Origin of the sequence: Duganella phyllosphaerae, from assembly GCF_001758785.1 — a bacterium.
Taxonomy (GTDB): Bacteria; Pseudomonadota; Gammaproteobacteria; order Burkholderiales; family Burkholderiaceae_D; genus Rugamonas; species Rugamonas phyllosphaerae.
Map to the genome: position 1 here is coordinate 56,575 of NZ_LROM01000093.1, position 115,343 is coordinate 171,917.

Annotated in this window: 93 protein-coding genes, 1 tRNA gene and 1 other RNA gene (2 of these 95 only partly in view); 41 read left to right on the plus strand and 54 right to left on the minus strand. The window is 61.5% G+C overall.

All coding sequences use genetic code 11. The annotated features are described in order from the left end of the window. A protein-coding gene (gene ispH / locus DUPY_RS16475; RefSeq protein WP_070249483.1) for a 4-hydroxy-3-methylbut-2-enyl diphosphate reductase crosses the window boundary here: on the minus strand, positions 1-247 show its beginning. Its footprint begins 716 nt before the window's first position; 247 of the gene's 963 nt are visible here — the first part of the coding sequence; it begins with the start codon at positions 245-247; its stop codon lies off the left edge, out of view. Positions 248-271: 24 nt separating this feature from the next. Then, the gene (locus tag DUPY_RS16480; protein WP_070249484.1) at positions 272-724 is read right to left on the minus strand and encodes an FKBP-type peptidyl-prolyl cis-trans isomerase; all 453 of its coding nucleotides are present in this window, start codon (positions 722-724) and stop codon (positions 272-274) included. 111 nt (positions 725-835) lie between these two features. On the opposite strand from DUPY_RS16480, the gene DUPY_RS16485 reads away from it, so the two are divergent. From DUPY_RS16485 to rpmG, 4 genes are all read left to right on the plus strand, one after another. Beyond that, positions 836-2,056, plus strand: a complete 1,221-nt coding sequence (locus DUPY_RS16485) for a chloride channel protein (RefSeq protein ID WP_070249485.1) — start codon at positions 836-838, stop codon at positions 2,054-2,056. A gap of 155 nt (positions 2,057-2,211) precedes the next feature. Further along, positions 2,212-2,886, plus strand: coding sequence for a RadC family protein (gene radC / locus DUPY_RS16490; RefSeq protein WP_070249486.1), 675 nt, complete (start codon positions 2,212-2,214; stop codon positions 2,884-2,886). A gap of 153 nt (positions 2,887-3,039) precedes the next feature. Continuing rightward, a complete protein-coding gene (rpmB, locus tag DUPY_RS16495) occupies positions 3,040-3,276 on the plus strand; it encodes a 50S ribosomal protein L28 (RefSeq protein ID WP_026637479.1) in 237 nt (78 codons plus the stop codon). Between the two features lie 13 nt (positions 3,277-3,289). After that, positions 3,290-3,457: a 50S ribosomal protein L33 gene (gene rpmG / locus DUPY_RS16500; RefSeq protein ID WP_019922928.1), complete on the plus strand. Its 168-nt coding sequence runs from the start codon at positions 3,290-3,292 to the stop codon at positions 3,455-3,457. Positions 3,458-3,572: 115 nt separating this feature from the next. Here the strand turns inward: rpmG and DUPY_RS16505 are convergent, their stop codons facing one another. The 5 genes from DUPY_RS16505 to DUPY_RS16525 all read right to left on the minus strand — a co-directional run bounded on the left by DUPY_RS16505 (position 3,573) and on the right by DUPY_RS16525 (position 8,808). Then, the gene (locus DUPY_RS16505) at positions 3,573-4,775 is read right to left on the minus strand and encodes a DesA family fatty acid desaturase (protein ID WP_071651657.1); all 1,203 of its coding nucleotides are present in this window, start codon (positions 4,773-4,775) and stop codon (positions 3,573-3,575) included. Positions 4,776-4,923: 148 nt separating this feature from the next. Beyond that, positions 4,924-6,261: a mechanosensitive ion channel family protein gene (locus DUPY_RS16510; RefSeq protein ID WP_070249488.1), complete on the minus strand. Its 1,338-nt coding sequence runs from the start codon at positions 6,259-6,261 to the stop codon at positions 4,924-4,926. Positions 6,262-6,357: 96 nt separating this feature from the next. After that, complete coding sequence (locus tag DUPY_RS16515) at positions 6,358-7,659, minus strand: RsmB/NOP family class I SAM-dependent RNA methyltransferase (protein WP_070249489.1); 1,302 nt, start codon at positions 7,657-7,659, stop codon at positions 6,358-6,360. A 39-nt stretch (positions 7,660-7,698) separates the two neighbouring features. Next, positions 7,699-8,310: a phosphoribosylglycinamide formyltransferase gene (gene purN / locus DUPY_RS16520; RefSeq protein WP_070249490.1), complete on the minus strand. Its 612-nt coding sequence runs from the start codon at positions 8,308-8,310 to the stop codon at positions 7,699-7,701. Between the two features lie 111 nt (positions 8,311-8,421). Then, positions 8,422-8,808, minus strand: a complete 387-nt coding sequence (locus DUPY_RS16525; RefSeq protein ID WP_070249586.1) for a barstar family protein — start codon at positions 8,806-8,808, stop codon at positions 8,422-8,424. Between the two features lie 454 nt (positions 8,809-9,262). On the opposite strand from DUPY_RS16525, the gene DUPY_RS16530 reads away from it, so the two are divergent. The 6 genes from DUPY_RS16530 (at position 9,263) to DUPY_RS16555 (ending at position 15,901) form a co-directional block, all read left to right on the plus strand. Continuing rightward, positions 9,263-9,787 carry a glycine zipper 2TM domain-containing protein gene (locus DUPY_RS16530; protein WP_070249491.1) on the plus strand — a complete coding sequence of 175 codons (525 nt, stop codon included), beginning with the start codon at positions 9,263-9,265 and terminating at the stop codon, positions 9,785-9,787. Positions 9,788-9,955: 168 nt separating this feature from the next. Beyond that, positions 9,956-10,741: a spermine/spermidine synthase domain-containing protein gene (locus tag DUPY_RS16535; RefSeq protein WP_070249492.1), complete on the plus strand. Its 786-nt coding sequence runs from the start codon at positions 9,956-9,958 to the stop codon at positions 10,739-10,741. Positions 10,742-10,798: 57 nt separating this feature from the next. Beyond that, positions 10,799-12,661, plus strand: coding sequence for a type IV pilus assembly ATPase TfpB (tfpB, locus tag DUPY_RS16540; protein WP_229255398.1), 1,863 nt, complete (start codon positions 10,799-10,801; stop codon positions 12,659-12,661). Between the two features lie 85 nt (positions 12,662-12,746). Then, positions 12,747-12,822, plus strand: a tRNA-Lys gene (locus DUPY_RS16545). A gap of 76 nt (positions 12,823-12,898) precedes the next feature. Further along, the gene (locus DUPY_RS16550) at positions 12,899-13,621 is read left to right on the plus strand and encodes an MGMT family protein (protein ID WP_141749578.1); all 723 of its coding nucleotides are present in this window, start codon (positions 12,899-12,901) and stop codon (positions 13,619-13,621) included. A gap of 129 nt (positions 13,622-13,750) precedes the next feature. Next, positions 13,751-15,901 carry a dipeptidyl-peptidase 5 gene (locus DUPY_RS16555; protein ID WP_070249494.1) on the plus strand — a complete coding sequence of 717 codons (2,151 nt, stop codon included), beginning with the start codon at positions 13,751-13,753 and terminating at the stop codon, positions 15,899-15,901. A gap of 48 nt (positions 15,902-15,949) precedes the next feature. Here DUPY_RS16555 and DUPY_RS16560 read toward each other — a convergent pair whose 3' ends face one another. After that, on the minus strand, positions 15,950-18,115 hold the full coding sequence (locus DUPY_RS16560) for a metallophosphoesterase (protein ID WP_208600058.1): 2,166 nt from the start codon (positions 18,113-18,115) through the stop codon (positions 15,950-15,952). 248 nt (positions 18,116-18,363) lie between these two features. Between DUPY_RS16560 and DUPY_RS16565 the strand changes: the two genes are divergently transcribed. Continuing rightward, positions 18,364-21,024 (plus strand): TonB-dependent receptor, encoded by a 2,661-nt coding sequence (locus tag DUPY_RS16565; RefSeq protein WP_070249588.1) that lies wholly within the window; start codon positions 18,364-18,366, stop codon positions 21,022-21,024. A 92-nt stretch (positions 21,025-21,116) separates the two neighbouring features. On the opposite strand, the gene DUPY_RS16570 is transcribed toward DUPY_RS16565, so the two are convergent. The 6 genes from DUPY_RS16570 to DUPY_RS16595 all read right to left on the minus strand — a co-directional run bounded on the left by DUPY_RS16570 (position 21,117) and on the right by DUPY_RS16595 (position 28,958). Continuing rightward, positions 21,117-21,827, minus strand: a complete 711-nt coding sequence (locus DUPY_RS16570; protein WP_070249495.1) for a BON domain-containing protein — start codon at positions 21,825-21,827, stop codon at positions 21,117-21,119. 105 nt (positions 21,828-21,932) lie between these two features. Continuing rightward, positions 21,933-22,616, minus strand: coding sequence for a hypothetical protein (locus tag DUPY_RS16575; protein ID WP_070249589.1), 684 nt, complete (start codon positions 22,614-22,616; stop codon positions 21,933-21,935). A 177-nt stretch (positions 22,617-22,793) separates the two neighbouring features. Further along, positions 22,794-24,494 (minus strand): dipeptidyl-peptidase 3 family protein, encoded by a 1,701-nt coding sequence (locus tag DUPY_RS16580; protein WP_070249496.1) that lies wholly within the window; start codon positions 24,492-24,494, stop codon positions 22,794-22,796. A gap of 153 nt (positions 24,495-24,647) precedes the next feature. Beyond that, positions 24,648-26,120, minus strand: a complete 1,473-nt coding sequence (locus DUPY_RS16585) for an efflux transporter outer membrane subunit (RefSeq protein ID WP_070249497.1) — start codon at positions 26,118-26,120, stop codon at positions 24,648-24,650. A 25-nt stretch (positions 26,121-26,145) separates the two neighbouring features. Further along, on the minus strand, positions 26,146-27,771 hold the full coding sequence (locus DUPY_RS16590; RefSeq protein WP_070249498.1) for a DHA2 family efflux MFS transporter permease subunit: 1,626 nt from the start codon (positions 27,769-27,771) through the stop codon (positions 26,146-26,148). A gap of 11 nt (positions 27,772-27,782) precedes the next feature. Continuing rightward, positions 27,783-28,958: an HlyD family secretion protein gene (locus DUPY_RS16595; RefSeq protein WP_070249499.1), complete on the minus strand. Its 1,176-nt coding sequence runs from the start codon at positions 28,956-28,958 to the stop codon at positions 27,783-27,785. Between the two features lie 131 nt (positions 28,959-29,089). On the opposite strand from DUPY_RS16595, the gene DUPY_RS16600 reads away from it, so the two are divergent. The 3 genes from DUPY_RS16600 (at position 29,090) to DUPY_RS16605 (ending at position 30,599) form a co-directional block, all read left to right on the plus strand. Next, a complete protein-coding gene (locus tag DUPY_RS16600) occupies positions 29,090-29,788 on the plus strand; it encodes a TetR/AcrR family transcriptional regulator (protein ID WP_070249500.1) in 699 nt (232 codons plus the stop codon). Positions 29,789-29,849: 61 nt separating this feature from the next. Continuing rightward, on the plus strand, positions 29,850-30,032 hold the full coding sequence (locus DUPY_RS27975; RefSeq protein ID WP_141749579.1) for a hypothetical protein: 183 nt from the start codon (positions 29,850-29,852) through the stop codon (positions 30,030-30,032). A 36-nt stretch (positions 30,033-30,068) separates the two neighbouring features. After that, positions 30,069-30,599 carry a GNAT family N-acetyltransferase gene (locus DUPY_RS16605; protein ID WP_070249501.1) on the plus strand — a complete coding sequence of 177 codons (531 nt, stop codon included), beginning with the start codon at positions 30,069-30,071 and terminating at the stop codon, positions 30,597-30,599. A gap of 57 nt (positions 30,600-30,656) precedes the next feature. Here DUPY_RS16605 and DUPY_RS16610 read toward each other — a convergent pair whose 3' ends face one another. Continuing rightward, a complete protein-coding gene (locus tag DUPY_RS16610) occupies positions 30,657-31,328 on the minus strand; it encodes a thiol:disulfide interchange protein DsbA/DsbL (RefSeq protein WP_070249502.1) in 672 nt (223 codons plus the stop codon). Between the two features lie 152 nt (positions 31,329-31,480). On the opposite strand from DUPY_RS16610, the gene DUPY_RS16615 reads away from it, so the two are divergent. After that, positions 31,481-32,779 (plus strand): M20/M25/M40 family metallo-hydrolase, encoded by a 1,299-nt coding sequence (locus DUPY_RS16615; protein WP_070249503.1) that lies wholly within the window; start codon positions 31,481-31,483, stop codon positions 32,777-32,779. Positions 32,780-32,874: 95 nt separating this feature from the next. Here the strand turns inward: DUPY_RS16615 and DUPY_RS16620 are convergent, their stop codons facing one another. Next, positions 32,875-33,786, minus strand: coding sequence for a LysR family transcriptional regulator (locus DUPY_RS16620; RefSeq protein ID WP_070249504.1), 912 nt, complete (start codon positions 33,784-33,786; stop codon positions 32,875-32,877). Positions 33,787-33,879: 93 nt separating this feature from the next. On the opposite strand from DUPY_RS16620, the gene DUPY_RS16625 reads away from it, so the two are divergent. After that, a complete protein-coding gene (locus DUPY_RS16625) occupies positions 33,880-34,320 on the plus strand; it encodes a PACE efflux transporter (RefSeq protein ID WP_070249505.1) in 441 nt (146 codons plus the stop codon). Here the strand turns inward: DUPY_RS16625 and DUPY_RS16630 are convergent, their stop codons facing one another. Next, on the minus strand, positions 34,321-36,009 hold the full coding sequence (locus tag DUPY_RS16630; protein ID WP_229255399.1) for a PQQ-dependent sugar dehydrogenase: 1,689 nt from the start codon (positions 36,007-36,009) through the stop codon (positions 34,321-34,323). A 216-nt stretch (positions 36,010-36,225) separates the two neighbouring features. Between DUPY_RS16630 and DUPY_RS16635 the strand changes: the two genes are divergently transcribed. Further along, positions 36,226-37,443, plus strand: coding sequence for a YeeE/YedE family protein (locus DUPY_RS16635; protein WP_070249507.1), 1,218 nt, complete (start codon positions 36,226-36,228; stop codon positions 37,441-37,443). A gap of 9 nt (positions 37,444-37,452) precedes the next feature. On the opposite strand, the gene DUPY_RS16640 is transcribed toward DUPY_RS16635, so the two are convergent. Then, on the minus strand, positions 37,453-37,731 hold the full coding sequence (locus DUPY_RS16640) for a type II toxin-antitoxin system HicB family antitoxin (RefSeq protein ID WP_070249508.1): 279 nt from the start codon (positions 37,729-37,731) through the stop codon (positions 37,453-37,455). 91 nt (positions 37,732-37,822) lie between these two features. Between DUPY_RS16640 and DUPY_RS16645 the strand changes: the two genes are divergently transcribed. After that, the gene (locus tag DUPY_RS16645) at positions 37,823-38,203 is read left to right on the plus strand and encodes a DUF8220 family protein (RefSeq protein ID WP_229255400.1); all 381 of its coding nucleotides are present in this window, start codon (positions 37,823-37,825) and stop codon (positions 38,201-38,203) included. Between the two features lie 51 nt (positions 38,204-38,254). Continuing rightward, positions 38,255-39,046 (plus strand): PhzF family phenazine biosynthesis protein, encoded by a 792-nt coding sequence (locus DUPY_RS16650; protein ID WP_070249591.1) that lies wholly within the window; start codon positions 38,255-38,257, stop codon positions 39,044-39,046. 108 nt (positions 39,047-39,154) lie between these two features. Here DUPY_RS16650 and lpdA read toward each other — a convergent pair whose 3' ends face one another. From lpdA to aceE, 3 genes are all read right to left on the minus strand, one after another. After that, positions 39,155-40,939 carry a dihydrolipoyl dehydrogenase gene (lpdA, locus tag DUPY_RS16655; protein WP_070249509.1) on the minus strand — a complete coding sequence of 595 codons (1,785 nt, stop codon included), beginning with the start codon at positions 40,937-40,939 and terminating at the stop codon, positions 39,155-39,157. Between the two features lie 9 nt (positions 40,940-40,948). Beyond that, positions 40,949-42,622, minus strand: a complete 1,674-nt coding sequence (gene aceF, locus DUPY_RS16660) for a dihydrolipoyllysine-residue acetyltransferase (RefSeq protein WP_070249510.1) — start codon at positions 42,620-42,622, stop codon at positions 40,949-40,951. Between the two features lie 151 nt (positions 42,623-42,773). After that, positions 42,774-45,464 carry a pyruvate dehydrogenase (acetyl-transferring), homodimeric type gene (gene aceE, locus DUPY_RS16665; protein ID WP_070249511.1) on the minus strand — a complete coding sequence of 897 codons (2,691 nt, stop codon included), beginning with the start codon at positions 45,462-45,464 and terminating at the stop codon, positions 42,774-42,776. Between the two features lie 280 nt (positions 45,465-45,744). On the opposite strand from aceE, the gene folD reads away from it, so the two are divergent. From folD to DUPY_RS16690, 5 genes are all read left to right on the plus strand, one after another. After that, positions 45,745-46,590, plus strand: a complete 846-nt coding sequence (gene folD / locus DUPY_RS16670) for a bifunctional methylenetetrahydrofolate dehydrogenase/methenyltetrahydrofolate cyclohydrolase FolD (RefSeq protein ID WP_070249512.1) — start codon at positions 45,745-45,747, stop codon at positions 46,588-46,590. A 117-nt stretch (positions 46,591-46,707) separates the two neighbouring features. After that, entirely contained in the window at positions 46,708-48,786 is a 2,079-nt protein-coding gene (locus DUPY_RS16675; protein WP_070249513.1) for a M3 family metallopeptidase, read from the plus strand. Positions 48,787-48,965: 179 nt separating this feature from the next. After that, a complete protein-coding gene (locus tag DUPY_RS16680; RefSeq protein ID WP_070249514.1) occupies positions 48,966-49,391 on the plus strand; it encodes a DNA polymerase III subunit chi in 426 nt (141 codons plus the stop codon). Then, positions 49,388-49,777 carry a DUF2486 family protein gene (locus tag DUPY_RS16685; RefSeq protein ID WP_070249515.1) on the plus strand — a complete coding sequence of 130 codons (390 nt, stop codon included), beginning with the start codon at positions 49,388-49,390 and terminating at the stop codon, positions 49,775-49,777. Before DUPY_RS16680 ends, DUPY_RS16685 begins: the two co-directional genes overlap by 4 nt. Positions 49,778-49,792: 15 nt before the next feature. Further along, positions 49,793-50,941, plus strand: a complete 1,149-nt coding sequence (locus DUPY_RS16690; protein ID WP_070249516.1) for a branched-chain amino acid ABC transporter substrate-binding protein — start codon at positions 49,793-49,795, stop codon at positions 50,939-50,941. Between the two features lie 73 nt (positions 50,942-51,014). On the opposite strand, the gene DUPY_RS16695 is transcribed toward DUPY_RS16690, so the two are convergent. From DUPY_RS16695 to ilvD, 4 genes are all read right to left on the minus strand, one after another. Continuing rightward, a complete protein-coding gene (locus DUPY_RS16695) occupies positions 51,015-51,335 on the minus strand; it encodes a c-type cytochrome (RefSeq protein ID WP_070249517.1) in 321 nt (106 codons plus the stop codon). Positions 51,336-51,496: 161 nt separating this feature from the next. After that, positions 51,497-51,907 carry a type II toxin-antitoxin system VapC family toxin gene (locus DUPY_RS16700; protein WP_070249518.1) on the minus strand — a complete coding sequence of 137 codons (411 nt, stop codon included), beginning with the start codon at positions 51,905-51,907 and terminating at the stop codon, positions 51,497-51,499. An 8-nt stretch (positions 51,908-51,915) separates the two neighbouring features. Next, complete coding sequence (locus DUPY_RS16705) at positions 51,916-52,128, minus strand: FitA-like ribbon-helix-helix domain-containing protein (protein WP_070249519.1); 213 nt, start codon at positions 52,126-52,128, stop codon at positions 51,916-51,918. Positions 52,129-52,258: 130 nt separating this feature from the next. Next, positions 52,259-54,121 (minus strand): dihydroxy-acid dehydratase, encoded by a 1,863-nt coding sequence (ilvD, locus tag DUPY_RS16710; RefSeq protein ID WP_070249520.1) that lies wholly within the window; start codon positions 54,119-54,121, stop codon positions 52,259-52,261. Between the two features lie 133 nt (positions 54,122-54,254). On the opposite strand from ilvD, the gene DUPY_RS16715 reads away from it, so the two are divergent. Together DUPY_RS16715 and lgt are read left to right on the plus strand one after the other, a co-directional pair. Beyond that, positions 54,255-55,169: a LysR family transcriptional regulator gene (locus DUPY_RS16715; protein WP_070249521.1), complete on the plus strand. Its 915-nt coding sequence runs from the start codon at positions 54,255-54,257 to the stop codon at positions 55,167-55,169. Then, entirely contained in the window at positions 55,163-56,059 is an 897-nt protein-coding gene (gene lgt, locus DUPY_RS16720) for a prolipoprotein diacylglyceryl transferase (protein ID WP_070249522.1), read from the plus strand. The genes DUPY_RS16715 and lgt overlap by 7 nt, the downstream gene beginning before the upstream one ends. Before the next feature lie 19 nt (positions 56,060-56,078). On the opposite strand, the gene DUPY_RS16725 is transcribed toward lgt, so the two are convergent. The 8 genes from DUPY_RS16725 to DUPY_RS16760 all read right to left on the minus strand — a co-directional run bounded on the left by DUPY_RS16725 (position 56,079) and on the right by DUPY_RS16760 (position 65,583). After that, entirely contained in the window at positions 56,079-56,537 is a 459-nt protein-coding gene (locus DUPY_RS16725) for an EVE domain-containing protein (RefSeq protein WP_070249523.1), read from the minus strand. Positions 56,538-56,611: 74 nt separating this feature from the next. Then, positions 56,612-56,790, minus strand: a non-coding RNA gene (ssrS, locus tag DUPY_RS16730) — 6S RNA. Between the two features lie 55 nt (positions 56,791-56,845). Next, positions 56,846-57,157, minus strand: coding sequence for a cell division protein ZapA (locus tag DUPY_RS16735; protein WP_070249524.1), 312 nt, complete (start codon positions 57,155-57,157; stop codon positions 56,846-56,848). Beyond that, on the minus strand, positions 57,154-57,444 hold the full coding sequence (locus DUPY_RS16740) for a hypothetical protein (RefSeq protein WP_070249525.1): 291 nt from the start codon (positions 57,442-57,444) through the stop codon (positions 57,154-57,156). The genes DUPY_RS16735 and DUPY_RS16740 overlap by 4 nt, the downstream gene beginning before the upstream one ends. Before the next feature lie 138 nt (positions 57,445-57,582). Then, complete coding sequence (gene galA / locus DUPY_RS16745) at positions 57,583-60,480, minus strand: beta-galactosidase GalA (protein ID WP_070249526.1); 2,898 nt, start codon at positions 60,478-60,480, stop codon at positions 57,583-57,585. 208 nt (positions 60,481-60,688) lie between these two features. Continuing rightward, positions 60,689-63,331 (minus strand): TonB-dependent receptor, encoded by a 2,643-nt coding sequence (locus tag DUPY_RS16750; protein WP_070249527.1) that lies wholly within the window; start codon positions 63,329-63,331, stop codon positions 60,689-60,691. Between the two features lie 259 nt (positions 63,332-63,590). Further along, positions 63,591-64,550 carry a LysR substrate-binding domain-containing protein gene (locus DUPY_RS16755; protein ID WP_070249528.1) on the minus strand — a complete coding sequence of 320 codons (960 nt, stop codon included), beginning with the start codon at positions 64,548-64,550 and terminating at the stop codon, positions 63,591-63,593. 106 nt (positions 64,551-64,656) lie between these two features. Next, complete coding sequence (locus DUPY_RS16760; protein ID WP_070249529.1) at positions 64,657-65,583, minus strand: SMP-30/gluconolactonase/LRE family protein; 927 nt, start codon at positions 65,581-65,583, stop codon at positions 64,657-64,659. 198 nt (positions 65,584-65,781) lie between these two features. Between DUPY_RS16760 and dgoD the strand changes: the two genes are divergently transcribed. The 4 genes from dgoD to groL all read left to right on the plus strand — a co-directional run bounded on the left by dgoD (position 65,782) and on the right by groL (position 69,557). Further along, positions 65,782-66,930 carry a galactonate dehydratase gene (dgoD, locus tag DUPY_RS16765; RefSeq protein ID WP_070249530.1) on the plus strand — a complete coding sequence of 383 codons (1,149 nt, stop codon included), beginning with the start codon at positions 65,782-65,784 and terminating at the stop codon, positions 66,928-66,930. A gap of 75 nt (positions 66,931-67,005) precedes the next feature. After that, positions 67,006-67,335, plus strand: a complete 330-nt coding sequence (locus tag DUPY_RS16770; protein ID WP_070249531.1) for a YnfA family protein — start codon at positions 67,006-67,008, stop codon at positions 67,333-67,335. 219 nt (positions 67,336-67,554) lie between these two features. After that, complete coding sequence (gene groES, locus DUPY_RS16775) at positions 67,555-67,845, plus strand: co-chaperone GroES (RefSeq protein ID WP_026637491.1); 291 nt, start codon at positions 67,555-67,557, stop codon at positions 67,843-67,845. 62 nt (positions 67,846-67,907) lie between these two features. Continuing rightward, positions 67,908-69,557, plus strand: a complete 1,650-nt coding sequence (gene groL, locus DUPY_RS16780) for a chaperonin GroEL (protein WP_070249532.1) — start codon at positions 67,908-67,910, stop codon at positions 69,555-69,557. Between the two features lie 99 nt (positions 69,558-69,656). On the opposite strand, the gene DUPY_RS16785 is transcribed toward groL, so the two are convergent. From DUPY_RS16785 to DUPY_RS16805, 5 genes are all read right to left on the minus strand, one after another. Next, complete coding sequence (locus tag DUPY_RS16785) at positions 69,657-70,082, minus strand: DUF7684 family protein (protein ID WP_070249533.1); 426 nt, start codon at positions 70,080-70,082, stop codon at positions 69,657-69,659. 63 nt (positions 70,083-70,145) lie between these two features. Further along, the gene (locus DUPY_RS16790; protein WP_070249534.1) at positions 70,146-71,129 is read right to left on the minus strand and encodes a glycoside hydrolase family 53 protein; all 984 of its coding nucleotides are present in this window, start codon (positions 71,127-71,129) and stop codon (positions 70,146-70,148) included. 91 nt (positions 71,130-71,220) lie between these two features. Continuing rightward, on the minus strand, positions 71,221-72,102 hold the full coding sequence (locus DUPY_RS16795; RefSeq protein WP_070249535.1) for an SMP-30/gluconolactonase/LRE family protein: 882 nt from the start codon (positions 72,100-72,102) through the stop codon (positions 71,221-71,223). Positions 72,103-72,252: 150 nt separating this feature from the next. Next, a complete protein-coding gene (locus tag DUPY_RS16800) occupies positions 72,253-72,873 on the minus strand; it encodes a 2-dehydro-3-deoxy-6-phosphogalactonate aldolase (RefSeq protein WP_056141042.1) in 621 nt (206 codons plus the stop codon). A gap of 2 nt (positions 72,874-72,875) precedes the next feature. Beyond that, positions 72,876-73,772 (minus strand): 2-dehydro-3-deoxygalactonokinase, encoded by an 897-nt coding sequence (locus DUPY_RS16805; RefSeq protein ID WP_070249536.1) that lies wholly within the window; start codon positions 73,770-73,772, stop codon positions 72,876-72,878. Between the two features lie 194 nt (positions 73,773-73,966). Here DUPY_RS16805 and DUPY_RS16810 point away from each other — a divergent pair, with 194 nt between their 5' ends. Then, positions 73,967-74,533 (plus strand): hypothetical protein, encoded by a 567-nt coding sequence (locus DUPY_RS16810; protein WP_229255401.1) that lies wholly within the window; start codon positions 73,967-73,969, stop codon positions 74,531-74,533. Positions 74,534-74,613: 80 nt separating this feature from the next. On the opposite strand, the gene DUPY_RS16815 is transcribed toward DUPY_RS16810, so the two are convergent. The 4 genes from DUPY_RS16815 to DUPY_RS16830 all read right to left on the minus strand — a co-directional run bounded on the left by DUPY_RS16815 (position 74,614) and on the right by DUPY_RS16830 (position 80,187). Further along, a complete protein-coding gene (locus DUPY_RS16815; protein ID WP_070249538.1) occupies positions 74,614-75,870 on the minus strand; it encodes an MFS transporter in 1,257 nt (418 codons plus the stop codon). Continuing rightward, a complete protein-coding gene (locus tag DUPY_RS16820) occupies positions 75,867-76,391 on the minus strand; it encodes a PadR family transcriptional regulator (RefSeq protein ID WP_070249539.1) in 525 nt (174 codons plus the stop codon). Before DUPY_RS16820 ends, DUPY_RS16815 begins: the two co-directional genes overlap by 4 nt. Before the next feature lie 149 nt (positions 76,392-76,540). Continuing rightward, positions 76,541-78,412, minus strand: coding sequence for a glucokinase (locus DUPY_RS16825; RefSeq protein ID WP_070249540.1), 1,872 nt, complete (start codon positions 78,410-78,412; stop codon positions 76,541-76,543). Positions 78,413-78,549: 137 nt separating this feature from the next. Beyond that, positions 78,550-80,187: an alpha-glucosidase gene (locus DUPY_RS16830; RefSeq protein WP_070249541.1), complete on the minus strand. Its 1,638-nt coding sequence runs from the start codon at positions 80,185-80,187 to the stop codon at positions 78,550-78,552. A 196-nt stretch (positions 80,188-80,383) separates the two neighbouring features. Here DUPY_RS16830 and DUPY_RS16835 point away from each other — a divergent pair, with 196 nt between their 5' ends. From DUPY_RS16835 to DUPY_RS16845, 3 genes are all read left to right on the plus strand, one after another. Beyond that, positions 80,384-81,976 (plus strand): POT-type proton-dependent oligopeptide transporter, encoded by a 1,593-nt coding sequence (locus tag DUPY_RS16835; protein ID WP_084640750.1) that lies wholly within the window; start codon positions 80,384-80,386, stop codon positions 81,974-81,976. 119 nt (positions 81,977-82,095) lie between these two features. Beyond that, positions 82,096-84,858: a pullulanase-type alpha-1,6-glucosidase gene (pulA, locus tag DUPY_RS16840; RefSeq protein ID WP_070249542.1), complete on the plus strand. Its 2,763-nt coding sequence runs from the start codon at positions 82,096-82,098 to the stop codon at positions 84,856-84,858. A gap of 205 nt (positions 84,859-85,063) precedes the next feature. Continuing rightward, positions 85,064-86,971 (plus strand): sensor domain-containing phosphodiesterase, encoded by a 1,908-nt coding sequence (locus tag DUPY_RS16845; RefSeq protein ID WP_070249543.1) that lies wholly within the window; start codon positions 85,064-85,066, stop codon positions 86,969-86,971. Between the two features lie 14 nt (positions 86,972-86,985). Here DUPY_RS16845 and DUPY_RS16850 read toward each other — a convergent pair whose 3' ends face one another. The 3 genes from DUPY_RS16850 to DUPY_RS16860 all read right to left on the minus strand — a co-directional run bounded on the left by DUPY_RS16850 (position 86,986) and on the right by DUPY_RS16860 (position 91,762). Further along, the gene (locus DUPY_RS16850; RefSeq protein WP_084640751.1) at positions 86,986-88,710 is read right to left on the minus strand and encodes an alpha-amylase family glycosyl hydrolase; all 1,725 of its coding nucleotides are present in this window, start codon (positions 88,708-88,710) and stop codon (positions 86,986-86,988) included. A gap of 16 nt (positions 88,711-88,726) precedes the next feature. Next, entirely contained in the window at positions 88,727-90,358 is a 1,632-nt protein-coding gene (locus tag DUPY_RS16855; protein WP_070249545.1) for an alpha-D-glucose phosphate-specific phosphoglucomutase, read from the minus strand. 78 nt (positions 90,359-90,436) lie between these two features. After that, positions 90,437-91,762, minus strand: coding sequence for an MFS transporter (locus tag DUPY_RS16860; RefSeq protein WP_070249546.1), 1,326 nt, complete (start codon positions 91,760-91,762; stop codon positions 90,437-90,439). A gap of 162 nt (positions 91,763-91,924) precedes the next feature. Between DUPY_RS16860 and DUPY_RS16865 the strand changes: the two genes are divergently transcribed. Then, positions 91,925-94,384 (plus strand): TIM-barrel domain-containing protein, encoded by a 2,460-nt coding sequence (locus tag DUPY_RS16865; RefSeq protein ID WP_070249547.1) that lies wholly within the window; start codon positions 91,925-91,927, stop codon positions 94,382-94,384. Between the two features lie 92 nt (positions 94,385-94,476). Here the strand turns inward: DUPY_RS16865 and DUPY_RS16870 are convergent, their stop codons facing one another. Together DUPY_RS16870 and DUPY_RS16875 are read right to left on the minus strand one after the other, a co-directional pair. After that, the gene (locus DUPY_RS16870; RefSeq protein ID WP_070249548.1) at positions 94,477-95,895 is read right to left on the minus strand and encodes a mannose-1-phosphate guanylyltransferase/mannose-6-phosphate isomerase; all 1,419 of its coding nucleotides are present in this window, start codon (positions 95,893-95,895) and stop codon (positions 94,477-94,479) included. Between the two features lie 239 nt (positions 95,896-96,134). Further along, entirely contained in the window at positions 96,135-98,879 is a 2,745-nt protein-coding gene (locus DUPY_RS16875) for a TonB-dependent receptor (RefSeq protein WP_070249549.1), read from the minus strand. A 346-nt stretch (positions 98,880-99,225) separates the two neighbouring features. On the opposite strand from DUPY_RS16875, the gene DUPY_RS16880 reads away from it, so the two are divergent. From DUPY_RS16880 to DUPY_RS16895, 5 genes are all read left to right on the plus strand, one after another. Further along, positions 99,226-101,766, plus strand: a complete 2,541-nt coding sequence (locus DUPY_RS16880) for an alpha-L-rhamnosidase-related protein (RefSeq protein WP_229255402.1) — start codon at positions 99,226-99,228, stop codon at positions 101,764-101,766. Between the two features lie 140 nt (positions 101,767-101,906). Then, the gene (locus DUPY_RS27285; protein ID WP_071651659.1) at positions 101,907-102,158 is read left to right on the plus strand and encodes a hypothetical protein; all 252 of its coding nucleotides are present in this window, start codon (positions 101,907-101,909) and stop codon (positions 102,156-102,158) included. A gap of 91 nt (positions 102,159-102,249) precedes the next feature. Beyond that, on the plus strand, positions 102,250-102,606 hold the full coding sequence (locus DUPY_RS16885; protein WP_070249550.1) for a diacylglycerol kinase: 357 nt from the start codon (positions 102,250-102,252) through the stop codon (positions 102,604-102,606). 264 nt (positions 102,607-102,870) lie between these two features. Then, positions 102,871-104,331 (plus strand): undecaprenyl-phosphate galactose phosphotransferase WbaP, encoded by a 1,461-nt coding sequence (gene wbaP / locus DUPY_RS16890; protein WP_084640752.1) that lies wholly within the window; start codon positions 102,871-102,873, stop codon positions 104,329-104,331. A gap of 77 nt (positions 104,332-104,408) precedes the next feature. Next, positions 104,409-105,224 carry a 2OG-Fe(II) oxygenase gene (locus DUPY_RS16895; protein ID WP_070249552.1) on the plus strand — a complete coding sequence of 272 codons (816 nt, stop codon included), beginning with the start codon at positions 104,409-104,411 and terminating at the stop codon, positions 105,222-105,224. Between the two features lie 63 nt (positions 105,225-105,287). Here the strand turns inward: DUPY_RS16895 and DUPY_RS16900 are convergent, their stop codons facing one another. Continuing rightward, positions 105,288-106,217, minus strand: coding sequence for a glycosyltransferase (locus DUPY_RS16900; protein WP_167359076.1), 930 nt, complete (start codon positions 106,215-106,217; stop codon positions 105,288-105,290). 563 nt (positions 106,218-106,780) lie between these two features. On the opposite strand from DUPY_RS16900, the gene DUPY_RS16905 reads away from it, so the two are divergent. Continuing rightward, a complete protein-coding gene (locus DUPY_RS16905) occupies positions 106,781-108,811 on the plus strand; it encodes an acyltransferase family protein (protein ID WP_070249554.1) in 2,031 nt (676 codons plus the stop codon). A gap of 47 nt (positions 108,812-108,858) precedes the next feature. Here the strand turns inward: DUPY_RS16905 and DUPY_RS16910 are convergent, their stop codons facing one another. The 6 genes from DUPY_RS16910 to DUPY_RS16935 all read right to left on the minus strand — a co-directional run. Then, positions 108,859-109,773, minus strand: coding sequence for an NAD-dependent epimerase/dehydratase family protein (locus DUPY_RS16910; RefSeq protein WP_070249555.1), 915 nt, complete (start codon positions 109,771-109,773; stop codon positions 108,859-108,861). A gap of 2 nt (positions 109,774-109,775) precedes the next feature. After that, positions 109,776-110,810: a GDP-mannose 4,6-dehydratase gene (gene gmd, locus DUPY_RS16915; protein ID WP_070249556.1), complete on the minus strand. Its 1,035-nt coding sequence runs from the start codon at positions 110,808-110,810 to the stop codon at positions 109,776-109,778. 200 nt (positions 110,811-111,010) lie between these two features. Beyond that, positions 111,011-112,066, minus strand: coding sequence for a hypothetical protein (locus tag DUPY_RS16920; protein ID WP_141749580.1), 1,056 nt, complete (start codon positions 112,064-112,066; stop codon positions 111,011-111,013). Positions 112,067-112,236: 170 nt separating this feature from the next. After that, positions 112,237-113,427, minus strand: a complete 1,191-nt coding sequence (locus DUPY_RS16925; RefSeq protein WP_084640754.1) for a glycosyltransferase — start codon at positions 113,425-113,427, stop codon at positions 112,237-112,239. 137 nt (positions 113,428-113,564) lie between these two features. Next, entirely contained in the window at positions 113,565-114,458 is an 894-nt protein-coding gene (locus tag DUPY_RS16930; RefSeq protein ID WP_070249593.1) for a glycosyltransferase family 2 protein, read from the minus strand. A 145-nt stretch (positions 114,459-114,603) separates the two neighbouring features. Then, positions 114,604-115,343, minus strand: partial view of an NAD-dependent epimerase/dehydratase family protein gene (locus DUPY_RS16935; RefSeq protein WP_070249559.1) — the 3' portion only. Its footprint extends 394 nt past the window's final position; the window shows 740 of its 1,134 coding nt (coding positions 395-1,134); its start codon lies beyond the right edge, outside the window; its stop codon occupies positions 114,604-114,606.

Here is a 115,343-nt window from a genome sequence, read left to right on the forward strand (position 1 = left end):
CCGCGCGCGAGACGCCGTGCGCCGAGAACACCAGCGTATTGCCGGCCGGGACATCGTCGAGGTCTTCGATGAAGATCGCGCCCTTGGCGCGCAGGTCGGCCACGACATAGGCGTTGTGGACGATTTCGTGGCGCACGTAGATCGGCGCGCCGAACTGGTTCAGCGCGCGCTCGACGATTTCAATGGCGCGGTCGACGCCGGCGCAAAAGCCGCGCGGCTGGGCCAACAGGATTTCTTTATCGCTCATGGTTCAGTCCTCATGGTTCAGTCTTCACAGCACCGAGATCAGGTTCACTTCGAATTTCAACGGCTGGCCAGCCAGCGGATGGTTGAAATCGAATAAACAGGTTTCCGTACCGAGCTCGCGCAAGATGCCGGCAAAGCGGCCGCCACCGGGTGCGGCAAAATCCACCAGGTCGCCGATTTTATAGTCGGCATCGGGCGCCGAGTTGGCGTCGAGCGTGGCGCGCGACACTTCCCGTATCAGTTCCGGGTTGCGCGGACCGAAGCCCACGCCAGGTTCGAGCTCGAAGGTCTTGTGCGTGCCTTCCGGCATGCCGAGCAGCAGTTCTTCGAGCACCGGCGCCAATTGCCCCTGGCCCAGCATCAGCGTGGCCGGCGTGCCGCCAAAAGTGGTGACGATATCTTTGCCATCCACGGAGGCCAGGCGGTAATGCAGGGTGAGATAGGCCGACGGGGTGACGACAGGTTGCTCGTTAGACATGACGTGAATTCGGTAAGCTGACAAAGGCTGTATTGTAAGCCACCTTGCCTGATTCGGCCCGGTCACCTGGTCAGGTACGCGATATTGCCTGCACAAACTATAATCGGCCCCATGGCGCATCAATTCAAACATCCGATTTTTGCCACGCTACTCAAGTGGGTTGCCCTGTCATGCCTGATCGGCGTGCTGGCCGGCGCTGCCTCGGCCGCATTCCTGCTCGCGCTCGACGCGGTCACGCAGTGGCGCGGCCAATATCGCTGGCTGATCTGGCTGTTGCCGGTGGCCGGTTTCGCGGTGGCGTGGCTGTACCGGCGCCATGGCGCCGGCAGCGACGCCGGCATTAATTTGCTGATCAACGAAACCCGTGTGCCCACGAAAACCATCCCGCTGCGCATGGCACCGCTGGTGTTGTTCGGCACCCTGGCCTCGCACCTGTTCGGCGCGTCGGTCGGGCGCGAGGGTACGGCGGTGCAGATGGGCAGCGCCTTGTCCGACCAGCTGAGCAAACTGTTCAAGGTGAGCGATCACACCCGCACCGTGATCATCACCGCCGGCATGGCAGCCGGCTTCGCCTCCGTGTTCGGCACGCCGGTTGCTGGCGCCATCTGGGGCATCGAGGTGGTGGCGATCGGCGGCATGGCCGCCAGCGCCCTGCTGCCCTGCCTGCTGTCGGCCGTGGTCGCACACTTCGTCACGCTGGGCCTGGGTGCCCACCACATGCATTACGCGGCCGGCGCCATGCCAGCGCTGGGCTGGCTGCCGTTGCTGCTGGTGGCCGCGGCCGGCGTGGCGTTCGGCCTGGCGGCGCGGGCGTTCAGCGGCGCGATCCGTGGCTTCTCCAGCTTGTTCAAGCGCTGGGTGTCCAACAGCCTGCTGCGCCCGGTCATCGGCGGCGTGGCGATCGTGATTTTTGCCATGACAGTCAGTAGCGCCGACCGCTACCTGGGCCTGGGCTTGCCGGTGCTACAGCAAGCGTTCTCGGGCCAGGTGGCGCCTCAGGATTTCCTGGTCAAGCTGATCATGACCGCCTGGTCGATCGCCAGCGGCTTCAAGGGCGGCGAGGTGACGCCGCTGTTTTTTGTGGGCGCCACGCTCGGCCACGTACTGGCGCCCCTGCTGCAGCTGCCGCCACCGTTCCTGGCGGCCGTTGGGCTGGCCGCCGTGTTCGCCGGTGCGTCGAACACGCCGCTGGCCTCCACCATCATCGCTATCGAACTGTTCGGCTTCGACATCGCCGCGTACGCCGCTGTGGGCTGCGCGGTCAGCTACCTGGTTTCCGGGCGCCAGGGCATTTATGCCGCGCAGCGCCTGCTCTATCCGAAACCTCGCTAACAACCTGTCCCGGCAGGAACCGAAGCGCTGATCGCGCACACCGGCAGCGCCTCGCCCTGCCGCGAGCGGCGCTAACCGCCGCACGCTTGATATGCGCCGGTTCGGCGCTGCGCCTGCTGCGCATAATGGCCAGACCATCCGCGCGGAGAATCCCGATGACGATCAACCAGTGGCCGAAACACCAGCGTCCGCGCGAGCGCCTGATCCGTGATGGCGCCGGCGCGCTGTCCGATGCGGAATTGCTGGCAATCTTCCTGCGCGTGGGCGTGCGTGGCAGCGACGCGGTCCAGCTGGGTCAGCAGGCCATGCACCACTTCGGCTCCCTGCAACGACTATTCGGCGCAACCCTGCTCGAGTTCTCGGCAATTAACGGCATGGGGCCGGCCAAGTTCGCCCAGCTGCAGGCGGTGATGGAACTGGCCCGGCGCGCCATGCTCGAAGAACTGCGCAACCCCACCACGCTGGGCTCGCCGCAGGCGGTCAAGCAATACCTGCGGCTGCTGTTCAATGGCCGCACTTTCGAATCGTTTTACGTGCTGTTCCTCGACGTTAAAAACCGCCTGGTCGATGTGAAGGAATTGTTTCGCGGCACCTTGACCCACACCAGCGTGTATCCACGCGAGGTGGTCAAGGAAGCGCTGGCGCGCAATGCCGCCAGCATCATGCTGGCCCACAACCATCCATCGGGCACGCAAGACCCGAGCGAGGCCGATTTACGGCTCACCAGGGCCCTGGTGCAGGCGCTGGCGCTGGTCGATATCCGCATCCTCGATCATTTTGTGGTGGCCGGACAGCACGTCCATTCGTTCGCCGAGCATGGACAATTATAGGTTTACCCCTGTTGGCTCAAGGGTTTACGCGCAATTGTTAAATTTTACCAGATGCACATGACACCATTGTTTTTCACAAGTCATTGAATATCCTAAGTTTTTTGGATATACTCTCGTTTTTCCAATTGTGGAATGTCTTTTAAGGAGTGCGTTATGGCACGTGTTTGCCAAGTTACTGGGAAGAAGCCGATGGTCGGCAACAATGTTTCCCACGCAAACAACAAAACCAAACGTCGTTTCCTGCCTAACCTGCAGAACCGTCGTATTTTTGTTGAATCTGAAAACCGCTGGGTCTCCCTGCGTCTGTCCAACGCTGGTCTGCGCGTAATCGACAAGGTCGGCATCGATGCCGTTCTGACCGACATGCGTGCCCGTGGCGAAAAAGTCTAATTAGGGAGCTACCATGGCAAAAACTGGCCGCGACAAAATCAAGCTGGAATCGACCGCAGGTACTGGTCACTTCTACACCACCACCAAGAACAAGCGCACCATGCCTGCTAAAATGGAGATCATGAAGTTCGATCCTAAAGCACGCAAGCACGTCGCTTACAAAGAAACCAAGATCAAGTAATTGATCGCCGTTTCCTGAAAAACCACCCTCGGGTGGTTTTTTTTCGTCTCCGACGTTGTATCGGGACGAAAAAAACCCCGCATGATGCGGGGCCTTTGTTACCAGCAGCGATCGCTCAAGCGTAGCTGCGCAACCGCAGCGAGAACTCCTGCAGTGACTTGATGCCCGACGCTTCGGCGCGGTTGCACCAGTCTTGCAGCTTGTGCAGCAGCTGCTCGCGGGTGAAGTGCGAACGCTCCCAGATCACGCCCAGCTCCACGCGCATGGTGTGCATGGTTTCCAGCGCCTTGCTGTGCTGGAACAGCTCGATCAGCTGCTCCTGCTGCGGCGCCGCCAGCTTGCCCGGTTCGCGCTGCAACAGCTTGCGCGACGAACGCAGGAAGCGCGATTCGAGCTGGGCCTTCTCTTTCAGGTGCTCGCGCTCTTCCTTCCAGGCCGATTTGACCGACTTGGCGTACTTGGCCATCACGTCGTAACGGTTGGCAATGACGGACGCCAGGGTGTCGAAGTCCGCTTCCATTTTGCCCTTGGCAAACTTGGGCTCCGGTGCGCGGCGCTTGACCTTGGCCAGGCCGACGATTTCCAGCGCGCGGATATACGCCCAGCCGATGTCGAACTCGTACCACTTGGACGACAGCTTGGCCGACGTGGCAAACGTGTGGTGGTTGTTGTGCAATTCTTCGCCACCGATCAGGATGCCGAACGGGATGATGTTGGTGGCCGCATCGCTGCAATCGTAGTTGCGGTAGCCCCAGTAGTGGCCGATGCCGTTGATGATGCCGGCAGCAGTGACCGGAATCCACATCATCTGCACGGCCCACACGCTGATACCGATCACGCCGAACAGGGCGAAATTAATGAAAAACAGCGCAACCACGCCCGAAGCCGAAAAGCGCGTGTACAGGTTGCGCTCGATCCAGTCGTCAGGAGTGCCATGACCGTACTTTTCCATGGTTTCCAGGTTTTTCGATTCGGCGCGATACAGTTCGGCGCCTTCCCAGAATACTTTTTTGATGCCACGCGTGACCGGGCTGTGCGGGTCTTCTTCGGTATCGCACTTGGCGTGGTGCTTGCGGTGGATTGACGCCCACTCCTTGGTGACCTGGCCCGTGGTGAGCCACAGCCAGAAACGGAAGAAATGGCTGGGGATCGCATGCAACTCGAGCGCACGGTGCGCCTGGTGGCGGTGCAGATAAATCGTCACGCTGGCGATGGTGATGTGAGTCACGATCAGCGTGTAAAAAAACACTTCCCAGGCACTCAGGCGGGTAACACCATTAGCCAGAAAATCCAGTACAGCGTGTAAACTCAAGCTCATTCTCCAAAAGAGGCCTGCCATGCAACGAGGCGGAACCGCCAACATTGCAGGTTAAAACAGGCGCAAAAAGTCAATCTGTCTCATGCACAGTACGTCATTGTACGATGATTTAACGCCGAGTTGACGATCTTGGTCCAACCGGCCCTGACTAAGTTTTCGGCACGGTCGTGCTTTCTACCGGCAGCATCGCATCGGGCAGGGTGCCGAGGATGCGCATTTCTCGCTGCGGGAATGGCACGGAAATCTGGTTTTCCTTGAGCGCGCGCCAGATCGCGCGGTTGACATCCGATGTCACACCACCGCGGCCGTTTTCCGGATCGCTGATCCAGAAACTCAGTTGCAGGTCGAGCCCGTCAGCCCCAAAGCTGAGCAAGGTGGCCGATGGTCCCTTGTCCTTGAGCACGCGTGGCACGGTGCGCGCCGCCTCTTCCAGCAGCGCCAGTACCATGTCCACGTCGGTTTCATACGCCACCGAGACCTTGGTCGCAATATTGACCATGCTGTTGGTCAGCGACGAGTTCTGCACCGCGCCCGACACCAGCATTTCGTTCGGCACGATCGACTCCATGCCGTCCAGGCCCTGCAACACCGTGTAGCGCGTGTTGATTTGCGTAACGCGGCCGCTGAATTTGTCGACCGTGATCATGTCGCCGATGGTGAGACTACGGTCGAGCAAGATCACGAAGCCCGACACGTAGTTGCTGGCAATCTTTTGCAGGCCGAGACCGAGACCCACACCGAGCGCACCGCCGAACACCGACAGCACGGTGAGGTCGATTCCCACCAGCGACAGGCTCAGCAGCACAGCGACGAGGATCAGCACGGCGCGCGCGGTGCGCGACACCACCACCCGCAGGTTGGTGTGCATGCCCTGCATTTTCATCAGCCACTCTTCGAGCGCGGTACCGGCCCACAGCGCCAGCATCAACAGCACCACCACCGAGATGGCGGCCTGCAAAATGTCGGCGATGGTGACCTTGTACTTACCCAGCGGCAAGAAGGTGTGATCGAGAAAATAGAATACTTCGTCCCACATGCCGGTGATGTAGAGCACGTAAGCGGCCCACACCAGCAACTGGAACAGTTTTTCGAACGAGACCATGCCAGGGCTGACCTCGCGATGACGCGCAAACACGCGGCGCAAGATATAGAAGGTGAAGCGGATCGCCGCCAGCGCGCCGAAGATCGGCATGGCCACGTTGATCAGGTTGGTGTGCGGCATGTATTGGCGCAACACCAGGCGCGATATCCACAGCAAACACATGATGGCCAGCGGCCCCATCACGCTGCCGAAACTTTCGACGCCGAAGCGGGCCACGTTGCCCTGGTTTTCATTGCGCCCGAAACGGGTACGCAACATCCTGGCCAGGGTCCAGCCCAACACGATAGAAGCAACGATGGCGCCCAGTTGCCACACCAGCAAAATATTCTTGAAGTCGCCGGTAACGTCGTCGATCAGTTTAAGCAGCGGCTGTTGTGGTGTCATCGTGGGATCTGTGGTGTGGTATTGGAACCCGCAAAGCAAAGGGGTCGGACCCCGTGCGGGGTCCGACCCCAGAGGGGGCTGTGCGGGGTATAAAAGTTACTCTTCTTCTGCTTCGTCTTTCACCGGCACGACCTTCTTGGCCATCGGCTTGCGCTCGAACACGGCAGCGAAGAAGCCATCGGTCTGGTGCTTGTGCGGCAGCAATTTGAGGAAGTCGCCCATGTCCAGGTCGATCTTCTGCTCGGCCAGCACTTTGCTCATCGGTACCAGCTCGAAGTCCGGGTGGGCTGCCAGGAACTGGTTGGCGATGAAGTCGTTCTCTTCGTCGAGGAAGCTGCAGGTGGCGTACACCAGGCGGCCGCCGCCCTTGAGCAGGCGCGCGGCGCCGTCCAGGATCGCGGCTTGCTTGACCTGCATTTCAGCGACAGCGCTTTCCTGCTGGCGCCATTTCACGTCCGGGTTGCGGCGCAGGGTACCGAGGCCCGAGCACGGCGCATCGACCAGCACGCGGTCGATCTTGCCAGCCAGGCGCTTGATCTTGGCGTCACGCTCGTGCGCGATCAGCACCGGGTGCACATTGGACAGGCCGCTGCGCGCCAGGCGCGGCTTGAGCTTGGCCAGGCGTTTTTCGGAAACGTCGAACGCGTACAGGCGGCCGGTGTTGCGCATGGTCGCGCCCAGTGCCAGCGTCTTGCCGCCGGCGCCGGCGCAAAAGTCCACCACCATTTCGCCGCGCTTGGCGCCGACCACGGCCGACAGGATCTGGCTGCCCTCGTCCTGCACTTCGATATGGCCGTCCTTGAACAACGGCAGGTTTTGCAGCTGCGGCTTTTGCAGCACGCGCAGGCCCAGCGGTGCGAACGGCGTGGGCGTGGCGCGGATCGGCGCTTCGGCCAGGGTAGCGATGACGTCGTCGCGGTTCGCCTTGATAGCGTTCACGCGCAGGTCCAGCGGCGCCGGCTGGTTCATGCCATCGGCCAGCAGCAGGGTTTCTTCTTCGCCCATTTGCGCCACCAGCTTGTCGAACAGCCACTTGGGCATGTTCGATCGGCTCGACTTGTGCATCACCTTGCGGTCGATTTGCAAAATGCGCTCGACCCACTGCACTTCATCGTCGGTCAGACCACCGAGCGACTCGACACCAACGGCGTCGGCCATGCCCAGCAAGGTCAGGCGACGCATGGTGGCGCCACCGCCCGCTTCGGAGAAATCGGTATAAAACGATTTGTTGCGCAGCACGTTGTACACGCACTCGGCAACGGCGCCGCGTTCACGGCCGCCCAGGCGCGGGTGGTCTTTGAAATAGCGCGACAGGGTGGTATCGGCTGGCGCGGCAAAGCGCAAAATCTCGCGCAACACTTCTTCGGCGTTGGCGAGTATCGCTGGAGGCAATCTCATGGAAATCCTTGGTTAATATGTCTGCTGTGTTTCTGCGGTCTACGATGCTTCGAGGACCCGGGTATGTTCTTGCACCATCGTCAGCTTGCCTGCCAGGACATCGCGCACGGCCTGCGGGTACAGCTTGTGTTCTTCGACCAGCACCCGTGCCGACAGCGTATCGGGCGTATCACCGGGCAATACCGGCACTTTTGCTTGCGCCACGGCCGGACCATGGTCCAGTTCGGCGGTAACGAAATGCACGGTCGCGCCGTGTTCGGTCACGCCGGCGGCCAGCGCCTGCGCATGGGTGTGCAGGCCCGGGAACAGCGGCAGCAGCGACGGGTGAATATTGAGCATGCGGCCGGCGTAATGATCGACGAAACCTGGCGTCAGGATGCGCATGAAGCCGGCTAGCACCACCAGGTCGGGGGCAAAGCCGTCGACAACGGTTTGCAGGGCGGCGTCGAACGCTTCGCGGCTGGCGTAATCCTTGTTCGAGACCACGGCTACAGCAATCCCATGCGCGGCGGCAAACGCGAGCCCGCCTGCATCGGCACGGTTAGCGATCACGGCGGCAATACGGGCCGGCCAACGCTCGGCCTGGGCCGCACGCACGATCGCTTCCATGTTGCTTCCGCGACCTGAAATGAGGATGACGATGTTTTTCATAGGCCGACATTGTACCTTGTCCACACGGACCGGACCAGAAAATGCCGCCTCGACGCGGTCAAATGTTGCAGCGCAGCAGTAATCAGCGCGCGAGCAACCGGTAGAGTCGCCTTACTCGAACGAGTAGAACACCCGGAACGGAACCTGCTTTTCAGCCCAGTAATCGGCCGCATCGCGGAAGACATCGAGCAGGGTTTCGCGCGCTTCCTTGTCAAATTTCTGGGCATTGGGCAATTGCTCGAGCACGACCAGGAAACCTTCCTGGTGACCGGCATTGGCCATGGTCGTGGTCAGCGTCTCGCGCAGACCGTCGAAATTCTTGCCTATACCCTTGGGAAACTGGAACGATTCGGCGATCAGGCCCAGCACCTGCTGCTTGGTGGCGCCGGCCTGCGGGTGCGCATACAGGAAGTGGTGGCCAAGGCGCGCGGCCTCCTCCTGCAATTCGACCACGCGGAAGGCGCGGATCGACTGCACCAGGTTGGCCGGCACGGTCATCAGCAATGTCTCGTTTCCCTCGATCTGACCAGGCATGTACGGTGTGTCCACTTTATTGTCGAGAGTGCCTAACTTGTGAATTAATGAGTAAATAATTTGAGCACCTGTCCACTTAACACGGCCGGCGGGTCCGTGCCAACCGTGGTCGATTCAACATGTTTTTGAATCCCATACGCTTATTAGGGTAACGTGTTGTTCCTCCCAGATCAACACGAAGTTGATTCATGGCGCAATATTTGTTAAAACTGGAACCTTCTGACGGGGTTTTAAGACGAAATCGGCACATTCCTTGAGAATTCCCCTGGCGCGGTGTTTCTAGCCCGCTGTTACAATTTGTTGCCACAGATACTAGTTAGCCACTGGCCCCGCCCCGCCAACCGGACTACCATACGATCATGCGTCTCAGAGTCCCTGACACGCACCACCGACAGTCAAACAACACGAGGTATCGAACATGAGCCTGCACACCAAAATTATCGCGGCCGCCCTTTGCGTCAGCGCCCTGCCGTTCACACAAGTTGCCAGCGCCGCCGATTTCGAAGATTACGGCCGCGTGGTGCGCGTCACCCCGCAGGTCGAGCAGATCAACCGTCCACGCCAGGAATGCCGTACCGAATATGTGCAAGTCCAGCAGCCGCCTCCACAGCGCGGCGTCGGCGGCGCCATCATTGGCGGCCTGATCGGTGGCCTGGCCGGTAACCAGGTGGGCGGCGGCAGCGGCCGCTCGGCAGCCACCGCAGCGGGCGCCATCGCCGGCGCCGTGATCGGCGACCGTACCGAGAACTCGAACAATTCCGGCAACGGCGGCTACCAGGAACAGCAAGTCAAGCAGTGCCGCACGGTCGATCACTGGGAATCGCGTACCTCCGGCTACCAGGTCACCTACGAATATCGCGGCCGCAACTACACCGACGTGATGTCGTACGACCCCGGCGAACGCCTGCGCCTGCGCGTGGCGATCGAGCCGATGCAGCGCTAATCCCCACCACGTTCCCGCAACACGCATGCCGTACCACTTGGGGTCGGACCTTGTCCAGGGTCCGACCCCGGTCTGCTTCAAGGGTCCCATGCACATACGGCTTGCCGCTGGCGTCGCCCACGCGGGATAATGCGGCTTCATTCCCGCCTTATCGACCAACCCGCCCCCATGCTGATCAAACGTAAATCCATCGAAAAAGAAGAATCCTCCCGCCCGGCGCGCAAGCCCAAGTTTGCGCCGGTCACGCTGTCCGAGCAGGACGGCGTGCGCTACCTGCATTTCGGCACGGAGTGGGTGCAAGGCGCGATGCGTATCCGCAAGCCCAACTGGCCAGAGCTCGAATACGCGCAGCAGATGATGGCCGCCATGCTATGGCAGGAACAACCGCGCCACGTGGCCCAACTGGGCCTGGGCACGGCCACGCTCACCAAGTTCAGCTACGTCACGTTCCCGGCAGCCACCATCACGGCGGTGGAGCTCAATCCATCGGTGATCGCCATCTGCGAGTCGATGTTCAAGCTGCCGCCAAACGACGCGCGCCTGCGTGTGCTGGAAATGGATGCGCTCGACTTCGTCAACGACGAGGCCAATGCGGACACCATCGACGCCCTGCAAGTGGACCTGTACGACGCCACCGCGCGCGGCCCGGTGCTCGACACCGCCGAGTTCTACCAGGCGTGCAACCGCTGCCTGCGTGACGATGGCATCATGACGGTGAACCTGTTTGGCGACCATCCGAGTTACGCGCGCAATATCAAGGCCATCAAGTTCGCGTTCACGCAGGTGATTTGCCTGCCGGAAGTCCATGACGGCAACGTCGTGGCGATCGCCTTCAAGCGCCAGCGTCCGATCGACATCGAAGCGCTCACCGCGCGGGCGGCGCAGATTTTTGCAGAGACCAAGCTGCCGGCCAAGTCGTGGGTCAAGGGCATTGCCGCCAGCCTGGCGAAATAAGCAGTAATGCAGCAGCGGCGCCGGAACGGTCCGGCGCCTAGCCAGTGGGAGCTACGCATGGCCGCACCGCTCGATCTGCAAGACATTTATAACTGGCTGCTGGCCGACAACATGGTGCGCAAGAGCGAGATCAATACGCTGTACGCCCACAGCCAGGCCATCATGAAGAACAGCCCGATGCACCCGCTGTGCGCGGTGGCCCACGGCAAGCTGCTGTCGGCCCAGCCGCCGCACAAGCTGCTCACGCTCGACGCCCTGTGCGAGTGGATGGCGCAGCGCCACCAGCTGCCGTTTATCCGCATCGACCCGCTCAAGATCGATTTTACGAAGGTGGCCGACGTGATGTCGGCCAGCTACGCGGCGCGCTTTCACATCCTGCCGGTGGAACTGACGCCGGACACGCTGGTGGTGGCCACCTGCGATCCCAACGCCACCGAGTGGGAAGCGGAAATCGCGCGCCTGTCGCGCCGCGCGATCCGCCGCGTGATCGCCAATCCGCTCGACATCGCCCAGTACACCACGCAGTTCTTCAGCCTGGCCAAGTCGATCAAGAAGGCCAACAAGAGCAACAGCAACGAACTGGCGCTGCGCAATAACTTCGAGCAACTGGTCGAGCTGGGCAAGGCCAGCAAGCAGGTCGATGCCAACGACCAACACGTGATCAACATCGTCGACTGGCTGTGGCAATACGCGTTCGAGCAGCGCGCCTCCGACATCCACCTCGAACCCAAGCGCGACATGGCCTCGATCCGCTTCCGCATCGACGGCGTGCTGCACCAGGTGTACCAGGTGCCGGCGGTGGTGATGATCGCCATGACCGCGCGCATCAAGCTTCTGGGCCGCATGGACGTGATCGAAAAACGCCGCCCGCAGGACGGCCGCATCAAGACCCGCACTGCCGGCGGCCAGGAAGTGGAACTGCGCCTGTCCACGCTGCCCACCGCCTTCGGCGAAAAACTGGTGATGCGTATTTTCGATCCCGACGTGGTGGTCAAAACCCTGCCGGAACTGGGCTTCCCGGTGGACGACGCCGCGCGCTGGGACAGCCTCACGCGCCGCCCGCACGGCATCATCCTGGTGACCGGCCCCACCGGCTCGGGCAAGACCACCACCCTGTACACCACGCTCAAGGCGCTGGCCACGCCGGAGGTCAACGTGTGCACGGTGGAAGACCCGATCGAGATGGTGGAGCCGGCCTTCAACCAGATGCAGGTGCACCCGGCCATCGACCTGACCTTTGCCGACGGCGTGCGCGCGCTGATGCGGCAAGACCCGGACATCATCATGGTCGGCGAGATCCGCGACCTGGCCACGGCCGAAATGGCGATCCAGGCCGCGCTTACCGGCCACCTGGTGCTCTCCACCCTGCACACCAACGACGCGCCGTCGGCGGTGATGCGGCTGCTGGAGCTGGGCGTGCCCTACTACCTGCTGGAGGCCACGCTGATCGGCATCATGGCGCAGCGCCTGGTGCGCACGCTGTGCGACCACTGCAAGGCGCCAGACGGCGAACTGGCCGACGACCTGTGGCACAGCCTCGGCGGCGCCTGGAATATGCCCAAGCCGGCCGCCATTTATCGTGCGGTGGGCTGCGCCGAGTGCCGGCAGACCGGCTACCGCGGCCGCACCGGCCTGTACGAACTGCTGACGGTGAGCGAGCCATTCGGCGAACAGATACGCGCGGCAACCGACGTCCACGCGCTGCGCCGCCAGGCCATCGCCGACGGCATGAAACCGCTGCGCATCGCCGGCGCGCTCAAGATCGCCGAAGGCGTGACGACAGCGGACGAGGTGCTGAAGGCGACGGCGGCGTTGACCAACCAGTCGAACAATGCTGCCGCCGTCAAATCCGTCCAGCCGGAAAATACCGCCGCCATCAAATCCGTCATTCCCGCGAAGGCGGGAATCCATGGAACCTGAGCGCCGAGCAAGCGCCTCGCGAAAACGCCATCAAAAAACACCTTGGCAGCAACCGCCGAGCTGTATATAATACGGCCTCTTTCGGGGGTCGTTAGCTCAGCTGGTAGAGCAGCGGACTTTTAATCCGTTGGTCGCAGGTTCGAATCCCGCACGGCCTACCACCGAATTCAAGCAGCATCAGATCAAGGTTACCCGCACTATGCGCGTAGCCTTTTTTTGTATTCGCGCACAGCCATCATGCCCACCACGCTCACCCACCTGTTTGACAAGCCCGCCCGCCACCAGCCTGTCGTGGCGCAAAACGCCATCGCGCTGACCGCAGGCCTGGGCATCGATGGCGACGTCCACGCCCACAGGCTCAGCCCGCGCCAGGTGCTGGTCACGCTGACATCCGAACTCGACGCGCTGGGACTGGCGCCGGGCGCGCTGTACGAAAACCTGGTGATCGAAGGCGCCGCGCCCGAAGATTTCTGCCCCGGCAGCGCCATCGTCAGCGGTGACGTCGAAATCCGCCTGACCATGTACTGCGAACCGTGCCAGCGCATCGCGCCGCTGGTCGGCAACCTGGCGGCCATGGTCGGGCGGCGCGGCATCCTGGGCGTGGTAGTCCATGGCGGCACGCTGCACACGGGCGATGCGGTCTCGCTGATACCGGGGCGCTACCCACCGCTGCCGGCATCGGTGCAGCAAAAGTTCCGTGACTTTATTGCGACCATTCCTGAAGGTCGCGTGGTACGTTACCGCGATGTCACCATGGCCATCGGCGTCGATGACAGCTTCGTGCGCGCCCTGCCCGGCTACATCAAACGCAACCTGGACGCCGGACTGCCGCTGCACCGCATCGTCAACGCACGCGGGCAGTTGCTGGCGGCGCTGCCGCAGCAGGCCAGCATGCTGGCAGCCGAAGGCGTACCGTCCGATGGCGCGGTCGATCTCGAGCGTTTTCTCTGGCGGGGCTGAAACTGGCCGTTACGATACCAGCCAGCGCACCCCGCCCGTTACCGACAACTGCGCCCAGACCGGGCCGATTGACAGCCCCGACAGTATTGGTCACTATCGCCTTTTAACTTCTTTTGGGCGACTGTTTTCATGACCTTACCGCGTCTTTCCGTTCTTGCCTTTGCCCTTGCCACCGCACTTTCCGGCGCCGCCCACGCCGCCCATGCAGCCCCGGAAGCACCGGCAGCCACGCACGCCAAGCGCGCCATCACCCACGAAGACGTGTGGCTGATGAAGCGCGTGGGTGCGCCGACCGTCAGCCCGGACGGCAAGTGGGCGGTATTTTCCGTCACCGATCCGGCCTACGACAGCAAGGAGCAATGGTCAGACCTGTGGATCAAGTCGCTCAATGACGACAGCGCGCCACGGCGCCTGACCTTCAGCAAGGGCGGCGAAGGCGCCGTCAACTGGTCGCCCGACAGCCGCCAGCTGGTATTTACCGCCAAGCGCGACGGCGACGACACCAGCCAGATCTACCGCATCGACATCGCTGGCGGCGGCGAGGCCCAGCGCCTGACCACCCTCACGCTCGGTGCGCGCACGCCCAGGTTCAGCCCCGATGGCAAACAGCTGCTGTTCGTCAGCGACGTCTTCCCCGGTGCGGCCAGCGAAGAAGACAACAAGCGCATCGCCAGGGAACGCAAGGACCGCAAGTACAACGTGCGTGCCTACGAGAGCTTCCCGCCGCGCTTCTTCGACAAGTGGCTCGACGATAAAAAGGTGCGCCTGTTCGTGATGGATGCCGCCGTCGGCGCGGGTATGCCACCTCCACGCGATGTACTGGCAGGCACCAAACTGGCCGAGCTGCCAGGCTTTGGCGGCGGCCAGGGCGACGACGGCCAGTCGCTCGACGCCGTCTGGTCCGAAGACGGCAAGACCATCGTGTTTACCGCCTCGACCAACCGCGACGAAGCGGCGCGCGCGCCGGGCTACACGCAAATCTTCGCGCTGCCGGCAGCGGGCGGCGAAGTGCAGCAACTCACCCAGGACAAGCACAGATACAAGGCGCTCAAGTTCAGCCGCGACGGCAAGACCCTGTTTGCGCTGACCGAAGAGGAAGCACCGGGCAAGGTGTACGACGTCACCCGCCTGGCCAGCCTGGCCTGGCCGGTGACCAACCCGGTACCGAAAATTCTGACCGCTTCGCTCGACCGCTCGATCTCGCGCTTCGCCCTGCCCGATGGCGCCAACCGCATCGTGTTCAGCTACGAGCACGCGGGCCTCGAGCAGCTGCATTCGATCAAATATGACGGCAGCGACCTGCGCGCGGAGAGTTCTCCTGCCACCGGCGCCATCGGATCGTTCAACGCTGGCGGCAAGGCCGTGGTGGGCGTATGGGAGTCGGCCATCAATCCGCCGGAGGTGTATTCGTTCACCGGCACGCCTGGGGGCCAACCCAAGCGCCTGACGTCATTCAACGTCGAGCGGGCAGCTGCCATCGACTGGCAGGCGCCCGAGCACTTCTGGTTCAAGGCCAGCGACGGCCGCATGATCCACAACATGATCATCAAGCCGGCCAACTTCGACCCGACCAAAAAATATCCCCTGTTCTCGGTGATCCACGGCGGCGCGGCCAATATGTGGCGCGACCAGTTCGTGCTGCGCTGGAATTACCACCTGCTGGCCAAGCCGGGCTACGTGGTGCTGCTCACCGACTACAAGGGTTCGACCGGCTACGGCGAAGAATTCGCGCGCGCGATCCAGGGCGATCCATTAAAAGGTCCGGCCGAGGAACTGAACGAGGCAGTGGACGAAGCGGTCAAAAAGTACAGCTACATCGACGGCAGCAAGCTCGCCGCCGGCGGCGCCAGCTACGGCGGCCACCTGGCCAACTGGCTGCAGGCCACCACCACGCGCTACAAGGCGATCGTCTCGCACGCGGGCGAAATGGACCTGATCATGCAGTGGGGCACCAGCGACAGCATCTACGGGCGCGAAGTCAACAGCGGCGGACCGGTGTGGGAAAACCTGCCCGTGTGGCGCGACCAGAGCCCGGTGATGCAGGGCGGTAATCACGCCAAGGGCACGGGCTTTACCACCCCGATCCTGATCTCGGTGGGCGAGCTCGATTACCGGGTGCCGGCCAATAACGCGCTGATGAACTTCGCCACCCAGCAGCGCCTCAACGTACCGAGCAAGCTGCTGGTCTTCCCGGAGGAAAACCACTGGATCCTGAAAGGCGAAAACAGCCGCTACTTCTACAACGAAGTACACGGCTGGCTGGCGAAGTATCTCAAGTAAGCCGGCTGGCGGCGCCCCGCTGCGGAGCGCCCTGGTGTGTGCCATCCATCAGTTGAAGCTCAGGCCACCCGCATTGGCGTTGGTCAGCGTCTTGGCCTTGAAGTCAATTGTGAAGCGGTCGCTCGGCTTGGCCGAACCGAGTCCCTTCAGGATCGCGAACACCTGCTTGAACTGGTTCTGGAACAGCACGTTGACCGGGTTCTGGTCCGACGGCAGGTCGCCGATCTTGACGATCGCCGCCGGCGATGCGGGGAATGCCCCCATCAGCACCTTGTACTGCGCCACCCGCTGCGCCCCCATGTCGCGCAACGCCAGCTCGCCCGCGTACACGGTGCGATGGAAGTCGCCGTAGAACTCGTAGGCCGAGATCTTGGCGAAGTCGTCCAGTTTCAGTCCGGCTGCCGTGGCCAGCTTGTCGGCCCTGGCGGTGGCGTCGGCCCAGTCGGCCGTCAGCTGGCTCGCTGCCACCACGGTGCCCGACGGCGTACCCTTGGCGGCGCAGCTGGCGGTGAGCGGCAGCACGCCGGCATTGTCCTTCAGTTGCGCCAGCGTGACCTTGGTTTGCAGCTGCGAGAGGATCAGCATCTGGCGCGCGTCGAGCGCCATGGCCGCCTCCTTCATCTCGCACGGCCAGTAATCGTTCATGAAGCGCAGGCGCGACAGTTCGCCGAAATAGGTGCGGGTGAATTCACCGTAGGACTTGCTGTCGAGGATGCTGCGGTTCCAGCGCTTGGCCACGTCGGCCGTGGCGGTGCTGCCCTGCAGGTAGTCGTATTCCACCTGGTAGTAGGGGAACAGTTCGTTGTAACCCTTGACCACGTCCAGGCCCACGGTCTGCACGTCTACCTTATCCTGGTCGAGCACGGTGACAATCTTGTAGGCCGCTCCGAACACGGCCAGCGACGGCGACTGCACGTTGACCAGGTAATTGCCGGTACTGTCCTGGTAGTCGTTGGTGCCGTTGAAGTGCATGTGGCCGCCCATGTGCAGGCGCAGCCCGGTGCTGGCCACAGCGCCGGTGGTGGCGGCGGCAGGCATGCGCGTGACCTGGAATGCGCCCGGCTTGAACACGGCCTTCATGGCGTCGGTCTGGTTGGCGTAAAAGTCCATGGTCGGATAGTGCGAGAACGAGATCACCTGCTTGCCCTGCGCCTTGGCGCGCGCCATCACCGACGTGATCCACTCCATCTGGTGGATTTTATGAGTCAGCATCTTGTTCCAGCCGGCGTCGCCGGCGTTGTCAAAGCCCTTGAAGGACTTTGGATTGGCCGGGTCAAACTTGGCATTTGGCACGTGGACATTGACGTCGAGCGACAGCAGCCACAAGCCCTTGACCGGTTCCACCAGGTAGGAAGCGTCGACGATGCTGGTGCAGTTGGTGTACGTCTTGCCGGCCACCTTGTACTTGCCGCCCTCGCCCTCGGTGCAGATCTCGAACTGGCGCCTGACCACGTCGCTGGCGGCCTGCGCTGCCTCGTACGTGTACTTGCCGTCGGCGTAGGCCGTAAACGGGGTTTCCCAATGCACGTCGCCCTTGTTCGGCATGTAGCCGAAGTCGCCCAGCTTGGCCAGCAGCTTCTCGTAGCCCTGCTCCACCATCGCATTGGTGCACACCACCGTGCTGTCGCCGGCCTTGCAGGCGGCTGCGCCGGTGGCGTACACCTTCTGCTCCTTGCCGTCCTTGGTGAGGAAGTCGTTCTTGCCCGCCTCGTCGTCATCATACGGCTCGTTCGGATCGTGGTTGCCGGGGGCGATAAAGAAGCGCATGCCCTTGGCCTGGTATTCCTTGAGGATGTCGGTGATGCCGTCGATGTTGATCGGCTGGGCGTCGTCGGAGATGTCGCCCGGCAGGCCGACCAGGCGGACGTTCCTGGCATACGCGTCGTCGAGCGCGGCGCGGAAGGCGAAGTAGTTTTCGTTGAACAGGCGGGTGGACGTCAGTTCCGCATACATGGTGCGAATGGTGGCGTTGCGGCCATCCTTGGTGGGAATGCCGGCAAACCTGGTGCTTTTCAGATCGCCATAGACGTTCTCGAAGTGCACGTCGCTCATGAAGGCGACGCTGGGCAGCGCCGGGTCTGCCGCCACCGGTGGCGTGGCCGGTTTGCTGTCGCTGATGTTGTTGATGTTGTCGCTGCTGTCGCTGCCGCAGGCGGCCAGCAGAGCCGCCAGCAACGATGCCGACCACAGCTTGGCGGGAAACTTCGGGTTCATGCTCGCTCCATACTGTTAGTTATGGAGCAGCATTGTCACATCCAAAAATGACAGCTTGAAGACAAGCGGGCGCTGCCAGCAACAAGCGCTTGTTTAGTCAACGATATTAAACTGCTACAGAAAATCCATCGTCGTTTGACCGTCGCATTTTCACGATGCAATACTGAAAAAGCACTGTGAACCAGCAGGACCGCCAGAGTCCCGCCCGCAGCGATAACAACCACAACGACAACAATGATGGAGACAACATGACCTTCGCAACGCGAAAAACCCTCGTATGCCTGGCGGTGGCCGGCGCCTGGACTGCAACCGCCCTGGCGCAGGAAGCGCCCAAGGACAGCGGCAAAGTCGAAGAGGTGGTGGTCAGCGCCACCCGCTATTCCACCTCGCTGCTGAAAACCCCGGTGGCGGTATCGGCCTTCAACCAGGACTACCTGGACAAGCAGGGCGTGACCAGCATCTCCGACCTCTCCGGCGACATCCCCAACGTGGTGATGAATCCCAACCTCAACGGCGCGGTGCAGATCACCATCCGTGGCGTGACCTCCAACGACACGTCCGAGATCAGCAGCCCGTCGGTGGGCTACCACGTTGATGGCATGTACTCGCCGCGTCCACAAGGTGCGCAGGCATTGATGTTCGACCTCGAACAGGTGGAGGTGCTGCGCGGCCCGCAAGGCACGCTGTTCGGCCGCAACTCGACCGCCGGCAGCATCAACATCATCACCGCCAAGCCCGACTTTTCCGGCAACTACGGCAAGGCGCAGATCGACCTGGGCAACTACAAGAAGCGCCAGCTCAACGTGATCCAGAACATCGCCGTCAACGACTCGCTGGCGCTGCGCGCCACGTTCATGAAGGTGCTGCGCGATGGCTACGCCAACCAGACGTCGGATACCACCGAAGCCAACTTCCCGGCCCAGGGCTGGGTACCGAACGGCATTCCCGATGTCGACCAGCGCAACAACCGCAAGGTCGATAAAAGCGACTACTACACCAACCAGAAGGAATGGGCGGCCCGCCTGGGCGCGCGCCTGAAGGTGAATGAGGACGTGACCTTGCACGCGGCCTACGAGCAGTACCAGGATTCCGGCGCCGGAGGTTCGTCGTTCCGCGACTGCGACGCCTCGGCCGGCACAAAATACGACTGCAACACCATCCAGGTGGGTACCGGCGGCGGCAAGTGGGACCTCAACGTGAACGTGCCGGGCAGCGTGGACATGACCATGAAAACCATGCGCAGCGGGATCAACTGGAAGCTCAACGACAACACCGAGTTCGACTACAACTTCGCCGGCTCCCTGATGACCACCGACCGCCTGGAAGACGGCGACCGTGGCATGTCGTACTCGCAGCCGTGGCAAACCCAGGGCCTCAATACGCTGCCGCTGCCGGCCGGCGGTTCGTGGGGCACCAACCCGCTCAACGACTGGCATAGCCGCACCCAGGATGCGCACTATTGGTCCACCGTGCACGAGGCCCAGCTCAAGCAGCGCATCGGCAATGTGCAGTACGTGGGCGGCCTGTTCTCGATGAACGAACACAATCGCCTCAAGTTCGAAAACTTCTTCAACTTCCAGAACCCGTACGGCGATCCGGTCTCGGTGTTCTACAACCAGAAGAACCAGCAGATCAAGGCGCGCGCCGCCTTCCTGCAAGCCGACTGGCGCGCCATGCCGAGCCTCACGCTCACCGCGGGCGCGCGCTACAGCAAGGACACCCAATCGACCAACGGCGACGTGTACGGCAGCTGGGACAGCGCCACCAGCGGCTTCTATTACAACGGCCTGTTCAATCGCGGCACACCGGGCACACCGGGCTACCTGCCGCACATCGAGAGCACCAATCTCACCGACGCCATGGGTTCGACCGGCGGTACGGCGGCCTATGCCCGCTATGGTGCGCCATCGACCAACGAGAACGAACAAAGCTGGCGCAAGATTACCTGGCGCCTGGGCGCGACGTGGGACATCTCGCCGTCGCAGATGACGTACGCGTCGGTATCGACCGGCTACAAGGCTGGCGGCTTCGGCGACAAGAACGATACCTGCGGCTACAAGCGCTGCGCCGACGGCACGCGCGGCCAGGTCACGTACCTGCCGTATGGTCCGGAGAGCCTGATCAACTTCGAGTTGGGTTACAAGGGCCGCTTCCTCGACAACCGCGCCACGCTGGCGGTAACCGCCTTCTACATGCGCTACAAGGACATGCAGCAGACCGGCAACTACGCGGTGGGCACCATGATGACTGACGACGGCCTGCCCTGCCCGATCAACAACCCCACCTGCAATATCTACAGCGCCTGGCATACGGTCAACCTGGGCAAGGTCGATATCCCGGGCCTGGAAGTGGAGTGGACCTACAAGCCGACCAGCACCATCAAAATCGGCGGCAATATGGCGTTGATCAATACCAGCATCCACGACATGCAGCTCAACGAAGACAGTTACAACTGCTTCGCCCGCAGCGAAATTGGCGTGCAACCTTGCCCGGAACCGAGCACCAGCACCGATCCGCGCTACGCCGGCAAGCGGCTGTACAACATCAACGGCAACCACCTGCCGAACACGCCACCGGTCACGCTGAGCCTGAACTACTCGCAGTACTTCAACCTCGACAGTGGCTACACGATCTCGCCGTACGTCAAGGCCAACTGGCGCGCCAAGTCCTACTTCACCATCAACAACCTGGACATGGATCACGTGGGCCTGTACCAGAAGCCGTACACCACGGTGGACGCGCAAGTGCGCATCGATACGCCGGAGCGCAAATGGCACTTCGAAGCGTATGTGCGCAACCTGACCGACCGCCACGCCAAGGTAGCCGGCGATTCGGCCAACGGCGGCTACATGACGGCCTGGTTCATCGAGCCGCGCATGTTCGGTGTGCGTGCGGGCCTCAGTTACTAACCGGCCCACGCTCGTCATAATGCTGACAGGCGAAAAAAAGGGCCGGTAAGACCGGCCCTCGTTTCAGCGCATTCTGCGCATTACACTGCGAATTATTTCACGCGCAAAGAGTTTTGCACGTCGTGCACGCCCTTGACGCTACGCGCCACGGTGGCAGCCTTGTCGGCTTCAGCTTGCGATGGCACGAAGCCGCTCAGCGACACTTTACCGTTGTTGGTTTCCACTTTGACGTCCAGCGACTTGAGCGATGGCTCGGCCATCAGTTCGGTCTTGATCTTGGTGGTGATCACGGAATCGGCAACAGCGTCCTTGGCCAGCTCGGTTTTCGAGCGGGCTTCGCAGCTGGCCTTGTCGGTGCCGGTCATGTTGTTGCAATTGATGCCGGTCTGGGCGATGTCAGCCGATTGCTTGCCAGCCTTGGCATCGTTGATGGCAGCGGTTTGCTGCATCTTGGCGGTGCTCTTGCAGCTGTCCTTGTTGGCGCCGGTCATGGCGTCGCACTTTTCTTCGTCCAGTTCATAGCGGGCGTCGGCCACGGCGATGCGGGCTTTTTCCAGCGAGTTCTTGTCGTTCTTGAATTTGGTGGTGGCGTCAAGCTCAGCCTGCTTTTGATCGAGCTTGGCTTGTTCTTCGCAGATGTCCTTGGCGTTGCCCGATTGCGTATTGCAAGCGGACTTGGCGGTTTTGTAGCTGGCTTCGGCGCGATCGGTGGCGGCCTTGTAGGCGACGGTATCAGTTTTTGGGGTAGCAGCGAAAGTCATGCTGGTGGCGCTAGCCAGTACCAGGAAGAGCAGCTTGTTCATGATATGTCCCTCTGTGTTGTGGTGGTTGACGGACACATTAAACCGCGCGGCTGCCGTTTTCTCTGTGCGCAACCGTACCAAAATGACATGCTGACCAGTTGGCAACTACTCCCCGTTTGCAAGTCCCTGGCGCCACAGACTGCCCGCCTGGTCGAACAACGGCAGCCGGCTGTTGAAGGCGGCGCCGGTTGGCGCCAGTTGCAGCCAGGCCATGGTGGCGTGCGTATCGACAGCCGCTGCGGCATTCGTGGCAGCGGCCGCCGGGGCGCGCCCCTGCCGCATCCACGCGGCGACGTCGGCATAATGTTGCGGGTGGCGCTGCTGGGTCCATGCCAGCGCCACCAGGTCGGCGAAGCCCTCTTCGCGCCGGGTCTGCTGCAGGGTTTGCGCAGGCTGGGTGCCGCCCTGGGCGAAGCCGGAAGGCGTCTGGTGCCAGGCGCCCTGTGCGTAACGCCAGCAGTGGGCGATCTCGTGGGCGAACATCGCTTCGATCATCAGGGCGCGCCGCGCTTGCGGCACGCTGGCGAGGATGTCTTCCGCATGCGCATTGCCGCGCAGGGACAGCACCAGCTTGCAGCGGCCGTCGTGGTAACCGAGCGCTACCGGCACGTCATTGGCGTGCGCCTGCGGTTGCACGGTGATATCGACGGGCAGCCGGAGCTCCTGCTTGGCGTAATTGATCACGGATAAACCCGCCGTCAGCCAGCGGGTTTCCATCGAGGTCAGCTCGGCGGCAAAGGCTGAGCTGCAAGACAACATCAGGAGAGGGATGAGTGTGCGCTTGATCATGGTGGCGATGTCCTTGATCAAAACTGTAGCACGATGAGAGTAATATTTATTGCTCTGTGGAAGGTCTTACAACACTAAATTATTACGTAGGCAGAGTTGAATGATTGTGGAACTGGAACCCCAAAAACCTTGGGGTCGGACTCTGTACAGGGTCCGACCCCGGGTGGCAGTGCGGGGTTACTTCGCCAGCAGGCTGTTGGCCGTCTTGAACTGCGGACGGATATCGTTGGGCACCGACTTCATCTTGTCGAGCGCCTTTTGCACGTCGGGACGGATCACCACGTACTTGGCCATCATTTCCTTGGCCCGCGCATAATCGCCGGTCGCCTCGATCATCAAAAACTCGCGGTCGAGATCCTTGACCGCGTCCTTGATCTTGGCAAAATCGACCGAGAAGGTGCCGTCGCCGTGCGACACGAAACCGCCCTTGTCGAGCAGGTAGTTGACCTGGATCGCCATGCCGCGCGCGTGCGAATCGGTCAGCCCGAAGTGCAGCGTACGGAAGGCCGACGCGAGGAACGTCGTGTACAGCTTGCGCTCGGCCGCCTCGCCCTGCCCCAGCGTGTTTTTCAGCTGGCCTTTGCCCATCATCACGTCGAGCACGTACAGGCCGGTGATGTCGGCCTTGGCTTCCTCGATGGTGGAATAGGTTTCCTTCAAATCCTGGCGCGGCGTCGATTCCTTGCCGTCGACGGTGGTGGCGTGGGGACCGAGGCCGTGGGTGATTTCGTGCGCCAGGATGTGGGTGAAGAACGAGTCGAAATCGACGTCCTTCTGGTCGGCGGCGCGCAGCACCAGTTTCGAGATCGGCGTGAGCGTGGCCTTGAATTTCGCTTCCTGCACGTTCTTGAGCATCACGCGCTTGGAGCCGCGCTGGCTGATGATGCGCTCGTCGTTGGGCAGGTTGTACGCGGCAGTCTGCACGCCCATATTGCCGTCGCCGGCGCCGTACACCTGGTTCACCACCACCATCGGCGCGATCGCGCCCACTTTCGGGTTGCGGTACTGGGCGTCGATCGGCAGGCTGTCTTCCAGTTCCTGCATGTGCTGGGCGAAGAAGTCGAGTTTTTGCGTCTCTTTCTGGTCGCGGATATTCACATACGCTTCGAACGCGGCCTTGTAGCCATACAGTTCGTCGTTATAGGTCTCGTACGGGCCGATGGTCACGTCCACCGGCGCATCGAGATCCATCCACGCAAAATCGGACGCCAGGTAGTCGTTGCTGAGGAAGGCGTCGGCGCGCAGGTCGAGAAATTTTTTCAGCGAGGCGTTGTCGGTGGCGGCAGCGGCCTGCTTTAGCAGCGCGGCCGCCTTTTCCAGTTCCGGCTTGTACTCGACCGAGTACGGCACGGTAGTGAACTGGCCGCCGGCGTTGCGACGGATTGCCGTGAAGAACCACTGCGCCTGCGACTTGTCGATGCCCGGCAAGGCGTTCATCCAGGTGTCGAGTTGCGCCTTGCTGGCGTCGTCGGGATAGAAGCTGCCGCCTTCGGGCTTTTTGGCCGGAATCTTGATGGCGCCGATTTGCGCGGGCAGGAACGACTGGTGGTCGTCGAGGATCGACCACGGGCCCTTGTTGAGCCAGAAGTAATCGAGACGCGCCTTGCCCAGCGGCGTGGTGTCTTTCTTGAGCGCGGCCCACAGCGCTTCGTTGCCGGACCAGCGCTGGCGCAGTTGCAGCACGTCGATAATCTTGGCCGCTTCGATCAGCTTGACGATGGCGCGCTTGTCGCCGGCCGACAGCTTGCTGGTGTCGGCCGTGAGCGCTACCGGCGCGTAGCGCTGACTCATCTTGTTCAGGTCGGCGATGGTGGCCGGGCTGGAATAGGCGCTGGCGCAGGCAAAAGCCATGGTCAGCGGGAGCAGGATTTTTTTCATGCGAACCTCGGGTGGAGTGAGGCTGATATTGTAAGCGAGGGCTGGGATCCCCGCCTGCGCGGGGATGACGGATTACCAACCGATGGTGCCAGATACGGCAGCTGGCATTCGATTCGTCATCCCCGCGAACGCGGGGATCCATGGACAACGCGATCACTTGGCAATGCTTACCGCCGCCAGCTGCGCCGAGGGCTGCCAACCAGCACCGAGGGACCGCGCCACGGCCACCGTCGCCAGCAAACGCTGGGTATTGATCTGTACCGCCGCGCGGTCGGCCGCCAGCGCGCTGCGCTGGGCATCGGTCACGTCCAGGTAAGTGGACACACCACGCTCGTAACGCGCGCGCGCCACCAGGTAGCCGCGCGCGGCTGCCGTTTGCGAGGCCGATTGCGCTTCGCCCTGCAACTGGCGTTCCTGCACATCCGACAGCGCGTCTTCCACTTCGCGCAGCGCCGTCAGCAGCCTGGTTTCGTGGTTGGCCACCGCTTCTTCGTAGCGCGACTTGGCGATCGCCAGGTTGGCCTGGTTGCGGCCACCGTCGAAGATCGGCAGCGACAGCGCCAAGGGACCAACACTGAACTGGCGCGCGCCGCTCTCGCCGATATTGCGCAGCGCTTCCGACGCATAACCGAAGTTACCGGTCAGCGATACCGATGGGTAGAACGCACCTTCGGCCACGCCGATCTGCGCATTGGCCGCGCGCAGGGTCGCCACGCTGGCGGCCAGGTCAGGGCGCTGCGACAGCAGGCTGGCCGGCAGGCCGACGGGAATGGCCGGTGGCGCCGGCAGCACCGCCGGGGTGGCGGTAGCGGCAGTGAGCATCGCCGACGGCGATGCACCCACCAGCGTGGCCAGCTGGTGCTCGACCAGGTTGCGCTGGCGCTGCACTTCGTGCAGGTCGGCCTTGGCATTGGCCAGCTCGATGTGGGCGCGCGAGACGTCCAGTTCATTCGACAGGCCGGCGTCGAAACGCGCGGTGACCAGCTGTTCGCTCTCCTGGCGGGTGCCCAGCGCGCCATTGAGGATCGCCATTTCGGCATCGAGCCCGCGCAGCTGCCAGTAGGCGGTAGCCAGTTGCGACGACAGCATCAGCAGCACGCCGTCGCGGTCCGCTTCGGCAGCCAGCGCCTGCGCATCGGACGCTTCCACCAGGCGGCGCACGCGGCCCAGCAGGTCGAGCTCATACGAGAAATTGGCGCCGACCGCGTAGTTGTTGCCCTTGATCGAACGGCCGCCCAAGGCGATGCCCTGCGAGGTTTCGGCCGAAGTGCGCGAATTCGACACCGACGCACTCACGCCCACCGACGGACGCTGATTGGCGCGCGACAGGCCGGCCTGCTCCTGCGCCTGCACCAGGCGCTGCGCCGCCGCTTTCACGCTCGGGTTGTCGCGCAGCGCGGTCTCTTCGAGGCGGCTCAGGACCGGATCGTTGAACACGGTCCACCACTGCGCCGGCAGATGCGCCGCTTGTTGAACACCTGTGGTGCCGGCTTGCGGCAGGTGACGGAACGATGCGTCCTTGACGTTTTCGGGCGTGCCGAAGTCGGTGCCGACGGTGGCGCAGCCGGAGAGCGCTGCGGTAATGGCTACAGCGAGCGCGACGCGCTGCAAAGCTGAATGAAACATGGTATTACCTCACAAAATTTTTAGATTAGTGCCCGCCGCCACCGCCACCCGAAGGGGCTTTGACCTTGTCCGAGAACCACAGCACGCCGATACAGGCAAACAGCACCATCGCCACCAGGAAGAAGCCATCGTTGTACGCCATCACGAACGACTCGCGCCGCACGATGCCGTCGATCGCCTTGAGCGCCATGTTCGACGCCGTGGTCGAGTCAAAACCCTGGCCGATGAACGATTGCGTCAGCGCCGATAAACGTTCCTGCGTGGCGGCCGCGAAGCTGGTCACCGATTCGCCGATGCGCTGCGAATGAAAATGCTCGCGCGACGTCAGGGCAGTAGCCAGCAGGGCGATGCCGATCGAGCCGCCCAGGTTGCGGGTCATGTTGATCAGGCTTGAGGCCGATGGCATGTCCCTGGGCTGGATGCCGTTCATGGCGAAGTTCGACAGCGTCAGCATCACGAACGGCTGGCCCAGCGCGCGCACGATCTGCGACAGCAGCAGCTGGTCATAGCCGGTGGTCGCGTCCATGTAGGCATTCATCAGGCACGAGCCGCCAAACAGCAGCAGGCCGAACGTGCACAGGATGCGGTTGTCGACCTTGGACGACAGCTTGGCCACGAACGGCATGATGAACAGCTGCGGCAGGCCGGACCACATGATCACTTCACCGATCTGCATCGGCGAATAGCCGGGAATCTGGCCCAGGTACAGCGGCAGCAGGAACGACGAACCGTACAAGCCCATGCCCATCGCCATCGACAGCGCGGTGGCGGCAGCGAAGTTGCGCTGGCCGTAGAGAGCCAGGTTCACAAACGGCTGCTTCTTCAAGGCGCTGTTGACCACCCAGCCCAAGAGGCCAAAGATCGCCAGCGCGGCAAAGGTGATGATGAACGACGAATCGAACCAGTCCTTGCTGTTGCCTTCTTCGAGGAAGATGGTCAGGCTGCCGAGGCCCACGGCCATGAAGAAGATGCCGCTCCAGTCGGCGCCGGACAACAGCGACGGCTGGAATTTTTCCTTGTCCAGGCCATAGGCGATACCGCCGATCAGCAGCAAGCCCGGCACCCAGTTCAGGTAGAAGATCGACGGCCAGCCATACAGCTCCGACAGATAGCCACCGAGCGTGGGGCCCATCGACGGCGCCAGCGTGGCGGTCAGACCGAAGATGGCCATGCCGGTGGCGCGCTTCGACGGCGGCAGCTGCGTCATCACCAGCGTAAACGCCATCGGAATCAGGGCGCCGCCAGTGAAGCCCTGCATCATGCGGAAGATGATCATGCTCTCGAGGTTCCAGGCGAAGCCGCACAGGGTCGAGAACAGCAGGAACAGCGCGGTGGTGCCGATCATGTAGTTACGGGTACCGAACACGCGTGTAAAGAGGCCGGTCATCGGAATGACGACGATCTCCGCCACCAGGTAGGCGGTGGCGATCCACGAGCCCTCTTCCTGGGTGGCCGACAGGGAACCGAGGATGTCTTTCAGCGACGAGTTGGTGATCTGGATGTCGAGCACCGCCATGAACGCGCCCAGCATGCCGGCGGCGATCGCGATCCAGGTGCGGGCCGAGACGTGTTCGCTCGGCGCTAGTGGAGCAGCAGGTGCAGCCTTCCCCGCCGCCTTGGCTGCCGGCGGATCGAATGTGGAACTGGCCATGATGTCGTTCCTTACTGGACCGTGGCCGGTGCGGCAGCGACCTTGCGCTCGGACTTGTTCTCGTCCTGGTGAATCGCCACTTCGGCGATGGCCGACATGCCCGGCACCAGGCGGCCATTGAGGGCCTTGATGTCTTCCGGCTTGAACACGATCTTGACCGGTACACGCTGGACGATCTTGGTGAAGTTACCGGTGGCGTTATCGGCCGGCAGCAGCGCAAACTGCGCGCCCGACGCTGGCGCAAAGCTCTCCACGGTGCCGATCAATTCCTTGCCCGGCATGGCGTCGATGGTGACTTTGACTTCCTGGCCCGGATGCATCTCGGCCAGCTGGGTTTCCTTGAAGTTGGCGGTCAGCCACACGTTGTCCTGCACGATGGCGGTCAGCTGCTGGCCCGGCTGCACGCGCTGGCCCACTTCGATCGAACGCTTGCCGATGCGGCCACCGACAGGCGCCAGGATGTGGTTGTAGGCCAGCTGCTGCTGGGCGTCCTTCAGTTGCACGCGCAGCACCGACACCTGCGCCTTGAGCACGTCGCGCGCCGATTCGGCGGCAGCAATCTGTGCACGGGCGGCGGCGGCATTGTCCTTGCGCGCGGCCAGGTCGGCCACGGCGCTGGCGCGGCCGGCAACGGCGGCGTCGAGTTCGGCCTTGGAGACGGCTTTCATCTGGTCGTTATACAGCTGGCCGAAACGGTCGGCGTCCTGCCTGGCGCGCAGCAGTTGCGCCTGCGATTGCGCCACTTGCGCGGTGGCCGAACTGGCCTGGGCTTTCACCTGCATGATCTGGGCATCGGCCTGCAGCACCTGCTGCTCGGCGCTGGCGATCTGCGCCTGGATCTGCTCGACCTTCACGCCCTGGTCGAACGGATCGAGTTCGGCGATCACGTCGCCGGCGCGCACAACCTGGTTGTCGTCGATGAGCACCTTGGTGACCACGCCGGAAATGCGCGCCGATACCGGGTGCACGTGGCCGGCCACGTAGGCGTTCTCGGTCTCGACGAAGTTATGGCTGCGATACCACATGCGGCCACCGGCGCCGATGGCCACCAGCGCGATGATGGCGGCGACGATCAGCACCTTGCGCTTGGACTTGGCCGGCGCGGCTGGCGCGTCCTGGGGTGCCTGGGCGGCTGGGGCTGATACTGCGGTTGGACCTTTTTGTTCTTGCTGTTGTGGGCTGGACATGCACTGCTCCGAAAATAATGAAAGGGGATGAATGCATTATTGGACGGTTTCCATTGGAAGTCAAGAAATGAAACGATTGCATTTCATTTTGGTTTGGACTAGCATGGTGCCATTCGATATCAAAGATAGCCATGAAAAAAGACAATATTGTTCTCGAAGAAACACTCGACTGTCCGGACGCCGCGCCCAATGATCCCTGCTTCGGCAAATCGGCCGGTCGCCCACGCGCGGCCGACAAGGAAGCGCGCGAACAGGCGCTGGTGCATACCGCCGCCCGGCTGTTCCTGGACAACGGTTACAGCAAGGTCAGCCTGGAAATGATCGCCCGCGAAGCCCACGTGGCGGTGCGGACGATTTATGTGAAATTTGGCGGCAAGGCCGGCTTGCTCAGCGCAGCCATTACCCGCGGCCGGGCCAGATTCTTCTCCGACATGGCCAGCCTCGAAACCGACACCCGGCCGATGGAAGCGATCCTGGGCGATTACGCGGTGCGCTTCCTGGAGCTGGTGTCGCAGCCGGCCTTTGTCAACCTGCACCGCATGGTGGTGGCCGAGGCCCGCACCACGCCCGAGCTGGGCGAGACGTTTTACGATGCCGGCCCGCGCAAGTCGCGCGAGCAGCTCGGTAAGTTTTTTGCGCGCCCCGACATCAAGCCACTGCTGCGCACCGACCTGCCCCACGAATTCCTGGCAGTGCATTTTGTGAACTGCCTGATGGGCGACACCATGAGCCGCATGCTGTTTCCACCCGATGCCCCGCCGACCAGTGCCGAGATCCGCCGCCATGCCGCACAAGGGCTCGACCTGTTCCTGCGCAGCGTGGTTCTTTAGACACCAAAGGTCTGTACAACTTTGCCAATTGATCTATACTAATCCTTTACAAGGAGTGCATATGAGCAAAACAAATAGACTGGACTGGAGCCGACAAGTAACGCTCATGAACGAGCGCATCAAGAGCTTCCAGGCCAATCCGGGCGAACAAGAGCTGGAAGCCGTGATCGAAGAATTGAAGGCCTACGCCGAAGCGGCCCGCAACGGCGGTATCGAAATTCCGGCGCGTTTTACCGTCAACTAACGGCCACCTGGCCTGTCCGCGCAAAGCGCCGACCACGTGATCATCCGCCCCCTGCGACCAGACGACGCGCCAGCCTTGCTGGCATTCGAACTGGCCAACCGCACGTGGTTCGAGCAGCATGTGGCGGCCCGCGCACCCTCGTTTTACTCCCTTTCGGGCGTTACCGCCCACATGTCGGAATATCTGGCCCTGCACGACCAGGGCGCCATGCTGCCGTGCGTGCTGGTCGATGAAGCGGGTGCGATCGTCGGCCGCGCCAACCTGCGCCATATCGACCGCGTAGCCGGCACCGGCGAAGTGGGCTATCGCATCGCCCACGATGCCGGCGGCCGTGGCCTGGGCAGCCTGGCGCTGCGCCACCTGCTCCACGCCGCCCGCCACGACTACCACCTTCAGACCATCGACGCCTGGATCACCGACACCAACCCCGGCTCGCAACGCATCGTCGCAAAGCACGGCTTCGTGCGGCTCGACCTGGCGCCGCAGGCTGAAACCTGTGGCGGCGAGCAGCGGTGGGCGTATGCGTGGCGTTGCGTGCTGGCGCCTGCTGGCGACGCCACCTCATAAAAAAACAAAAGCCGCCCGGCTTGCACCGGGCGGCTCCATCTTGCACCTGCCAGAAAATTATTTGCGCGACTGGGCCACCAGCGCGTCGAGCACTTGCAGCGTGGCGGCGGTCAGTTGCTGGCGCGGGATGCCGGGGTTGGCGGCGTCCACCATCGACGGGTTGGTCAGGTAGCGGCCGTTGACGATGATGGTCGGCGTGCTGTTGACTTCGTACGCAGCTGCCACGCGGCCGGCGTTTTTCAGGCGGGTGTTGATCGCGAACGAGTTATACACGGCCAGGAATTTTTCCTTGTCGATACCGTTCTTGACCGCCCACTCGACGTTGGCGTCGTCGCTTTGCAGGCGCTTGCGTTCCACGTGCCAGGTTTGCAGCACCTTGGCGTGCAGCTGCGACTCGAGCTTCATCGCTTCGAGGGTGAGGAACAGGTGCGCTTCCGGATCTTTTTCACCGGTGAGCGGCAAGTGGATGCGGCGGAAGCTGATGTTGTCGCCCTGCTTCTTGACCCAGTCCAGCATGGCCGGCTCCAGCGCGTAGCACGCCGGGCAGTGGTACATGAAGAACTCGATCACTTCGACCTTCTTGCCCTCGGCCTGGACCGGCTGCGGGTTTTTCAGCGTGGTGTACTCGGCGCCGCTCTTGGGCGCGGTGGGCGTAGCGAAAGCGGTGCCGGCAAACATGGCGGCAACAGCGGCAGTAACAGCGGCGGTCAAGAAAGTACGACGGAGCATGGTTATCCTTTAAAAAAATCTGCAGGGGGAATATACCAGCTTCCGGCGCGCCATGGCGGCAGCGCAGCCGCAATTCACACTAAGCTACAATTGCTCACACTTGCTTACCTTTGACGCTACCTCAGCGCCGTCCAACGCCTACCGGAACCTCCATGAAAATAGCGCTGTGCTCATCCGCCCTGCTGGCATTGGCAATGTCCTGTGCCCACGCCGCCGAACTCTCGCCCGTCGAGCAGAACATCGTCGCCGCCATCAAGGCCCGTTCGCCCCAGGCCCTGCAACTGCTGGAGCAATCGGTCAACATCAACAGCGGCACCATGAACCACGACGGCGTGCGCGCGGTGGGCAAGCTGTATCGGCAGGAACTCGACCAACTGGGCTTTGCCACGCGCTGGATCGACATGCCGCCAGCCATGCGCCGCGCCGGCCACCTGGTGGGCACGCGCGAGGGCAAACAGGGCAAACGGCTGCTGCTGCTCGGCCACCTCGACACCGTGTTCGAAAAGGACAGCCCGGTGCAGCTGTGGCAGCGCAACGGCGATCGCGTGCGCGGCCAGGGCGTCAATGACATGAAGGGCGGCGACGTGGTCATCCTCGAAGCGCTGCGCGCCCTCAAAAGCGCCGGCGCACTCGACAACACCACCATCACCGTAATGTTTACCGGCGACGAAGAAAGCGCCGGGGAGCCGATCGCCACCTCGCGCGCCGACATGGTGGCAGCGGCCAAGCGCAGCGACATCGCCCTCGCTTTCGAAGGCACCATGCGCGACCAGGATGGCAAGGATACCGGCACCATCGGCCGCCGTTCGTCGTCGTCGTGGGAGCTGGAAGTGAAAGGCAAGCAGGGCCACTCGAGCACCATCTTCACCGACAAGGCGGGCTACGGCGCCGTGTACGAGGCGGCGCGCATCCTCGACGGCTTTCGCCAGCAGGTGATCGAACCGGATCTCACCTTCAGCGCGGGACTGATCCTCGGCGGCACCGATGCCAGCGTGGACGAAGCGGGCACGAAAGGCCAGGCCGCCGGCAAGACCAACGTCATCGCCCGGACCGCGCTGGTGCACGGAGATTTACGCTACCTGACGTACGAACAGCGCGACCGCGCCCATGCCAAAATGCGCGCCATCGTCGCCCAGAACCTGCCGGGCACCAGCGCCAGCATCAGCTTCCGCGACGCCTATCCGCCAATGTCGCCCACGCCGGGCAACCTGGCGGTGCTGAAGGTGTATTCGCAAGCGAGCAGCGACGCCGGCCTGGGCGCCATCCCCGCCCTGCCCCCGGGCCAGCGCGGCGCCGGCGACATCCAGTTCGTGGCCTCGATGGTCGACAGCCTCGATGGCCTGGGCGTGACCGGCAACGGCGCCCACTCGCCGGACGAAGACCTGGAAATCGCCTCGATCGAACGGGCCACTATCCGCAGCGCCCTCCTGATCCACCGCCTGACCCGATAGTGCGCCTGAAAACCTCCATAGCTGCGTTGCAGCTCCTCGCCGTACTCTCGTACTGTCTTCCTCGCAGCGCCTTGCTCTGAAGGTTTTCAGTCGCCCTATACATGCCCGGGGCGGGCTTCCAGGCCGTCGATATTTTTCATCAGCGCGATCAAGCGCTTGGCGCCCAGGCCCAGCGGACGGTCGTTTACCCACACCACGTCCACCCACAGGCGCAGCTGGTTGCTCATGCTGGCGAAATCGATCACCAGCAGTTCGCCATCGGCCAGCAGCGGCGCCACCAGGCGCCGGGGCAGGAAGGCCCAGCCGATGCCCGCCTGCACCAGTCCCAGCGTGGCCTGGTGGCTGTCGGTGCGCCACAGCTTGCGCGACACCAGCACCCGCTTGTCCTCCTGGTACGCGGCGCGGCTGACGATGGCCACCTGCCGGATATCGACCAGGTCCTCGAGCCGGAAGTGGCCATTGCGCTCGCGCGCTGCCGGATGGTGCGGCGAGATCACGGCGACCAGCACCTCGCTGCCCAGCTCCTGGAAGCTCTCGCGCTCATCGACCTGCGGCCGGTCGTAGAGCAGCGCCAGCTGCGCGGTACCGTCGTGCAGCATGCGCCTTGCATCGGCCTGCGGCGCCGACAGCACATCGACTTCCAGCGACGGGAATTCGTCGGCCAGGCGCGCCAGCGGTTCGCCCCACGCAGCCGACAGCAGCTCGGGCGACACCGCCAGCGTCAAGCGGCGCTCGAGCCCCTGGTGCAGCGACAGCGCATGCGCCTGCAGCCGGCGCATCTGGCCAGCCATGTGGCGCGCCTCCGCTTCCAGCGCACGCGCCATGTCGGTGGGCACCACCGCGCGCGAATTGCGCTCGAACAGTTGCAGGTCGAGTTCTGCCTCGAGGTTGGCGATCGCCATGCTGACGGCCGACGGCACCCGGCCGAGCGCGCGCGCGGCGGCGGAAAATGAACCGTGGTCGATCACGGCAAGGAACAGGTCGACGTTATCACTGGAAAAGGCCATGCGTCATGCTGTCACAAAAACTGATAGCTGTCGACTTTTACTATCAGACTACTTCAACTATCATCGCTCAATTGATGTTTGAAGGAATCTATCATGCAGGGATTGAAGCGCAAGATTGTGTATGTATCGTTGTTCGAACTGTTCGCGGTGGCGCTGACCACCACCACCCTGATGCTGCTGGCCGGCAGCAGCGGCGCCCATGCCAGCGTGGCGGCCGTGGCCTCGTCCACGGTCGCCGTGATCTGGAATTTCATTTTCAATTCGATGTTCGAAGCATGGGAAGCGCGCCAGACCAAGAAAGGCCGCAGCGTGGCGCGGCGCATCGCCCACGCCATCGGCTTCGAAGGCGGCCTGGTGGCGTTCCTGGTGCCGCTGTTCGCGTGGTGGCTCGAGATCTCGCTGTGGCAGGCGTTCATCGTCGACCTGTGGATCGTGGTGTTCTTCCTGGTGTACACGTTCCTGTTCAGCCTGGCGTTCGACCGCATCTTCGGCCTGCCCGCCTCGGCCCAGGGCGGGCAGCCGCAAGCGGCGTGATTATTTGGCGTATTTGGCCGACACGCGCCAGATCTCGCCGGTAACGTCGTCATCGACCAGCAGCGAGCCGTCGTCCTGCACCACCACCGACGACGGCCGGCCCCACACTTCCTTGTCGCTGACGACGAAGCCGGTCATGAAGTCCTGGTATTTCCCGGTCGGCACGCCATCCTGCATGAACACCCGCACCACTTTCGAGCCGGTGCGGGTGGCGCGGTTCCAGGAGCCGTGCAGCGCCAGGAACACGTCGCCCCGATACTGCTGCGGGAAGGCGGCTTTGGCGTTGGCCGGTGCGTCGTACATGATCATGCCCAGCGGCGCCGAGTGGGCCGTGAGCAGCAGGTCGGGCGCCGTGACTTTTCCTTGGAGGTCGGGGCGCTGGCCCTTCAGGCGCGGCTCCTCGTGGTTGCCGAGGTAGTGCCACGGCCAGCCGTAGTGCGCGCCGCCCTTGACGCGGGTGAGGTAATCGGGCGGCAGGTTATCGCCGAGCATATCGCGCTCGTTCACGCTGCACAGCAAGTCGCCCGTGCGCGGATACAAATACATGCCCACGCAGTTGCGCAAGCCGGTAGCAAAGGTGCGCTTGTTCTTGCCATCAGGGTCGAACGCCAGCACCACCGCGCGGTCCAGCTCCGAACCCCAGGCCGCGCCCAGGCCGTGCTGCGCTTCCCACTGCTTGAGCGGTTCAGGTGGCGTGGGGCCGATGCCCTCGGCCACGTTGGACGCCGAGCCGATCGACAGGTACATGGTCTTGTCATCTTTGGAAAACACCAGTGTGCGCGAGGAGTGGCTGCCGGTCTCCGCCGTCAGCGTGGGCACCACCACCTCGGCCGGCGCGCCGGCCACCAGGTCGCCGTTTCTGTACGGGAAGCGGATGATGGAATTGACGTTGGCCACGTACAGGTACTGCGGGTTCGGTCCCGCCGGCCAGAACGCGAAACCGAACGGCCGATCGAGCTGGTCGGCGAACACGCTGATCTTGTCGGCGGTTTCGCCGGTGCTCGACCTGAATACCTTGATCAACCGCCTGGTGGTCGATGAAATGAAAATGTCGCCGTTCGGAGCCTTGGCCATCACGCGGCCACGATCGGGGTCAAGCGCCCACAGGTTGACCGCGAACTGGTCCGGCACCGATGGCAGCACGCCCTGCGGGCGCGGCACGGTTTTCGGGTTGTTGCCGGCGCTGGCACTGGCGAACGGCGGCGGCAGGTCGGCCATGCGCACTTCGTGGATGCGTCCCGGCTGGTCGGCGCTCCAGTGTTCTTCCTTGCTGGCGTTGTTGGCGGCATTGTTGGCGGTGGCATTAGCAGCGGCAGGTGCTGTCGCTGCAGTCGGCGCGGCAGCCTTGCCCTTGGTCGTGGCCAGGTACGCCACCAGCGCCGCGCGTTCGGCCGGTTGGGCGACCGCGATCGGCATCGACGTGCCAGGCGCGTAAGCGGCGGGGTCTTTCAGGAACAGCTCCAGCTCTTTGGCGCTCCAGCGCCGGTCTTTTGCTCCGAGTGCGGTCAAGGCATCCGAGTAAGAAAAGCCCGGCACACCGGCAACCTTGCGTCCGACCACGTTGAACAACGGCGGGCCGGCCAGCGTGGCCATGTCGGGCGCGGCGGAATGGCACATCGCGCAGTTGTTCTGGAAAATACGCTTGCCGTCCAGCAGGGCGGCTTGGGTGGTGGTCGCCAGGGCAAGCATGGCAACGGCAGACAGGAGTCGGAGCGGGGTGGCGGAGTGCATGGCTGGCCTCAGTGTGCGGATAGCCATGCTTTCATATTTCGCCGCGCTCGCCTACCGAGCGCATGGCTTTAATCAGCAACATGATTGCGCCTTTTTTGAATTACGCCATCCGGAATCGCGCCTTGCACCAAAAAGGCGGAAAATGGCGACTTATCTCATTTTTTCACCATCATTATGTCCACCACCATCACCGCGCCTTGGCGCCCTCCCTCCAACATCAACCCCGGCGCCTTGTGGACCGCATTGGCCATCGTCGTGCTGGGCGCCTGGTACCTGGGCCAGGCGGTCGGCCCACGCCAGTCCGCGCTGTACATTGTCGGCGCGCTGCTCGGCGTCACGCTCTACCACGCGGCATTCGGCTTCACGTCGGCGTGGCGGGTGTTCATCGCCGACGGTCGCGGCGAAGGACTGCGCGCGCAGATGATCATGCTGGCCGTGGGCGTGGCGCTGTTCTTCCCGGTGCTGGCGGCAGGTTCGCTGTTCGGTGAGCCGGTCAAGGGACTGGTGGCGCCTGCCGGTACCTCGGTCGTGGTTGGCGCCTTCATCTTCGGCATCGGCATGCAGCTCGGCGGCGGCTGCGCCTCCGGCACGCTGTACACGGTGGGCGGCGGCAGCACCCGCATGATCGTCACGCTGCTGGCGTTCATCGCCGGTTCGCTGGTGGGCACCGCTCACATGCCGTTCTGGACGGCACTGCCGCAACTGGCGCCGATCTCGCTGGTCAAGTCGCTGGGCGTGGCGCCCGCGCTGGCCCTGAACTGGCTGGTGTTCGGATTGATCTTCGCCGTCACCGTGGTGGTGGAAAAGCGCCGCCACGGCAAGCTGGTGGCCGCCCACGTGCAACCGGACCACACCGCGCGCTGGCTGCACGGCCCATGGCCACTGGTCGCGGGCGGCATTGCGCTGGTCCTGCTCAATTTCGCCACGCTGGCCCTGGCCGGCCGACCGTGGGGCGTGACGTCCGCGTTCGCCCTGTGGGGCGCCAAGGCTGCCACGCTGGCCGGCGTGGACGTCGCCAGCTGGACCTACTGGTCGGCGCCAGCCAACGCCGCTACACTGAACGCGCCGGTGATCGAAGACGTCACTTCGGTGATGGACATCGGTATCGTGTTCGGCGCCATGCTCGCCGCCGCCCTGGCCGGGCGCTACGCGCCGGTCTGGCGCGTGCCATTGCGCTCGCTGGTGGCGGCAGTGGTGGGCGGCCTGCTGCTCGGTTACGGCGCGCGGCTGGCCTACGGCTGCAACATCGGCGCCTACTTCAGCGGCATCGTCTCGGGCAGTCTGCACGGCTGGCTGTGGCTGGTGGCGGCGTTCATCGGCAATGTGTTCGGCACCAGGCTGCGGCCGCTGTTCGGGCTCGAGGTGGAGCGGGTGAAGCCGACGGCTTGTTGAGATAGCGCCTCAGGGATTGCTGTCCCGCTGGTCGAGATCGATCATCACCAGTGCCCAGATTCCGCCAACATATTGAGGGTCAGCCTGCAAGTCTCCAATCTTGCTCTGGCCGATCTCCACCGGCTCTCCGAGTTCCACCAGGGTTTCGATATGGCAGGTGATCGCTTCCTTGACGTTTTTTAGCGCATCCTCGACCGTATCCCCCCACGAGTGCACCCCTTGAATGTCAGGAACGCTCACCCCGTACACGCTGCCTTCGTCTTTGAAAATCACGATCGGGATATCCATGGTAGCTCCGTATTTTCCGCTAACTTTTTAACGCAATTCAGACCGGCCTTTTTGTTATGATTGGATGATGCGGGCCAAGCGCTGCGCAGGCATGTGGCACTTCCTCGATGATACAACCAACGGCAGCGGCTATCGGCAGGAGCAGCCATTAACGGAACGGCGTGTGAAAAATATCCAGATTATTGATGGTGCCGATAACGCCGCGTATGACATCTTCTCCGCAACCGAAGAAGAGTTTTCCCTGATTTTTCCTGACGGGACGGATGTAGCCTTTATCGATGAGGTCTATCGAAGCCAGCCCTCGACTATCCTCGATGCGGCGCTCACGGAAATCTGGACGCGTCGCGTGCCCAAGCGTCTGGCGATGGGCATCCACGGCATACTCTTCTACGATTGCGAGCGCAAGAAAATCTACTATCCCGGCCGCCGCGACGAGGAAGCAGTCAATCCATGCGGTGCGCCATTACGCTAACGCTGCGTGGCAAAGGGGAGCAGCGGCACCAGCAATTGAATGGAAAACACGATGCAAGTTCACGAATTCCGATGCTTCGGAGAACAGCCCGGTGACGGCAACCCGGCCCTGGTCATCGCGGGCGACCGGTCGCAGCCAGAAGCACGCCAGGCCTTTGCGCGCGAATGCAACACGACCTGCGTCTGGATCGACCCACCCGACGAGGCCGGCATAGTGGCCACCGTCGATTACTTTTATCCGCACACGCGCAGTCCGCTGTGCCTGCACGCCACCCTGGCCGTCGGTCAGCGCCTGTTCATGCAGCATGGCCAGGGTAACGAACTCACGTTGAAGACTGCGGTGCACGGCCAGCGACTTGGACTGGTACCCGGCGCCAACGGCGAGGTATTCGTGCGCCTTCAACAGCAAGATGCACCGCAGCCCGACGTGGCGCCCGAGCTTATCGGGACGCTGCTGGCCGCACCAGGTTTGGCGCCTCTGGCACCGGCACGCGTGTCGTCGATTGGCAGCCCCAAGCTGCTGGTCGAGGTGGCGGATGCGGCTATCCTGAATGGTCTGACACCGGATCTGCCGGCCATTCTTGCCTGGGGCAAGACTACGCGCGTCAACGGCATCTACGCCTGGTGCAAACTTGATGATGGCAGCTACGAAGGCCGTAACTTCAATCATCTCGACCCGGCATTGGAGGACAGCGCGACCGGGGTGGCGGCTGGCGCCCTGACCGCATTGCTCGGCCACGGTATCACGCTGCGGCAAGGACGGGCCACGGGCCATGCCTGCCTGATAGCGACGCATATCGATCGGGACGACATACTGGTAGGCGGTAGAGTACAGCTTGCCTGAATGATGGGTCGCTGCTCCCTGAGGCGCAGTGAACATCAAAAAAAATGCCGCCCAGCTTACGCTGAACGGCATCTCTGGCAATCCTGGAAGGGATGCTTGTTTTACAGCTTATTTCTTGCGCGGTGGCGGCAGATCGGTGCACGAGCCTTCGTACACTTCAGCGGCCATGCCGATCGACTCGCCCAGGGTCGGGTGCGGGTGGATGGTCTTGCCGATGTCGGTGCCGTCGCAGCCCATTTCGATGGCCAGCGCGATCTCGCCGATCATGTCGCCGGCGTGGGTGCCGACGATGGTGCCGCCGATGATGCGGTGGGTTTCAGCGTCGAACAGCAGCTTGGTGAAGCCCTCGGCGCGGCCATTGGCCACGGCGCGGCCGGAAGCGGCCCACGGGAAGTGGCCCTTCTCGACCTTGATGCCCTTGGCTTTGGCTTCGTCCTCGGTAATGCCAGCCCATGCCACTTCCGGATCGGTGTACGCCACCGATGGAATCACCTTCACATCGAAGTGCGACTTCTGGCCGGCGGCAGCTTCCGCTGCCACGTGGCCTTCGTGCACGGCCTTGTGCGCCAGCATCGGCTGGCCCACCAGGTCGCCGATGGCGAAAATGTTCGGCACGTTGGTGCGCATCTGGCTGTCGACCGGGATGAAGCCACGGTCGGTCACCACTACGCCGGCCTTGTCGGCGGCGATCTTCTTGCCGTTCGGGCTGCGGCCCACGGCGACCAGCACCAGGTCGTAGACCTGTGGCGCAGGCGCCGCTGCGCCGGCTTCGGCGGCTTCGAACGTGACCTTGATCCCTTCGGGCAGCGCTTCCACGCCGACCGTCTTGGTCTTGGTCATGATGTTGTCGAAGCGCTTCTCGTTGAACTTTTGCCAGACCTTGACCGCGTCGCGATCGGCGCCCTGCATCAAACCGTCCATCATTTCGACCACGTCGATGCGCGCACCGAACGTCGAGTACACGGTAGCCATTTCCAGGCCGATGATGCCGCCGCCGATGACCAGCATGCGTTTCGGGATCTGGCGCAGTTCCAGTGCACCGGTCGAATCGACGATGCGTGGATCTTCGGGCACGAACGGCAGCTTCACCACGGCCGAACCGGCAGCGATGATCGCCTGCTTGAACTGCACCACTTTCTTGCTGCCGTCGGCAGCGGTCACTTCGATGTGGTTGGCGCTGATGAACTGGCCCACGCCGGTGACGATTTGCGTCTTGCGTGCCTTGGCCATGCCGGCCAGGCCGCCCGTCATGTTCTTGATCACGCCTTCCTTGTATGCGCGCACCTGGTCGATATCGATGGTGGGCTTGGCAAAGGTGACGCCGGTCTTGGACATGTGCTGGGTTTCGTCGATCACCGACGCCACGTGCAGCAGCGCTTTCGATGGAATGCAACCGACGTTCAGGCACACGCCGCCCAGCGTTTCGTAACGCTCGACGATCACCGTGCTCAAGCCCAGGTCGGCCGCGCGGAACGCTGCCGAGTAGCCGCCAGGGCCGCCACCGAGAACCATCATGTCGCAATCGACATCGACCTGGCCACTGTAGCTGCCGCCGACCGGCGCCGGCGACTGCGCTGCAGCCACCGGGGCCGGAGCAGCGGTCGGAGCCGGGGCCGCAGCAGCTGGCGCGGCGGCGGCAGGTGCAGCAGCGTCGCCGGCAGCCGCGTCGATGACCAGCATCGCCACGCCTTCCTTGACCTTGTCGCCCACTTTGACCAGGACCTGCTTGACCACGCCGGCGTGCGACGATGGCACTTCCATCGACGCCTTGTCCGATTCCACGGTGATCAGGGACTGGTCCACCTTGATGGTGTCGCCGATCTTGACCATCACTTCGATCACTTCAACTTCTGCGAAGTCGCCGATATTCGGCACTTTCACTTCTGTGCTCATAGTCGCTCCTTACAGCAGAATTTTGCGCATGTCGCCGAGCACTTCGCTCAGGTACACGGAGAAGCGGGCGCCCATGGCGCCGTCGACCACGCGGTGGTCGTACGACAGCGAGGTGCCCATCATCAGGCGTGGCTGGAAGGCCTTGCCGTCCCATACCGGCTTGATCGATGCCTTGGACAAGCCCAGGATCGCCACTTCCGGCGCGTTGACGATCGGCGTGAAGTGCGTGCCGCCAATGCCGCCCAGCGACGAGATGGTGAAGGTCGCGCCCTGCATGTCGGCCGGCTTGAGTTTGCCGTCGCGCGCTTGCAGCGACAGTTCCGTCATTTCGCGGGCGATCTGCGAGACCGATTTCTGGTCGGCGTTCTTGATCACCGGGACCACCAGGCCGTTCGGCGTGTCCGCTGCGAAGCCGATGTTGTAGTACTGCTTGAGGATCAGGTTTTCACCCTTGGCGTCGAGCGACGAATTAAACGACGGGAATTTCTTCAGCGCGGCCACCGACGCCTTGATCACGAACGCCAGCATGGTCAGCTTGGCCGCGTCCTTGTTCTTGGCATTGGCGTTGTTGGTATCGACGCGGAACGCTTCCAGGTCGGTGACGTCCGCTTCGTCGAACTGCGTGACGTGCGGTATCTGCACCCAGTTGCGGTGCAGGTTCGGGCCACTGATCTTCTTGATGCGCGACAGCGGCAGCAGCTCGGTCGGGCCGAACTTGGAAAAGTCCAGCGACGGCCATGGCAGCACGTTGAAGTTGCCACCGCCGGCGTTCGACGACGCAGCACCGGCAGGAGCAGCCGTGGTGCCAGCCATCACGCCCTTGACGTAGTTCTGCACGTCGATCTGGGTGATGCGGCCTTTCGGACCCGAACCTGGCACCTTGCCCAGGTCCACGCCCAGTTCGCGCGCGAACTTGCGGATCGACGGCGAGGCGTGCGCCAGCTTGCCCGTTTGGACCGAGCCTTGCGACGCGGTTGGGGCGGCAGCGGCAGCAGCCGGTGCAGGCGCTGGGGCCGCACCGGAAGGAGCAGCAGCTGGCGCGGCGCTCGGTGCAGGAGCGGCGGCAGCAGGTGCAGGGGCAGCAGCGCCACCCGAAGCTTCCACCACGAACACGATCGAGCCCATGGCAACCTTGTCACCCACCTTGACCTTGACTTCCTTGACCACGCCGGCGTGCGACGATGGAATTTCCATGCTGGCCTTGTCCGACTCCACGGTCAGCAGCGACTGGTCCACCTTGATGGCGTCGCCCACCTTGACCATCACTTCGATGACTTCCACTTCCTTGAAGTCGCCGATGTCCGGTACCGCGATGTCGACCGGACCGGCCGATGCGGCTGGTGCCGGTGCCGGTGCCGGGGCAGAAGCAGCGGCTGGTGCCGGCGCAGCAGCGGCCGCAGGGGCCGGTGCAGGTGCGGCAGCAGCCGGCGCGGCAGCAGCAGCGCCCTCGCCTTCGAGCAGCAACAGCAAGCCGCCTTCGGCGATCTTGTCGCCGACCTTGACCTTGATTTCCTTGATCACGCCGGCAGCCGACGATGGAATCTCCATGCTGGCCTTGTCCGATTCAACGGTGACCAGCGACTGGTCCACCTTGATGGTGTCGCCGACCTTGACCATCAGCTCGATGACTTCCACTTCCTTGAAGTCGCCGATATCCGGGACTTTAACTTCCACAATGCTCATAGCGTTTGCTCCGTATTCTATTTAGTGTCAGGGGGCTCGTACAACCGTAGCGAGCGGCTTGTCATCGTCTCGAGTAGCGGAAGCGTACAGCGGTACGCTGAGCAACGGAGAGGCGATGGCAAGTCGCGCAGTAGGTTGTTCGAGTTCCCTGTTATTGGGTCACCGGATTCGGCTTGTTCGGATCGAGGTTGTACTTGGCGACAGCCTGTTCAACCACGGACACGTCCAGCTTGCCTTCTTCAGCCAGCGATTTCAGTGCGGCGACCGTGATGTAGTAACGGTTCACCTCGAAGAATTCGCGCAGCTTGACGCGGCTGTCCGAACGGCCGAAGCCGTCGGTGCCCAGTACGCGGTAGGTACGGTCCTTCGGAATGAAGGCACGGATCTGTTCCGCAAACGCACGCATGTAGTCGGTGGTGGCAACGATCGGGCCGGTGGTGGCGTTCATCAGTTGCGTCACGTACGGTACGCGCTGTTCCTTGGCCGGGTTGACCAGGTTCCAGCGTTCGGCGTCCTGGCCGTCACGCGCGACCAGGGTCAGCGACGGTGCGGACCACACGTCGGCAGCGATGTTCCAGTCGTTTTTCAGCAGGTCTTGCGCAGCGATCGACTCGCGCAGGATGGTGCCCGAACCGAGCAGCTGCACGCGCTGCTGCAGCGACTCGTCGCCTTTTTGCAGCAGGTACAGGCCTTTCAGGATGCCCTCTTCCTGGCCCGGCTTGATGCCCGGGTGCGGGTAGTTCTCGTTCATGATGGTGATGTAGTAGAACACGTCTTCCTGTTCTTCCACCATGCGGCGCATACCGTCCTGGATGATCACTGCCAGCTCGTGACCGAAGGTCGGGTCGTACGGCATGCAGTTGGGGACCGCAGCGGCAAACAGGTGGCTGTGGCCATCTTCGTGCTGCAGGCCTTCGCCGTTGAGCGTGGTGCGGCCGGCGGTGCCGCCCATCAGGAAGCCACGGGCGCGCATGTCGGCGGCGGCCCATACCAGGTCGCCGATACGCTGCATGCCGAACATCGAGTAGTACGTGTAGAACGGGATCATCACGCGGTTGTTGGTCGAGTACGACGTCGCCGCAGCGATCCACGAGCTCATGCCACCGGCTTCGTTGATACCTTCTTGCAGGATCTGGCCGGCCTTGTCTTCGCGGTAGTACATGACCTGGTCTTTATCGACCGGCTCGTACAACTGGCCTTGCTGGTTGAAGATACCGACCTGGCGGAACAGGCCTTCCATGCCGAAGGTGCGCGACTCATCGACCAGCACCGGCACGATACGTTGGCCGACGCTCTGGTCTTTGAGCAGCGTGGTCAGGATGCGCACATAAGCCTGGGTGGACGATACTTCGCGGCCTTCCGCGGTTGGATCGAGCACGTTCTGGAACGCGGTCAACGGTGGCACGGTCAGCTTTTCGTCGGCCTGCATGCGGCGCGCCGGCAGGTAGCCGCCGAGGGCTGCGCGGCGCTCGTGCAAGTACTTCATTTCCGGCGCGTCGTCGGCTGGCTTGTAGAACGGGATGTCGGCCAGTTGATCGTCCGGAATCGGGATCGAGTAGCGGTCGCGCATTTCGCGCACGGCTTCGTCGGTCAGTTTCTTGGTGTTGTGCGCGGTGTTGCGTGCTTCGCCGTGCTTGCCCATGCCGAAGCCCTTGATGGTTTTCACCAGCAGGACAGTCGGTTGGCCCTTGTGCTCTTGCGCGACCTTGAAGGCGGCGTAGATCTTGTGCGGATCGTGACCGCCACGGGTCAGGCGCCAGATGTCGTCGTCGGTCATGTTGGCAACCATCTCCAGCAGCTTTGGATGCTTGCCGAAGAAGTGCTTGCGCACGTACGCGCCGTCCTTGGCTTTGTAGTTCTGGTATTCACCGTCCACGGTGTCCATCATGACCTTGCGCAGGATGCCTTCCTTGTCTTTGGCCAGCAGTGCGTCCCAGCCCGGGCCCCACACTACCTTGACCACGTTCCAGCCGGCGCCACGGAATTCGCCTTCGAGTTCCTGGATGATCTTGCCATTGCCGCGCACCGGACCGTCCAGGCGTTGCAGGTTGCAGTTGACGACGATGACCAGGTTGTCGAGTTTTTCGCGCGAGGCCATGCCGATCGCGCCCAGCGATTCCGGTTCGTCCATCTCGCCGTCGCCGCAGAAGGCCCAGACCTTGCGGTCGGTGGTGTCGGCGATCGAGCGCGCGTGCAGGTACTTGAGGAAGCGCGCCTGGTAGATCGCCATCAGCGGGCCCAGGCCCATCGACACGGTCGGGAACTGCCAGAAGTTCGGCATCAGTTTCGGGTGCGGATACGACGACAGGCCGCCACCGTCGACTTCGCGACGGAAGTGCAGCAGCTGGTCTTCGGTCAGGCGGCCTTCGAGGAAGGCGCGGGCATACACGCCCGGCGAGGAGTGGCCCTGGATGTACAGCAGGTCGCCGCCATGGTTTTCGCTCGGCGCTTTCCAGAAGTGGTTGAAGCCGATGCCCAGCATGTTGGCCAGCGAGGCGAACGAGGACAAGTGGCCACCGAGGTCGCCGTCGACGCGGTTGGCCTTGACGACCATCGCCATGGCGTTCCAGCGCATCCACGAGCGCAGTTTTTCTTCGTATTCGAGGTTACCTGGGCAGTGTTGCTCCTGGTCCAGCGGAATGGTGTTGACGTAGGCGGTATTGGCGGAAAACGGGATGTCCGAGCCGCTCTGGCGGGCCAGGTCAATCAGGCGTTCGAGCAGGTAGTGCGCACGATCAGGGCCCTCTTGTTCGAGTACCGAGGCCAGGGAATCCAACCATTCTTTGGTTTCTTGCGAATCAGGGTCGGTGCTTGCCGGTACCTGGTCGAGTTGATCTGACATGTGTTAAGTCTCCTGAGTTGAAAGTGCCCTTCGGTACAACACGGGTGCTGCTGCCGGGCCTGTGGAACACTGATTATTTACCAATACTTCTACGACGTGTGGGGATTCTAACAGTGATTTTTTGCTTTTTCAAACTATGATAAGGCATTTCATATTGTGAGATTTCCCTATGAAAATCTTGTGCGGTGCAGCATTCGAAACGGCCGGAAATCGGGGAGCGGAGCGCGTTAGCGCTTATAATCTTGCTTCCCTCTTCCACTACCCCTAACCTGGTTAAAACATGTCTGCTCAACTGATCGACGGAATCGCCCTCTCCCAAAAACTGCGCGCAGAAATTGCTGCACGTGCTGCCGTGCTCACCGCCCAAGGCAAACAACCCGGCCTGGCCGTGATCCTGGTGGGCGACGACCCGGCCAGCCACGTGTACGTGCGCAACAAGGTCAAGGGTTGCGAGGATGCCGGTTTCTATTCGCTCAAGGAGCAGTACCCGGCCGACCTGTCCGAAGTTGCCCTTCTGGAACGTATCGCCGCGCTCAACGCCGATCCGAAGATCCACGGCATCCTGGTGCAAATGCCATTGCCCAAGCATATCAATCCGCACAAGGTGATCGAGGCGATTTCCACCACCAAGGATGTCGATGGCTACTCGGTGCTGAGCGCAGGCGAACTGATGACGGGCCTGGAAGGCTTCCGTCCGTGCACGCCGTACGGCTGCATGAAGCTGATCGAAAGCACCGGCGTCGATTTGAAGGGCAAGCATGCCGTGGTCATCGGCCGCAGCAACACCGTCGGCAAACCGATGGGCCTGCTGCTCTTGCAAGCGAACGCCACCGTCACCATCTGCCATAGTGGCACCCCGGACCTGGGCGTCTTCACCCGCCAGGCCGACGTGGTGGTGGCAGCCGTGGGCCGCCGCAACGTGCTGACCGCCGACATGGTCAAGCCGGGCGCCATCGTGATCGACGTGGGCATGAACCGCAACGACGAAGGCAAACTGTGCGGTGACGTGGATTTTGCCGGTGTCAAGGAAGTGGCGTCGCACATTACCCCGGTGCCGGGCGGTGTGGGGCCGATGACGATTACGATGTTGTTGATGAATACTGTTGAAGCTGCCGAGCGCACCTAACTGTATGCATTGGATCCCCGCGTGCGCGAGGATGACGACTTTGCCGCCGCAGACCTAAATTCCGTCATCCTCGCGCACGCGGGGATCCATACTGAATAAACAGAACCGGGAACTGACATGACCACAGACGCAAGCAACCCTCTCCTCGACTTCTCCGGCCTGCCGCGTTTCGATGCCATCCTGGCCGAGCACGTCACGCCTGCCATCGACCACCTGCTGGCGCGCTCGCGCACCATCGTGCAGCAGCTCGAAGCGCCGCAAGATGACGTCACCTGGGACAGTTTCGTCACGCCGCTGGAAAACGCCACCGAGCTTCTGGGCCGCGCCTGGGGCATCGTCAACCACCTCAACAGCGTGGTGGACACGCCCGAGCTGCGCGCCACTTACAACGAGAACCAGCCCAAGGTCACCGAGTTCTGGACCGAGCTGTCGCAGAACGAAGCGCTGTTTGCCAAGTACAAGGCGCTGCGTGCGTCCGCCAGTTTTGCCAGCCTGTCGCCGGCGCGCCAGCGCATCATCGACAATGCCATCCGCGACTTCCGCATGGGCGGCGCCGAACTGCCGGCCGATAAAAAGGAACGCTTCGCGGCGATCCAGGAAGAGCAGGCGGCCGTTTCCACCCGCTTCTCGGAAAACGTGCTCGACGCCACCAACGATTACAAGCTGCTGGTCACCGATGAAGCCGAGCTGGCCGGCCTGCCCGACGACGTCAAGGCAGCCGCCCATGCCGCCGCGCAAAAGGATGGCAAGCAGGGCTGGCAGTTCTCGCTGCACTTCCCGTCGTACTACCCGATTTTGCAATTTGCCGACAACCGCGCGCTGCGCGAAACGGTGTACCGCGCCAACGCCACCAAGGCCTCGGACCAGGGCGAGGTATTCAGCAAGAAGGACGCGTGGGACAACACGCAAAACATCGTCACCCTGCTGCGCCTGCGCGACGAAGAAGCCAAGCTGCTCGGCTACAAGAACTTCGCCGAGGTATCGCTGGTGCCGAAGATGGCGCAATCGCCCGAGCACGTCATCGGTTTCCTCGAAGACCTGGCCAGGCGCGCGCGTCCGTTCGCACAAAAAGACCTGGAAGAACTCAAGCAGTTCGCCAACGACGAGCTGGGCATCGCCGACCTGCAAGCCTGGGACATGCCTTACGCGTCCGAAAAACTGCAGGAGCGCCGCTACGCGTTCTCGGCCCAGGAAGTCAAACAGTATTTCCCAGAACATAAAGTAATCGATGGCCTGTTCCGCCAGATCCAGAACCTGTTCGACGTCCAGATCAAGCCTGATGTCGCGCCCGTGTGGCACCAGGACGTGCGGTTCTACAGCATCGAGCGCGATGGCGTGCTGATCGGCCAGTTCTACCTCGACCTGTATGCGCGCGCCGGCAAAAGCGGCGGCGCCTGGATGGACGACGCCCGTGGCCGCCGCGCCAACGCCAACAGCGTGCAGACGCCGGTTGCCTACCTCACCTGCAATTTCACCGAACCAGCCGTGGTCGATGGAGTGGCGCAGCCGTCGCTGTTTACCCACGACGAAGTGATCACGCTGTTCCACGAATTCGGCCACGGCCTGCACCACATGCTCACCCTGGTCGATGAACTGGGCGTCTCCGGCATTTCGGGCGTGGAGTGGGACGCGGTGGAGTTGCCGTCGCAGTTCATGGAAAACTTCTGCTGGGAGTGGGACGTGCTCGAGCACATGACCGCACACGTGAGCACCGGCGAGCCGCTGCCGCGCGCGCTGTTCGACAAGATGCTTGCCGCGAAAAATTTCCAGTCCGGTTTGCAGACGCTGCGCCAGGTGGAGTTCTCGCTGCTCGATATGCACTTGCACTACGACTACGACGCGTCCACCGGACAGACCGTGCAGCAAATGATCGACAGCGTACGCGCCAAGTTTTCGCTGGTGGTGCCGCCGGCGTTCAACCGCTTCCAGAACTCGTTCGGCCACATCTTTTCCGGCGGTTACGCGGCAGGCTACTACAGCTACAAGTGGGCCGAGGTATTGTCGGCCGATGCGTACGCCGCGTTCGAGGAAGCCAAGGCGCTGGGCCAGGACGCCACCACCGAGGCGGGCCAGCGCTACCTGCGCGAAATCCTTTCGGTAGGCGGCTCGCGCCCGGCGCTCGAATCGTTCACCGCCTTCCGTGGCCGCGAACCGAGCATCGACGCCCTGCTGCGCCACAGCGGCATGGCGGCGTAATAGAACAGTTCAACCTGGTACAGCTAGCCTCAGCCACCAGCTGTCAATCCGTCATCCTCGCGAACGCGGGGATCCATACTGAGTTTGCTTATCAACCGCTCTATGGATTCCCGCCTGCGCGGCGGTCCGCCGTCGCGGAAACGACGGCTTAACAGCCAACCATCCTCATCGAACCCGCCATGACCCGCATCGACTTCCACACCAACATCCCCGACAAGGTCGCCTACGCCTGCCGCCTGGCGCGCAAGGCGTTCGGCGCCAACCATCGCATCGTGGTGCTGGCGGACGATGCGCAGCAACTGGCCGAGCTCAACACGGCCCTGTGGACCTTCTCGACTACCGACTTTTTACCGCATGTGCTGGCCGGTGATGCACTGGCCGAACACACGCCCATCATACTCACCGACAACGATGAGGCGGAATTACCACATACCGAATTATTAGTGAATCTGTCGCGCCGCGCACCCTCCCGCGTGGACCGATTCGAGCGCATGATAGAAGTGATTTCCTCGGACGAGGATGATGCGGCTGCCGGCCGCAAGCGCTATGTCGCCTACAAGCAGCAGGAGTATCCACTCACTCACTTTGTCGCAGGAAAATCATGAGCTCAACCTTTGATAATATTCCGGTCTTGACCGAAGTTCTGAAGACCGAACCGGCCGCCGAAGACCCTCTCCCCGCAGCAGCCCCAGCAGCCCCCACCAGGGCCGAGCTTGCCGCAACACTCGAAGCCGAAGCCATCGACGGCTGGACCGATGCCGAATGGGCGATAATGGAGCACCGCCTGTCCGAGCGCATCATGCACAAGCTGCAATCGCGCGTCGATTTCGTGCTCGAGCAGCGCATCAAGGACAGCATGGCCGAAGTGCTCACGCACGCGCTGCACGGCCTCACCAACGAGATCCGCATCGGCCTGCACGACACCATCGAAAAAATCGTGGCCCGCGCCGTCTCGCAAGAACTGGTGCATCTGCAGGCGCAGAAAAAATAACCGTGGAGAATGACAATGCAGTTCAAGGCTCAATGCATTCCACTTGCCATCGCCCTGGCGTTTGCCAGCGCGGGCAGCGCCAGCGCCCAGGAAATCATCAAGATCGGCCACGTCGGCCCGGTCTCGGGTCCTTCGGCCCACCTCGGCAAGGACAATGAAAACGGCGCCAACATGGCGATCGAGGATCTGAACGCCAAGGGCATCAAGATCGACGGCAAGCCGGTCAAGTTCGTGCTGATGCTGGAGGACGACGGCGCCGATCCCAAGCAGGGCACGGCGGTGGCGCAAAAGCTGGTCGATGCCAAGGTGAACGGCGTGATCGGCCACCTCAATTCCGGCACTTCGATCCCCGCGTCCAAGATTTATTACGACGCCGGCATCCCGCAAATCTCGCCTGCCACCACCCAGACCAAGTACACCCAGCAAGGCTTCAAATCGGCGTTCCGCGTGGTCGCCAATGACGCCAAGCTCGGCGGCACCCTGGGCGCTTACGCGGTAGGCAAGCTGGGCGCAAAAAAAATCGCCGTGATCGACGACCGCACGGCCTACGGCCAGGGCGTGGCCAACGAGTTCATCAAGGGCGCCAAGAAGGCCTTGCCGGGCGTGCAGATCGTCGCCAAGGAATTCACCACCGACAAGGCCACCGACTTCAACGCCATTCTCACCTCGATCCGTGGCAAGGGCCCCGACCTGGTCTTCTTCGGCGGCATGGACTCGGTGGGCGGCCCGCTGCTGCGCCAGATGAAGGCGCTGGGCATTACCGCCAAGTACATGGGCGGCGACGGCGTGTGTACCGAGGCGCTGCCCAAGCTGGCCGGTGCGGCTGCCGTCAACGGCGTGGTGTACTGCGCCGAAGCGGGCGGCGTCACGCCAGCCGAGCAAAAGAATCTCGACGACTTCGTGGCCCGCTACAAGAAAAAATACAACAGCGACGTCCAGCTGTACGCGCCGTACGTGTACGACGCCGTGATGACCATGGCAGCGGCCATGCAGGAAGCCAAATCATCGCAGCCGGCCAAGTACCTGCCATTGCTGCAGAAGATCAACTACCAGGGCGTGACGGGCCTGATTGCGTTCGACCAGTTCGGCGACATCAAGGACGGCGCGCTGACCTTGTTCACCTACAAGGATGGCAAGAAGACCAAGGTGGAAGTGGTCAAGTAAAACAAAACGCGCCCTCGGGCGCGTTTGTTATTGTTTGTTATTTGTAGAGCAGAAGCGGGCGACGCAAAAGCGCTTACTTTTGCGCCAGCACCCATTTCACCAGGGTGCGGGCTTCCGCCTCGTTCACCTGTGGATTGGCTGGCATCGGGATCGCGCCCCAGGTACCCGAACCACCCTTCATCACCTTGGTGACGAGCTTGGATTCGGCATCTTTCTGGCCCGCGTATTTGGCGGCCACATCCTTGTAGGCAGGACCGACCAGCTTGGTGGCGACCGCGTGGCAAGCCATGCAGTTTTTCGCCTTGGCCAGATCCGAACCGGCATCGGCCATCGCTACTTGCGATGCGAACGCCGAAGCGACCAGTACACCCACCATCATCAAATTGCGTTTCATAAATCTCTCCAGTTAAGCTGCGAATTCCCGTGACATTTTACAGTGTTTTTTCTCTTCAGAATTTAACGCGCAAGTTGGCGCCATGGTTGACCGAGACTAACGAGAGGATCTTCTAACCAATCAATGATCAGAGCAATAACATTCGGGTTTTGGCACTGGCTTCAATAAAACGGATTGAACAATTTGACACCGGTTGCCGAGAAGTCGCGGACATTGCGTGTGACGACCTCCAGGCCGTAGCTCAGTGCGATAGCAGCGATTTGCTTGTCGATCGGATGACTGGGGTCGGGCGACATCAAATATCCCCAGATCTGCGCGCACTCGTCATCAAAACCCAGTACTCGGTCGGCGTAATCGTGCGAGACAAGCGCCAGCCACGCGTCAAGTCGCCTTGCTTGCGGGTGAGCGCCGCGCTTGCGGATATTTTCGATACCACGCCTCAGTTCTCCCATCGTCTGCACGCTGAGATAGCAATCGAGAGACTGGTCGCCGGCGAAAAAGCTCAGAACGCCTGGATTGGCTCTGGCGCCCTTACGTGCTTCACTGATGACGTTGGTGTCGACGAGATACATCGCCAGGCCTACGCGCCGCGCACCTCGAAATCATCATCGCGACCCACATCAGGCATGCTGGCCAGTACTTCAAGAAATGGCCGGCGTCGTGGCCTTTGCAATGCGGACTTCAGGATTTCGCGGTGTTCGGCTTCGGTGCTGCGGCCGTTGGCAGCGGCCCGGCGTTTCAATCCCAGTGCGATGTTTTCATCCACATCGTGGATGATCAGTTTGGTTGTCATGGTGCCTCCCTCGTTGCGAGTGATAAGCCATCTTAGGCCTGTCACGCGGACGATGCAAGCGCGGCCAATCGAGAAACCGCCGCAGCAAGGCGCTGCGGCGGTATCGCTACGGAAGTGAGCCGGAGCGAACTTAGCGCTTCAGTTGCGACAAATCGCGCACCGCGCCGCGGTCGGCCGAGGTGGTCAGTGCGGCGTAGGCTTGCAGCGCCTGCGAGACGTAGCGCTCGCGGTCGACCGGTTGCCAGGCGGCGTCGCCTTTCGCTTCCATGGTGGCGCGGCGCGCGGCCAGCTCGGCGTCGATGATGCGCAGGTTGATGGTGCGGTTGGGGATGTCGATGTCGATCATGTCGCCCTCTTCCACCAGGCCGATGGCGCCGCCTTCAGCCGCTTCCGGCGAGGCATGGCCGATCACCAGGCCCGATGAACCACCGGAGAAGCGACCGTCGGTCAGCAGCGCACACGACTTGCCCAGGCCTTTCGACTTGATGTACGAGGTCGGGTACAACATCTCCTGCATGCCGGGGCCACCCTTCGGTCCTTCGTAGCGGATGATGACCACGTCGCCGGCGTGCACGGTGTCGCCGAGAATGGCGGCCACTGCGTCGTCCTGGCTCTCGAACACGCGCGCCTTGCCGCTGAACTTGAGGATGCTCTCATCGACGCCGGCGGTTTTGACGATGCAGCCGTTGAGCGCCAGGTTACCGTACAACACGGCCAGACCGCCGTCCTGCGAGTAAGCGTGCTCCTTGTCGCGGATGCAGCCGGTGCTGCGATCCAGGTCCAGCGAGGCGAAGCGCTCGGACTGCGAGAACGCCGTCTGCGTGGGCACGCCGCCCGGTGCGGCGCGGAACAGCTGGTGCACGGCCGGGTCGTCGCTGCGCTTGATGTCGTTGCGTTCGATGGCGTCGGCCATGGTGGGCGCGTGGATGGTCGGACGGGTGGTGTCGAGCAGGCCGCCGCGCGCCAGTTCGCCCAAAATCGAGATGATGCCGCCGGCGCGGTGCACGTCTTCGATGTGGTACTTGTCGGTCATCGGCGCGACCTTGCACAGGCAGGGCACCTTGCGCGAGATGCGGTCGATGTCGGCCATGGTGAAGTCCACGCCCGCTTCGTGCGCAGCTGCCAGCAGGTGCAGCACGGTGTTGGTGGAGCCGCCCATCGAGACGTCGAGCGCCATGGCGTTTTCGAACGTGGCCTTGTTGGCGATGGTGCGCGGCAGGATCGAGTAATCGTCCTGCTCGTAGTGGCGGCGCGCCAGGTCCACGATCAGGCGGCCGGCGCGCAGGAACAGCTGCTCGCGGTCCGAGTGCGTGGCCAGCACGGTGCCGTTACCGGGCAGGGACAGGCCCAGCGCCTCGGTCAGGCAGTTCATCGAGTTGGCGGTAAACATGCCCGAGCACGAACCGCAGGTCGGACAGGCCGAGCGTTCGATTTCGGCGACGTCGGCGTCGGAGACGGTGTCGTCGCCGGCCTTGATCATGGCGTCCACCAGGTCGAGCTTGATGATCTTCTGGCCGCCATTGACCACCTTGACCACTTTGCCGGCTTCCATCGGGCCGCCGGAGACGAACACCACGGGAATGTTGATGCGCATGGCAGCCATCAGCATGCCCGGCGTGATCTTGTCGCAGTTGGAGATGCACACCATCGCATCGGCGCAGTGGGCGTTGACCATGTACTCGACCGAGTCGGCGATCAGATCGCGCGACGGCAGCGAGTACAACATGCCGCCGTGGCCCATGGCGATGCCGTCATCGACCGCGATGGTGTTGAATTCTTTCGCAACGCCACCGGCTTTTTCGATCTCGCGCGCCACCAGCTGGCCCAGGTCCTTCAGGTGCACATGGCCGGGCACGAACTGGGTGAAGGAGTTGACGACCGCGATGATCGGCTTGTCGAAGTCGCCGTCCTTCATGCCGGTAGCGCGCCACAGGGCGCGCGCGCCGGCCATGTTGCGGCCGTGGGTGGTGGTGCGGGAACGATAGACTGGCATGATGGATCTCCAAAGATAAGGCGGCAACGTAGCACGACAGAGTGCCTTGGCCCTGCTGGCCTGTCAAATATAAGATTGTCGCTCCTGTGAGTCGTATAAACTATCACAGCCTAAAATTTGAATAGAAATACATATGAACCTGGAACTGCGTCAGTTACGCTACTTCGTCACCGTCGCCGAGGAGCTGCACTTCGGCCGCGCCGCGCTGCGCCTGCACATGACGCAGCCGCCGCTGTCGCAGACGATCCAGGCGCTGGAAGAGCTGCTGGGCGCCCCGGTATTCGAGCGTAACCGCCGCGGCGTTACGCTCACGCCAGCCGGCAGTGCGCTGCTGCCCGAGGCGCGCCGGATGCTGGCGCAAGCCCAGGAACTGCCGCAACTGGTGCAGCGCGCGGCCGCCGGCGAAGTCGGGCGCCTGGCCCTGGCCTTTGTCTCCTCGGCCGACTACAGCGTGCTGCCGCCGTTTCTGCGCGCCTATCGCGCCGCCTACCCACAGGTGCAGATCACCTTGCAGGAAGCCACGTCCGATTTGCAGCTCGACGACTTGCTGCACAACCGCATCGACGTGGGCCTCCTGATCCCGCCGCTGCCCGACAAGGCTCGCACCGAGCTCGATTATCTGCCGGTGCTGCGCGAACCGCTGGTGCTGGCCGTGCCCACCGGCCTGCCGGCAGTGAAGAAGCGCGGCAAGCCAGCCTTGAACGCGTTGCCGGCACTGCCGCTGATCATCTTCCCGCGCGCCATCTCGCCGGGCCTGTACGACGCCATCCTGTCGGTGTTTCGCGACGCCGGCGTCACGCCCGAAATCGGCCAGCAGGCGATCCAGATGCAGACCATCGTCGGCCTGGTGTCGGCCGGCATGGGCATGGCGCTGGTGCCGCAGTCGGTCTCCAACCTGATGCGTCCCGGAGTAGAATACCGTGCGCTGGCCCACACCACGCCGCTGGTCGAAACCGGACTGGCCTGGCGACGCGACAATGCCTCGCCCGTGCTGCGCGGCTTTTTGGAATTATTAAGAAAAGAAGTAAGGAAAACCGCCCTATGCTGATCCACCCGATGCCCGATCCGGTCGCCCTCCAACTGGGGCCGGTCGCGATCCACTGGTATGGCCTGATGTACGTCCTGGCGTTTGCGCTGTTCATTGCGCTCGGCCGCGTGCGCATCAGGCAGCCGCACATTGCCGCCCAGCTGTGGCGCAAGGAAGACCTCGACGACATGCTGTTCTACGGCATGCTGGGCGTGGTCATCGGCGGGCGCCTGGGCGAAGTGCTGTTCTACGAGCCGGTCAAGTATTTTTCCAATCCGATCGAGATCTTCAAGGTGTGGCACGGCGGCATGTCGTTCCACGGCGGCTTTATCGGCGTGCTGATCGCCATGTCGCTGTGGGCGCGCAAGTCGGGGCGCAACATCCTCGACGTGTACGACTTCATCGCGCCGCTGGTGCCGCTCGGCTACGCCGCCGGCCGCATGGGCAACTTCATCAACGCCGAACTGCCGGGCCGCGTCGTGGCCGACCAGTCGCTTCCATGGGCCATGCTCTGGCCTGATAATTCGTTCCCGCTGCATCCGAACCCGGTATTCCTGCAAGGCCTGCGCCATCCGTCGCCGATCTACCAGATGCTGATCGACGGCCTGCTGGTGTTCATCATCCTGTGGCTGTATGCACGCAAGGAGCGGCCGCGCCTGGCGGTGGGCGCGTTCTACACGCTGCTGTATGGCTGCGCGCGGTTTTTTACCGAGTACTTCCGCACGCCGGACTGGGAAACCACGTTCCTGGGCATGCCGATCACGTCGGGCCAGGTGCTGTCGCTGCCGATGGTGGTGGCGGCGATCGCCATGCTGGTGTGGGCCTACAAGGTACGCCAGCGTGGCACGGCACCGACGATCAACCCGCAAAGCAAACCGGGGTCGGACCCCGTACGGGGTCCGACCCCATAGGTTGTAGGGGTGGCAGGGATCAAGCCAACAATGTCACAATCGCCTTCCATTGCGCCGGCGTAACCGGCGTGATGGACAGGCGGCTGCCCTTTTGCAGCACCAGCATGTCTTCCAGCGCCGCGATGCTCCGCATCTCGGCCAATGGCAGTAGCCGCGTCTTCTGCGTGCCCTGCACATCGATCGAAATCCAGCGCGGCTGCTCCTGCGTGGCCTTGGGATCGTGATAATGGCTGTTGGGATCGAACTGCGAGGCGTCCGGGTACGGGCCGCTGGCGATCACCGCCAGGCCGGCAATGCCGGGTTGCGGGCAGCTCGAGTGATAGAACAGCACCCCATCCCCTGGCTGCATCTGGTCGCGCATGAAGTTGCGCGCCTGGTAGTTGCGCACCCCATACCAGGCGGTGGTGTGGTTCGGTGACGCCATGAGATCGTCGATGCTCACGTCGTCGGGTTCGGACTTCATCAGCCAATATTGCATACATCGTCTCCGAACGAAAAAAAGCGGCTGGACATTTTCATGCCAACCGCTTTTTAAGGAATTAAATCCTGAATGAGTACCCCGCTTGTGCCGTTATGCCGGCATCCCGAACCTAATGGCTCAGGTGGTCACGGTTAGTTCAATTTCGGGTTCATCGAACAAGCGATGCTCACGCCCACCAAACAAAATCCCACGACCGGTGCAAACAAATGGTTCAAGGAATATATGACATTCACGAACACTGCAGGGTGACGCCAGTTTACTCTTTTGTCCGCCGCAAAGGAAGGAGTTTGATGCTTAAAAACCGGTTAAAACAGTGCTTCTTGCGGCGTGAGTGCGGTATCCAACACCTTGTGCATGGCGGCGATCTTGGTCTGCACCTCGAGGATGGACATGTCGGACAACGGGCCTTGCGGCGCCTTGATCGACAGGAATTCCGCCGCCACGCTCAGCGCTGCCATGACCGCGATACGGTCGTTGCCCTTGACCCGGCCCGACGCGCGGATGCCGGTCATTTTCTTGTCGAGCATGACAGACGCTTCGCGCAAGGCGCGCTCTTCGTCGGCCTTGCACATCAGGCGATACGATTGGCCCATGATAGTGACGTCGAGCTCGATCATCGTACTTCCTCATGTTGTGCGGCAGGTGCAATGGCGTCGCCAGCTGCCAGTTCGGTTGCTTCGGCTTCCTCGTCCTCCGGCACCGGCTCGGGCACCAGCGATGGCACGTGCACCAGCAGCGCCTGCACGCGGTCGGCGGCCTCGCTCAGGCGGCGTTGATATCCCATGTTTTCCACCACGAGGGCGGCATTGGCCTGACGCAACTGGGCGTTTTCGCGGCGCAAAGCATTGGTCATCTCGGCCAGCTGGTCGATCTTGTCGGATAGTTCTTGGAAGTCTGAAATCATCCCGCCACTATAGGCAGGGCGCGGGGTGCCGTCAACCGAATCACGTGTCCGGCCCCGAATTTTAAGTAAAACGCAAGTTAACTATTTGCGCGCCAGACATTCGGCGCGCAAATCTGTGACTTTTGTTACTTTTTGAGCTTATTTCTTCGGCTCGATGGTGACGTTGCCCGTGATGCCACTGCCCTGGGCGCCGCCCTGCCCCGGCTCGGCTTCGACGATCACGCTGATCTCGCGCTTGCCGGTCCCGGCTGGCAGTTCCAGGTCGAGCGGTGCGGCGGCAAAGCTGTCCTTCTTGCCCACCAGCTTGCCGTTGATCCAGACCTCGGCGCGGCCCTTGATGCCGGCGAATCGGATCAGGCCATTGCCGTCGGCGAGGTTCTTGCGCGGCGTGAAGCTCGACCGGTACAGGTTGAACTTGCTGCCTGCCGCGCCCCACATCGGCGGCTGGCCCCAGCCCCAGGTGTTCATGTCGAAGCTGTCGATCTTCTGGTTCGGGTTCGGCCGCGTGTCGCCCGGCGGCGCCACGCGCCAGGTGCGCACGAACGTCAGCGGCGCGTCGGCGCTGGCCACGAACGGCACCGCCGCCACAGCCTTGACGGGAATCGTCAACGTGGCCGCCTTCAGGCCCGGTGCGCTTGCTTCCACCGTGACGGGCTGCATGGCGTCGAAGCTGGTCTGCACGATCAGCTGCGCCAGGCCGTTGAACAGGCGCCGGGTGGCGCCCTTCTCGTCCTCGTGCGAGGTCGGGTCGCCATTGCCATGGCCGATCGAGCGCCCGCCTCCGGTTACCTTGAAGGTGACCACCGGATCGGCCAGCGGCACCGCGCGGCCTTGGGCATCGAGCGCGCGCACCGTGATCGGCATCGCGTCGCGGCCATCGCCGGCCAGGTCCTGGCGGTCCGGGATCAGTTCCAGCGCCACCGGCTCACCCGTAGTTTCCACCGCCGTGCGCACCACTTCCTTGCCGCCGTTGTAGCCGATGGCTTCGAGCTTGCCCGGCGCGTAGGCGACGTTGAAGTAGTTCATGCGGAACGGATCGGCCTTTTGCTCGCCGAGCTGTTTGCCGTTCAATCGCAGTTCGATGCGTTCGACATTGGCCATCACCATCAGGCGGATGTCCTTGCCTTCGCTGCCGGCCCAGTTCCAGTGCGGCGCGATGTGGATCAGCGGACGGTCCTTGATCCATTGCGCCTGGTGGATGTAGTAGGCGTTTTTCGGGAAGCCGTTCAGGTCCATGATGCCGAACACCGAGCTGACCGACGGCCACTCGTTGGGGGTCGGCTCACCGCGATAATCGAAGCCGGTCCAGACAAAACCGCCGGCCACGAACGGCCGCTTGGCGATCGCTTCCCACGCATCGCGGTGGGTATTGCCCCACTGCGCGGCGTCGGCCAGGTCGTCGTAGCTGGCGATCTGGTTCTTGTCCTTGTCGGTCTTGAACACGCCGCGCGTCATGAACGCGGACGTGTCTTCCGAGCTGGTGAACGGCACCGTCGGATACGCCTTATGGAAGCGGTCGTAGTCGGGCACCTGGTAGTTGGCGCCCACCACGTCCACCGCGTGCGCCACGTTGAGGTCGCTGAAGAAGCCGCCATTCATGGCAGCGGTGACCGGACGCGTATCGTCGAGCGATTTGACGGCGGCAGCCATGCGGCGCACCATTTCGTAACCGACTTCCGAGCCCTGCACCGGCTCTTCATTGAACACCGACCACAGGATGATGCCCGGGTGGTGGCGGTCGCGCCGCACCATCCACTCGAGCTGCTTCATGTAGTCGGGCGACGGATTGAAATTGCGGTTTTCGTCCATCACCACGAAGCCCATGCGATCGACCATGTCGAGCACTTCCGCCGCCGGTGCATTGTGCGAGAAGCGGATGGCATTGACGCCCAGTTCTTTCAGGCGGCGCAGGCGATACTCCCATACCGAGTCGGGAATCGCCACACCAACGCCGGCGTGGTCCTGGTGGATGCACACGCCTTGCAGTTTCAAATGTTCGCCGTTGAGGAAGAAGCCCTGCTGCGCATCGAAGCGGATGGTGCGAAAGCCCGTGTGCAGCGCCACTTCATCCTGCGCCTTGCCGTTTTCCAGCACGCGCGTCACCACCTTGTACAGGTTGGTCCTGGCGATCGACCACAGCGCCGGATCGTTGATCCTGAACGGCAGCTTGACGGTGGCGTCTTTGAGCACGCCCACGCTGGCCTTGGCCAACTGGCGGCCCACCTGCTTGCCGGCCGGGTCGAACACGGTCACTTCCACCGTCACGTCGGACGCTTTCTTGCCGCTGTTATTGAGCGTCACTTCCACCGGCAGGCTCCATTCCTTGCCCTTGCCGGATTTGTCAGGTCGGGGCACGGCATACACGCCATCGGTGGCCACGTGCACCGGCGCGCGCTTGACCAGCCACGCGTGGCGGTACATGCCGGCGCCCTCGTACCACCAGCCCTCCATCGCTTCCGCATCGACGCGGATCGAGATGGTGTTGAGCGCGTCACCGTAGGTCAGGTAAGGCGTGATGTCGATATTGCTGGCGTTGTAGCCGGACCAGTTGCGGTTGACCACGTTGCCGTTGACGTACACGGTGGCGTGGGTGGCGATCGCATCGAACTGCAGCTCGAAGTGGCGGCCACGGTCGGCCGGATCGACCTGCAAATAGCGCCGATACCAGCCGATACCGCGCGGCCGGTAGCCCTGCGAGATATTGGCTTTCGGGTCGAACGGGCCTTCGACGGCCCAGTCGTGCGGCAGATCGAGGCGGCGCCAGTCGGAGTCGTCGAATTCGGCGCCGGCCGCGCCAGGCGCATTGCCGGCCTTGGCGTTGCTATACGATTCCTCGTGGCCGACAATCGGCGCCTGGCGCACGTCGCCGAGGTGGAACAGCCAGCCGCGATCGAGCGACAGGCGCTCACGCCCGGCCTTGACGGTCGCGTCGGCAATATGAGGTTTGATCGGTGCGGCAGCATGCGCGGCAGTGTGCGCGGCAGCAGTGGCGGCCAGCAGCAGGACGGCAGCGCACAAGCGCCGCCAGCAAGGCATCGTGTTCAAGTCAGACTCCCTGAGAAAACTTTGGGGTCAGTGCCGACATTCGGACATCGCGGAACTTTTTCGTTGAAGCGTACTTCAAAAAATAAGTTCAAAAATGTCCGAATGTCGGCACTGACCCCGAATTGGGCTAAAAAAAACGGAGCAGCACCGTTAAGCACTGCTCCGCAAACCACGATAAAACAAAGGTACAACGGAAAATTTACAGCTTGAAGGACAGGCCCAGGTTGAAGCGGCGGCCGAACTCGGTCACTTCCTGTTGCAGCGGGTTGTTGGCGCTGGTGTAGACCGCCTTCTGGTTGGTCAGGTTGTCGATGCCGAAGCGCACCTGCACGTTGGGCGTGATCTGCTTGGCCAGGTTCAGGGTGACGAAGGTTTCCGCTTCGTTGACCAGCAACTGGCCAGCGCTCCAGCTCGGATTACGCACGAAGGAGCTGTGATGGTTGGCCGAGATGCGCGCTTCGTAGCCGGCTTTTTCGTACCACAGGGTCACGCCGCCGTTGTTACGCATCAGGCCTTCGATCGGGAACGGATTGCCAACTGGTACCTGTTCACGCACGGTGCTGGCGGTGTAAGCGTAGTTGCTGGCGATACCGAGCCCGTCGAACGGTGCTGGCAGGCCGGTGAACGCTTGCTGGTAGACCAGTTCCACGCCACGAATGTTGCCGCCTTCGCCGTTGACCGAACGGGTGATGTTGTCGCTCTGGGTGATGGCGATGTAGCGCTGCAGTTGCTTGTAGAAGCCACCGACGGAAACGAGCGAACCCTTCTGGAAGTACCACTGGTATGCCAGGTCGACCTGGTTGGCCATCATCGGTTTCAGGTCCGGGTTGCCGGCCGAACCGGTTTGCGGCTGGCTGGTGCCTGCCTGGCTCAGGTTGCGCGAGGCGCGCAGTTCATCGAGTGGCGGACGCGACATGGCACGGGCCAGGCCAAAGCGCACTTGATGTTCCTGGGCTTCGTCGAGGTTGAAGATCAGGTTCAGGCTAGGCAGGATCTCGGTGTACGACGTGCCCTGCTCGACCGCTGAAGGGGTGGAACCGTTGATCGAACCCATGCCGTAGCTGTCGGTCTTGGTGTGCACCAGGCGCACGCCCACGTTGCCGCGGTAGGTTTTGCCAAATGCTTCGCCGTCGAGATCACCCTGGACGAAGGCCGAGGTGCTGCGTTCCTTGACGCGCCATCCAGCAAGCTGGTCGTTGCGTACCTGGTCGGCAGTACCGACTTTGCCGTTCGGATTGAACGCATCCGGACCGAAGGCGTTGCCGATGGTGCCGTAGAAATCCTTGAGCACGAAGTACGACGGGAAGCCGGCGACGTTGACGGTCTCGTAGGCCGAAGCAGGAATCGCGTTCTGCTGGGCCAACTGCCAGGTGGTCTGGCGGTAGCTCTTCTCGCGGTCGGTAGCGCGCACGCCAACCTTGATGCGGCTGACGATGCTGTTTTCGATCGGACGCGCAGCGGTGACCGACGCGGCGTTCAGCAGATCCTTCACGTGGCCGTCGGTATCGACGTACAGGGTCGGCGCTTCGAAGTTGGCCGGGTTGCCGGTGTCAATGCCGCCAAAGCTGTACTGCTGACGCTCATTGCCGGTGAACGACCAGTTGACCGACACTGGAATCGAGCTCAGCGAATTCTGACGCAGGTCGCGCCACTGGCTGCTGCGCAGCGCGTGCGAGGTCGACAGGTCGGTTTCGACTTTCCACTCGCCGACGTTGACCTTGGCGTTCAGGCCGCTGGCGGACACGCTGGCGTCCTGGATCCAGTGTGCGTCGTTGTTGATGACGCGGTTCCAGTTGACGGTGCCGCCGGCCACGTAGCCGTTACGGATATCGAGGTTGCTGAAGTTGTTGGAGTTGCCGCCATCCCAGTTACCGAGGTCGCCGGTCCAGTGCTGCATCTGCGCTTCGTCGATCTTGGTACGCGCATAGTAGGTATCGGCGGTGATCAGGACGTCGCTGTTTGGCTTGTACTCTACCTTGCCCAACACGCTGCTGCGCTTGTTGCTGCCGCGACGCACGTCGTCCTGGAAGCCCCACGGGGTCTTGTCGACGTTGCCGTCGCCGTTCATGTCGACAGAATTGTTTTCGTTGAAGCCCCAGTGGCGCACGTTCTTCTGCACCGAGGGCTGGTCCTGGTAGCTGAAAGCGATGGCGGCGCCCAGGGTCTTGTCGAGGAACTGGTCAATCCAGATCCCGCCCACGCGTGGCTTGTTCTTGTCCGCGCCAGCGATGTCCTTGGCGATGTTGTAGTGCAGGACATCGGCCTTGAAGTTCAGCTGGCGACCGTTGTACTTCAACGGCGAGACGGTTTGCAGATCGATCGAGGTGGCGATGCCGCCTTCGACCAGGTCAGCGTTCTGGGTCTTGTAGACGGTGGCGCCGCTGATCGACTCCGACGGGAACTGCTCGAAGCGCACGGCACGATCCGGCTCCGACGAGGCCAGTTCGCGGCCATTCAGGGTGGCGCCGATAAAGCGCGGGCCCATGCCACGCGCAACGATCTGCGAAGCATTACCGCGATCAAGACCCGACGACAGACCTGGCAGGCGTGCCAGCGACTCGGCGATAGTGGTATCCGGCAATTTGCCGATGTCTTCCGACGCGATCACTTCCACCATGCTGTTGGAAGCCTCCTTGACGGCCAGCGCATTGCGTACCGAAGCACGGATGCCGGTCACGTTGACTTGCTGGATTTCGCCGGCGACCGGCGCTGCCGGGGTTGCTGCCTGCGCCGCCGGTGCCGCTGCTTGTGCTGCCTGTGCTTCTTGCGCGAACGCCTGTTGCGCCATCAACGGGGTGCTGAACAAGGTTGCGATCAGCAGGCTCATTTTCTTGTGTTTCATTATGTGCATCTCCAGTGTCTGTGTAGCTCCGTCTCTGATCTTTGAACCACATCGGACGGGTAAGACGGGATGCTATCGAAACCGAAGTTGGCAGGCCAATAGCTTATTGACGTTGGCCCATATCAAGTTCGTATATCAGACATACAAGAAGCGTAAACAGTATGTCTATTGTGCGTAAAAACCACAGCGTGCAAGTACGACAACTGCTCCTGGGCTCTGCTCGCGCCCACCGGTGAGTCGTCGTCAAACGCCGCTGACTTCAGGGCTTGCTGTAATGCGGATACATGGTGGCAGCAGTATCGCGCAGCGCCAGCAGCATGGCGTCGGCGCCCGGAGAGAGTTGATGGCGCTTGCGCGTGATGATGCCGAACGAATCCATGCTCACGCCGAGGTCGAACGGCAGGATTGCCATCAGCCCGGTTTGCAGGTAGGCCTGCACCGCTTCGGCCGGCAGCGCAACGATCATGTCGCTGTTCATCAAAAGGCTGGCCACCACCGGCAAGTCCTGCGTCTCGACGGTTTCGGCCGGCTGCTCGAGGCCGTGCGACAGGAACAAGGCGGTCAGGCGATCGCGCAGGATGCTGCCGGCTGGCGGCAGTACCCAGCATTGGCGCACCAGTTCTTCCAGCTGCAAGTCGTTGCGGCCCGCCAGCGGATGGTCGCTGCGCGCGATCAGCAGGTGCGGCTCGTCGGTGAGTGGTTCGAAATGCAGTTCGTCGGCGGCGGCGGTGTCGAGGATGCGGCCGACGACAAGGTCGAGCTCGCCACTGCGCAGGCGCTCCACCAGCACTTTGCTGGTGGACATCTTGACCGATACGTGCACGCGCGCATGGCGCGACTTGAGCAGGTTGATGGCCTTGGGCACCAGAGAGGTGGCCGGCGCCAGCACCGAGCCGATGCCGACCCGTCCGCGCAGGCCCGACAGCAGCTCCATCACTTCCTGGTGCGCCGCGTCCATCTCGGCCAGCGCAGCGCCGGCGCGGCGGATCAGCACCTTGCCATACCAGGTAGGCGCCACGCCGCGCGACAGGCGCTCGAACAGCTGTACCCCGAGCGCGTGCTCTAGCTCGCCCAGCAACTTGGAGGCGCCGGGCTGGGTCAGGTTGGCGGCTTGCGCCGCGTGCGCGATGGAACCGTGACGGCCGAGCTCCACCAGCAATACCAGGTGGCGGGTCTTCAGGTGGGAGCGGACAAAGCGATCGGAGCGGGAATCAGTCATATTGGCGATTATTATACTGCCCGAAAGGTAGAGCACGCGCGGCTTGCATTCTTTGCATCATAGTGGCCAGCCTGTTGCCGACGCTGGCGCAGGCCGGCCTCATGCCCTACCCGGCCACTGGCGCAGTGTCGTCGAACAGCGTCTCGGCGACACCAGCGGTGGCCGCACCGAGCGAGCCGTCAGGCAAGCCGTACAAGCCGCCGCCCTGGCCCAGCAACAGCAAGCGGTCGAGGCTGTCACAGCCGAACGCCAGCGACGCTGGCGCATCACCCGCGAGCACGATGCGGCGCAGCACGGCGCCGCCGGCATCGTAATGCACCAGCTCGCTGCCCTGGAGGCTCCACAGGCAATTGGCGCTGTCGATCACGATCGCCCCCACGTCGAGGTCAGCCTCGGCCAGCGTGGCGACCTTGCCCACCCTGGCGCCGCCGGCATCATAGGTACAGTGCAGGATGCGGCGACCATCGGCAAACACCATGCGGGCGCCGTCGGCACTGAAAGCGATGCCGGCCGCGCGCACCACCGCCGGCAGCGCCAGCCGGCGCAGGCCGTGGCGCTGCGAATACTGGTAAAAGCTGCCGATCGGGCGCTGGTCGCTGGCGGTGTTGGCGGTGCCGAAGACAAAATTGCCGGCACGGTCCGTGCAGCCGTCGCTGATTGCCGTGCGCGGCTCGGCCGCGTCCACCGTCAACAGCACTTGCGCCTGCAGCGGCCGGGTCACGCTGCCGGCCGGCGGCAACTCGATCAGCCCCAGCCACTTGCCCTGACCCAGCAGCCAGCGCCCGGACCTGCAGGCGGCCAGCGTGCACGCGCCTTCGGACAGGCGCACGGTGCAGGCTGTGGCGGCGGTGGTGGATGCAGCAGCAGCAGCAGCAGCAGCGGCCGGCCACGCGTACAGCTGGCCGGCCAGCGGATCGGACCAGCGCCAGCACTGGCCGGCGGCGTCCCAGCACAGCGCACGGCCGGCGCGGCCACCGCGCTGCAACAGGATGGCAGCGGTCGTGGCGTTGGCAGGCGTGGAGATGTCTAGCATGACGCCGAGTGTAAGCGCGGCCGGCGCGCAATAGATATAAAAAAATAACTATCAGCTATCTTGATATCAGATAGCAGGTTGGTTTATTTCTGGTATTCGATAATGATATGGTTTGTGGCGAATTAATCATATTTGTGCAGCGGGGCGTCGTTTTAGACTGTGTGCTGTTCATTGAACTTACTCTCATTCCTCACCCCTATGAAAATCACCAAACTGACGACCTACCGTGTTCCACCGCGCTGGATGCTGCTGAAAATCGAAACCGATGAAGGTGTCGTCGGCTGGGGCGAACCGGTCATCGAAGGCCGCGCCCGCACCGTGGAGACGGCCGTCCAGGAAATGGAACCGTATTTGATCGGCCAGGACCCGTCGCGCATCAACGACCTGTGGCAAACCATGTACCGCGCCGGCTTCTACCGTGGCGGCGCCATCCTGATGAGCGCGATCGCCGGTATCGACCAGGCGCTGTGGGACATCAAGGGCAAGGTCCTGGGCCAGCCCGTGTACGAACTGCTGGGCGGCCTGGTGCGCGACCGCATGAAAATGTACAGCTGGGTGGGCGGCGACCGTCCTGCCGACATCATCGAACAGATCAGCAAACTGAAAGAAGGCGGCTTCGACACCTTCAAGATGAACGGCACCGAAGAGCTGGGCCTGCTCGACACCTCGGCTGCGGTCGATGAAGCGGTGCGCCGCGTGGCGGAAATCCGCGAAGCGTTCGGCAATACCATCGAATTCGGCCTGGACTTCCACGGCCGCGTGGCCGCGCCAATGGCCAAGACCCTGCTGCGCGAACTGGAACAGTTCCGTCCGCTGTTCGTGGAAGAGCCGGTCCTGGCCGAGCAAGCCGAGTACTACCCGCGCCTGGCCGAGATGACCTCGATCCCGCTGGCAGCCGGCGAGCGCATGTACTCGCGCTTCGAGTTCAAGAACGTGTTCGCGGCCGGTGGCCTGTCCATCGTGCAGCCAGACCTGTCGCACGCCGGCGGCATTACCGAGTGCCTGAAGATCGCCTCGATGGCCGAAGCCTACGACATCACGCTGGCGCCGCACTGCCCGCTCGGTCCGGTCGCCCTGGCGTCGTGCCTGGCGGTGGACTTCGTGTCGTACAACGCCGTGCTGCAAGAGCAAAGCATGGGCATCCACTACAACAAGGGTGGCGAGCTGCTCGACTACGTGATCAACAAGGACGACTTCAAGATCGTCGACGGCTACTGCGCCCCGCTGCGCAAACCTGGCCTGGGCGTGGAAGTGGACGAAGAACGCGTGATCGCCGCCAGCAAGAACGCCGGCGACTGGCGCAACCCGGTCTGGCGCCACAAGGATGGCAGCGTCGCCGAATGGTGATGCATTAACCGAAGCCGGCGTGATCGCCGGCTTTTTTTATACCGGACCGCGCCAACTGCCCGGTATCATGGCCGCATGGATTTCATCAAGCTCACCGCCCTCTTCTTCGTCACCGCCATCGCCGAAATCGTCGGCTGCTACCTGCCCTGGCTGGTCCTGCGCCAGGACAAGTCGCCTTGGCTGCTGTTGCCGGCGGCACTGTCGCTGGCCCTGTTCGCCTGGCTGCTGACCCTGCATCCCACCGGGGCCGCCCGCACCTACGCAGCTTACGGCGGCGCCTACATCGCCGTGGCGCTGCTGTGGCTCAGATTGGTGGACGGCGTGGCGCTCACCCGCTACGACATGGCAGGCGCCGGCCTGGCCCTGGCCGGCATGGCCGTGATCGCCTTACAGCCATCGACTTAGCCGATATCGCCGGATTCTGTTGCCTCTTTCCCATCAGAACACTGCTTTTTTGCGTTTTCACAAACCTTGTGCCTTGAAATACAGGGATGTCGTCCCTATAATTGGCACTCGTTATGAGAGAGTGCTAACAAGCGCTCTCATCCAACTTTCCGCTGCGGCAATCACCTTACGTGGTTGAAACGGCAACCAACTGTACCATTGTTAATTAAGGAGTTTTGTATGAACCTTCGCCCTTTGAACGATCGCGTTATCGTCAAACGTCTCGACCAGGAAACCAAGACTGCATCCGGCCTGATCATCCCTGATGCGGCTGCTGAAAAACCGGATCAAGGCGAAGTCCTCGCCGTTGGCAATGGCAAGATCCTGGAAGACGGCAAAGTCCGTCCTCTAGATGTCAAAGTAGGCGACCGCGTCCTGTTCGGCAAATATGCCGGCCAGACCGTCAAGATCGACGGCCAGGAACTGATGGTCATGCGCGAAGAAGACATCATGGCGATCGTCACCAAGTAATTTGCAATTTTGCAATCACTGGTCCACGACTCGCAACTTAACACCTCACAGGAGTAATAAACATGGCAGCTAAAGAAGTTATCTTCGGCGACGCAGCGCGCGCCAAAATGGTAGAAGGCGTCAACATTCTGGCCAACGCCGTTAAAGTCACCCTGGGCCCTAAAGGCCGCAACGTGGTACTGGAGCGCTCGTTCGGCGCCCCAACCGTCACCAAGGACGGCGTATCGGTAGCAAAAGAAGTTGAACTGAAAGACAAGCTGCAAAACATGGGCGCGCAAATGGTCAAGGAAGTTGCTTCCCGCACCAGCGACAACGCCGGCGACGGTACCACCACCGCTACCGTTCTGGCCCAGGCTATCGTGCGCGAAGGCATGAAGTTCGTTGCCGCCGGCATGAACCCGATGGACCTGAAGCGCGGCATCGACAAAGCAGTCGCTGCCACCGTCGAAGAACTGAAAAAAATCGCCAAGCCAACCACCACCACCAAAGAAATCGCCCAGGTTGGCGCGATCTCGGCCAACTCGGATTCGTCGATCGGCGAGCGCATCGCTGAAGCGATGGAAAAAGTCGGCAAAGAAGGCGTGATCACCGTGGAAGACGGCAAGTCGCTGAACGACGAGCTCGACATCGTTGAAGGTATGCAGTTCGACCGCGGCTACCTGTCGCCATACTTCATCAACAACCAGGAAAAGCAAGTCGCTGCCCTGGAAAGCCCGTTCGTGCTGCTGTGCGACAAAAAAATCTCGAACATCCGTGACCTGCTGCCCGTACTGGAACAAGTTGCAAAAGCCGGCCGTCCACTGCTGATCATCGCAGAAGACATCGAAGGCGAAGCACTGGCGACCCTGGTGGTCAACAACATCCGCGGCATCCTGAAAACCGTTGCTGTAAAAGCTCCAGGCTTCGGCGACCGTCGTAAAGCCATGCTGGAAGACATCGCCATCCTGACCGGCGGCCAGGTTGTAGCTGAAGAAGTCGGCCTGACCCTGGAAAAGATCACCCTGGAAGAGCTGGGCCAGGCCAAGCGCATCGAAGTGGGCAAAGAAAACACCATCGTCATCGACGGTGCTGGTCAAGCCGCTGCGATCGAAGGCCGCGTCAAGCAAATCCGCGTGCAGATCGAAGAAGCGACCTCGGACTACGACCGTGAAAAACTGCAAGAGCGCGTGGCCAAGCTGGCTGGCGGTGTTGCCGTGATCAAGGTTGGCGCTGCCACCGAAGTCGAAATGAAAGAGAAAAAAGCCCGCGTTGAAGATGCACTGCACGCTACCCGCGCTGCCGTGGAAGAAGGCATCGTTGCCGGCGGTGGCGTGGCCCTGCTGCGCGCCCGCGCCATGGTTGCCGGCCTGAAAGGCGACAACCCTGACCAGGACGCAGGTATCAAGATCGTGCTGCGCGCGATGGAAGAGCCACTGCGCATGATCGTGCAAAACGCCGGCGAAGAAGCTTCGGTCGTTGTTGCAGCAGTTCTGGCCGGCACCGGCAACTACGGCTACAACGCCGCCAACGGCACCTACGGCGACATGGTCGAAATGGGTGTTCTGGATCCAGCAAAAGTAACCCGTTCGGCACTGCAAAATGCAGCCTCGATCGCCGGCCTGATGCTGACCACCGACTGCATGATCGCTGAATCGGCTGACGACAAATCGGCTGCCGGCATGGGCGGTATGGGTGGCATGGGCGGTATGGGCGGCATGGACGGCATGATGTAATGTGCCGGCCGGTCAGGCTCTGTGGAGCCTGACTCGCCAATAAAAAAGCCCGCGCAGGCATCGAGCTTGCGCGGGCTTTTTCGCGTCTGCCGCAAAAGTTTATGCGTCGTGGAACTCGTCCTCGATTTCCTCGCGGCGCGGGGCCTCGGCGATGTGGACGATCAGGGTGTCGTGCAGTTCGTGGGCGGGGTGGCTGGCGCGATGCTGGGCGAACCAGAAGGCTTCGGACAGGTCGTCGTCTTCGTGCGAGGTGGTGATCAGCACGTCGGCGTCGTCCAGGTCTTCGTAGTTGGTCGCCTCCAGGTGGGCGTCGTCGATCGACTCGTGCCATTGTTCGGCGTCTTTGCCCCACACCATCACGTACTTGCTGCCCGACTCGACCAGCCAGCGGCTGATGTCCCAGCGCACCGTTTCCAGCACATCGACATCGACCACCAGCACGGCCTTGAAGTTTTCCAGCGCGTCGAGCACCGGCAGTTCGGCTTCGGGCGCCAGGTGCAGGTAGCGGGGAGGATTTTTTTTCATGCTGCGTCCAGGAGATTCAAACGACGCATTGTCCGCTGATTTTCACCGCCCCGCAATCCAGCCTTAAAACGGATCGAGCGCGATCGTGAATTTGCCGCTGCCGTCCAGGGCGCCAAACGTGTAGTTCTGCCAGCCCGGATACGCCTGCGGCTCCCAATAGAACACACCGAGGCCGTTCGAACCGAGCGCCTTGGTCTTGGTCAGCAGGTCGGCCACCATGGCCTTGGATGTGGCCGCTTGCGTCCAGTCCATGCCCACCTCGGTCACCATCACCGGCTTGGCGTAACGCGCGACCATGTCCTTCATGTTGATCGAGATTTTATTGTTGTAGTTGGTCCAGTCCGCTGGTGGCGGGTAGTGCGACATGCCGATCACGTCCCACTTGGCGCCCGCACCTTTGACGCCATCGAAGAACCAGCGGAATACCGCGTTGTCGTAGCCGTTGGCCAGGTGCAGGATCACCTTGGCGTTCGGGTACACGGACTTGGAGGCGTTGTAACCGCTGTTGATCAGGCCGGCCAGGTTGGCGAAACTGGTGGTCTTCCCTTCCGGCCACAACATGCCGCTGTTGATCTCGTTACCGACCTGTACCCACTCGACGTTGATGCCGTTCGACTTGAGGTAGTTGAGGGTGTCGCGGGTGTGGGTGTAGACGTCGGTATTGAGTTGCGCCAGCGAGTGGTTGGCCCAGGCGGCCGGCTTGGTTTGCTGGCCCGGATCGGCCCAGCTGTCGCTGTAGTGGAAGTCGATCATGATGCGCTGGCCCTGGGCGGCAGCGCGCTTGGCCTTGTACAGCACGTCTGCGCCGTCGTTCCAGCCCGGCTTGGCCCACACGCGCAGGCGAATCGCGTTGATGTTGAGGTTTTTCAGCAGCACGAACGGATCGGTCTTGACGCCGCTGCTGTTGTAGAACGAGTAGCCGGCCGATTCCTGCTGGCTGACCCAGCCCACGTCGGCGCCGTTGGCGAAGCTTTGTGCCACGCTGGTCGAGGCGGCAAAGGTCAGCGCCATGCCGCAGAATGCGGCAAGCATTTTCTTGAATGTCATGTTGTCTCCAGTGTCTTTTTTAGGTTACGCCCTGCCCCCAACCGCTCGTCGACGGTTTGTGTGGGGTACGGCTGTGCGGGTTGGTCTGCGGCTAGCCGAAGCGTGCCGCCGGAATGCCGGCCACGTCCACGCGCACCGAGAACAAACCACCGGTCAGCGGGAATTCCTTCAGTTGCTCGGGCGTGTTGTCTTCGCTGGCGGTGGTGATGAACAGGGTCTTGAAGTCCGGGCCGCCAAAGGTGCACGACGCCGGATTGCGCACCGGCACGCGGATGGTGTCGAGCAGGTCGCCATCGGGCGAGTAGCGGCATACGCGGCCGCCGCCCCACTGCGCCACCCACACGCAGCCTTCGCTATCGACCGTCATGCCGTCGGGAGAACCTTCGCCTTCGGCAAACTGGCGCCACACGCGCGGCTCGCCCAAGGTGGCGTCGGCCGCCAGCGGGTAGGCGTAGATACGGCCTTCGAAACTGTCGGTGTGGAACATGGTGGCGCCGTCGAGGCTGAAGGTCGGGCCGTTGCAGATGTGGTAGCCGGCATCGGCCACCGTCAGCGACAGGTCCTTGTCGAGCAGGAACAGCGCGCCGACCGCTTGCGCGTAGTCGGTGTTGTGCATGGAGCCGGCCCAGATGCGACCAGCGCTGTCGACCTTGGCGTCGTTCAGGCGCAGGTCGCTGCCGGGGGCGAACGGATGGGCGATGTAGTCGATGCGCAATTCAGGCTCGAGCCACACGCGGGCGATGCCATGGCGCAGGCCGGCCATGAAGCCGTCGCCGTCGGCGCGCGCGATGAGCCAGCAGACGTAGTCCGGCATTTCCCAGGCGTGGCGCTGGCCGGTCTCGGTGTCGAACGCGTGCAAGGTCTTGCTTTTGAGGTCGACGAAATACAGGCGTTGTTGTTCGGCTACCCACAGCGGGCCTTCGCCCAGTTGCGCACCCAGGTCCCACAGGCATTGCACGTCATACTTGCTCATCGTTTTGTCTCCGTATTGGGAACCTCGAAAACCTACTGCGCGATTCGCTATCGCCGCTCCGTTGCTCAGCGTACCTCCGTACGCTTCCGCTACTCGCGACGATAACGAATCGCTCGCTACGGTTTAAGAGGTCCCCTTGATTTTAAAAAATCAGGCCGCCAGTGCGCGCCAGGCATTGACGAACGCTGCTGCGCGTTCGCCCAGTTCTTCCAGCGATACGCCCGGCGTAAACAACGCGCCGCCGATACCGAAACCGGTGGCGCCGGCTTTTTTCCAGCCGGCCATGGTCTCGGGCGTGACGCCGCCCACCGGCCACATCGGGGTGCCGGCCGGCACCACGCTGAGCATGGCCTTCAGGCCGCCGTGGCCGACCATCTCTGCCGGGAACAGTTTCAGCGCATGGGCGCCGGCGTCGAGCGCGGCGAACGCTTCGGTCGGGGTGGCCACGCCGGGCGCGCAGTACATGCCCAGTTCGGCAGCGCGACGGATCGCGGCCGGATTGCAGTTAGGGGAAACCAGCAGGCGACCGCCCGCTTCGTACACGGCTTCCACGTGCGCCACGCTGAGCATGGTGCCGCCGCCGACCAGGGTATCCGGCAGGTTGAGCTTGACGATGGCAGCGATGCACTCGAGCGCGCCCGGACGGTTCAGCGGCACTTCCAGCGCGCGGAAACCGGCGTTGTACAGCACCTTGGCGACATCGACCGCCTCGGCAGGTTGCAGGCCGCGCAGGATGGCGACCAGTGGCGTGGTTGGATGAGAAATAGTCATGTTCAGCCCTTGATGAATTGGGAAATCGCGGTGCAATACACGCGGTGGGGATCGAGCACCTGGCATTGCAAGCCAAAGTGCTGGGCGGCGACGGCGTAGCGCCTGGCCAGCGCCGGTGAGCCGATCACGGTAATGGTGCCGCCGGCAGGCAGGCTGCGGGCGGCGGCGGCAAATTCGGCGCCGATCAGCAAGCCGCTGACAAACGCGGCGGCCTGCTCGGCCGGGGCGCTGCGCGAGACCACGCCGGCCCGTACGCGGAACAGGGTGTTGGACAACGGCTCGCCCACGCCAGCCTGGTCGAGGCCGGCCGCGAAACCGGCAGCGTCGCTGGTGTCGCCGCCCATCATCGACGACAAGGTGCCGCCCTTGGACAGCATGGCGAACAATTCGCCGGTCATGTACGTGGACAGCGACTGGATCACGCCGTCCTGCAGCAGCACCCACTTGCTGTGGGTGCCGGGCAGTACCAGCCAGCCATCGCGCTGGCCCAGCACCACGGCGCCGAGCAACTGGGTTTCTTCACCGCGCATGACGTCGGCAGAGGGGCCGCGCCGGTAAGCGTAGCCGGGCACGATGTGGCAGTTGGCCGACCACGGCGCTTCGGCCACCGGCGCCAGGTGCGCCGGCAGTTCGGTCAGTGGTACTGCGGCGTCGAGGTAGTTCACTTCCTGCCAGCCCGAGGCGCTGCCGACCATGCCGGACATGATCACCGGCATGGTGGCGTCGATGCCCATGGCGGTGCGCAGGCCGTCGAGCGAGGCGCCGAAGCGCTCGCGCCCGCCCACGGCCAGCATGCCCTGGTCATCCTCGTACTCGGCCAGGCAGTTGGCTTGTTGATCGATCAGGTAGGCGCGCCGGTTGCTGGTACCCCAGTCAACGCCGAGTATGGTCTTGTCCACGATGAAATCCTTTTCTATGCTGCCAAGATGTTACGGAATCGACAGGGATGCCGCCAATGAATTATCAGATAGGAGTAATACCAAAATTGTATAGGCTTATGCGGTACTCTGTAGCCTTGTCCAGTCGCAAACGTTGCCCGATGGTTGCCTTTGGTTTAGTATGTCCATCTATAAAATAGTTTTGTCGATTCCATATGGCTTCTCCGTCTTTCCCGCCCCGCCTGTTGCTCGCTGCCGGTGCTGTCATCGCAGTGCTGGTCGGCGTCGGCGTGTACGTTAGCAATTCGACACCTGAGCCCGCTCCTGCCGTCCCTGTGCAACCTGCGCCCGTCAAGCCCGCTCCCACGCCACCAGTAGCGCCGCCCGCCGCCAAGCCGGCGCCACGCCCACCGGTCGCGGTCGAACCGGCCGCGCCAGCCGAACCGAAAGTCACGCGCACCAAGGACCAGGCCTCGGCCGCCTTGCTGGCGTTGCCGGAACTGCGCGCCTGGTCCACCATGCTGGAAAAAACCTCGAACGGCAAAGTCAAAGGCGCGCTGATCGAATACGATCCGGCGCCGCGCAAGTACCGGGGCAAAACCTATTACCAGTTCAGCTTTGTGGAAAACAGCGCCGACGCGGCGCTGCGGTGGGAAAGTTTCCTGGTCTCGGCCAATGACGACGAAATCCTGGTGGAAGACGCCACCAACGATGAAATAATCAGTTTGGCGCGCTGGCGCCGTGAAAAGCACCCGGAGAAGCGCACCAGCGTTGACGGTTAAGCTGCGTTAAACCCGCACGGCCAGGCCGGGGTCGGACCCCGCAGGGGGTCCGACCGCAAACGTAGACGGCTGCGTTATCTTTACGCGACTGCGGGTTTCAGGTCTGCCGCCCGCCTTACCTTCCCCACCCACAGCACTGACAGCACGGTCAATCCCGCCGCCAGCCAGCCATTGAGGCCGTAGCCGATAATGTGCCCGGCCGCGTCGGTGTGCAGGGTCATGCCACCGAGCAGTGCGCCGGTGCCGCTGCCGATCGACTGGATCGCCGAGTTCGCGCTTAAGAATCCGCCACGCCGCGACGGCTCCGGCACCGTGGTCATCAAGGCCTGCAACGGAATCGTTCGCCCCGACACCGCCGTCATGAAGAACGGGAAGAACAGGATCACCGCCACGAGCGGCATGGCCGGCATGTGGGTGACGAACAGCATCGGCACCGCCGAGGCCAGCGCCATGTAGCGGTACACCTTGTGCGCACCTAGCCGGTCCGACCAGCGGCCGATGCGGCGCGCGGTAAACAGCGTGGCCACGCCGCCGGCCAGGTACACATAGGTCACCTCCGCCGGCGCGATGCCGAGATTGCTCACCATTACTGGCGAGATGAACGGAATCACCAGCATGCCGGTGGCCATGTTCATGAACGAAAGCACGAACGCCGCCAGGTGATTCGGTACCTTGTACAGCGCCAGCAAATTGGGCAGCACCGCCTTGAGCGGCACCGGGTGTCCCAAATGACCATCAATGGCCGGCAACGCCCGCGCCGCCAGCACCCAGACCAGCACCGACAACACCACCAGCAGGTAGAACGGCGACGCCCAGCCGAAGTGCGCGGCCAGCATCACGCCGGTAGGCACGCCAGCGACGGCCGCCATGCTGAACGACGTCATCACCACGCCGGTGGCGGCGCCGCGCCGCTCGGCCGGGATCAGGTCGCCGATGATGGCCATGATGATGGCGCCCAATACGCCGCCGGTCACGCCGGCAAACGCGCGCGAGGCGATCAGCACCTCGAAGGTGGGCGCCAGCGCGCACGCCAGGTTGGACAGGGTAAACAGCGCAAACATCCACAGCAGCAGCTGCTTGCGGTCGAAGCGGTCGATATACATCACCGCCAGCAGGCCGGACAGGCCAGCGCACCAGGCGTATGCGGACACCGCGCCCGAGACTGCGGCCGGGGTGATGGAAAACGCCGACATCAGCTGCGGCGCGAGCGGCATCATGACCATGAAATCCATGATCACGGTGAACTGCGTGAGCGCCAGCAGCCACAGCACCAGGCGCTCGCGCGCCGGGGTCAGTGCAGGCGCGGGGACCGGCATCGATAAGCCAGGCCCGGTCATGCCAGCGCCGTGATGTCGGCCGTGGCCTGGCGCAGGATGGCGCGGATCTGCTCGAGCTTTTCAGGCGCTGGATGATTTTCCTGGCCCTGGGCGATCACCGCGTGCTTGAGCTCATGCATGATGGTGCGCAGGTCGTCGCGCGCTTCGGCCGGGTCGCTCATGCGCGCCACGATGGCGTCGACGAACTGGCGGTTTTCGGCCAGGAAGGCCTCGCCTTCCGGCGTGATGGTGTGCAGCTTCTTGTTGCCGTCGGGCGAAGCCGAAACGTGGCCCATGTCGAGCAGCATCGACAGCAGCGGATAGATGGCGCCCGGGCTCGGCGTGTAGCCGCCGCCGGAACGCTGTTCGAGTTCCTTGATGATCTCGTAGCCGTGGCGCGGCTTTTCGGCGATCAGTTGCAGCACGATGTAGCGCATGGCGCCGGCGTCGAACATCTTGGGACCACGGGCGCGGCCGCCGCCACCGTGACCGGGATGACCGTGGGCGGCGTGGTGGCGATGAGGATGATGAAATTTAAACATAGCAGCTCTTTCTTTACGATATAACGGTTTAAGATATAACTTAGTAAGACATATCTTATCCTGTTGTCGTAAGAATTCAAGCAGCAATTTGTAACAGGCGAAAAAAAGGCAGACCGCGTGGGTCTGCCTTGTTCCGGGACTGAAAGGACTCAGCCGTCCAGGTGCGAGATCAGCAATCTGCGGCCATCTGTTTCGCCCTTGGCCTTGTGCTCCACCACCAGCTGCCCATGCTGCGCATCGAGCGAAATACCCACCGACAGGATGTCGATCAGCAGCAGCTGCAAGATGCGCGAAATCATCGACAGGAACGTCGTGCTGTCCTCGGAGTGATCCACGGCCAGGCACACGCTGGCTTTTTTCGCCAGCGGCGAATTGCTCGATGTGATGGCGATGACATCGGCGCCGGCTGCGCGCGCCACGTCCACCGCCTCGAGCAGATCGGGCAGCTTGCCCGAGTTGGAAATGGCGATCACCACGTCGCCCGGCTTGAGCAGCTCGGCGGCCAGGTTGAGCAAGTGCGAGTCGCCGTAGGCCGACGTCGGGATGCGGAAGCGGAAGAACTTGTGCTGGCCGTCGAGCGCCACCACGCGCGAGTTGCCCATCGCGTAAAACTCCACGCGCCTGGCCTTGGCCACCAGCGCAATGGCCTTGTCGATCGAGCGCACGTCGAGCTGGTCGCGAAATTTCAAAATCGCGGAAACCGTATTATCGATCACCTTGGCGCTGAGGTCATGGGTGCTGTCGCTCACCCGCACCTGGCTGTGGCGCACGGGAATCGCGCCCGTCAGGCTGCTGGCAAATTTCAGTTTGAAGTCGGCCAGGCCGAGGAAACCGAGCGAGCGGCAGAAGCGGATCACGGTCGGCTGGCTCACTTCGGCCAGCCGTGCGATATCGGCAATCGGCTCGTTGAGCACCAGGCGCGGTTGCTCGAGCACCAGCTGCGCCACGCGCTGCTCGGCTGGCGTCAATTCGTGCTGCAAGTGGCGCACGCGCTCCATCAGGGTGTTGGCGCCGCTGCGCCCGCGCAGGTGTTCGGACAAGATGGTGGCCACGCCGTAGAACGCCGGGTTGGGCGTGGTGATCACGTAGGTCGGGATCTCGGACAGGTAACTGGTGAAACGGCCCTTGGCTTCAAAGCGCGACCGGAACGGCGACTGGGCAAACCACTCGCCCATGCGCGGCACGATGCCGCCGCCGATGAACATGCCGCCGAACGCGCCCAGCGTAACCGCCAGGTTAGCGGTGGCGCCGCCCAGCATGGCGCAGAAGCATTCGAGCACTTCCAGGCACAGCGGATCTTTATCGGTCAGCGCGCCGGCCATGATCTCCTGCGAGCTCAGGTCGCGCACCTGGCGGCCGTTGCGCTTGGCAATCGCCCGGTAAATGATCTCCATGCCGGGGCCGGAAATCAACCGCTCGGTCGAGACGTGCGACCAGGTTTGCCACGCGTACTGCAGGATCGAATATTCGCGCTCGTCGGCCGGCGCGAAGTTGGTGTGGCCGCCCTCGGAGCCCAGCGTGACAAAGCCGTCCACGGTGGGAATCACGCCCGAGACGCCCAGGCCGGTGCCCGGTCCCAGCACGCCGATCACGGAGTTCGAGGCCGGCTTGCCGCCACCTACCTGCATCAAATCGGCAGGTTTGAGGCCCGGCAGCGACATGGCCAGCGCGGTGAAGTCGTTCACCACCAATAACGTGTGCAGGCCCAGGGCGCGGCGCACTTCGTCGGTGGAGAATTCCCAGTCGCGGTTGGTCATGCGGATGTAGTCGCCGCTGACCGGGTTGGCCACGGCCAGCGCCGCGTGGTTGAGCGTGATGTCGGCGTGGTCGGCCAGGTACGAGCGCAGCATGGCGACGATGTCGGCATAGTCATCGCACTTGAGCACGCGCACGGCGCGGAACTCGCCCGGCGCCGTCTGCAAGGCGAAGCGCGCATGCGTGGCGCCGATGTCGGCCAGCAGGCGCGGACCGTCGGCAAAGGCGCTGCGGTTGAGTTTTTGATCCACTTCGGAATGTTTCATGTTGGTTCAGTCAAAGCAGTTGCGGAAGCATACCCGAAATAGTGTGTATCAAGAAGTCAACCTGTGGAGTTACAGTGAGCGCTCGAGCCGTCATCCTCGCGTATGCGAGGATGACGGCTCTCAAGCTAGCGTCATATTCAAGCTGCGTAGCCGAACCACGCGCCGTAGGCCGGCAATGACACCTGGCCGTCCGCCACCGTCCCCGGCAAACCATACCCGTCGAGCTGCTGCGCGCCGCTGACCTGCGGCAGGTCGAAACTGACCGCCTCCGCACCGAGGTTAAACACCGCAATCACACCGCGCTCGCCTTCGAGATCGCGGCGCAGCGCCAGCACTGGCTCGGGCGCATCGTAGAAGCTGATCGCGCCGCGTGTGAGCTGCGGCAGCGTGCGGCGCCAGGCGATGAAGGCGCGGGTAAAGGCGAGCGTAGACGCGGGATCATTCTCCTGCACTGCCGCCGCGCGGTCGCGGTGCTGCGGCGAGACCGGCAGCCACGGCTGGCCGGTGGTGAAGCCGCCGTGGTCGTCGCCAGTCCACGCCATCGGCGTGCGGCAGCCGTCGCGCCCCTTGAACTCGGGCCAGAACGTGATGCCGTACGGGTCTTGCAGCAGCTCGAACGGCACGTCCGCTTCGGCAAACGCCAGCTCGTCGCCTTGGTACAGGCACGGCGTGCCCTTGAGCGACAGTTGCATCGCCAGCGCCAGCTTGGCAAACGCCGGCGGCGCGTCAGGCCCGCCCCAGCGCGAAGCCACGCGCGGCACGTCGTGGTTACCGACCGACCACGAGGCCCAGCCGCCCTTCACCCGTTCCTCGAACTGCTCGACCTGCTGGCGGATGTAGTGCGACGACAGGTGGTTGACCAGCAAATTGAAGCTGTAGGCCATGTGCAGCTTGTCGCCGCCGGCCGTGTACTCGGCCATGGTGGCGAGCGAATCGTCGGAGCCCACTTCGCCGATCGAGATGGCCTTGTATTCGTCGAGCAGCGCGCGCAGCTTTTGCAGGAATGGCAGATTTTCCGGGCGGGTCTTGTCGTAGTCGTGCGCCTGCATGCCGTAAGGGTTGACGTCGGTGACCGTGATCGAGTCGCGGTTGGTGGCCGGCGGATTGCTGCGCAGCTGCTGGTCGTGGAAGTGGTAGTTGCACGCGTCGAGACGGATGCCATCGACGCCGCGCTCGAGCCAGAAACGCAGCGCGTCCAGGTGCGCCTGCTGCACGTCCGGGTTGTGGAAGTTGAGCTGCGGCTGGCTGGCCAGGAAATTATGCATATAGTACTGGCGCCGGCGCGTGTCCCACTGCCACGACGAGCCGCCGAACACCGACAGCCAGTTGTTGGGCGGATTGCCGTCGTCCTTGGGATTGCTCCACACGTACCAGTCGGCCTTGGGATTGTCGCGGCTGGCGCGGCTTTCCTTGAACCACGCGTGGTCTTCGGCGGTGTGCGCCATCACCTGGTCGATCATGATTTTCAGGCCCAGGCTGTGGGCCTTGGCGACCAGCGCGTCGAAATCGGCCAGCGTGCCGAACATCGGATCGACGTCGCAGTAGTCGGCGATGTCGTAGCCGAAATCCTTCATCGGCGAGGTGAAAAAAGGTGAAATCCACACGATGTCCACGCCCAGCGATGCGATATAGTCCAACTTTGCCGTAATCCCCGGCAGGTCGCCGATGCCGTCGCCATTGGTGTCGTAGTAGCTGCGTGGATACACCTGGTAGATGATGGACTCGCGATACCAGTCCTGGGCATGCGGCGACACTTGAGTTAGTTGTTGAGTCATAAGAAAATCCGGGGTTGGCTGGGCAAAGAAAAAATAATCTGTACAGAATATACATGACCAACCTATTTTTTTCAATGTGCTTGCCAGTGGGGAATTATCACATTTAATTCTTCAAAATCAAATACTTATGGATTTCAACAGGAATTCTAAAGGTATAAAACAGTAGTCAAACTACAGAAAATCAGGAGAAAGTACAGTGAGCAGCAACGCCAGCAGCGTCGATATCAAGGACGGCAACGGTCCTTTGCCCCGGCAAATTCCCTACATCATTGCCAACGAAGGGTGCGAGCGCTTCAGTTTTTACGGCATGCGCAACATCCTCACGCCGTTCCTGCTCAGCACCCTGCTGCTGTTCATTCCGGCCGAGCACCGCACCAGCGAAGCCAAGCACGTGTTCCACACCTTCGTCATCGGCGTGTATTTCTTCCCGCTCTTGGGCGGCTGGCTGGCCGACCGCTACTTCGGCAAGTACAACACGGTGTTCTGGTTCTCGCTGATCTACGTGGCCGGCCACGCGTGCCTGGCGATTTTCGAGCACAACATCAACGGCTTTTACTTCGGGCTGGGGCTGATCGCGTTCGGCTCGGGCGGCATCAAGCCGCTGGTGGTGGCGTTCGTGGGCGACCAGTTCGACCAGACCAACAAGAACCGCGCGCGCCTGGTGTTCGACGCGTTTTACTGGATTATCAATTTCGGCTCGTTCTTCGCGTCGCTGTTGATGCCGGTACTGCTGCGCGACTACGGTCCGTCGGTGGCCTTCGGCGTGCCCGGCATCCTGATGGCGATTGCCACGCTGGTGTTCTGGATGGGCCGCCGCAAGTACGTGCACGTGCCGCCGGCCGCACCGAACCCCGATTCGTTCAGCAGCGTGGCGCGCACCGCGCTGCTGGCGCACAAGGCTGGCCAGTCGCGCCCTGGCCTGATGGTCGCTGGCGTGGGCGCGCTGGCGGCACTGATCTCGCTGTGCATGGCGCCGCAGTGGGGCTTCGTGATTGCCTTCTGTACTGCGCTGGTGCTGCTGCTGGCGTTCGGCTGCTTTGGCGTATCGATGCAACTGGACCGCGCGCGCGGGATGCACACGGCCGAAGCGGTGGAAGGCGTGCGCGCGGTGCTGCGCATCCTGATCGTGTTCGCGCTGATCACGCCGTTCTGGTCGCTGTTCGACCAGAAGGCTTCCACCTGGATCGTCCAGGCCAACGCCATGAATAGCCCGCAGCTGTCGCTGTTCGGCTGGGACTTCACCTTGCTGCCAGCGCAAATGCAGGCGATCAATCCGATCCTGGTGATGCTGCTGATTCCCTTGAATAACGTGGTGCTGTATCCGCTCATGCGCGCGATCGGCATCAACCCCACGCCGCTGCGCCGCATGGGCGCCGGCATCGCCCTCTCGGGCCTGTCGTGGATCGCCGTGGGCGCCATCCAGCTGAATATGGACGCCGGCGACCGGGTCTCCATTTTCTGGCAACTGCTGCCGTACGCGCTGCTCACGCTGGGCGAGGTGCTGGTCTCGGCCACCGGCCTGGAGTTCGCCTACAGCCAGGCGCCCAAGCCGATGAAGGGCATCATCCTCAGTTTCTGGTACCTGGGCACCACCATCGGCAACCTGTGGGTGCTGATCGTCAATGCCGGGGTGAAGAACGATACCGTCAGCGGCCATATCGCCAGCACGGGCTTGAGCGAGAGCGCATTCCAGATGTTCTTCTTTGCCGGCTTTGCGCTGGTGTGCGCGGGCTTGTTTGCGCTGTACGCCACGCGGTACAAGATGGTCGACAACTACCGGAAAGCGTAGAACGGATACCGGTCGCGTACCAAAACTACAGGTTTTCGATTACCATAAGCCGGCCAATTCCTACAGAATTGCCGGCTTTTTTGTAACAGCACTACTAAATCTATAGTTTGGAGACGAGATTGGCCAAGATTCTTACCGGCGTACTGAACGGCGCCCTCGTGGCGCTTACGTGCGCGGCAGCAACCGCCGCCCCCACCATCGCCGACTGCGACGGCGCCTTCGCCACCGTGCTGCAGGCTGGCGCCGTGCCGGCAGCAGCTACAGCCATGGATGCGCGCGCCTACTGGCTCGACCGCCAGTTGATCCAGTGGCCGGGCGCCGACAGCGCCGGCAACGTCAAACTGTATTACTCGGCCACCGCGCAGCTGCGCGCAACGCCCGGCCAGCGCGTGCAAGGCGCGGACGGCGCCCTGCTGCTGTCGCCTTCTAACGCGCCCGCCCCGGCCGCATTGGCGCAGCGCTTCAAGTTCATCGGCAAGGGACCGCTGCTGGCCGTCGCGCCCGAGGACGTGGCCCGCATGCCGGCGCTGCTCACCGGTCAACTGCTGCTGGTGCGCGAAGCGCCAGACGGCACGGTGCTCGACGCCACCACCGCCCAACTGCCGGGCGCCCTGGACGACCTGTACGCCAGCGCCGCCAATACGCCCGACCTGGGCGTGACCGTGGGAGCGAACAACACCGGCTTCAGGCTGTGGGCGCCCACCGCGCAAAACGTCGCCGTGTGCACCTACGCCAGCGGGTCGTCGAAGGCCAGCGCGCTGACCGCCATGCGCCGCGACGACGCCACCGGCACCTGGTCCGCGCAACTGGCCGGCAAGCACTCTGGCCAGTACTACCAGTACCTGGTGGACGTGGTGGCGCCAAACGCCGGACTGGTGCGCAACCTGGTCACCGATCCCTATTCCGTCAGCCTCACCACCGATTCGAAGCGCAGCTATATCGCCGACCTCGGTGCCGCCAGCCTCAAACCGGCAGGGTGGGACCGCACGCCGATACCGAAGCGCGTGAGCGCCCAGCCGGACATGGCGATCTACGAGCTGCACGTGCGCGACTTTTCAATCAACGACGCCACGGTGAGCGCCGCCAACCGCGGCAAGTACGCGGCCTTTACCGAGACCGGCTCGAACGGCATGCGCCACCTGGCTGCGCTCAGCAAAGCCGGCATGACCGACATCCACCTGCTGCCCGTGTACGACATCGCCACCGTGCCGGAAAAGGGCTGCGTGTCTCCGGATATAGCTTCGCTGCCCGGCTTGACACCCGACGGCCTCGAGCAGCAGGCTGCAGTTACCGCCGTCAAGTTCACCGACTGCTACAACTGGGGCTACGACCCGTACCACTACAGCGCGCCGGAAGGCAGTTATGCCACCGACGCCGCCGACGGCGCAAAGCGCATCGTCGAGTTCCGCCGCATGGTGCAATCTCTGCACCAGATCGGCCTGCGCGTGGGCATGGACGTGGTGTACAACCACACCTTCAGCACCGGGCAGGATCAGCGATCGGTGCTCGACCGCGTGGTGCCCGGCTACTACCACCGGCTCGATGCCAAAGGCGTGATCGAACGTTCCACCTGCTGCGACAACACCGCCACCGAAAACCTGATGATGGCCAAGCTGATGATCGATTCGGCCGAACTGTGGGCGGTGCAGTACAAGATCGATTCGTTCCGCTTCGACCTGATGGGCCACCAGCCGCGCGCGGCGATGGAAGCACTGCAGGCGCGCGTGAACCGGGCCACCGGCCGCCACATCAACCTGATCGGCGAAGGCTGGAACTTCGGTGAAGTGGCCGATGGCGCGCGTTTCGTGCAGGCCTCGCAGCTGTCATTGAATGGCAGCGGCATCGGCACCTTCAGCGACCGCGCGCGCGACGCCATGCGCGGCGGCGGCGCGGCCGACGGCAGCGCGCAGATCGCCAGCCAGCAGGGCTGGATCAACGGCCTGGTCTACGACGCCAATGCCGCCGCTGCCCCGCGCACCAAACAGGACTTGATGGACGCGGCCGACATGGTCAAGGTGGGCCTGGCCGGCTCGCTGCGTGGCTTTACCATGCAAACCCGCCACGGCGACAGCAAACGGCTCGAAAATATCGCCTACGGCGGCACCCAGCCGGCCGGCTACGCCAGCGCACCGGGCGAGACCGTCAACTACGTGGAAAACCACGACAACCAGACCCTGTTCGACATCAACGTGTTCAAGCTGCCGATCGGTACCACCACCGCCGAACGGGCGCAGGTGCAGATACTGGGCGCAGCCATCAACGCCTTCAGCCAGGGCGTGCCCTACTTCCACGCCGGCTTCGACATCCTGCGCTCCAAGTCGCTCGACCGCAACAGCTTCGAGTCCGGCGACTGGTTCAACCGCCTCGACTGGACCTACCGCGACAATTACTTCGGCACCGGCCTGCCGCGTGAAGAAGACAACGGCAAGGACTACGCGCTGATGCGCCCCCTGCTGGCGCGCGCGGCCGAGATCAGGCCCACGCCGCAGGACATCGCCTGGTCGCGCGACGCCTTCCGCGACCTGCTGGCGATCCGCGCCAGCAGCACCCTGTTCCGCCTGCGCACCGCGCACGATGTCGAACAGCGCCTGCGCTTTTACAACACCGGCGCGCAGCAGGTACCGTCCGTAATCGTGGGACGCCTCGACGGCGCCGGCTACCCGGGCGCGCGCTTCAAGGCCATCACCTACGTGATCAATGCCGACAAGGTGGCGCAGCAAGTGGCCATCAAGGAAGAACAGGGGCGCCGTTACCGGCTGCACCCGGTACACCTGCGCGCTGGCGCCGCCGACCGGCGCATTGCCGCCGGCGCAAAATACGACACCGCCACCGGTGCTTTTTCGGTGCCGGCACGTAGCGCCGTGGTGTTCGTGGAAGAGTAAAATCGGTGTTGCCGTTGCGCACGATTGGAGACGTACGCAACGGCAGAAACTTAAATCATGGTACTATTAATTTCACGAGCGCAATAACATTTCTATTGATGCAATCGATTGTAGCTTCGCTGTCCCGCATTGAATAGCTCGTTGTCAAGCACGTCCCACAGTGGGCAGGACATCGCCCTCTGGCACCACCAAAACGAAAACGACCATGACTATTTCTTGCCACACCACGGAAGCACAGCGCCTCGACGCGCTCCACAAGCTCAATATCCTCGACACGCCGCCAAGCGAAGCGTTCGACCGCATCACGCGCATGGCCGCGCGGCTGTTCAACCTGCCGATTGCCGCCGTCTCGCTGACCGACACCGACCGCCAGTGGTTCAAGTCGCGCGTGGGTGTCGACCACTGGTCGATCCCGCGCGTGAAGGCCCCGTGCGGCAATGTCGCCGACAATAGCGACCTGCTGATCATCCCCGACCTGCACGACGACGCCTATTTCCGCGACAGCCCGCTGGCCGCCGGCGGCATCCGCTACTACGCCGGCGCGCCGCTGGTCACTGCCGACGGCCACTGCCTGGGCGCCATGTGCGTGCTGGGTACCGAGCCGCGCGACACCACGCCGGAAGAGCTGACCATGTTGTGCGACCTGGCCGCGATGGTGATGTCGCAGATCGAGATCATGCATGCGCTGGGCCGCGTCGATGCGATCAGCGGCCTGCCCAACCGTAACCAGTTCATCGAAGACTTCCAGGACTTGCAGCGCGACAGCGCCGAGGGCGCCGAGCGCGTGGCGGTGCTGATCAACCTGGCCACGCCTGCCCAGCTGGCGCACGCGGTGCGCGCCATGAATCCGCGCTATCTCGACGAACTGGTAGCCGATGCCGCCGCCTGGATCCGCGCCGAACTGGGCGCCGGCCGCAAGGTGTACCACGTGGCCACTACCCAGTTCGCGATCCTGACCACGCCCGGCATGAGCATCGACCGGTATCCGCCGCTGCTCGAAGCCAAGCTCGAGCACGCCATCGCCACCGTCAAGACGCGCTTTGTCGCCACGCCCACCATTGGCGTGGTGCCTTTCGATATCAGCAATACCGACGCCCTGAGCGTGCTGCGGCGCGGCCAGAGCGCGGTGCAGGACGCCATCGAATCGGGCCGCAGCGTGGCCATGTACTCGGCCGGCGAAGACCAGGTCTATCGCCGCCGCTTCAGCCTGCTCAACGACTTCGGCGAGGCGCTCGAGAGCCGCAACCAGTTGCGCCTGGTGTTCCAGCCACGGATCGACATCGCCAGCGGCGACTGCGTGGGCGCGGAAGCGCTGCTGCGCTGGAACCATCCCACGCTCGGCGCCATCGGCCCCGGCGAGTTCATGCCCATCGTCGAGCGCTCGCGCCTGGCGCAGGCAGCCACCACCTGGGTGCTGAACACCGCACTCGATCAGCAACTGGCCTGGCGCCATGCCGGCCTGGTACTGCAACTGTCGATCAACGTTTCGGCGCTCAACCTGCTGGAAGCCGACTTTGCCGACCGCGTGGTGGCGGGCCTGAAACGGCGCGGCCTCCCGCACCACTGCCTGGAACTGGAGATTACCGAGAGCGCCATCATGGAGCACCCGGCCAAGGCGCATGCCACGCTCGATGCGCTGGCGCAGGCCGGCATCCACCTGGCGATCGACGATTTCGGCACCGGCTACAGCAGCCTGGCCTACCTGCAGCGGATGCCGGCCGACGTGGTCAAGATCGACCAGTCGTTCGTGCGCGATATCGAACACGACCAGCGCCAGCAAGGGCTGGTGCGCGCCATGATTTCGCTGTCGCAGGAACTGGGCCACCGGGTGGTGGCAGAAGGCGTGGAGAACGGCGCGGCGCTCGCCTTCCTGCGCTCGGCCGGCTGCGACGAGGCGCAAGGCTACCTGTTCGCGCGGCCGCTGGAAGTGGCCGATTTCGGTCGCTGGCACCAGCGCCAGGCCATGCAGGATGCGGCGCCGGTGCTCGATGTGGACACCGCACTGGAAGCGGTGGAACGCGCATTTGCCATGCGCGTGCCGCGCGTACCGTGCACGGTACCCTCCCCGCGCACGCTGCTGGCCGCTACGCGCCGCCGGCCGCTGGTGCGCTAAAGGCTGGTTAAAGGCTAGTCCTGGCCGATCAGCACGATCGGATTGCGGGTACCGAAATTGACACTGCCGCCGCGCACCACGGCAGTCTTGCCCGAGTAGTAGTCGCGCACCTTCTGGCCGTTGGCAAACACCCCGTGCAGCTTGATGGTGCTGGCCTTGTCGGTCGGCAGGTCGAGCGCCACCACCACCCGGTCGCGCAGGCCGTTCTGGTCGTATGTGCGCTTGAAGATATATGGCTTCGCTTGCAGCTGCTGGTGCACGCCCGCCCCCACCGCCACGTGGGCGCGGCGGAACTGGCCCAGGCGGCTCCAGTGCGCGTACACGTCGCCGACCTTGTAGCCGTCGCGCTGCGTATTTTGCGCCAACTCGTCCCAGTTCATGAAGGACCGTAATTTGGCGTCGCCGGTGGCCTCAAGCATATCGAGCTTGCGCGCGGTTTCGTCGCCGTAGTAGATCTGCGCGACGCCGGGCGCCAGCAGCAGCTTGGTCGCGCTCTCGAACGGGCGCTTGCGCGCGGCGTCGAACGGCGGCTCGTAGTCGTGCGAATCGATGTAGTTCAAGACCGAATAGCCTTGCAGCGCGCCGCCGTGCAGCATGTTCGAGTAGCTCGAAAACAGCGCTTCGTAATCCTTGTTGGCGTCGCGCACCAGGCCGAAGTTGATCAGGCTGTCGAAGCCCTGCTGGTAGTAGTTGGCAACGGTGCCGCCGCCCAGGTCGTGGGTCTGGCCGTGGGCGATATCGTAGTTATAGACTTCGGCGGTCATGTAGAACTTGTCGCCGAGCTTCTTGTCCGGGTTGGCTTTTTTCCAGTCTTCGTACGCCGCATCGGCCACCGTGCGCAGCTCTTTCCACACCTGCGGTTCCACGTGCTTGACGGTGTCGGCGCGGAAGCCGTCGACGCCAAATTTGCGGATCCAGTCGGCGTGCCACTTCATCAGGTAGTAGCGCGGTGCGCGCGGATAACCGGTCCTGGCAAAAAACTCGTCGAGCTCTTTGACCTGCTGGGTATAGCGTCCTTCGCGGCGCCATTTTTCCACCAGTTGCGGCGGCAGTTCCACCTCGGCGTCGCTGTCGGTGCGGATGTCCGGCAGGTTGTTGACCAGGGTGCAGGAGATGGTGGTTTTCGCGTCCTTGTAGGTGCAGGTAGGATCGGTACGCACCCAGTCCTGCGGCCATGCCGGATCGATCGGCGTGACCGGACCGGTGTGATTCATCACGACGTCGAGGATCACGCGGATGCCGCGCGCGTGCGCCGCGTCGACGAAATTACGGAAATCGTTCTCGGTGCCCAGGTTGGCGTCCACCGCCGTAAAATCCTTGGCCCAGTAGCCGTGGAAGCCGTACGACTTGCCGGTGCCTTCGTCGGTGCCGGCGTGGATCTGTTCAACCGGCGGCGTGAGCCAGATGGCGTTCACGCCCAGCGCATCGAAGTAGCCGTCGTTGATCTTGTTGATCAGGCCAGCGAGGTCGCCGCCCATGTAGCCGCGCAGCGGTGCCGCATCCTTCTGGCGGCCGTACGCCAGGTCGTTGCCGGTAAAGGCGTTATTGAAACGATCGGTCAGCACGAAATACACGGTGGCGTTTTCCCACAAGAAGGGCTGGGCCGCCTTGGGCGCCTCGATCGGCGGCGGGCCTTTCTTCTTGACGCCAGTGGCCTGCGCCGCGGCGTTGCCGCCGGTTGCGGCCAAAGCCAATGTCATCACTGCCAGGGAAATCGTGCTCCACCGTGTCAATCTCATGCTGTTTTCCTTATAGTTACGTGGTGACGGTCGGACGCGCGCGTCCGGTCCAGCCCTCGATGCCGGCAACCTGTTCGGCGATCAGGATCAGGGCCGAGAGGGCCTGCTGGGTTGGTAAATGGTGCAGCTCGGGATCGGCCTCGTAGCGCTCCAGGTACACGCGCAGGGTGGCGCCTTCGGTGCCGGTGCCCGACAGGCGGAACACGATGCGCGAGCCATTGGTCATCACAATGCGAATGCCCTGCTTTTTCGAGACCGAGCCGTCGATCGGATCGGTGTATTCGAAGTCGTCGGCGAAATCGACCACGTACGCGCCCAGGTCGGCGCCCTGCAGGGTGGCCAGCTTGATGCGCAGAGAGTCCATCAATTCGTTGGCGCCCTTGGTTTCCACTGCCTCGTAGTCGTGGCGCGAGTAGTAGTTGCGGCCGAAGCGCGCCCAGTGCTCGCCCACCAGTTCCTGCACCGACTTGCCGGTGGCGGCCAGCAGGTTGAGCCAGAACAGCACGGCCCACAGGCCGTCCTTTTCGCGGATATGGTCGGAGCCGGTGCCGTAGCTCTCTTCGCCGCACAGGGTGGCCTGGCCGGCGTCAAGCAGGTTGCCGAAGAATTTCCAGCCGGTTGGCGTCTCGAAGCTCGGGATGCCCAGCGCTGCTGCCACGCGGTCCGACGCCTGCGAGGTGGGCATGGAACGGGCGATGCCTTTCAGGCCGGCGCGGTAGCCTGGCGCCACGGTGGCGTTGGCGGCCAGCACGGCCAGGCTGTCCGATGGGGTGACGTCGAACTTGCGGCCGACGATCATGTTGCGGTCGCCGTCACCGTCGGAGGCGGCGCCAAAATCGGGCGCGTCGTCGGCCGCCATGATCTCGATCAGTTGCGCGGCGTTGACCGGGTTAGGGTCCGGGTGCAGGCCGCCGAAGTCTTCCAGTGGTTCGCCGTTGATGACGGTGCCGCTTGGTGCGCCCAGCATGCCTTCGATGATGGCCTTGGCGTACGGGCCGGAGACGGCGGACATGCCGTCAAAGCACATGCGGAAGCCACCGCCGAACAGCTTGCGGATGGCGTCGAAATCGAACAGTTCCTGCATCAGCTCCGCGTAGTCGGCCACCGAGTCGATGACGACGATTTCGGTCTGCTCGATGGTCGACGTGCCGAGCAGGTTCAGGTCCACGGCTGCGGCATCGCTGATGCGGTACTCGGTAAGCGCTTCGGTGCGGGCGTAGATCGCCTCGGTGATCGACTCCGGGGCCGGGCCGCCGTTGGCGATGTTGTACTTGATGCCGAAGTCGCCGTCCGGGCCGCCCGGATTGTGGCTGGCCGAAAGCACGATGCCGCCGGCCGCGCCATGCTTGCGGATCACGCAGCTCACCGCCGGCGTGGACAGCACGCCGCCCTGGCCGACCAGCACTTTGGCATAACCGTGGGCCGCTGCCATGCGCAGGATGACCTGGATCGCTTCGCGGTTGTGGTAGCGGCCATCGCCGCCGACCACCAGGGTTTTGCCGGCGACGTCGCCGAGCGTGTCGAACACGCTTTGCACGAAATTTTCCAGGTAGTGCGCCTGCTGGAAGACGGTGACCTTCTTGCGCAAGCCGGACGTGCCGGGACGCTGGCCGGAAATCGGTTGGGTGGTGATGGTTTGAATGCTCATAGTCGCTCCGCGTGAATGAAAGGCAGCGCGTTGATGCGCCGCCGTAATTGCCATTATCTCACGGGCAATATTACATTATTAACGTTCGGGGGCTGCGTTATCTTGAACGGCCAGCGTCAGGATGGCCGCCACCAGCATGCACACGCCGCCGAGCATCAAGGTCTTGACCGCCTCGCCCATGAACAGGTACTTGGTCACAAAGCCCAGCAGCAGGCTGCTCATAATTTGCGGAATCACGATGAAGAAGTTGAACACGCCCATGTAGTAGCCCATGCGCTTGGGCGGCAAGGCGCCGGCCAGGATCGCGTACGGCATGGTCAGAATGCTGGCCCAGGCAATGCCCACGCCCACCATTGGCAGGTACGACATGCGCACATCGTGCACGGCGAACAGGCTGATCAGGCTGACGCCGCCGATGGCCAGGCACAGCGTGTGGGCGAACTTGCGGCTCGTATGGCGCGCCAGCACCGGCAGCACGAACGCCGCCAGCGCGGCCACGCCGCTATACACCGCAAACATCACGCCCACGTGGCTGCCGGCGGCCTGGAACGCGGCCGACTGCGCGTCGGTGGTGCCGAACACGTTTTTGCCGATGGCGACGTTGGTGTAGATCCACATCGCAAAAAGGCCGATCCAGGTGAAGAACTGCACCGCTGCCAGTTGCACCATGGTCTTGGGCATGCCGGCAAAACCGGCCAGGATTTCCTTGATTGCGTGCAGCAGGCCCTGGTTGCGGCGCTGCTCGGCACGAAACGCTTCCATGTCCTCGGGCGGCAGTTCCTGGGCGGTCAGCACGGTCCACAATACGGCGCTCATGTAGATGGCGCCGCCGGCGTAGAACGAGTAGCGCACGGTGTCGGGAATGGCGCCGGCCACCGATTCGTTGGAGACGCCCATGTAGTCGGCAAAGATGGTGGGCAGCAGCGAAGCGATCACCGCGCCCCAGCCGATAAAGAAGGTCTGCATGGCAAAGCCGGCGGTCTGCTGCGATGGTCCCAGCTTGTCGCCGACGAAGGCGCGGAACGGTTCCATCGAGACGTTGATGGCGCCATCGAGCATCCACAGCACCGCCACGGCCATCCACAGCGCCGACGAGTGCGGCATCAGGAACAGCGCGATCGAGGCGAACAGCGCGCCCAGGAAGAAGAACGGCCGACGGCGGCCCCAGGTCGGGTGCCAGGTGTTGTCGCTCAGGTAGCCGATGATGGGCTGCACCAGCAGGCCCGTGACCGGGGCGGCGAGCCAGTACAGCGACAGGTTGTCGGGATCGGCGCCCAGGGTGGAGAAAATCCGGCTGGTGTTGGCGTTTTGCAGCGCGAAGCCGAATTGAATGCCGAAAAAGCCGAAGCTCATATTCCACAGCTGCCAGAACGACAGTATGGGCTTCCTGAGGTGTGAGTGCATGCTGCGCGTCCCGAGTATTTTGAATTTGTAGCAAAATAACATGCAGACACGGGTGTGTCAAATGAACTTTTCCCTAGTAAAATAACGAGAAACAGCGGGTTGACCACCTATTTTTGACGCCAAATGTAGCCAAACAACACAACGACGAGACTCCACACTGACATGATACGCAATTCCTTCGTTCAACTCTCCGCCGGCCTGCCCCTGATGGTGCTGGCGCTGGCGCTGGCCCCGGCAGCGGCTGCTGCTACTGCCGAGCGCACCTTCGAGTCGATGGTCGCCGCCAGCGGCCAGCTCGACATCCGCACCAGCGACGGCCGCTACGTGATCAAGCCCTACTCCGCCGCCATCCTGGAAACCACCTTCATTCCTGCCGGCGAAGGCTACGATCCTGCCTCGCACGCGGTGGTGCTCGCCCCCGCAGCAGTCAAGGCCACCGCACAGGACAAGGGGGATCGCATCGAATACGCCACGTCCGGCATTGCCGCCACCATCACCAAGTCGCCGTTCCGCATCAGCTACACCTACAAGGGCAAGCCGCTGGTGGCGGAAAAGCGCGGATTTCTGAAGGTGCGCGACGACGTCGCCACCGGCAGCAAGGATATCAACAAGGGCGAAGCGCGCGAGCTCGACGCCATCGAATTCGCACTCGACGCCGACGAGGCGTTATATGGCGCCGGTGCGCGCGCCGTGGGCATGAACCGGCGCGGCAACCGCTTTACCCTGTACAACAAGGCCGATTACGGCTACGGCGCCACGTCGAAGCAGCTCAACTACGGCATGCCGATCGCCATGTCGTCGAAACTGTACGCGCTCCACTTCGACAACGCCCAAACCGGCTACCTCGATTTCGACAGCAAGAAGGACAACACCCTGACCTGGGAAACCATCGGCGGGCGCAAGACCTACCAGGTGGTGGCCGGCGACACTTGGCAGGACGTGGTGGGCAACTACACCAGCCTGACCGGCAAGCAGCCGTTGCCGCCGCGCTGGGCCTTCGGCAACTTCGCCATGCGCTTCGGTTATCACACCGAGGCGGAGGCGCGTAAAACAGTGCACCAGTTTGCGCTCGACGACATCCCGCTCGACGCCATCGTGATGGACCTGTACTGGTTCGGCAAGGACGTCAAAGGCACCATGGGCAACCTGGCCTGGGACAAGGACAACTTCCCCAACCCTACCGGCATGATTGCCGATTTTCAAAAACAAGGCGTGCAGACGGTGGTGATCTCGGAACCGTTCATCGTCAATACGTCGAGCCGCTGGCAGGAGGCCGTCGATAAAAAAATCCTCGGTACCGGGCCGGACGGCAAGCCGCTGTCGTACGATTTCTTCTTCGGCCACACCGGCCTGATCGACATCTTCGGCGCCCCGGGCCGCGACTGGCTATGGGACATCTACAAGGGCCTGCGCCAGCAAGGCGTCAAGGGCGTATGGGGCGATCTGGGCGAGCCCGAACTGCACCCCACCGCCATGCGCCACGCCACCGGCAGCGCCGACGAAGTCCACAACATCTACGGCCACCAATGGGCGCGCCTGGTGGCCGAGGGCTATCAGAAGGACTTCCCGACCGAGCGGCCGTTCATCCTGATGCGCGCCGGCTACTCGGGCACGCAGCGCTACGGCATCATCCCGTGGTCGGGCGATGTCGATCGCAGCTGGGGCGGTTTGCAGTCGCAGCCCGAGATCGCGCTGCAGATGGGCATGCAGGGCGCCGGCTATATGCACTCGGACCTGGGCGGCTTTGCCAACCCGGTCGAGGACGACGAACTGTATGCGCGCTGGCTGCAGTACGGCGTATTCCAGCCGGTGTTCCGCCCGCACGCGCAGGAGGAAGTGCCATCGGAACCGGTGTACCGCAATGCGGCGACGAAAGCGCTGGCGCGCCAGGCGATCCGCCTGCGCTACGCGCTGCTGCCGTATAACTACACGCTCGGCTTCGAGAACAACCAGCGCGGCCTGCCGCTGATGCGGCCGATGGTGTACGAAGAACCGGGCAATCCGAAAGCGCAGTCGATGTCATCGACTTACCTGTGGGGCAAGGACTTCCTGGTCACGCCGGTGATGACCAAGGGGGCGCAGACGGCCGACGTGTACTTCCCGGCCACCAGCGCCTGGTTCGATTTTTATACCGGCGAACGCCATGCCGGCGGCACCACTAAAACCGTGGCTTTGAAGGCCGACCACATTCCGGTGTACGTGCGCGCCGGCGCCTTCATCCCGATGACGGCCGTGGTGCAAACCACGCGCGACTACAGCACCCGTCGTATCGCCCTTCACTACTACCACGATGCGGCGGCAACCGCCGGCAGCGGCCAGCTGTACGACGACGACGGCGCCACCGCGCAGGCCTACGAGCATGGCAAGTACGAGCTGCTGCGTTTCGCCAGCGTGTTCAAAGGCCGCACCTTGAGCTTGAGCGTGGCGTCGGAACTGGGCAAGCAGCAGGCCCGCCAGCCGCGCGCCTTCGACGTCAGCGTGCATAACGTGGCAAACAGGCCTGCCGCCGTCAAGGTCGATGGCAAGGCCGCCGCCTTTGGCTGGGATGCCCAGGCCAGGCTGCTGACGGTGACCTTGCCCGCCAATGCGGCAGCGGCACGCAGCGTGGTGGTGACCTTGTGACGTTGTAAACGCATCGAGCGCTTCACACCCAAAGAAGTGTGAAGCGCTCGATGCTGCCGAACTACAGCTCTACAACTGTCAGCAATCAGCGATCAGGCGCGCTGGTAGACGTCCTCGAAACGCACGATGTCGTCTTCACCGAGGTAGCTACCGGACTGCACTTCGATCAGGTGCAGCGGCAATTTGCCCGGATTTTCCAGGCGGTGATTCATGCCGATAGGAATATACGTCGACTGGTTTTCCGACAACAGCGTGACATTTTCGCCGCACGTCACGCGCGCGGTGCCGCTGACCACGATCCAGTGCTCGGCGCGGTGATGGTGCATTTGCAGCGACAGCTTGCCCCCCGGATTGACCGTGATGCGCTTGACCTGGAAACGTTCACCAATGTCGATGCCTTCGTACGAGCCCCATGGACGATACACCTTGGTGTGGTGCAGGTGCTCGGTGCGGTCGTCGGCGTTGAGGTGTTCGACCACTTTCTTGACGCGCTGTACGTGATCGCGATGCGTGACCAGTACCGCGTCGGCGGTTTCCACCACCACCAGGTCCTGCACGCCGATGACGGCCACTATGCGGCTTTCCGCACGCACCAGGCTGTTTGTCACGCCGTCCAGGTACACGTCGCCACGGCTGGCGTTACCGTCGGCGTCGTGTTTTTCCACGTCCCACAGCGCCGACCAGGAACCGACGTCATTCCAGCCGATGTCGGCAGCCACCACCACCGCGCGGCGGGTGTGCTCCATCACAGCGTAGTCGATCGATTCGGACGGCGACGCGGCAAACGACGCTTCGTCCAGGCGGCAGAAGTCGAGGTCGCGGTAGGCCAGGCGCACGGCGTCTGCGGCAGACGCTTCCATGGCCGGCTGCAAGGCACGCAGTTCGTTCAGATACGTCTGTGCCTGGAACAGGAACATGCCGCTGTTCCAGTAATACGCGCCGTCGGCCAGGAAGCCCTGCGCCGTGGCGAGGTCCGGCTTTTCGACGAAGCGGTCGACCTTGTAGCTGCCGGAATCGGCTACCACAGCGTCTCCGCGACGGATATAGCCATAACCGGTCTCGGGGCCGGTCGGCACGATGCCGAAGGTGGCCAGCGCGCCATCGTTGACCAACTCGGCCGCGTGGGCGATGGCGGCATGGAAACCGGCGCGGTCATTGATGACGTGGTCGGCCGGCAGGACCAACATGACTGCATCGGGATCCTGGGTCAGCAGGAAATGGGCTGCGGCGGCCACCGCCGGCGCGGTGTTGCGGCCGACGCACTCGAGCATGATGCCCAGCGGCGTAACACCGATCTCGCGCATTTGCTCGGCGACCATGAAGCGGTGTTCGTTGCCGCAAACGATCAGCGGCGCGGCCATCGTGGCGCCCTCGGGCAAGCGCAATACCGTCTCCTGCAGCATGGAACGATCCGATACCAGCGGCAACAGCTGCTTGGGCATCATCGCGCGCGACAGCGGCCATAGACGGGTACCGGCGCCGCCGGACAAAATGACTGGATAAATTTTCAAGTGATAATCTCTTTCTGAGCTACGAACACCGCGTCGACACCCTGCTTGCTGCGGCCCGTACCATGGTTAATTCAATAATCTTGCAATGTTGCTTTCGAGTCTTACTCAATGCCGCACTATTATATAGCCTGCAACCGCCAGCATTGACCCAGTGCCATCCCGCAAGCGCGAAGAACGGAAAAAACCTCCGCCGGTTTCCCGGCGGAGGCCCACATACTGCGGAGACAGCAGTGTAAAACTTAGAACTTGTAATTCATACCCGCGATGACGGTACGGCCGTATTTCGCATATTCCAGCTGCTGGGCGCGGTCGCCGTTGTAGGTTTCGTACGCGGCGTTGCGCAGGTTGTTCACTTGCAGCACCAGCCCCACGCCCTTCATCGCACCGCTATTGAAGGTGTAGCCGATCTGGAAGTCGACAATGTTTTCACCGACGACATAACGCAGCGCGCGGTCGTTGGAGAAGTTGCCGATCTCGCCGACGAAGTCGGAACGGCGACGCTGGCTGACGCGAGTTTCGAAACCATCCTTCTCGTAGTAAGCGGTCAGGTTGGTCGTGCGCTTGGACAGACCCGGCAGCGGGATGTTGTTGCCGATGCTGCCGCTCGGATCTTCGATCGTGATCTTGCTGTCCGTGTAGGTGGCGCTAGCCGAAACACCGAAGCCGTCCAGGGTCTTGGTCAGCATGTTCAGCGGCATCGAGCCCGACAGTTCCACGCCTTTCAGGATACCGCCGTTGCCGTTGTAGGCAGCGCTGTAGTCACCGATGCGCGAACGCAGGGGCAGGCCATTGGTCATCACGAAATCTGCGGGGAAGTAGTTCGAGAAATCGGTACGACGGGTCTGGGTAAAAATGTACGTGTCGAGTTTTTTGAAGAACGCCGCTGCAGCAAAATAGGCCTTCTTGTCGAAGTACTTCTCGTACGAAATGTCGAACGCCTTGGCGCGCCATGGATCGAGCTGAGCATTGCCGCCGCTGGCGTTCGGTTCGCCCTTGGTGGTGTCGACGTTGATTTCCAGCGCCGAGCGCAACTGGTCCACGCGCGGACGCGCCAGTTGCTTGGCCAGGGCCACGCGCACGGTTTGCTGACCCTCGAAGCCGAACGCCAGATTCATGCTCGGCAGGATGTCGGTGTAGCTCTTGCCATCGTGGATAGGCTGGATCTGGTTGGCGCCGGTCTTGGTGTTGTCCAGGTAGCGCGAGTCCGACGACTGCTTGGTGTTTTGCATCTGCACGCCGATGTTACCGCGCAGGCTGACCGCTGGCGACAGTTCCGCCTCGATATTGGCCTTGGCGAAGGTCGTGATGACCTTTTCGTTGACGGTCCACGCTTTCGGGATCAGGTAGGTCAGGTCTTCGCTCGGCAGGAACGACATGTACTGGCTGACGAAGCCCGGCACGTTCCAGGTCGGGATCGAACCGGCGCCGGCAAAGCCCAGGTCGACCGAACCATATTGCAGGTTGCCCGGCACGACCACCGGACCGCCGACCAGGTTGATGGCGCCTTCGGCCTGGCGCTTGCTCTTGCTGCGGTCGGCGTAGTTGACGCCGAAATCAAAGCTCGAGAATGCTTTTTCCAGGTCGCCCGAGGCACGCACATTGGCGGTCAGCTTGGCGCCTTTCAGTTCGTCTTCCACGCTCGGCACCTTGCCGTAACCGGAGCCGTAGATGGTGTTACCCACGTACAGGTTGTTCGAGTTGCTGTAGTCGAGGCCAGGCGTCAGCTGCGAGTAGCCACCGTTACCGTATCCAAGGTTGACCTTGTCCAGGATGGCCGATGCGCCGCCATTGCTGTACTGCAGATTGTTTTCCAGGCCGGTCTCGTTGCGCTTGGCCTTGGAGTAGTTGACGTCGCCGAAGATGGTCCAGTCACTCGACTTGTACTCGTTGCTCCAGCCGAAGGCGCGGATATCGTCCTTGCGCTTGTTGTACATGCCGCGCACCAGCGGACGCACGTTGTTGAGCGTGCCGCCAGCGATGGTGCCGTTGTTGACAGTGACCGGGTTGTAGTTGGACTCGGACTGCTCGAGCGAGATTTCCAGCTGGTTGGCGGTCTCTTCAGCCTTGAAGCGCGACGCGTACACGTCGACGATGCTGGTCCATTGCTTGTTCGGACGGTACTGCAACACGCCCATCAGGCCGTCGCGTTCGTTACGGCCGCTGCGGGCCACCGCCTTGATGCCGTTCGAGGCAAACGTGCCCGCTGGCAGGCCATTGCGCGCATCGCGCTTCCATGGCTCGTACAGGCCGGTCTCGTTGGACAGGATCGGGGTTTCCAGGCGAGCGTAGCCCAGTGCCACGCCGATGGTGCGGCCGGCAAACTGGTCAATATAGCTGGCCGAAAAGCGGGTGCCGGTGTCCTTGGCGTTACCGATCTTGCCCAGCGAATTTTTTTCGCCACGTGCATTGAGCGCCACGGTGCGACCGGAGAACGCCAGCGGACGCACGGTCTGCATGTCGATGGTGCCCGACAGACCCTGACCGACCAGGCCGGCGTCCGGAGTTTTGTACACGGTCACGCCCGACATCAGCTCCGACGGATACTGGTCGAACTCGACGCTGCGGTTGTCGCCGGTGGAGACTTGCTCGCGGCCGTTCAACAAGGTGGTTGAAAAGTCCGGCGACAGGCCGCGCACACTGATCACCTGGGCACGACCGGCCACGCGCTGGGCCGACAGGCCCGGCAAGCGCGAGATCGACTCGGCGATACTGACGTCGGGCAGCTTGCCGATGTCTTCGGCGGAGATCGCCTCGACGATGGAATTCGAATCTTTTTTGACCGAGATGGCGTCCTCGATACCGCGACGGATACCGGACACGACCACGGAGGCGATCGGCGCCTGGGCTGCGGCCGGAGCTTCCTCGGCAGGCGCGTTCTGGGCGAAAGCCGGCATGGCGAAGGCGGCGACAAACAACGCGCACCCCGCTGCGACCGGATTGAGTTGGAAGGCAGCTGCGCTGCGCTGGTTGGCGAAGATACTCATTGATGTCCCCTCTACACGACACTGATAATTTCCCTGTAGTCAGCGACTACATGAGAACCAAGAAAAATAACGTTCTAAAGACGTTCCGGAGCGAATTTTGTACTAAAACTAGATTCAATGTCAATTGAACTTCCTGCCAGCTACAGTTTAAGAGCGGCGCTACGTAAGGCCTCACTGTGCACGCAACGATTCTCGTTGTATTTCAGCTACAATGATTCGTACAGACATCTGTAGCAGAACTACATTTTTCTATAAAAAATCACATATTTCTGAAAGCAAATGTCAGAAAGCCGTGTTTCATAAAATCGCCGTGGAGCAAGACCATGAGCGGCAACGGAGAACATTGATGAACGCCAAACAATTGCAATGGGGAGCGCTTGGCGCCGCCCTGTCCCTGGCCCTGCCCGCCTTGGCGCAGACCCCCGCCAGCGGCGCCGCCACCTACCCCGCCTGGGACGGCCACCACAACACCGTGCGCTACGCGACGCCCGACGCCGACGCCGCGCTGCGCAGTTACACGCAAACCACCACCCAGCGGGTGCGCCAGGGCGAGACTCTCGACGGCAAGCAGAAGACCACTTATGCTGAAACAGCGCAGATGCCTACCGTACGCAGCGGCAATCTGGCCTTCGACGCGCTGTTCGCGCTGGCGGGCACGGAAATGCAGCGTAACGCGGTGAGCCAGATCCAGGATGGCAGCTACAACGGCGGCCAGCCGATCGCTTGCAACTGCTTCAAGACCGGCGAGCTGTGGCACTACGTGTGGACCCGCGATCTGTCGTACGCGGCCGCGCTGTCGCTCGCCATGCTCGACCCGCAACGCGTGCGCAATTCGCTGGAATTCAAACTGGCCGGCTACCGCGAAGGGGTGACGCCCGGCCCCGACGTGGCCGGCACGGCCGACGGCCTGCAAATCGTCCAGGATACGGGCAGCGGCGGCAGCTGGCCGGTCAGCACCGACCGCATGAGCTGGGCATTCGGCGCCGACGAGGCCCTGAAGGCGCTGGCACCGGCCGAGCGCCAGGACTTCGCCGTCACGGCCCTGAAAGCCTTGCGTAACACGCTCGAGAACGACCGCTTGGCCGCTTTCGACCAGGCCGACGGGCTGTACACCGGCGAACAATCGTTCCTCGACTGGCGCGAGCAGAGCTATGCCGCCTGGATTCCCACAGACCTCGCCAGCATGGCTACGTCCAAAGCACTGTCCACCAACGTTGCCCATTACCAGGCGCTCACCCTGGCTGCCAAACTCGCGCGCGAACAAGGCGTGCCGGCAGTGGCCACGCGCTACCAGGGGTGGTCTGCCGACCTCAAGGCTGCCATCAACCGCCGCTTCTGGCAGGCCGACGCCGGCATGTACAGCAGCCTGACCGCCGGCCATTTCGACGGCGCGGCGCTCTACAAGTACGACTGGCTGGGACAGTCGCTGGCCATCATCCACGGCATCGCCGACACCGCACAGGCGCAAAGCATCCTGGCCCACTACCCGCACGGGCCGATGGGGGCGCCGGTGATTTTCCCGCAACAGCAGGGCGTGTCGATATACCACAACCGCGCCATGTGGCCTTTCGTCACCGCGCACGGCCTGCGCGCGGCCGCCATGACCGGCAACGTGGCCGTGGCCGACGCCGCCTACGACACGCTGCTGCGCGGCGCCGCGCTCAACCTGTCTAACATGGAAAACTTCGAATGGCTGTCCGGCGAGCCGCTGCTGGCCGACAAGCAGGCGCAAGCGGACCTGAGCGGGCCGGTCGTCAATTCACGCCAGATGCTGTGGTCGATCGGGGGCTACCTCGGCATGGTGGTCGGTGAGATCTTCGGCGTGCGCACCACCGATACCGGCATCGTCCTGCATCCGTTCGTGACCGCCAAGCTGCGCCGCGTAGCATTGGGCGCCACCGACACGGCTACCCTGAACAACCTGCAACTGCGCGGCAAGCGCCTGCAGGTTCGGCTGCTGCTGCCACCTGTCGCCACCGCCCCGGCCGGCCGCCAGGGTTATTACGCCATTGACGGCGTCACGGTGAACGGCCAGCCTGCCGGCACTGCGCTGGACTGGTCGGCGCTGGCGGATGACAACCTGATCGAGATCCGCCTGGGCCAGCTGTTGCCGGGCCAGCAAGTCATCCGCCGCGTGGACGGCAAGCCGAACCAGGCCGATCCCGCGCTGTACGCGCCGTTCGAGCCGGCCGCCACCATGAGCACCAGCCATGCCAACGGAACCCCGACAGTACGCATTACCTACCCCGGTGACAGCACAGGCGTGGTGTACAACATTTACCGCGACGGCCAACCGGTGGCGCAGGGCCTGACCGCCAGCACCTGGACCGACCGCGTACCGGTCAAAGGCGGCAACGCGTGCTACGCGGTGGAAGCCGTGTACACCAGCTCAGGCAACCGCAGTCACCACAGCGCGCCGATGTGTGCTCAAGCCGGCCAGACCATCGGCGCCGCCGTGCACAACATTCGCATCACCCGCGGCGGTGCATATGTACTGCAACTGCTATATCGCAATACCGCGCACCAGATCAACCTTGGCATCACCGGCAGCGTCAAATGGCTGGCACTCAAGGATCGCACCGGGCGGGAGGTGACTGGAGGTGTAGTACAAATGCCACACTCACCGGAACGCGCCGGATCGTCGTATTCGACACCATTGCGCGTCAGCCTGAAGGCCGGAAACTATCAATTCGAACTGCGTGACTTCTATAACATGAGCTATTTGCAGAGCAATGCCACATATGGAGACGCTGGCGGCATCAGAGGACCGTTGAACCGCGCCGATCTCCAGGGGGTGCACATCATGCCAGCGCCGTCGCTGCCTGGCGCACGCACCGCGGTGCAATCTCACGGCAAAACCGCCAATGTGTTGCAAAAAAATAAGTAATAGCGTAAAAACCACATCGAGTTATCAATAATCACTTGCAATTTGGAAATTATTCTTCAGTTCCAATTGATTGATGAATAAAAGCCGGTACAATGTTTATCGTAGTCGAGATGTCTCTTTACTCACCTTCAAGGACCAACATGAAAAAAATCGCTATCACCGCCGCAGTTCTGGCATTCGCCGCTGGCCAAGCTTTCGCTCAAACCGCACCTGCGACCACCCCAACCCCAGCACCAGCTCCAGCAGCAGCTGGCGTTGGCGCTGCCGGCACCGCTGGCCTGAGCACCGGCGCTCTGGTTGCTATCGGCGCAGCCGTAGCAGCTGTTGGCGCTGCTGCTTCGGATTCGAACTCCGGCACCACCCACCACGCTACCAGCCACCACGCTCGTTAATTACTGCGGTTGTTACCGTGCCACGTTGTACGGTAATAATCCGTTTCTGCGGCCGGCCCTTTGGGCCGGCCGCTGTTTTCTTGTTTTCCCCATGAAAAACCAGCCCTTCTACAGGCGCCTCGGGTTTGCGTGGCATGGCATCATAAGTGCATGGCGCACCGAAATGAGTATGCGCCAGCAGTCTGTCGCCGCCGTGGGTGTCGTCATCACCCTGCTATGGCTGCGCCCCGCCCCCATTTGGTGGGCCCTGCTGTTGCTCAATTGCGGCCTGGTACTCGCCGCCGAGTTGTTCAATAGCGCGCTCGAACATGCGCTCGACCATTTGCATCCCGGCCCCCACCCCGCCATCGGTTTGGCGAAAGACTGTGCAGCAGGCGCTGTACTGCTACTAAGCATCACCGGCGTTATTTTATTCACATGCTTTTTGTGCGAAATATTTGCTATTTGACACAGACGTGTTGCGCCGCAACATCGCTCGCTTAACAAATAAAGAATGTTACATGAGCGAAATTGCGGACGCTGCCCACGACAAGTACAATGCCTTAACGTTTAAATTTCTTTTTTCAACAACAAACTGAAGCGGTCACATGATCGTATTTGATACCGTGATTCCACACACCAGCGGCGTAGGCCGTCGTAGCCAGCAACATGCAACGCGCGCACAAGCCGCCAATTCCGGCGTAAATTTCTTTTTTGCCGGGGGTAGCAACGCATGAAGCCCATAGACGCATTCCTTTTGCCGAGCAAGGCATGGCATGCCAGTAAGGTTGCCGAGCGAAATTTGCTTCTTGGCAGCGACCTGCTGGCGATGGCGCTGACCACCGCGCTTACCCATGCCTTGATGCTGCTTATGGACATCTCGGCCGCTGCCAGCATCAATGGCGCATTGGCATCGTTATACCTCTCGCCGCTGGCACTGGTGATTTTCTGGACCCAGGGTCATTACAGCAAACGCAAGCCTTATGCCCGCGAAGTGCGCGAATTGCTGCACGCGTGTGCCGGCTTGCTGCTGGCCCAAGTGGCGCTGGCATTTTTCAGCGGATTGGAAACGCCCCGCCTGTTGCCATTGTTGCAGTGGACCTTGGCACCTATTATTCTGCTGAGCCTGCGCGCAATCCTGAAATTCACCTTGTTGCGGAACGGTAGCTGGAGCCGTCCGATGGTTATCGTCGGCACCGGCGCCAACGCACGCGAAACCGCGCGCGTGTTCGAAGCCGAACGCCTGATGGGCTACCACCTGATCGCGTTCCTGGACCTGCCAGGCAGCGCTCCTACAGCGGCCCAATATCACGATCGCCGCGGTCGCTCGGTGCCATGCCTGCACCTTGGTTCACAAACCGGCATCACCCTTAAACAGCTCGGCTCTCCGCACGTGGTGCTGGCGCTCGATCAGGGCGGGATGGAATCTTCGCAAACATTGATCCAGCAATTGAATCGCGACTGTCCAAACCTGCAAATCGTGCCGTCGTTGCGCGGCTTGCCGCTACACGGCATGTCGATCAACCATTTTTTTGCGCACGACATTATGGTGCTGGGCATGCGCAATAACTTGGCTCAGCGCGGTCCGCAAATGCTCAAGCGCGCATTTGATGTGTTCTGCTCCGCCATTCTGTTGGCCATGACGTCACCGTTGTTCCTGTGGGTGGCGATCCAGGTCAAGCTGGGTGGCGGGGGCGGCGTGTTCTTCGGCCACATGCGCGTCGGCCAGAACGGCGTGCCTTTCCCTTGCTATAAGTTCCGCACCATGGCAGTGAACGCCGATGTGCTGCTGAAGGAATTGCTGGCAAACGACCCTGCGGCCCGCGAAGAATGGGAGCGTGATTTCAAGCTTAAAAACGATCCGCGCGTGACGAAGATCGGCCGCTTCCTGCGCAAGACCAGTCTCGATGAACTGCCACAGCTGTGGAATGTGCTCAAAGGTCAGATGAGCCTGGTAGGCCCACGCCCGGTGATCCAGGCCGAGCTTGAACGCTACGGCGATCAGGTCGAGTATTATCTGGAAGCACGCCCAGGCATTACGGGCCTGTGGCAAACCAGCGGTCGCAACGACGTCAGCTATGAAACCCGCGTCAATCTTGATGTCTGGTACGTGAAGAACTGGTCGATATTCACAGATCTGGTGATCCTGATCAGGACCTTCAAAGTACTGGTGGTTAAGGAAGGCGCTTACTAGCCAGCCAATCTAGCCAGGAATGGCCCACTTTGCGCCTGTAGTCGGGCGCTTTGTCATTATTAATCGTATGGAATACTATGAACAGAACAGAAATTGCGGACATCATTGTTCAAAAGCTTGAGGCTAATTTGACATCGATGAAGAAAATGTACGATCAGTCCGAGCCTGCGATTGGCTACTTCTATATCGACGACTTGCTGCCCGAAGAGGTAGCACGCACTATCTACGAATGCTTCCCGGATGGCAGCAATATGCGCCTGAAGAAGAGCCTCAAAGAGTACAAGTATATTGCCGCCCAGATGAACAACTACAACCCGATTCTGGAGGAAACGATTTATGCGTTCCAGGATCCGCGGGTGGTAGAACTGGTATCGAAGATTACGAGCATCAAGAGCCTGAACCCGGACGAACACCTGTATGCGGGCGGTATCTCCCTGATGGGCAATAAGCACTACTTGAACCCGCATCTGGATAATTCGCACGACAAGGACCGCGATCAATGGCGCGTTCTGAATCTGTTGTACTACGTTACACCGCAATGGGAAGAGAACTTCGGTGGCAACCTCGAGCTGTGGCCGAACGGACTTGACTCCGCCCAAACCACCATCCACAGCAAATTCAACCGCTTGGCGGTGATGGCGACCCATGACGGCTCATGGCATTCGGTAAGCCCGATCGATGCTGAAGGAAAGGCGCGTTGCTGCGTGTCGAACTACTATTTCTCAAAAACCGCACTGAAGTCCACCGACCGCTTCCACATCACGTCGTTCCGCGGTCGCCCGGAACAGAAAGTACGCGACGCTGTGCTCAAGGTAGATATCAAGCTGCGAATGGCAGTGCGTAAAGTGTTCAAAAAAGGCATCGTCGAAAACAAACACGTGTACAAGAAGTGAGGTGGATACTCACCGCATCAGGCCACCCCAGGATGGCCTGATGGGATCTGCAGCTGCAATCGGTTAGAACCAGCCGAGCAACGCAAACAGGCTGAGCACACAACGATCACTCAAACGTCGGCGGCCATGGCAAACGACCAGCCATGCCAATCGCACCCGGCGCGAACGCGACGGCGCTGCCTGCAGCGTGGCTTCCAGCACTTGGGCGTGAAGATTCTTGCCGCCTGCCATTTGAAACACTTTCAATGCCAGCGTTAGTTGCTGGGTATACCATCCTTGCTTGATCAGCGCAACCCGCCGATGCAACCCGCTGAGGCCACCGCGTGCCCCCATATCGTTATTCTCGTGCTGACGGTAACGCATCGCCGGCACCGGATCGAAATACCAGCGACCACCAGCTGTGCGGACCAGGATATAGATCAGCCAATCATGGAAATGGAAGCCTGTCAGCTGCGCGCCATATTGCTGGCAGAACTGCTGGGCCTGGCGGAATGTCGCCACTGGCAAGACAAACGTGCACCCCTGCCCCGCTCCCTCAAAGATGAAATCGAGTGTGCGCGTATGGGGCGATTGCGGCAAGATGCTCTCCCGGCCATCGGGCCAGAATGCCTGCACTGCAGCAGAATAACCGTGGCTACCGGACTGTTCGAGGGCGGCAATCGCACGCGCCATCTTGTCCAGGTTCCAGATATCGTCCTGGTCGGCCAGCGCGACATAATCACAGTCCGCCACCCCGGCCCTGGCAATGAGCTTCCTGAAATTGGCGCCGGCGGAACCGGTGCCCACTTCGTTCAAGAACACCTGGATCCTGCGCGGATGTGCGTCGGCATATTCCGCAATAATTTTTTTGGTATCATCGGACGAATTATCGTCCTGGATCAGCAACGACAGGTTGACTTCCCGCTGCGCGAGTATGGAGTCGAGCTGCTCCCTGATCCAGCTTTGGCCGTTGCGGCATGCCAATAGAACAACTACTTTTTTTTGATTCAACATAGCAACTGATATTATTAAAATATTAAAATACAATAACGCACATTGCCCCGCGCATGTCAGCATCGTCATCTGTCCGCACAATTAGGCGATGCAAGGGCGACCTACGCTACTACCAGGGTGACGCAATTCACTATGATGGCACACTCCCACCATCCTGCGGCAAAATTCGCTGCACCCTGCAGAAGCGGCACACGCCTGTCGCTTTTACTACGACGGTTGAGGGCTGCAGCGGACCTCACCGCACGATTCGAATCAAATATTGCGTTGGTCGCGGATAGTTCCTCAATTGCACGACTTAAAGCTTGGGTACTACTCTTTACTTCAGTAAAATGGGCGCTACAAAAACGCCGGAATTCTTGCCAGATCCTGAGCCATCCTGGCAGCCGGCTGCAGTGTTAAACGCCTACTCTCACGCCACTGCCGACGTAATTGACGGAATCATAACAGTTGCAGACCTCCATACCGGGTGCCGAGAAAGCTGTTGCGAGAGGAAGAAAACGCGTTTTAATAGACCCGACCCTCACACTCATTAGTGCAGTTGCTTCAAAACATTCTTTTATATAATGACCAATTATTCAAGTCCTATTGCCAATTCTTTGCAGAAGCATCATAAAAAATATCGCCCCGACATTGATGGACTTCGTGCGGTGGCCGTATTGTGTGTAGTTATATTTCACGGCTTTCCTTCCTTGCTACCAGGGGGATTTGTTGGCGTAGACATATTTTTTGTCATGTCCGGCTTTTTGATTTCCACCATACTGTTTGAATCCTTGATCGCCAATAAGTTCAGTTTTTTTGGATTTTATTTGCGTCGTGCGAAACGAATTTTCCCCTCGCTCATCGTAATACTCGTGGTTTGCTACATCGTTGGATGGAATGTCCTGTTCCCCAGTGAACTGCGCGGTTTGAGCAAACACATTTTTGGCGGAGCGATCTTTCTGTCGAACTTTGTCTCCTTCCTGGAAAATGGTTACTTTGATATATCTGCCGATTTCAAGCCGCTGCTGCACCTCTGGTCGCTGGGCATCGAAGAACAGTTTTATATCATCTGGCCACTCGTTCTCTGGCTTGCATGGAAGAAAAAATCAATCATCAAGATAGTGATCATCGCAGCAATTGTCATTTCATTTGCGCTGAACATTATTACAGTGAATACCAATTCGAATGCCGCTTTCTACCTGCCGCACATGCGTTTCTGGGAATTGTTGATAGGTTCGCTGTTAGCCTATCTGACAATTTTTGAAAAAGAACAGACTGCCAGGTTTACTGCTAAATACGCTCACCAGTTATCGGTAGCGGGCGCCGCTTTGCTGATTGCGGCACTGTTGCTCATTTCCAAAGACGATGCATTTCCCGGCTGGTGGGCATTGTTACCTACCCTTGCCACCGCAGCGCTAATCATGGCTGGTCCGCGAGCCTGGGTTAACCAGCACATTTTGTCCCGCTCCCTCATGATCTGGTTTGGACTGATCAGTTTCCCGTTGTACTTGTGGCACTGGCCCCTGCTGTCCTTTGCTCGCATATTATTTGGCGATCATGTGACGCCACAAATAATTGGCACCATGATGGTGTTGTCGGTAGCGCTGGCATGGTTGACCTACAGGTTTGTGGAAACGCCTATCCGGTTCGGCAAATCCGAACACAAATCTTATTATTCGCTGACGGCCATCCTCGCTGTCATTGGCGTCGTTGGACTGTTTTCCTTCAAACAGGAAGGTAAAAGCGGCTTACCCAGGGAATTCCTGAAAAGCAACCAAGTAAGTATTTCTGCGTACGATGGCGGCGACTTGGGGAATACTACGGCCGGCTGCGGTCCCAATAAAAAAGAGCTCGACGCGACATTCTCCGTCTGTACCAAAGACAAGCGCGCAGAGCCGAAGTATGTACTGCTTGGCGACAGCAAGGCACTCGCGTTATTCCCCGGACTGGTCAGAACCTCCGGTGCAAACGGCCGTTGGGCGCTGGTAGGCGGCAATGGCATACAAGGCCCGGTAGCGCCGATTTTATCTGACGAAAAAATGTTTGCGGTCTATCAAAAAAGCGCCCGGGCAGCGATCGATAAAGTATTGGCCAATCCCGGTTTCGAAAAAATCGTTATTGTCGCCGCGACTCGCGGAATTTTCTCGTTGAACAACGTATATTCCATCGAAGACCTCGAATCAAACAAAAACTACGACGTGGCACTGGCTGGAGTGAAGAATTTTACAAAACAGCTGCTACGTGCTGGCAAGCCGGTGATTTTCGTAATCGATAATCCTACCTTCAAGGATCCCGACCAATGCATGCCTAGAAAACTGCGCCCGGAAATGCTGGATCAATTGGTGAATGGCGCACACCGGCAGGAGTGTCGCATCAAGATTACCGACCAGTTGAGATTATCGAAGAAATACCGTGACTTACTGGAACAGGTCAGGTTGCTGGATCCGGCACTGATCAGCGTCCTGGATACGACCGATACGCTTTGCGATACCGCAACCGGATATTGCTCAATGACGAAGAATGGTCGACTGGTGTATGGCTACACCGACCATGTGTCGGATTTTGGTGCAGGATTGGTAGGGAAAACGCTCAATGCCTATGTGAAAAGGCATTAGCGTTGATGGAGAGGTTGCCGCCAGTGCGGCAACCTGCGGGGAACACGTCAGACTGGCGCCGGATCGGCCAGCATCCAGGCCAGCGTATCGCGCAATGCGATGTCGTCGGCTTGCCCCACGGCGGCGATCAGCTTAGCACGGTCGCCCAGCAGGGTCTTGACTTCGTTGGCACGTACAAAAGCAGGATTGACCCGCACCTCGAACGGATGGCCACTCAACTCGCGTACCATGCCGAGCACTTCATCGAGGGTGTACGCCAGGCCGGAACAAACGTTAAATGTCGCGCCGCGTGCCGACGGTTGGTCCAGCAGGCGCCGGTAATATTGGACCACCATGCGCACGTCGGAAAAATCGCGTGCTACATGCAAATTGCCCAGCTCGATCAACGGGGCGCCACGCCTGACATGGTTGACAATCTTGGGCAATAAAAAGCTCTCGGCCTGCCCCCGGCCCGTGTAATTGAACGGCCGCACAATCGTCAAAGGCAGACGCTGCTGGTACAAGCTGGCCATGTATTCCATGCTCAGCTTGCTGACAGCGTAATCGTTGGCGGGTGCGCCCGGTGCCGTTTCGGCCAGCATGCCGCCGGCCGCGTTACCGTACACGTTGGCGCTACTGGCCAGCAGCACGGCGCCCGGCGGCGTCGCGGTGCGGCTCAATGCCTCGAGCAGATTACGCGAACCGATCAGATTGGTGCGATAGATGGCGTCAACATCGCCATGCCCCACAAAGGCAATAGCTGCCAGGTGGGCGACCATGTCGGGCCGCACCACGTCGACGACCTGCGCCAGCCCGGCAGCATCGTTCAGGTCGCAGGCATGCACAGCCACCACACCGGGAATCGGCTCGGCTTGCGGCATGTGCGCCAGGCCGAATACCTCGTAACCTGCAGCGGCAAGTTCGGCCGCCAGATAGCGGCCGGTGAATCCCTGCACGCCGGTGATCAAAACGCGCCTCGCCATGATCAGAACGAGAAGCCGGCCTGGTTACGACAGATATCTGCTTCGACCATCATCTGGCACAATTGCTCTAGCGTGGTTTTCGGCTCCCAGCTCAGTTCCTTGCGCGCCTTTTCAGGATTGCCAATCAACAGCTCAACTTCTGCGGGACGGTAGAATTTAGGATTCACGCGTACCAGGGTTTTACCGCTCTTGGCATCGACGGCGATTTCATTTTCCGCTGCGCCGCTCCAGACCAGCTCGAAACCGGCAGCCTTGCCCGCCATGGTGACAAAGTCGCGCACGGTTTCGGTACGGTTGGTGGCCAGCACGTAGGTGTCGGGTTTGTCAGCTTGCAGCATGCGCCACATGCCCTCAACGTACTCCTTGGCAAAACCCCAGTCACGTTTTGCATCCATATTGCCGAGTTCCAGCACATCGAGCAGGCCCAGCTTGATCTTCGCCATGCTGTCGGTAATCTTACGCGTCACAAACTCGCGTCCGCGGAGTGGCGACTCGTGGTTGAACAAAATTCCGCTGGCCCCAAAAATATTGTACGACTCGCGGTAGTTGATGGTCATCCAGTGGGCATACAGCTTGGCAACACCGTACGGGCTGCGCGGGTAGAACGGCGTATCTTCGATTTGCGGAATAGCTTGCACCTTGCCGAACATTTCCGACGTGCTGGCCTGGTAGAAACGCACTGCCGGGTTGACGATACGAATCGCCTCGAGCAGGTTGACCGGGCCCAGGCCGGTAATTTCAGCGGTAGTTACGGGCTGGTCGAAGGACACGCCCACGAAGCTTTGCGCCGCGAGGTTGTACACCTCCGTCGCACCGGTGGTTTGCAACAACCGGATACTGGCGCTCAGGTCGGTCAGATCATACTCGACCAACTCCAGATTTGGATGATGGGCGATCCCCAACTCTTCAATACGCCAGAAGTTGACGGAACTGGTGCGGCGATAGGTGCCAAAGACTTTGTAGCCTTTTTCCAGTAGTAACTCCGCCAGATAGGCGCCATCTTGTCCAGTAATACCAGTGATAATTGCAATTTTCATACCGTAAAATCCGAAATGGTTAACTAAAAAAATATTGATAAACGTAATATATCATTTTTTTTGGCTCTTCACACAGGTCATGACCCATAGCCAAACTGCTGTGCATGCTTCACTTTATTCAAGAATACCGGATTTTATTTAGCTCCCGCCTGCCTCGGCATTATTAATAAAGCGGCAGGCACATTACTCGAAACTTTCAATCAGCGCTCTTTAACTGGCAACTCGATATCTTCCGGGACCGCAGCAGGTAAAATCGGCGCATTAGCGGGCGGTGCTAACATGAAACGCCATTTTTCGTCCTGAATAAATATTGACAAGGTATAAACACACCAATATACCGGCCAAAACAAAACATTCGAATTAAAACATAACAAGTTGAACGAACTCATGTAAATGAGCGATGTCTTGGACTTTCTAAGCAGCAACCATTGGAAGAAGATGAACGCCAGGAAGCCAACTACGCCAAAATGCAGTAGCAAGTAAGCCAGGAAACTTCTAGGGTCCTCATCGACTTTTTCCGAAACCAGCACCTCGCTGAAACGCGCCAGATAGTTATTCTGAACGATAGCATCCGTATAGGACGGGACGCCGAACGCTGCCGCCCAGAGATCGCCCGTTATATTTTCTGCCACCACTTTGTAGGGTAGTGCACGTGCCAGCACGGATACATCGAAATCTCCCGCCTCCAGATCGACAAACACGAACAGGAAAATTGGAAGGAGAAACGAAAAAAAGTAAATCACTCCAAACATGAATCCGTTCATGTATTTTTTTATGGCCATCAGGCCAAAAAACACGAACAGGAAAACAAACGTATTGCGTGATCCCGTAGCAAGCAGGCCCAAGCAAATAGCAATCAGCCAGCGTTTTTTAACCTTGAAACTCGTCGCGCATAACAGCGAGAAACCGAGGAAAATCGCCAGATAGGCCGGTTCATAAGCGAACGACTGAACCCGTATCAATCCATCACGGATGATACTTAGATGCCAGGCACTTTCATTCCATAAATTAACCGGAAGGTTCACGCCGGTACTATCGCGCGGAAGCCCGGAAAAAACAATCAAATACTGATAAAGGCCATAAATCAGAAGCAAGCCGGTGGCAATAAAATACCAGCGAAAAAAGATTTTCGCTTCATATTTAAGGATAAAATAAATTGAAACCACCATCATGCCGGTGGCGATCAATTTCGCCGAGTCGATGATACCATCCGACTCAAAAAAAAGAGCATATTTAAAAACAGAAATCAGCAGCAAACTGATGATCGGTCCTAGGTATAAGAAACTCGGGATCGATTTATATTTATAACCAACGCAATAGATAAAATAGGCATTTAACAGAATTGTCATTATTGGTATGAAAACAGACCCAATATTAACCGTATTCAGTATCATCAACGGCAAAAACAATGCTATTAATTTAACCATCATGGAAATATTTCCGTATGCGCGTTCGCAGCATCGTTCGTCAATTGGCGATAGGCTGACGTAACATCGAGCGACATTTTTTTAAATGTCGCCATGTCGCCCATCATCTGGTCCAGATGATTGTAAATGACTTCCTTACTTTGTTTGTCGATATTCATGACCACACTTTCCAGTCCCGAGCCATCACATGCATTGTTGTTCGCCAAAATTGGCAGCCCGGCGGATGCCCCCTCCAGGGTCTTTAATTTGACCCCCGCAGGATTCATCGAAAATGAGCAAAATACTTTTGCATCCTCGATCAACTGCTCTTTTTGCTCGTGCGGGATATTAAACAGCACCTCGACATTCTTTGCATCAAAAGCCGAAAACGGATTCACACCGGATTTGTTTTTACCCGCAATCAGCAGCTTGCAATCAGGATGCAAGGCTAACCACTCTTTCAAATAGGCATACAGCTTTTCAACCGCAGCGACATTATCAGAGAGTTCGAGATTACCGATGAACAGAAGAAGATTTTTCCTGGTAGCGAAATTGACTTCCTTTTCTGTCGCACTCAAAAATACCGGCAAAACCACCGACTTTTGAACTCGAGTACCGTAAAATTTCATGTCGCGCTCGGAAATAAACAGCAAACCGTCTACCGCCTCGTCAGTTGCCAGCTTCTTCTCGAATAATTTGAACTTTATCGATTCAGTGATAAAAAACAGCTTTTTCCACAATTTTGTTTCCGCGCTTGCCATGTAGTCATAATATTCCCACTCGCAGTTTTGCATGCGTATATAGACTTTTCCGCACTGCATACCCACGTAATTCTTTATATCATTGAACGCCAGCATATTTTTGCTGTTTTCCACCAGCGCATAATCATACCGCGCGAGAAGCTGGCGTTTGAAAACCTCAAGGTCACTCAGTGCGATAGATCTGATGGTCATCGCAACCGGATACCATATCATCTTGAACGAAAGCTGAGGGCGATATTTAACCGCCACATGGACATCGACCAGTTTGAACTGCTCCGATGCTTCAAACTCCCTCAGGCGCGAATCGTCACGGTACAGGCTAACCAAATGTACCACGAAGCCCATGCTTTTCAGATAAACTACACGCTTCCAGATATCGAGCGCGCCTCCATAATTATCAGGAAACGGTACATCGGGACTGATTACCAATACGCTTTTACTGTTTTTCATACATCTTTACATTTCTCAAGTGCCAAAATTTGGCGCATCCCGGCTTCGTAAGATTCACGACCAGCAATGCATACAGGCCCTCAATACGCCACCTCCTGGCCACGCCAGCATTGCGCCGGGACAAATTTTTGAGCCGATTACTTCAATGGCATTTTCAGGCCAGCCAGCATGGCTTTCTTAAAATTCGCGCTTTTGCTCGTGTTCGAATATTTCATATATTTGAAAAGGCGGGTAATGAGCGTGAACGCCACAGCAAAGTATTTCACGAGTGGGCTATAATTTTTTCGAATGAAATATAACCTGTTGCGGTTGCTGTAAAAAATGCTGAATGGCGAGTCGTCACCACCGGTACTACTGCTGACCTTGTGCGAAATTTTCCCTTCAGCCCAATACAGCAATTTATATCCAGCCTGGTTCGAACGCCAGACAAAATCCACGTCGTCGTAGTAAACGAAATATTTTTCATCCATCACGCCAATACGCTCAAAAACCTCTTTATGCACCAGCATAAAACAGGTTGGCGCATATTCGGTATAACCGGTCCTGCTGTTTTCTGGAAGATCCCCCTGCATTTCACCGAAATGATGCACCGTACCACGCCATTTCCGGATCTCACCACCTGCGCACCAGATTAATCCATTGTCATGGAAATACATTTTGGGGGTAATTAACTTGTCGCCGCGCTGTTCGGCCAGCGACACCATATTCCCAAACAAGTTTACATCTTCAAATTCGATGTCATTATTCAGAATAAGTATATATTCACAACCTGCTTGCAATCCGAGTTCGATACCCTGATTGTTTGCTGCCGCCACGCCTACATTTTCCGTGTTCCTGATCAGCGTGACGTTGGTCATCGCGTACTTGGCGATCTCGGCTTGGGCTGCCTCGAAAGAAAGAGTGTCGAGACTATTATCAAGTATATACAACCAGTAATCGTCGAAAGTCTGCCGAGACAAGCTCTCGAAAAACCCCGGCAATACATCGGCGCTGTTGAATAGTACGGTAACCAAGCCCACTCTATTTTTCATGAAATCCAACCTCTAATTATTGAAACCACTACGCAGTAATTTTTTCAGCGGGAGACGCCAGGCTCGGCGGACCTGCTATCACGAGCTGCATGCCGCGCGCACGTCCCTGCAGCCTTCCGCGATCCGGTGTCACAGTTTCCGCTTGTTACTTGTATAGGCCACGCTTTTTCATCTCAGCGATACTGCTGTCATAGCTATCCGTCTGAACTTCTTGTTGTTCAACCCACGTAGTAAACAACTTGATACCCTGATCGAATGTTACCTTCGGGCTGAAATCAAGCAGGCGCTTGGCTTTACTTAAATCGGCATAATTATGGCGAATGTCGCCCAGGCGATAGGCGCCGGTCACCTTGATCTCCACTTCCTTGCCATAGCGCTCAGCCAGGGTATGGGCCACGGTCAGGACGTCGGTTGCCACGCCGGCGCCGATGCCGAATACCTGATTATTGGCCTCGTCCTTGATCAGGGCGGCAGTAGTAGCTTCAACGATGTCGCTGACAAACACAAAATCGCGGCTTTCCTTGCCATCTTCAAAGATGTTCAACCCATTGCCATTCTTGATGCGGGTCGAGAAAATCGAGAGTATGCCCGTATAGGGATTGCTCAACGACTGGCCGGGACCGTACACGTTTTGATAACGCAGTGCGGTCGCACCGATTCCCAGCGAAGCGCACACCGTCATGACCATCTGCTCTTGATTTTGCTTGGTAATGCCATAAACCGACGATGGATGGATTTTCGAATCTTCATCGGTAGCAAGCAAGGTCAGCGGTTCGCCAGTCTGCGGGCACAACGGCTCGAACCGACCGGCCTGCATGTCTTCATCCTTGCGTGCACCCGGGTAAATGATACCCAGGGCCTGCGAGTGATATTTGCCCTCGCCGT

Bases quoted from the DNA above. Each gene is read 5' to 3' on its own strand.
- DUPY_RS16735 (WP_070249524.1), bottom strand. From the start codon at position 57,157: ATGATCGAGCTCGACGTCACTATCATGGGCCAATCGTATCGCCTGATG.
- DUPY_RS27975 (WP_141749579.1), top strand. From the start codon at position 29,850: ATGAGCAAAACAAATAGACTGGACTGGAGCCGACAAGTAACGCTCATG.
- lgt (WP_070249522.1), top strand. From the start codon at position 55,163: ATGCTGATCCACCCGATGCCCGATCCGGTCGCCCTCCAACTGGGGCCG.
- DUPY_RS16820 (WP_070249539.1), bottom strand. From the start codon at position 76,391: ATGTTTAAATTTCATCATCCTCATCGCCACCACGCCGCCCACGGTCAT.
- groES (WP_026637491.1), top strand. From the start codon at position 67,555: ATGAACCTTCGCCCTTTGAACGATCGCGTTATCGTCAAACGTCTCGAC.
- DUPY_RS16515 (WP_070249489.1), bottom strand. From the start codon at position 7,659: ATGAGATTGCCTCCAGCGATACTCGCCAACGCCGAAGAAGTGTTGCGC.
- DUPY_RS16555 (WP_070249494.1), top strand. From the start codon at position 13,751: ATGACCTTACCGCGTCTTTCCGTTCTTGCCTTTGCCCTTGCCACCGCA.
- DUPY_RS16480 (WP_070249484.1), bottom strand. From the start codon at position 724: ATGTCTAACGAGCAACCTGTCGTCACCCCGTCGGCCTATCTCACCCTG.
- DUPY_RS16550 (WP_141749578.1), top strand. From the start codon at position 12,899: ATGCCCACCACGCTCACCCACCTGTTTGACAAGCCCGCCCGCCACCAG.
- groL (WP_070249532.1), top strand. From the start codon at position 67,908: ATGGCAGCTAAAGAAGTTATCTTCGGCGACGCAGCGCGCGCCAAAATG.
- DUPY_RS16575 (WP_070249589.1), bottom strand. From the start codon at position 22,616: ATGATCAAGCGCACACTCATCCCTCTCCTGATGTTGTCTTGCAGCTCA.
- DUPY_RS27285 (WP_071651659.1), top strand. From the start codon at position 101,907: ATGAAAAAAATCGCTATCACCGCCGCAGTTCTGGCATTCGCCGCTGGC.
- radC (WP_070249486.1), top strand. From the start codon at position 2,212: ATGACGATCAACCAGTGGCCGAAACACCAGCGTCCGCGCGAGCGCCTG.
- DUPY_RS16530 (WP_070249491.1), top strand. From the start codon at position 9,263: ATGAGCCTGCACACCAAAATTATCGCGGCCGCCCTTTGCGTCAGCGCC.
- DUPY_RS16615 (WP_070249503.1), top strand. From the start codon at position 31,481: ATGAAAATAGCGCTGTGCTCATCCGCCCTGCTGGCATTGGCAATGTCC.
- DUPY_RS16695 (WP_070249517.1), bottom strand. From the start codon at position 51,335: ATGAAACGCAATTTGATGATGGTGGGTGTACTGGTCGCTTCGGCGTTC.
- aceF (WP_070249510.1), bottom strand. From the start codon at position 42,622: ATGAGCATTGTGGAAGTTAAAGTCCCGGATATCGGCGACTTCAAGGAA.
- DUPY_RS16590 (WP_070249498.1), bottom strand. From the start codon at position 27,771: ATGGCCAGTTCCACATTCGATCCGCCGGCAGCCAAGGCGGCGGGGAAG.
- DUPY_RS16760 (WP_070249529.1), bottom strand. From the start codon at position 65,583: ATGCTAGACATCTCCACGCCTGCCAACGCCACGACCGCTGCCATCCTG.
- DUPY_RS16485 (WP_070249485.1), top strand. From the start codon at position 836: ATGGCGCATCAATTCAAACATCCGATTTTTGCCACGCTACTCAAGTGG.
- ilvD (WP_070249520.1), bottom strand. From the start codon at position 54,121: ATGCCAGTCTATCGTTCCCGCACCACCACCCACGGCCGCAACATGGCC.
- DUPY_RS16860 (WP_070249546.1), bottom strand. From the start codon at position 91,762: ATGCACTCACACCTCAGGAAGCCCATACTGTCGTTCTGGCAGCTGTGG.
- aceE (WP_070249511.1), bottom strand. From the start codon at position 45,464: ATGTCAGATCAACTCGACCAGGTACCGGCAAGCACCGACCCTGATTCG.
- lpdA (WP_070249509.1), bottom strand. From the start codon at position 40,939: ATGAGCACAGAAGTGAAAGTGCCGAATATCGGCGACTTCGCAGAAGTT.
- DUPY_RS16680 (WP_070249514.1), top strand. From the start codon at position 48,966: ATGACCCGCATCGACTTCCACACCAACATCCCCGACAAGGTCGCCTAC.
- DUPY_RS16850 (WP_084640751.1), bottom strand. From the start codon at position 88,710: ATGAGATTGACACGGTGGAGCACGATTTCCCTGGCAGTGATGACATTG.
- DUPY_RS16585 (WP_070249497.1), bottom strand. From the start codon at position 26,120: ATGTTTCATTCAGCTTTGCAGCGCGTCGCGCTCGCTGTAGCCATTACC.
- tfpB (WP_229255398.1), top strand. From the start codon at position 10,799: ATGGCCGCACCGCTCGATCTGCAAGACATTTATAACTGGCTGCTGGCC.
- wbaP (WP_084640752.1), top strand. From the start codon at position 102,871: ATGAAGCCCATAGACGCATTCCTTTTGCCGAGCAAGGCATGGCATGCC.
- DUPY_RS16700 (WP_070249518.1), bottom strand. From the start codon at position 51,907: ATGTATCTCGTCGACACCAACGTCATCAGTGAAGCACGTAAGGGCGCC.
- DUPY_RS16650 (WP_070249591.1), top strand. From the start codon at position 38,255: ATGCAAGTTCACGAATTCCGATGCTTCGGAGAACAGCCCGGTGACGGC.
- dgoD (WP_070249530.1), top strand. From the start codon at position 65,782: ATGAAAATCACCAAACTGACGACCTACCGTGTTCCACCGCGCTGGATG.
- DUPY_RS16825 (WP_070249540.1), bottom strand. From the start codon at position 78,412: ATGAAACATTCCGAAGTGGATCAAAAACTCAACCGCAGCGCCTTTGCC.
- gmd (WP_070249556.1), bottom strand. From the start codon at position 110,810: ATGAAAATTGCAATTATCACTGGTATTACTGGACAAGATGGCGCCTAT.
- DUPY_RS16750 (WP_070249527.1), bottom strand. From the start codon at position 63,331: ATGAAACACAAGAAAATGAGCCTGCTGATCGCAACCTTGTTCAGCACC.
- DUPY_RS16525 (WP_070249586.1), bottom strand. From the start codon at position 8,808: ATGACCGTGCCGGCCAACCTGGTGCAGTCGATCCGCGCCTTCCGCGTG.
- DUPY_RS16640 (WP_070249508.1), bottom strand. From the start codon at position 37,731: ATGGATATCCCGATCGTGATTTTCAAAGACGAAGGCAGCGTGTACGGG.
- DUPY_RS16620 (WP_070249504.1), bottom strand. From the start codon at position 33,786: ATGGCCTTTTCCAGTGATAACGTCGACCTGTTCCTTGCCGTGATCGAC.
- DUPY_RS16560 (WP_208600058.1), bottom strand. From the start codon at position 18,115: ATGAACCCGAAGTTTCCCGCCAAGCTGTGGTCGGCATCGTTGCTGGCG.
- DUPY_RS16865 (WP_070249547.1), top strand. From the start codon at position 91,925: ATGATACGCAATTCCTTCGTTCAACTCTCCGCCGGCCTGCCCCTGATG.
- DUPY_RS16910 (WP_070249555.1), bottom strand. From the start codon at position 109,773: ATGGCGAGGCGCGTTTTGATCACCGGCGTGCAGGGATTCACCGGCCGC.
- DUPY_RS16930 (WP_070249593.1), bottom strand. From the start codon at position 114,458: ATGAAAAATAGAGTGGGCTTGGTTACCGTACTATTCAACAGCGCCGAT.
- DUPY_RS16675 (WP_070249513.1), top strand. From the start codon at position 46,708: ATGACCACAGACGCAAGCAACCCTCTCCTCGACTTCTCCGGCCTGCCG.
- DUPY_RS16715 (WP_070249521.1), top strand. From the start codon at position 54,255: ATGAACCTGGAACTGCGTCAGTTACGCTACTTCGTCACCGTCGCCGAG.
- DUPY_RS16795 (WP_070249535.1), bottom strand. From the start codon at position 72,102: ATGAGCAAGTATGACGTGCAATGCCTGTGGGACCTGGGTGCGCAACTG.
- DUPY_RS16830 (WP_070249541.1), bottom strand. From the start codon at position 80,187: ATGACTCAACAACTAACTCAAGTGTCGCCGCATGCCCAGGACTGGTAT.
- DUPY_RS16505 (WP_071651657.1), bottom strand. From the start codon at position 4,775: ATGAGCTTGAGTTTACACGCTGTACTGGATTTTCTGGCTAATGGTGTT.
- DUPY_RS16885 (WP_070249550.1), top strand. From the start codon at position 102,250: ATGAAAAACCAGCCCTTCTACAGGCGCCTCGGGTTTGCGTGGCATGGC.
- DUPY_RS16810 (WP_229255401.1), top strand. From the start codon at position 73,967: ATGGCTTCTCCGTCTTTCCCGCCCCGCCTGTTGCTCGCTGCCGGTGCT.
- DUPY_RS16880 (WP_229255402.1), top strand. From the start codon at position 99,226: ATGAACGCCAAACAATTGCAATGGGGAGCGCTTGGCGCCGCCCTGTCC.
- rpmG (WP_019922928.1), top strand. From the start codon at position 3,290: ATGGCAAAAACTGGCCGCGACAAAATCAAGCTGGAATCGACCGCAGGT.
- DUPY_RS16740 (WP_070249525.1), bottom strand. From the start codon at position 57,444: ATGATTTCAGACTTCCAAGAACTATCCGACAAGATCGACCAGCTGGCC.
- DUPY_RS16905 (WP_070249554.1), top strand. From the start codon at position 106,781: ATGACCAATTATTCAAGTCCTATTGCCAATTCTTTGCAGAAGCATCAT.
- DUPY_RS16685 (WP_070249515.1), top strand. From the start codon at position 49,388: ATGAGCTCAACCTTTGATAATATTCCGGTCTTGACCGAAGTTCTGAAG.
- purN (WP_070249490.1), bottom strand. From the start codon at position 8,310: ATGAAAAACATCGTCATCCTCATTTCAGGTCGCGGAAGCAACATGGAA.
- DUPY_RS16600 (WP_070249500.1), top strand. From the start codon at position 29,090: ATGAAAAAAGACAATATTGTTCTCGAAGAAACACTCGACTGTCCGGAC.
- rpmB (WP_026637479.1), top strand. From the start codon at position 3,040: ATGGCACGTGTTTGCCAAGTTACTGGGAAGAAGCCGATGGTCGGCAAC.
- DUPY_RS16855 (WP_070249545.1), bottom strand. From the start codon at position 90,358: ATGAGCATTCAAACCATCACCACCCAACCGATTTCCGGCCAGCGTCCC.
- DUPY_RS16845 (WP_070249543.1), top strand. From the start codon at position 85,064: ATGACTATTTCTTGCCACACCACGGAAGCACAGCGCCTCGACGCGCTC.
- DUPY_RS16625 (WP_070249505.1), top strand. From the start codon at position 33,880: ATGCAGGGATTGAAGCGCAAGATTGTGTATGTATCGTTGTTCGAACTG.
- DUPY_RS16925 (WP_084640754.1), bottom strand. From the start codon at position 113,427: ATGAAAAACAGTAAAAGCGTATTGGTAATCAGTCCCGATGTACCGTTT.
- DUPY_RS16630 (WP_229255399.1), bottom strand. From the start codon at position 36,009: ATGCTTGCCCTGGCGACCACCACCCAAGCCGCCCTGCTGGACGGCAAG.
- DUPY_RS16755 (WP_070249528.1), bottom strand. From the start codon at position 64,550: ATGACTGATTCCCGCTCCGATCGCTTTGTCCGCTCCCACCTGAAGACC.
- folD (WP_070249512.1), top strand. From the start codon at position 45,745: ATGTCTGCTCAACTGATCGACGGAATCGCCCTCTCCCAAAAACTGCGC.
- DUPY_RS16565 (WP_070249588.1), top strand. From the start codon at position 18,364: ATGACCTTCGCAACGCGAAAAACCCTCGTATGCCTGGCGGTGGCCGGC.
- DUPY_RS16510 (WP_070249488.1), bottom strand. From the start codon at position 6,261: ATGACACCACAACAGCCGCTGCTTAAACTGATCGACGACGTTACCGGC.
- DUPY_RS16705 (WP_070249519.1), bottom strand. From the start codon at position 52,128: ATGACAACCAAACTGATCATCCACGATGTGGATGAAAACATCGCACTG.
- DUPY_RS16635 (WP_070249507.1), top strand. From the start codon at position 36,226: ATGTCCACCACCATCACCGCGCCTTGGCGCCCTCCCTCCAACATCAAC.
- DUPY_RS16900 (WP_167359076.1), bottom strand. From the start codon at position 106,217: ATGTTGAATCAAAAAAAAGTAGTTGTTCTATTGGCATGCCGCAACGGC.
- DUPY_RS16725 (WP_070249523.1), bottom strand. From the start codon at position 56,537: ATGCAATATTGGCTGATGAAGTCCGAACCCGACGACGTGAGCATCGAC.
- DUPY_RS16895 (WP_070249552.1), top strand. From the start codon at position 104,409: ATGAACAGAACAGAAATTGCGGACATCATTGTTCAAAAGCTTGAGGCT.
- DUPY_RS16595 (WP_070249499.1), bottom strand. From the start codon at position 28,958: ATGTCCAGCCCACAACAGCAAGAACAAAAAGGTCCAACCGCAGTATCA.
- DUPY_RS16770 (WP_070249531.1), top strand. From the start codon at position 67,006: ATGGATTTCATCAAGCTCACCGCCCTCTTCTTCGTCACCGCCATCGCC.
- DUPY_RS16815 (WP_070249538.1), bottom strand. From the start codon at position 75,870: ATGACCGGGCCTGGCTTATCGATGCCGGTCCCCGCGCCTGCACTGACC.
- DUPY_RS16580 (WP_070249496.1), bottom strand. From the start codon at position 24,494: ATGAAAAAAATCCTGCTCCCGCTGACCATGGCTTTTGCCTGCGCCAGC.
- DUPY_RS16535 (WP_070249492.1), top strand. From the start codon at position 9,956: ATGCTGATCAAACGTAAATCCATCGAAAAAGAAGAATCCTCCCGCCCG.
- DUPY_RS16645 (WP_229255400.1), top strand. From the start codon at position 37,823: ATGTGGCACTTCCTCGATGATACAACCAACGGCAGCGGCTATCGGCAG.
- DUPY_RS16610 (WP_070249502.1), bottom strand. From the start codon at position 31,328: ATGCTCCGTCGTACTTTCTTGACCGCCGCTGTTACTGCCGCTGTTGCC.
- DUPY_RS16570 (WP_070249495.1), bottom strand. From the start codon at position 21,827: ATGAACAAGCTGCTCTTCCTGGTACTGGCTAGCGCCACCAGCATGACT.
- DUPY_RS16800 (WP_056141042.1), bottom strand. From the start codon at position 72,873: ATGACTATTTCTCATCCAACCACGCCACTGGTCGCCATCCTGCGCGGC.
- galA (WP_070249526.1), bottom strand. From the start codon at position 60,480: ATGCCTTGCTGGCGGCGCTTGTGCGCTGCCGTCCTGCTGCTGGCCGCC.
- DUPY_RS16785 (WP_070249533.1), bottom strand. From the start codon at position 70,082: ATGAAAAAAAATCCTCCCCGCTACCTGCACCTGGCGCCCGAAGCCGAA.
- DUPY_RS16790 (WP_070249534.1), bottom strand. From the start codon at position 71,129: ATGACATTCAAGAAAATGCTTGCCGCATTCTGCGGCATGGCGCTGACC.
- DUPY_RS16875 (WP_070249549.1), bottom strand. From the start codon at position 98,879: ATGAGTATCTTCGCCAACCAGCGCAGCGCAGCTGCCTTCCAACTCAAT.
- DUPY_RS16690 (WP_070249516.1), top strand. From the start codon at position 49,793: ATGCAGTTCAAGGCTCAATGCATTCCACTTGCCATCGCCCTGGCGTTT.